General features: G+C 43.9%; 94 protein-coding genes, 1 pseudogene, 1 riboswitch and 1 other annotated feature. Of the genes and pseudogenes, 29 read left to right on the forward strand and 66 right to left on the reverse strand.

The window, feature by feature from the left end; genetic code table 11:
- Nucleotides 1–3 precede the first annotated feature (3 nt).
- Nucleotides 4–1,746 (reverse strand): succinate dehydrogenase flavoprotein subunit, encoded by a 1,743-nt coding sequence (sdhA, locus tag Q9R46_RS24290; protein WP_311282108.1) that lies wholly within the window; start codon nt 1,744–1,746, stop codon nt 4–6.
- A gap of 58 nt (nt 1,747–1,804) precedes the next feature.
- Nucleotides 1,805–2,473 carry a succinate dehydrogenase cytochrome b558 subunit gene (locus Q9R46_RS24295; protein WP_123064670.1) on the reverse strand — a complete coding sequence of 223 codons (669 nt, stop codon included), beginning with the start codon at nt 2,471–2,473 and terminating at the stop codon, nt 1,805–1,807.
- Nucleotides 2,474–2,835: 362 nt separating this feature from the next.
- On the opposite strand from Q9R46_RS24295, the gene Q9R46_RS24300 reads away from it, so the two are divergent.
- Nucleotides 2,836–3,759: a LysR family transcriptional regulator gene (locus Q9R46_RS24300; protein ID WP_145335515.1), complete on the forward strand. Its 924-nt coding sequence runs from the start codon at nt 2,836–2,838 to the stop codon at nt 3,757–3,759.
- A 28-nt stretch (nt 3,760–3,787) separates the two neighbouring features.
- Here the strand turns inward: Q9R46_RS24300 and Q9R46_RS24305 are convergent, their stop codons facing one another.
- Nucleotides 3,788–4,459 (reverse strand): potassium channel family protein, encoded by a 672-nt coding sequence (locus tag Q9R46_RS24305; protein ID WP_145335517.1) that lies wholly within the window; start codon nt 4,457–4,459, stop codon nt 3,788–3,790.
- A gap of 33 nt (nt 4,460–4,492) precedes the next feature.
- On the reverse strand, nt 4,493–5,812 hold the full coding sequence (locus Q9R46_RS24310; protein WP_397351814.1) for a TrkH family potassium uptake protein: 1,320 nt from the start codon (nt 5,810–5,812) through the stop codon (nt 4,493–4,495).
- Nucleotides 5,813–6,309: 497 nt separating this feature from the next.
- Here Q9R46_RS24310 and Q9R46_RS24315 point away from each other — a divergent pair, with 497 nt between their 5' ends.
- Nucleotides 6,310–8,007, forward strand: coding sequence for a CPBP family intramembrane glutamic endopeptidase (locus Q9R46_RS24315; protein ID WP_311282109.1), 1,698 nt, complete (start codon nt 6,310–6,312; stop codon nt 8,005–8,007).
- On the opposite strand, the gene uvrC is transcribed toward Q9R46_RS24315, so the two are convergent.
- Nucleotides 7,976–10,063 carry an excinuclease ABC subunit UvrC gene (gene uvrC, locus Q9R46_RS24320; RefSeq protein WP_311282110.1) on the reverse strand — a complete coding sequence of 696 codons (2,088 nt, stop codon included), beginning with the start codon at nt 10,061–10,063 and terminating at the stop codon, nt 7,976–7,978. The genes Q9R46_RS24315 and uvrC overlap by 32 nt on opposite strands.
- Before the next feature lie 405 nt (nt 10,064–10,468).
- Nucleotides 10,469–10,786, reverse strand: coding sequence for a thioredoxin (trxA, locus tag Q9R46_RS24325; RefSeq protein WP_090919457.1), 318 nt, complete (start codon nt 10,784–10,786; stop codon nt 10,469–10,471).
- 264 nt (nt 10,787–11,050) lie between these two features.
- Between trxA and Q9R46_RS24330 the strand changes: the two genes are divergently transcribed.
- Entirely contained in the window at nt 11,051–11,206 is a 156-nt protein-coding gene (locus Q9R46_RS24330) for a YqzM family protein (RefSeq protein WP_090919461.1), read from the forward strand.
- A gap of 90 nt (nt 11,207–11,296) precedes the next feature.
- On the opposite strand, the gene dnaI is transcribed toward Q9R46_RS24330, so the two are convergent.
- From dnaI to Q9R46_RS24350, 4 genes are all read right to left on the reverse strand, one after another.
- Nucleotides 11,297–12,247, reverse strand: coding sequence for a primosomal protein DnaI (gene dnaI, locus Q9R46_RS24335; RefSeq protein WP_145335525.1), 951 nt, complete (start codon nt 12,245–12,247; stop codon nt 11,297–11,299).
- Between the two features lie 162 nt (nt 12,248–12,409).
- Nucleotides 12,410–13,324, reverse strand: a complete 915-nt coding sequence (locus tag Q9R46_RS24340) for a tetratricopeptide repeat protein (RefSeq protein ID WP_311282111.1) — start codon at nt 13,322–13,324, stop codon at nt 12,410–12,412.
- Nucleotides 13,325–13,433: 109 nt separating this feature from the next.
- Nucleotides 13,434–14,969 (reverse strand): replication initiation and membrane attachment family protein, encoded by a 1,536-nt coding sequence (locus Q9R46_RS24345; RefSeq protein ID WP_311282112.1) that lies wholly within the window; start codon nt 14,967–14,969, stop codon nt 13,434–13,436.
- Nucleotides 14,970–15,355: 386 nt separating this feature from the next.
- Nucleotides 15,356–15,649, reverse strand: a complete 294-nt coding sequence (locus Q9R46_RS24350) for a YuiB family protein (protein WP_090919489.1) — start codon at nt 15,647–15,649, stop codon at nt 15,356–15,358.
- 227 nt (nt 15,650–15,876) lie between these two features.
- Here Q9R46_RS24350 and hemQ point away from each other — a divergent pair, with 227 nt between their 5' ends.
- A complete protein-coding gene (gene hemQ / locus Q9R46_RS24355) occupies nt 15,877–16,623 on the forward strand; it encodes a hydrogen peroxide-dependent heme synthase (RefSeq protein ID WP_311282113.1) in 747 nt (248 codons plus the stop codon).
- A gap of 391 nt (nt 16,624–17,014) precedes the next feature.
- Here the strand turns inward: hemQ and Q9R46_RS24360 are convergent, their stop codons facing one another.
- The gene (locus tag Q9R46_RS24360; RefSeq protein WP_145335533.1) at nt 17,015–17,269 is read right to left on the reverse strand and encodes a hypothetical protein; all 255 of its coding nucleotides are present in this window, start codon (nt 17,267–17,269) and stop codon (nt 17,015–17,017) included.
- Nucleotides 17,266–18,459, reverse strand: coding sequence for an NAD(P)/FAD-dependent oxidoreductase (locus Q9R46_RS24365; protein ID WP_145335535.1), 1,194 nt, complete (start codon nt 18,457–18,459; stop codon nt 17,266–17,268). The genes Q9R46_RS24360 and Q9R46_RS24365 overlap by 4 nt, the downstream gene beginning before the upstream one ends.
- A gap of 511 nt (nt 18,460–18,970) precedes the next feature.
- Between Q9R46_RS24365 and Q9R46_RS24370 the strand changes: the two genes are divergently transcribed.
- Nucleotides 18,971–19,972: an NAD(P)/FAD-dependent oxidoreductase gene (locus tag Q9R46_RS24370; protein ID WP_311282114.1), complete on the forward strand. Its 1,002-nt coding sequence runs from the start codon at nt 18,971–18,973 to the stop codon at nt 19,970–19,972.
- 76 nt (nt 19,973–20,048) lie between these two features.
- Nucleotides 20,049–20,300 (forward strand): hypothetical protein, encoded by a 252-nt coding sequence (locus Q9R46_RS24375; RefSeq protein ID WP_145335539.1) that lies wholly within the window; start codon nt 20,049–20,051, stop codon nt 20,298–20,300.
- A 21-nt stretch (nt 20,301–20,321) separates the two neighbouring features.
- Here the strand turns inward: Q9R46_RS24375 and sda are convergent, their stop codons facing one another.
- A complete protein-coding gene (sda, locus tag Q9R46_RS24380; RefSeq protein ID WP_024632651.1) occupies nt 20,322–20,465 on the reverse strand; it encodes a sporulation histidine kinase inhibitor Sda in 144 nt (47 codons plus the stop codon).
- A gap of 356 nt (nt 20,466–20,821) precedes the next feature.
- Entirely contained in the window at nt 20,822–21,481 is a 660-nt protein-coding gene (locus Q9R46_RS24385) for a YheC/YheD family protein (protein ID WP_311282115.1), read from the reverse strand.
- A gap of 236 nt (nt 21,482–21,717) precedes the next feature.
- Here Q9R46_RS24385 and Q9R46_RS24390 point away from each other — a divergent pair, with 236 nt between their 5' ends.
- Both Q9R46_RS24390 and Q9R46_RS24395 read left to right on the forward strand, forming a co-directional pair.
- Complete coding sequence (locus tag Q9R46_RS24390) at nt 21,718–21,972, forward strand: hypothetical protein (RefSeq protein WP_311282116.1); 255 nt, start codon at nt 21,718–21,720, stop codon at nt 21,970–21,972.
- A 25-nt stretch (nt 21,973–21,997) separates the two neighbouring features.
- Nucleotides 21,998–23,527, forward strand: coding sequence for a Ppx/GppA phosphatase family protein (locus Q9R46_RS24395; RefSeq protein WP_311282117.1), 1,530 nt, complete (start codon nt 21,998–22,000; stop codon nt 23,525–23,527).
- On the opposite strand, the gene ppk1 is transcribed toward Q9R46_RS24395, so the two are convergent.
- Nucleotides 23,487–25,568 carry a polyphosphate kinase 1 gene (ppk1, locus tag Q9R46_RS24400; RefSeq protein ID WP_145335548.1) on the reverse strand — a complete coding sequence of 694 codons (2,082 nt, stop codon included), beginning with the start codon at nt 25,566–25,568 and terminating at the stop codon, nt 23,487–23,489. The genes Q9R46_RS24395 and ppk1 overlap by 41 nt on opposite strands.
- 247 nt (nt 25,569–25,815) lie before the next feature.
- Between ppk1 and Q9R46_RS24405 the strand changes: the two genes are divergently transcribed.
- Together Q9R46_RS24405 and Q9R46_RS24410 are read left to right on the forward strand one after the other, a co-directional pair.
- Entirely contained in the window at nt 25,816–26,043 is a 228-nt protein-coding gene (locus Q9R46_RS24405) for a hypothetical protein (RefSeq protein WP_145335550.1), read from the forward strand.
- Nucleotides 26,044–26,423: 380 nt separating this feature from the next.
- Nucleotides 26,424–27,473, forward strand: coding sequence for a glycoside hydrolase family 53 protein (locus Q9R46_RS24410; RefSeq protein WP_311282118.1), 1,050 nt, complete (start codon nt 26,424–26,426; stop codon nt 27,471–27,473).
- A gap of 224 nt (nt 27,474–27,697) precedes the next feature.
- Here Q9R46_RS24410 and Q9R46_RS24415 read toward each other — a convergent pair whose 3' ends face one another.
- The 4 genes from Q9R46_RS24415 to rarD form a co-directional block, all read right to left on the reverse strand.
- Nucleotides 27,698–28,066, reverse strand: a complete 369-nt coding sequence (locus Q9R46_RS24415) for a hypothetical protein (RefSeq protein WP_311282119.1) — start codon at nt 28,064–28,066, stop codon at nt 27,698–27,700.
- Between the two features lie 7 nt (nt 28,067–28,073).
- Entirely contained in the window at nt 28,074–29,345 is a 1,272-nt protein-coding gene (locus tag Q9R46_RS24420) for an MFS transporter (RefSeq protein WP_311282120.1), read from the reverse strand.
- Between the two features lie 18 nt (nt 29,346–29,363).
- Nucleotides 29,364–29,816 carry an NUDIX hydrolase gene (locus Q9R46_RS24425; RefSeq protein WP_311282121.1) on the reverse strand — a complete coding sequence of 151 codons (453 nt, stop codon included), beginning with the start codon at nt 29,814–29,816 and terminating at the stop codon, nt 29,364–29,366.
- A gap of 170 nt (nt 29,817–29,986) precedes the next feature.
- Nucleotides 29,987–30,868: an EamA family transporter RarD gene (gene rarD / locus Q9R46_RS24430; RefSeq protein ID WP_311282122.1), complete on the reverse strand. Its 882-nt coding sequence runs from the start codon at nt 30,866–30,868 to the stop codon at nt 29,987–29,989.
- A gap of 224 nt (nt 30,869–31,092) precedes the next feature.
- Here rarD and Q9R46_RS24435 point away from each other — a divergent pair, with 224 nt between their 5' ends.
- Nucleotides 31,093–31,497 carry a VOC family protein gene (locus Q9R46_RS24435; RefSeq protein ID WP_311282123.1) on the forward strand — a complete coding sequence of 135 codons (405 nt, stop codon included), beginning with the start codon at nt 31,093–31,095 and terminating at the stop codon, nt 31,495–31,497.
- A gap of 123 nt (nt 31,498–31,620) precedes the next feature.
- Here Q9R46_RS24435 and Q9R46_RS24440 read toward each other — a convergent pair whose 3' ends face one another.
- The gene (locus Q9R46_RS24440; RefSeq protein ID WP_145336327.1) at nt 31,621–32,262 is read right to left on the reverse strand and encodes an NAD(P)-dependent oxidoreductase; all 642 of its coding nucleotides are present in this window, start codon (nt 32,260–32,262) and stop codon (nt 31,621–31,623) included.
- 229 nt (nt 32,263–32,491) lie between these two features.
- The gene (locus Q9R46_RS24445) at nt 32,492–32,848 is read right to left on the reverse strand and encodes a HesB/IscA family protein (RefSeq protein WP_123064700.1); all 357 of its coding nucleotides are present in this window, start codon (nt 32,846–32,848) and stop codon (nt 32,492–32,494) included.
- Between the two features lie 446 nt (nt 32,849–33,294).
- On the opposite strand from Q9R46_RS24445, the gene mqnE reads away from it, so the two are divergent.
- Entirely contained in the window at nt 33,295–34,401 is a 1,107-nt protein-coding gene (gene mqnE, locus Q9R46_RS24450) for an aminofutalosine synthase MqnE (protein WP_311282124.1), read from the forward strand.
- Nucleotides 34,402–34,663: 262 nt separating this feature from the next.
- Nucleotides 34,664–35,725, forward strand: coding sequence for an NAD(P)/FAD-dependent oxidoreductase (locus Q9R46_RS24455; protein ID WP_090919552.1), 1,062 nt, complete (start codon nt 34,664–34,666; stop codon nt 35,723–35,725).
- Here the strand turns inward: Q9R46_RS24455 and Q9R46_RS24460 are convergent.
- Entirely contained in the window at nt 35,722–35,976 is a 255-nt protein-coding gene (locus Q9R46_RS24460; protein WP_090919554.1) for a YuzB family protein, read from the reverse strand. The genes Q9R46_RS24455 and Q9R46_RS24460 overlap by 4 nt on opposite strands.
- Nucleotides 35,977–36,056: 80 nt before the next feature.
- Here Q9R46_RS24460 and Q9R46_RS24465 point away from each other — a divergent pair, with 80 nt between their 5' ends.
- Nucleotides 36,057–36,302, forward strand: a complete 246-nt coding sequence (locus Q9R46_RS24465) for a NifU family protein (protein WP_053783253.1) — start codon at nt 36,057–36,059, stop codon at nt 36,300–36,302.
- Between the two features lie 76 nt (nt 36,303–36,378).
- Here Q9R46_RS24465 and Q9R46_RS24470 read toward each other — a convergent pair whose 3' ends face one another.
- Nucleotides 36,379–37,143: an SDR family oxidoreductase gene (locus tag Q9R46_RS24470; RefSeq protein ID WP_311282125.1), complete on the reverse strand. Its 765-nt coding sequence runs from the start codon at nt 37,141–37,143 to the stop codon at nt 36,379–36,381.
- Between the two features lie 248 nt (nt 37,144–37,391).
- Here Q9R46_RS24470 and Q9R46_RS24475 point away from each other — a divergent pair, with 248 nt between their 5' ends.
- Entirely contained in the window at nt 37,392–38,324 is a 933-nt protein-coding gene (locus Q9R46_RS24475; RefSeq protein ID WP_311282126.1) for a DUF2167 domain-containing protein, read from the forward strand.
- Nucleotides 38,325–38,461: 137 nt separating this feature from the next.
- Here the strand turns inward: Q9R46_RS24475 and Q9R46_RS24480 are convergent, their stop codons facing one another.
- The 6 genes from Q9R46_RS24480 to Q9R46_RS24505 form a co-directional block, all read right to left on the reverse strand.
- Entirely contained in the window at nt 38,462–39,298 is an 837-nt protein-coding gene (locus Q9R46_RS24480; RefSeq protein ID WP_090919563.1) for a MetQ/NlpA family ABC transporter substrate-binding protein, read from the reverse strand.
- Nucleotides 39,299–39,338: 40 nt separating this feature from the next.
- Nucleotides 39,339–39,998 (reverse strand): methionine ABC transporter permease, encoded by a 660-nt coding sequence (locus tag Q9R46_RS24485; RefSeq protein WP_311282127.1) that lies wholly within the window; start codon nt 39,996–39,998, stop codon nt 39,339–39,341.
- Nucleotides 39,998–41,032, reverse strand: a complete 1,035-nt coding sequence (locus tag Q9R46_RS24490; protein WP_311282128.1) for a methionine ABC transporter ATP-binding protein — start codon at nt 41,030–41,032, stop codon at nt 39,998–40,000. The genes Q9R46_RS24485 and Q9R46_RS24490 overlap by 1 nt, the downstream gene beginning before the upstream one ends.
- 121 nt (nt 41,033–41,153) lie before the next feature.
- Nucleotides 41,154–41,293, reverse strand: a riboswitch (SAM riboswitch).
- Nucleotides 41,294–41,464: 171 nt separating this feature from the next.
- Entirely contained in the window at nt 41,465–42,184 is a 720-nt protein-coding gene (locus Q9R46_RS24495) for a Cthe_2314 family HEPN domain-containing protein (protein WP_145336317.1), read from the reverse strand.
- A 254-nt stretch (nt 42,185–42,438) separates the two neighbouring features.
- Complete coding sequence (locus Q9R46_RS24500) at nt 42,439–43,377, reverse strand: COX15/CtaA family protein (RefSeq protein ID WP_145336315.1); 939 nt, start codon at nt 43,375–43,377, stop codon at nt 42,439–42,441.
- Nucleotides 43,378–44,187: 810 nt separating this feature from the next.
- Nucleotides 44,188–44,532, reverse strand: a complete 345-nt coding sequence (locus tag Q9R46_RS24505) for a thioredoxin family protein (RefSeq protein WP_090919572.1) — start codon at nt 44,530–44,532, stop codon at nt 44,188–44,190.
- 141 nt (nt 44,533–44,673) lie between these two features.
- On the opposite strand from Q9R46_RS24505, the gene Q9R46_RS24510 reads away from it, so the two are divergent.
- Complete coding sequence (locus Q9R46_RS24510) at nt 44,674–45,963, forward strand: DUF2515 family protein (protein WP_311282129.1); 1,290 nt, start codon at nt 44,674–44,676, stop codon at nt 45,961–45,963.
- Between the two features lie 261 nt (nt 45,964–46,224).
- Here the strand turns inward: Q9R46_RS24510 and Q9R46_RS24515 are convergent, their stop codons facing one another.
- The 11 genes from Q9R46_RS24515 to Q9R46_RS24565 form a co-directional block, all read right to left on the reverse strand.
- Complete coding sequence (locus Q9R46_RS24515; RefSeq protein WP_311282130.1) at nt 46,225–47,853, reverse strand: putative polysaccharide biosynthesis protein; 1,629 nt, start codon at nt 47,851–47,853, stop codon at nt 46,225–46,227.
- A gap of 63 nt (nt 47,854–47,916) precedes the next feature.
- Entirely contained in the window at nt 47,917–48,357 is a 441-nt protein-coding gene (locus Q9R46_RS24520) for a DUF456 domain-containing protein (protein WP_145336354.1), read from the reverse strand.
- A 54-nt stretch (nt 48,358–48,411) separates the two neighbouring features.
- The gene (locus Q9R46_RS24525) at nt 48,412–49,161 is read right to left on the reverse strand and encodes a Cof-type HAD-IIB family hydrolase (protein ID WP_311282131.1); all 750 of its coding nucleotides are present in this window, start codon (nt 49,159–49,161) and stop codon (nt 48,412–48,414) included.
- Between the two features lie 237 nt (nt 49,162–49,398).
- The gene (locus Q9R46_RS24530) at nt 49,399–50,271 is read right to left on the reverse strand and encodes a metal ABC transporter permease (RefSeq protein ID WP_311282132.1); all 873 of its coding nucleotides are present in this window, start codon (nt 50,269–50,271) and stop codon (nt 49,399–49,401) included.
- A complete protein-coding gene (locus tag Q9R46_RS24535) occupies nt 50,272–51,231 on the reverse strand; it encodes a metal ABC transporter permease (RefSeq protein WP_145336352.1) in 960 nt (319 codons plus the stop codon). It abuts the gene before it with no gap.
- Nucleotides 51,232–51,233: 2 nt separating this feature from the next.
- Nucleotides 51,234–52,061, reverse strand: a complete 828-nt coding sequence (locus Q9R46_RS24540) for a metal ABC transporter ATP-binding protein (RefSeq protein WP_397386417.1) — start codon at nt 52,059–52,061, stop codon at nt 51,234–51,236.
- 28 nt (nt 52,062–52,089) lie between these two features.
- Entirely contained in the window at nt 52,090–53,034 is a 945-nt protein-coding gene (locus Q9R46_RS24545; protein ID WP_311282133.1) for a metal ABC transporter solute-binding protein, Zn/Mn family, read from the reverse strand.
- A gap of 247 nt (nt 53,035–53,281) precedes the next feature.
- Nucleotides 53,282–55,258: a peptidoglycan D,D-transpeptidase FtsI family protein gene (locus Q9R46_RS24550; protein WP_311282134.1), complete on the reverse strand. Its 1,977-nt coding sequence runs from the start codon at nt 55,256–55,258 to the stop codon at nt 53,282–53,284.
- A gap of 348 nt (nt 55,259–55,606) precedes the next feature.
- Entirely contained in the window at nt 55,607–57,637 is a 2,031-nt protein-coding gene (locus Q9R46_RS24555) for a peptidoglycan D,D-transpeptidase FtsI family protein (RefSeq protein ID WP_311282135.1), read from the reverse strand.
- Between the two features lie 109 nt (nt 57,638–57,746).
- A complete protein-coding gene (locus Q9R46_RS24560; protein WP_145336300.1) occupies nt 57,747–58,892 on the reverse strand; it encodes a transglutaminase family protein in 1,146 nt (381 codons plus the stop codon).
- Nucleotides 58,893–58,914: 22 nt separating this feature from the next.
- Nucleotides 58,915–59,370 carry an ATPase gene (locus tag Q9R46_RS24565; RefSeq protein WP_145415156.1) on the reverse strand — a complete coding sequence of 152 codons (456 nt, stop codon included), beginning with the start codon at nt 59,368–59,370 and terminating at the stop codon, nt 58,915–58,917.
- A 214-nt stretch (nt 59,371–59,584) separates the two neighbouring features.
- On the opposite strand from Q9R46_RS24565, the gene Q9R46_RS24570 reads away from it, so the two are divergent.
- Nucleotides 59,585–60,802 carry an MFS transporter gene (locus Q9R46_RS24570; RefSeq protein WP_154891080.1) on the forward strand — a complete coding sequence of 406 codons (1,218 nt, stop codon included), beginning with the start codon at nt 59,585–59,587 and terminating at the stop codon, nt 60,800–60,802.
- A gap of 170 nt (nt 60,803–60,972) precedes the next feature.
- Nucleotides 60,973–61,320: a toprim domain-containing protein gene (locus tag Q9R46_RS24575; protein WP_090919605.1), complete on the forward strand. Its 348-nt coding sequence runs from the start codon at nt 60,973–60,975 to the stop codon at nt 61,318–61,320.
- A gap of 86 nt (nt 61,321–61,406) precedes the next feature.
- Here Q9R46_RS24575 and Q9R46_RS24580 read toward each other — a convergent pair whose 3' ends face one another.
- A complete protein-coding gene (locus Q9R46_RS24580; RefSeq protein ID WP_154891081.1) occupies nt 61,407–62,024 on the reverse strand; it encodes an SCO family protein in 618 nt (205 codons plus the stop codon).
- 466 nt (nt 62,025–62,490) lie between these two features.
- Between Q9R46_RS24580 and Q9R46_RS24585 the strand changes: the two genes are divergently transcribed.
- Complete coding sequence (locus Q9R46_RS24585) at nt 62,491–63,471, forward strand: metal-dependent hydrolase (RefSeq protein WP_311282136.1); 981 nt, start codon at nt 62,491–62,493, stop codon at nt 63,469–63,471.
- A 100-nt stretch (nt 63,472–63,571) separates the two neighbouring features.
- Here the strand turns inward: Q9R46_RS24585 and Q9R46_RS24590 are convergent, their stop codons facing one another.
- The gene (locus tag Q9R46_RS24590) at nt 63,572–63,787 is read right to left on the reverse strand and encodes an alpha/beta-type small acid-soluble spore protein (RefSeq protein ID WP_090919614.1); all 216 of its coding nucleotides are present in this window, start codon (nt 63,785–63,787) and stop codon (nt 63,572–63,574) included.
- A 119-nt stretch (nt 63,788–63,906) separates the two neighbouring features.
- On the opposite strand from Q9R46_RS24590, the gene Q9R46_RS24595 reads away from it, so the two are divergent.
- Nucleotides 63,907–64,104, forward strand: coding sequence for a hypothetical protein (locus Q9R46_RS24595; RefSeq protein ID WP_090919617.1), 198 nt, complete (start codon nt 63,907–63,909; stop codon nt 64,102–64,104).
- Nucleotides 64,105–64,239: 135 nt separating this feature from the next.
- Here Q9R46_RS24595 and trpS read toward each other — a convergent pair whose 3' ends face one another.
- On the reverse strand, nt 64,240–65,232 hold the full coding sequence (gene trpS / locus Q9R46_RS24600) for a tryptophan--tRNA ligase (protein ID WP_311282137.1): 993 nt from the start codon (nt 65,230–65,232) through the stop codon (nt 64,240–64,242).
- 317 nt (nt 65,233–65,549) lie between these two features.
- Nucleotides 65,550–65,818: a binding site (T-box leader), on the reverse strand.
- A gap of 247 nt (nt 65,819–66,065) precedes the next feature.
- Here trpS and Q9R46_RS24605 point away from each other — a divergent pair.
- Both Q9R46_RS24605 and Q9R46_RS24610 read left to right on the forward strand, forming a co-directional pair.
- The gene (locus tag Q9R46_RS24605; RefSeq protein WP_311282138.1) at nt 66,066–67,043 is read left to right on the forward strand and encodes an aldose 1-epimerase; all 978 of its coding nucleotides are present in this window, start codon (nt 66,066–66,068) and stop codon (nt 67,041–67,043) included.
- Nucleotides 67,044–67,247: 204 nt separating this feature from the next.
- Complete coding sequence (locus Q9R46_RS24610) at nt 67,248–67,481, forward strand: alpha/beta-type small acid-soluble spore protein (protein WP_145336288.1); 234 nt, start codon at nt 67,248–67,250, stop codon at nt 67,479–67,481.
- 126 nt (nt 67,482–67,607) lie between these two features.
- Here the strand turns inward: Q9R46_RS24610 and Q9R46_RS24615 are convergent, their stop codons facing one another.
- A complete protein-coding gene (locus Q9R46_RS24615) occupies nt 67,608–68,012 on the reverse strand; it encodes an O-methyltransferase (protein ID WP_311282173.1) in 405 nt (134 codons plus the stop codon).
- A 294-nt stretch (nt 68,013–68,306) separates the two neighbouring features.
- Nucleotides 68,307–70,106 (reverse strand): M3 family oligoendopeptidase, encoded by a 1,800-nt coding sequence (locus Q9R46_RS24620; RefSeq protein WP_311282139.1) that lies wholly within the window; start codon nt 70,104–70,106, stop codon nt 68,307–68,309.
- A 119-nt stretch (nt 70,107–70,225) separates the two neighbouring features.
- Here Q9R46_RS24620 and Q9R46_RS24625 point away from each other — a divergent pair, with 119 nt between their 5' ends.
- Nucleotides 70,226–70,396: a YycC family protein gene (locus Q9R46_RS24625; protein ID WP_311282140.1), complete on the forward strand. Its 171-nt coding sequence runs from the start codon at nt 70,226–70,228 to the stop codon at nt 70,394–70,396.
- Nucleotides 70,393–70,623 (forward strand): hypothetical protein, encoded by a 231-nt coding sequence (locus tag Q9R46_RS24630; RefSeq protein ID WP_090919639.1) that lies wholly within the window; start codon nt 70,393–70,395, stop codon nt 70,621–70,623. Before Q9R46_RS24625 ends, Q9R46_RS24630 begins: the two co-directional genes overlap by 4 nt.
- 17 nt (nt 70,624–70,640) lie before the next feature.
- Here Q9R46_RS24630 and Q9R46_RS24635 read toward each other — a convergent pair whose 3' ends face one another.
- Both Q9R46_RS24635 and Q9R46_RS24640 read right to left on the reverse strand, forming a co-directional pair.
- Entirely contained in the window at nt 70,641–71,372 is a 732-nt protein-coding gene (locus Q9R46_RS24635) for a DUF2225 domain-containing protein (RefSeq protein WP_145336350.1), read from the reverse strand.
- Nucleotides 71,373–71,414: 42 nt separating this feature from the next.
- Nucleotides 71,415–71,792: a globin domain-containing protein gene (locus tag Q9R46_RS24640; RefSeq protein WP_090919642.1), complete on the reverse strand. Its 378-nt coding sequence runs from the start codon at nt 71,790–71,792 to the stop codon at nt 71,415–71,417.
- A 556-nt stretch (nt 71,793–72,348) separates the two neighbouring features.
- Here Q9R46_RS24640 and ylbJ point away from each other — a divergent pair.
- Nucleotides 72,349–73,590 carry a sporulation integral membrane protein YlbJ gene (gene ylbJ, locus Q9R46_RS24645; RefSeq protein WP_311282141.1) on the forward strand — a complete coding sequence of 414 codons (1,242 nt, stop codon included), beginning with the start codon at nt 72,349–72,351 and terminating at the stop codon, nt 73,588–73,590.
- A gap of 102 nt (nt 73,591–73,692) precedes the next feature.
- Nucleotides 73,693–74,496, forward strand: a complete 804-nt coding sequence (locus tag Q9R46_RS24650) for an NAD kinase (RefSeq protein ID WP_145336276.1) — start codon at nt 73,693–73,695, stop codon at nt 74,494–74,496.
- Between the two features lie 59 nt (nt 74,497–74,555).
- On the opposite strand, the gene Q9R46_RS24655 is transcribed toward Q9R46_RS24650, so the two are convergent.
- Complete coding sequence (locus Q9R46_RS24655; RefSeq protein ID WP_311282142.1) at nt 74,556–74,978, reverse strand: YutD family protein; 423 nt, start codon at nt 74,976–74,978, stop codon at nt 74,556–74,558.
- A gap of 14 nt (nt 74,979–74,992) precedes the next feature.
- Complete coding sequence (gene lipA, locus Q9R46_RS24660; protein WP_311282143.1) at nt 74,993–75,892, reverse strand: lipoyl synthase; 900 nt, start codon at nt 75,890–75,892, stop codon at nt 74,993–74,995.
- A 266-nt stretch (nt 75,893–76,158) separates the two neighbouring features.
- Between lipA and Q9R46_RS24665 the strand changes: the two genes are divergently transcribed.
- Complete coding sequence (locus tag Q9R46_RS24665; RefSeq protein ID WP_397386418.1) at nt 76,159–77,166, forward strand: M23 family metallopeptidase; 1,008 nt, start codon at nt 76,159–76,161, stop codon at nt 77,164–77,166.
- A 147-nt stretch (nt 77,167–77,313) separates the two neighbouring features.
- Here Q9R46_RS24665 and yunB read toward each other — a convergent pair whose 3' ends face one another.
- The 3 genes from yunB to zwf all read right to left on the reverse strand — a co-directional run bounded on the left by yunB (nt 77,314) and on the right by zwf (nt 81,278).
- A complete protein-coding gene (gene yunB, locus Q9R46_RS24670) occupies nt 77,314–78,303 on the reverse strand; it encodes a sporulation protein YunB (protein WP_311282145.1) in 990 nt (329 codons plus the stop codon).
- Between the two features lie 255 nt (nt 78,304–78,558).
- Complete coding sequence (gene gnd, locus Q9R46_RS24675; RefSeq protein WP_090919660.1) at nt 78,559–79,452, reverse strand: phosphogluconate dehydrogenase (NAD(+)-dependent, decarboxylating); 894 nt, start codon at nt 79,450–79,452, stop codon at nt 78,559–78,561.
- Between the two features lie 371 nt (nt 79,453–79,823).
- Entirely contained in the window at nt 79,824–81,278 is a 1,455-nt protein-coding gene (gene zwf, locus Q9R46_RS24680; RefSeq protein WP_311282146.1) for a glucose-6-phosphate dehydrogenase, read from the reverse strand.
- Between the two features lie 424 nt (nt 81,279–81,702).
- Between zwf and Q9R46_RS24685 the strand changes: the two genes are divergently transcribed.
- On the forward strand, nt 81,703–82,023 hold the full coding sequence (locus Q9R46_RS24685) for a winged helix-turn-helix transcriptional regulator (protein WP_311282147.1): 321 nt from the start codon (nt 81,703–81,705) through the stop codon (nt 82,021–82,023).
- 380 nt (nt 82,024–82,403) lie between these two features.
- On the opposite strand, the gene Q9R46_RS24690 is transcribed toward Q9R46_RS24685, so the two are convergent.
- The 14 genes and pseudogenes from Q9R46_RS24690 to Q9R46_RS24755 form a co-directional block, all read right to left on the reverse strand.
- The gene (locus Q9R46_RS24690) at nt 82,404–82,985 is read right to left on the reverse strand and encodes a hypothetical protein (RefSeq protein WP_311282148.1); all 582 of its coding nucleotides are present in this window, start codon (nt 82,983–82,985) and stop codon (nt 82,404–82,406) included.
- A gap of 765 nt (nt 82,986–83,750) precedes the next feature.
- Nucleotides 83,751–84,431 (reverse strand): ABC transporter ATP-binding protein, encoded by a 681-nt coding sequence (locus Q9R46_RS24695; RefSeq protein ID WP_311282149.1) that lies wholly within the window; start codon nt 84,429–84,431, stop codon nt 83,751–83,753.
- Nucleotides 84,432–84,453: 22 nt separating this feature from the next.
- Nucleotides 84,454–86,949: an ABC transporter permease gene (locus Q9R46_RS24700; RefSeq protein WP_311282150.1), complete on the reverse strand. Its 2,496-nt coding sequence runs from the start codon at nt 86,947–86,949 to the stop codon at nt 84,454–84,456.
- A 41-nt stretch (nt 86,950–86,990) separates the two neighbouring features.
- Nucleotides 86,991–87,671: a hypothetical protein gene (locus Q9R46_RS24705; protein WP_311282151.1), complete on the reverse strand. Its 681-nt coding sequence runs from the start codon at nt 87,669–87,671 to the stop codon at nt 86,991–86,993.
- A complete protein-coding gene (locus Q9R46_RS24710; protein ID WP_311282152.1) occupies nt 87,664–88,542 on the reverse strand; it encodes an ATP-binding cassette domain-containing protein in 879 nt (292 codons plus the stop codon). Before Q9R46_RS24710 ends, Q9R46_RS24705 begins: the two co-directional genes overlap by 8 nt.
- Before the next feature lie 5 nt (nt 88,543–88,547).
- Nucleotides 88,548–88,916, reverse strand: a complete 369-nt coding sequence (locus tag Q9R46_RS24715) for a GntR family transcriptional regulator (protein WP_311282153.1) — start codon at nt 88,914–88,916, stop codon at nt 88,548–88,550.
- A gap of 291 nt (nt 88,917–89,207) precedes the next feature.
- Nucleotides 89,208–90,479, reverse strand: coding sequence for an MFS transporter (locus Q9R46_RS24720; protein WP_311282154.1), 1,272 nt, complete (start codon nt 90,477–90,479; stop codon nt 89,208–89,210).
- A 39-nt stretch (nt 90,480–90,518) separates the two neighbouring features.
- Nucleotides 90,519–96,308: a non-ribosomal peptide synthetase gene (locus tag Q9R46_RS24725; protein ID WP_311282155.1), complete on the reverse strand. Its 5,790-nt coding sequence runs from the start codon at nt 96,306–96,308 to the stop codon at nt 90,519–90,521.
- 12 nt (nt 96,309–96,320) lie between these two features.
- Nucleotides 96,321–103,841: a non-ribosomal peptide synthetase gene (locus Q9R46_RS24730; RefSeq protein WP_311282157.1), complete on the reverse strand. Its 7,521-nt coding sequence runs from the start codon at nt 103,839–103,841 to the stop codon at nt 96,321–96,323.
- Entirely contained in the window at nt 103,838–111,832 is a 7,995-nt protein-coding gene (locus tag Q9R46_RS24735) for an aminotransferase class III-fold pyridoxal phosphate-dependent enzyme (RefSeq protein ID WP_311282158.1), read from the reverse strand. The genes Q9R46_RS24730 and Q9R46_RS24735 overlap by 4 nt, the downstream gene beginning before the upstream one ends.
- Nucleotides 111,833–111,879: 47 nt before the next feature.
- Entirely contained in the window at nt 111,880–112,341 is a 462-nt protein-coding gene (locus tag Q9R46_RS24740) for a hypothetical protein (protein WP_311282159.1), read from the reverse strand.
- Nucleotides 112,342–112,353: 12 nt separating this feature from the next.
- Nucleotides 112,354–112,966: pseudogene (locus tag Q9R46_RS24745) on the reverse strand (thioesterase II family protein).
- Between the two features lie 360 nt (nt 112,967–113,326).
- Nucleotides 113,327–114,121, reverse strand: a complete 795-nt coding sequence (locus tag Q9R46_RS24750; protein ID WP_311282161.1) for a TrmH family RNA methyltransferase — start codon at nt 114,119–114,121, stop codon at nt 113,327–113,329.
- 42 nt (nt 114,122–114,163) lie between these two features.
- On the reverse strand, nt 114,164–114,826 hold the full coding sequence (locus tag Q9R46_RS24755; protein WP_145336262.1) for a potassium channel family protein: 663 nt from the start codon (nt 114,824–114,826) through the stop codon (nt 114,164–114,166).
- A 168-nt stretch (nt 114,827–114,994) separates the two neighbouring features.
- Between Q9R46_RS24755 and sspI the strand changes: the two genes are divergently transcribed.
- Nucleotides 114,995–115,228, forward strand: a complete 234-nt coding sequence (sspI, locus tag Q9R46_RS24760; protein ID WP_036673259.1) for a small acid-soluble spore protein SspI — start codon at nt 114,995–114,997, stop codon at nt 115,226–115,228.
- Nucleotides 115,229–115,343 lie beyond the last annotated feature (115 nt).

Raw genomic sequence — 115,343 nt, forward strand, 5'->3', positions numbered from 1 at the left:
AGATTAGTCTTTTGAGTAGTCCCGGATACGTGGCGGAATCAGGGATACGTCGACTGGCTCGTACGAGATTTGCGGGCCTTCTTTTGACCAGCTCGCGATAGTCGTTTTCAGGAACTCTTCATCGTTACGCTCCGTGAATTCCGGTTTGTAGTGCGCTCCGCGGCTCTCGTTACGCAGCAGTGCGCCAAGTGTCATCGCCTCAGCAAGCTCAAGCATGTTCCACAACTGGCGAGTAAATGCCGCACCCGGATTGTTCCAGCCGGAATTGTCGTACATGTTGATTTTGCCATAGCGCTCTTTCAGTTCCTTGATTTTGCCAATGGTTGCTTCTAGCTTGTCATTGTAGCGAACCACCGTCATGTTGGCTGTCATCCACTCGCCCAGCTCTTTGTGAATCACATAGGCATTTTCCGTACCTTGCATTTTCATGATGCCTTCGTATTTGTCTGTTTGACTTTTGGTATAACCATCAAATACGGAAGAAGAGATATCCGCAGAAGACTTCTTAAGTCCTTTGATATATTCAGCCGCTTTTGGTCCTGCTACCATACCACCATAAATTGCGGATACGAGTGAGTTTGCACCCAAGCGGTTTGCACCGTGATATTGGTATTCACATTCGCCAGCTGCAAACAGCCCTGGAATGTTCGTCATTTGATTATAATCTACCCACATGCCACCCATGGAATAGTGAACGGCCGGGAAGATTTTCATCGGAATTTTACGAGGATCGTCACCCATGAATTTCTCATAGATTTCAATGATTCCGCCCAGTTTGACATCCAGTTCCTTCGGATCTTTGTGAGAGAGGTCGAGATAAACCATGTTCTCGCCGTTTACACCAAGTCCCATATCTACACAAACGCTGAAAATTTCACGCGTTGCAATATCACGCGGAACAAGGTTACCGTAGGATGGATATTTTTCCTCAAGGAAATACCAAGGTTTTCCGTCTTTGTACGTCCAGATCCGTCCACCTTCACCGCGCGCCGATTCAGACATCAGACGCAGCTTGTCATCTCCTGGAATCGCTGTCGGGTGAATCTGAATGAACTCACCGTTTGCATAATTCACGCCTTGTTGATATACCGCACTTGCCGCAGTACCTGTGTTGATAACGGAGTTTGTTGTTTTACCGAAAATGATACCCGGACCACCGCTCGCAAGAATAACCGCTTCGGCCGGGAACGTTTGTACCTTCATCGTTTTCAGATCCTGAGCCACGATACCGCGGCACACGCCTTCGTCATCAATAACGGCTTGCAGAAACTCCCAGTTCTCATATTTGGTTACGAGACCCGCTGCTTCCCAGCGGCGTACTTGCTCATCGAGTGCGTACAACAGCTGTTGACCAGTTGTCGCCCCGGCAAAAGCCGTACGGTGATGCTTCGTTCCTCCGAAACGGCGGAAATCGAGCAATCCTTCCGGTGTACGGTTAAACATAACGCCCATCCGGTCCATCAGGTGGATGATGCCAGGCGCTGCTTCACACATCGCTTTAACGGGCGGTTGATTGGCGAGAAAGTCTCCGCCATAAACCGTATCGTCAAAGTGTACCCATGGAGAGTCGCCTTCCCCTTTCGTATTTACCGCACCGTTGATACCGCCCTGGGCACATACGGAGTGGGATCTTTTAACAGGAACCAGTGAAAATAAATGAACATGGACTCCGGCTTCAGCCGATTTGATCGCCGCCATCAATCCCGCGAGACCGCCGCCCACAATAATTACATTCGATGATGCCATTGCTAGTTCACTCCCTTAGTAAGTAAGCGTTATTCTTGAAATTTAAAATCAGTACATGTTAGACCAGAACGGATTTTACCGCGTCAATCATTGAAGTAGCTGTCTGGAAATCTACATTCCGGAAAGCAAACAATGAAGCGATAAACATGATGGATACCAGTGCGAACAAGCTCATGCACACATACGAGGACACGCGCTGTGCACGAGGTCCCACTGTAATTCCCCAGCTAACGAGGAACGACCAGAGTCCGTTGGCAAAGTGATATGATGCCGCCACAACGCTGATTAGATATAGAATAAATGTTACCGGATTCATCACGATGTTATGGATAACACCGCCTAACTCTTCGTGAGTTACGTTGCCGAGAGCCACTTGTACGCGAGTCTCCCATACGTGCCAGATCACAAATACAAACGTGATGACACCACTGATCCGTTGCAACGTATAACGCCAGTTGCGCTCATTACCGTAGCGACCCACGTTAGGCTTGGCCTGATAAGCGATGTACAAACCATATACACCGTGATAGAACAGCGGTAGCCAGATCAGAAACGTTTCCAGAACAATAACGAGCGGCAGGCTGTTCAAGAAGGCAACCGCACCATTAAAAGCTTCTTTGCCGCCTTCAACTGCCGAGAAGTTCGTCACCAGATGCTCTAGAAAAAACAAACTGAGCGGAATGACGCCAAGCAAGGAGTGCAGCTTTCTCGAGTAAAACCCTTTCATAAAATGTCGATCCCCTTTCGCTAAATACAACGTTTTCATAAATCCATTCTCATATCATGACACGAATCCTTCTTACATAGGAAGGTTCGACAAATTGTTCCGTTTTGATCAGGTGTGAACAACTTGTGTCACAATTCATGTTACTCCTTTTTTTCTTATAAGGGAATTGCAATATAATTATTAAATGTTATAACCTATAGGTATAAGTAATGAAACAAAGGTTTTGTAAGGGTTATCACATTGCAACGATGCGTTTGTAGCCTAACATATCAATGAAGGTAGCACGTTGAAGTGCCATACAATAAGGCAAACAATTAATCAAGGGCAAGAATCACACTCATAATGAAGAGAGGTTTGTGTTCATGTTCGAGGAATTAAACGCATTTGCAGCGGTCGTGGAGCAGTCCAGTCTAAACCGTGCATCCAAGTTACTGAATCTGTCTCAGCCTGCACTCTCTCGTAAAATCTCCAAGCTGGAGGATGAACTGGGCGTATCCCTCTTTCATCGCCGAGGCAAACGATTGGAATTAACCAGCGTAGGCCAACTCGCCTACACCTTCGCGGTCGAGCAGAAACAACAGCAACAAAAGTTTCTCACCATGTTATCCCAATACAAGGACGAGGAACAGAGCATTATTATGCTGGGAGCGAGCCTGACGACACTTCAGACTACTTTGCCTCCGCTCGTCAACGCTTTTATGGAGAAGCATCCTCATGCAGAATTAAAGCTGTTGACGGGCAAGACACATGAGATCGTTTCTTTTGTTCGTGATAAAAAAGCCGATGTGGGCATTGTAGCCTCGTCCATTAGCGAAGCAGGACTCAACTGTGTGCCACTATTTGACGACCACCTGGAGCTGGTTGTGCCGCTAACGCACCCACTGGCAGGCAAGGAAGCAGGTATGGAGCATCTGCAGGATCTGCCGATGATTACGTTCTCCAAAGGAACATGGTACCGCAAACTGACAGACGATCTGTTCCAGCGCTGCACCGTAATGCCTGACATTCGCATGGAGATTGATTCATTCGAAGCCATTATCCGTCTTCTGCCGACCTGTAAAGCCGCTGCCCTTCTTCCCAAATCTTATCTGCGTCCACAGCTGCTCGCAGATAACGATCTCGTTGCCGTGCATTTACCTCAGTTGAAACAGACCCGAAGAACGACTTGCATGATCTATGGGGAAAAAGAAAACCTCAGCGAAACCGCCAGACAATGGGTCAGGGAGACTGCTGCATTTTTTACAGCAAAGGCGTCATTGCCCTCACGAAGGACAACAACGCCTTGATATAATCCAGAAGAAGCAGCTTACCTGCTCAGCTCTCTTGACTAATAACCTCTTCCTCAAACCGGTCGATATCATCATTATTGCCAATAATGACCATAATATCCCCCATTTGCAGGGAATCCATCGCCGTCGGAGCAATAATGACCCCGGCTTCTTTTTGCAGGGCCACAATGCTGCAGTTAAAGCGTACGCGTGCATTCAGGCTGGAGAGGGTTTTATTGTGCAGACATGCAGGTACCTTCATCTCGACAATACTGTAATCATTGGACAATTCGATGTAATCCAGCAGGTTTGGTGTAACCAATTGGTGAGCGACCCGGATGCCCATATCCCGTTCAGGGTAAACGACACGGTCAATACCCAGCTTATCTAGTGCTCGTCCGTGAAGAACGGATATAGCTTTGGCTACAACCGTTTTGACACCCAGCTCTTTGAGCAGAATGGCAGTAAGGATACTCGTCTGAATATCGTCGCCAATGGCAACGATGCCGCAGTCAAAATTACGAATGCCGAGGGAGCGTAGCACCTCTTCATCCGTAGCGTCCGCCACGACAGCGTGAGTGACCAGGTCACTCATGTCTTCGACAAGCTCTTCATTTTTATCAATGCCAAGCACCTCATAGCCTAGTTCCATTAATTCCTGTGCCAGACTGGAGCCAAACCGCCCAAGTCCAATGACCGCAAACTGCTGTTTTTTCATCGTTCTTCACGAACCCCTCTATCCTAATAATCACTAACCAATTATCATTTTGCCTTCCGGATACCTGTATAAATCCTTACCCTTTTTCTGCCCCAGTGCATACGCCAGCGTAATTGGTCCTAGCCGCCCTGCAAACATGGTAAAACAGATCAATAACTTGCCAAATGTGGTGAGTTTAAGCGTCAAGCCAAGAGAAAGCCCTACGGTACCGAAAGCAGATGTCGTTTCAAATAATATCATTAAAAAATTACTGTCTTCTGTCGTACTCAGTACCATCGTCACCGTAATAATGAACAACAGCGCCAGTAGCGTGATGGTGAGTGCCTTGAAAATACGTTCCTGCACAAGCCGATATCGGAAAAAGACGATATCCTCCCGGCCGCGCATCATGGCAATGACTGCCCCGGCCATAATGAGAAACGTTGTTGTTTTGATTCCGCCTCCGGTTGACCCTGGCGATGCACCGATAAACATCAATATAATCATGAAAAATTGCGTGGCCTGCCGCAGTCCGGCGATATCCACCGTATTTGCCCCGGCCGTTCTTGGTGTCACGGATTGGAAGAAAGACCCGAGCAACTTACCACCCCAGTTCAGGCCGCCCAGCGTTCGCGGGTTGCTGAACTCAAACACGAAAATGACCAGTGCACCAAACACAATTAACAAAGCCGTCATCAGCAAAACGACTTTGGAATGCAACGATAGCTTCTTTGTTTTATGATATTCCACCAAATCGGACAACACCACAAAACCGATCCCGCCCGAAACAATGAGAAACATGGCGGTAAAATTAACAAGCGGATCATAGACGTAGCCCGTCAGACTGCTAAATTGACCAAACATATCAAACCCTGCATTGTTAAACATGGAGATGGCGTGCCAGTAACCGTAATACATGGCCCGGCCAATTGGCATATCGAATGACCAGCGCAGGGCGAACAGCGTACCGCAAATCCCCTCCAGAATAAGCGAATAAATCACGACCTTGCGAATCAGCCTCACAATGCCTTCCATCGTGCTCTGATTCATGGCCTCCTGTAAGATCAATCGCTCCTTAAGCGATATTTTCCGTTTGAACGCAATGGCAACCAACGTAGACATCGTCATAAAACCGAGACCGCCGATCTGAATCAGAATGGCGATAATTACCTGACCCAGCACTGAAAAATAGGTTCCAGTATCCACAACAACGAGCCCTGTCACACATACAGCCGAAGTTGCCGTGAAAAGTGCATCGATAAAGGCCAGGCTGTCCCCACTTCGGCTGGATGCCGGAAGCATCAACAGCAGTGTACCTAGCATAATAATGCCAGCAAAACCTAACACCAGAATACGGGGCGGCGATAATCGCATCCATTGAACATTTGCTTTCACTTCCGTATCATCCACCTCTGCTAAAAAAGAAAATAACTCCACCCTGTGGAGCTCATGTATGATTCATAAAAAACATCATATACTTGGAGTTGATATGCATCCGACTAGAGTTAGTATACATCTTTTACAGAATGTCTACTCTGGATGTCTGCTCTGTTAGCTTCAGGTTAGCTTTGTTAGCTCTTTCCGTTCTATTCGTTCCCTTGTAAGACCGGAGACATGCGGATTTTTGCATATTTGCTTCAAAATTATAAGCGCTGCGGCAAATGCACACAAAACGATTTTTGGGTAAATAAGATCGAATTTGTTCAAAACGGGAAAAACACCTAGACCCGGACAACAAGATCGGATTTTTTCGATCATTTTCATTCGTTTTCATAGATTTACACCCCTTTTCGCCCTGTCATTGGCATTGAGGACATACCCTGTGCTATCTTTACATTACGATTTAATTGAAAAAGGAGGAACACCATTCCATGAATCCCTTAGGGCAGCCTTTACAGCTTAAGGCTAACTTCAAGCGTTTGGGGTTGCTTGCGGTGATCGGCCTGATTTTATTTTTTGTCTTTCAGATCTTTCCTGCGACTTCATCACAAACGACAGAAATTCCGTCAACATCCTTCATTAGCAAGGATCAAGCGATCCAATCTGCACGTTCATTCGCGGCTTCTGTTGATGACTATACGCTCCAAAGCAATGCCAGTAAACCGCTTGTAACGTATCAGACCCATTCGGATATTTACGGTTATATGGCAAAGACGAAACAGCTTGCCACGTACAATAAAAAATGGGAAACAACCTATCCTTACGATGTGTACCGCGTACGTTTGCTTGATCAGAACAACGGGGGTTACCTTAACGTTGACGTACATATGAAAACAGGCAAGGTAGTCGCGTTCAAGCGGATATTGCCTTCCTCCCTGTATACGGCCGTTGAATCAGAGCAAGAACAGGGCATCAGAAGAACTTCAGAGTCGCTTGCAGAAGGCAATATGCCATTGAACGAAAAAGAAAATCTCGCGGCTGGAGTTTTGAAAGAATTCGGATATGATATCCCGACACTCCAACTGGATACACGAGAAGGCGAGCCGGGTCTGAAGTATACGGATGCGAGTAAAACGATTGGCAACTCCAAGCTGGAATTGAATTTCACTTTTGAAAATGGGGCTGTCCGTTCGTTCGATCCGGAGTTCTCCGTACCGAAATCCCACACGGATTATGTTAAAGACCAGACCCAACTAGCCAATTGGTTAACTTACGGTGGTTACGCTTTTCTAACGTTTGTTCTTGGTGTGCTTGCCATCATATACAGCATTCTGGCTCGTGCAAATACATCGTTCAAACGAGGCGTGGTATTGTCACTGGTGTACTTTGCAGCTTCTATGATTGGTACACTGAACATGTTGCCTCTCTTCCAGGCACAGGGGCTTTCAAGCTTCATGTTAGTGTTTCTTATGCTCATTCAGACCGGCATAACCATCGTGATGAGTGCTACGATCTATCTGTCCCTTGTCGCTGGTGACGGCATGTGGCGCAAAATCGGATTTAATCCATGGCCTCGTGCCAAGGAGCCGGGTTACGGCAAATATGTGTTACAGAGTATGTACACCGGTTATCTATGGGCATTTATTCTGCTAGGCGTACAATCCGTTCTGTTCTTTATTCTTGAACGTAGCATCGGCACATGGTCCACCACATCGGCAGATCAATCGACATATAACATGACGTATGCCTGGATCTTCCCGATAATGGCGTGGATGGCTGGAATCGGGGAAGAGGCTGTATATCGGCTGTTCGGTATTCGCATGATGCAAAAAGTTGTGCGTAACACGTTTATCGCCTGTCTGATCCCTACAATTATCTGGGCGCTTGGACACACGCTTTATCCGATCTATCCGGTCATTACACGCCCGATCGAACTGACCGTTATTGGACTGCTGTTCAGCCTAATTATGTTGCGTCACGGCTTCATTGCCGTTGTTTTTGCACATGTCATCTTCGATAGCCTGCTCATGGGGCTCAGCTTGATTTTCATGGGGGACGCACTGAATATCGGTGCCGGAATCTTTTGGATTGTGTTGCCTGCTATTGTTGGATATGTGGTCTACCGTTTCAATCCAAAACAAAAAGAGAAGCCGTATGTCACGACTCCTCATCACGAAGTGCTGCAATAATTTGATTTGCCAGTTTATCACCAATCGATAGAGGCCGGAAGTCTTCGACGCTGGCCTCTTTTATTTTGCGTAAAGAGCCAAAGTGCTTCAATAGCAACTTACGGCGCTTCTCCCCAATGCCTGGAATGGCATCGAGTCTTGAAGTAACCATGGACTTACCGCGCTGCTCACGGTGAAATGAGATGGCGAACCGGTGAACCTCTTCTTGAATCCGCTGTAACAGATAAAACTCCTGACTGTCCCGCGGCAGGGCAATTACCTCTGGCGGATTACCAATCATCAGCTGTGATGTTTTGTGTTTGGCATCCTTCACCAATCCACACACCGGAATGAATAGACCAAGCTCGTTTTCAAGAACGTCTACAGCTGCGGAAATCTGTCCTTTACCTCCATCGACTACGATCAAGTCAGGCTGGGTCAAGTTTTCCTTAAGCACTCGCTCATAACGGCGACGGATAACTTCACGCATCGTTTCATAATCATCCGGCCCTTCGACAGAGCGCACTTTATATTTACGATATTCCTTCTTATCCGGTTTACCGTCGGTGAACACAATCATGGCAGACACCGGATTCGTCCCCTGAATGTTTGAGTTATCGAAAGCTTCAATTCGCCTTAACTGCTCCAGACCGATCCAGCGTCCCAATCCCTCGGAAGCCTTGGATGTCCGCTCTTCGTTACGCTCAATAAGACGGAACTTCTCCTCCAATGCCACCCGTGCATTGTCGAGTGCCATCGTAATCATCTGGCGTTTCAGTCCGCGTTGCGGGATATGCACTTTAATGTCTAACCATTCTTGCAGAGAAGCAGCCATTTGCGACGGATCATCCATCTCGGATGGCAGCTTGGCATTGGATGTTTCCTGCAATCCGGTAGCATTGCTCTTTTCTTCCTCGGTTACCTCCGACCCATAAGCCGCAAGTGTCTCGGCAACAACTGGCATCGAAGCAGCGGTCTGGTTCATCCCGACTTGTAATTCCTCGTGAGTGGATTCAACCGTTCCCTCAGAATGCTTATCCCCGGATGTATTCGCATGATCTACTTTTGCGGAATCGCTTGTTGTCTCGCCAGAGAGCAGTTCTTTCGGCATCTCCGGTAGCAAAATTTCCTGTGGCAAAGCCGGGTTATCACTATAATACTGGGTTACATAGGACATAAAATCATTGTAGGCCTCACCGTAGAACGGGAAAGTAGATACATGACGTTCAATCATTTTTCCCTGACGCATATATAGAATCTGGACACACATCCAGCCTTTATCAATCGCAAATCCAAAGACGTCACGGTCTCTGGCATCCGCCATCGTAATTTTCTGTTTTTCCATGATCGCATCAATTGCAATCACCTGGTCACGCAACTCTTTGGCACGTTCAAAATACAAATCTTCAGCGGCTTCCTGCATTTTGCGTTGCAGGTCCTTTTTAATCTCCTCATGCCCGCCGCTCAGAAATGACCCGATCTCCTGCGAAATCTCGTCATACTGTTCTTTGCCTACTTCCTTCACACAAGGAGCAAGGCATTGGCCCATATGGTAATACAGACAAACTTCCTTCGGCATCACACCACATTTGCGGAGCGGATACATCCGATCCAGCAGTTTTTTCGTTTGGTGTGCCGCATATGAGTTCGGGTAGGGACCGAAGTATTTGGCTTTATCTTTCAGCACTCGGCGGGTCACTTCGAGCCGCGGATGCTTTTCATTCGTTATTTTAAGATAAGGGAATGTTTTATCGTCTTTGAGTAGCACATTATAACGCGGCATATGTTTTTTAATCAGGTTACACTCCAGAATCAGTGCTTCCATATTGCTGCCTGTCACGATGTATTCAAAATCACGGATTTCGGATACGAGACGCTGTGTCTTTCCGTTATGACTGCCAATAAAATAAGAGCGCACGCGATTTTTGAGCACTTTCGCTTTACCAACGTAAATAATGGTGCCTTCACTGTTTTTCATCAAATAACAGCCCGGCAGGTCTGGAAGCAATGCAAGCTTATGACGGATCTGTTCCAGTGCCTTTTCCTGTGCGTCTAACTCCTGCATAAATGGATCCATAATTCGGTGGGTCCTCCCTTCCGAAAAAATTGAAGCCTTCACCTTACATGTTGCACTCCGATGACAGAATGAACCTTCGATCGCTGTTATCCCCAGATTTTTTTGATTCCCTTTTAAAAGGGAAAATCCGGTGATAAAGGCTAAAGCGTATGCTTCCGATGCAGCTTTCTTTCAGAAAGCTTTTAGCTTCGCTTCTCCTGTTCATTTCTGTCCTCTCCGTTAATCATGTAAATTTCCAGTTTCATTTTAATTCAATTATATAATATAAATAATTTTTACATCATTACTTTATTACCTTATTACTTTTATATTGTCCTACATATCACTTATCGACGCAAAACGCCCCCGGCATGTAAACCGGAGGCGATGTGTCAGCCTGCACTTATTTATGTTGTGGCTTGCTGCTTATTGATGTTTTTCGATGATTCCTTTGAGAGCTTCTTTGGAGTTCAAACCAACCACTTTATCAACCGGTTGACCGTCTTTGAAGAAGATCAGTGTTGGAATGCTCATTACGCCAAAGCGGGAAGCAGATTCTGGATTCTCATCCACGTTTACTTTAGCAATTTTTACGGAATCGCCAACTTCTGTGGACAGCTCTTCCAGGATTGGAGCGAGCATTTTGCAAGGACCACACCAAGGCGCCCAGAAATCAACCAGAACCGTTCCTTCTCCTTCGACTTCCGTGTTAAAGGATTGATCGGATACGTTAACAATAGCCATGAAATTGTCCTCCTTATATATACTTACGGTTTTATTTTAACCTGTAACGTCGTGAACGACACTTCCAGTATAACACATGTGCGTTAGACATGTGAAATGAACAGATAATGTTCATCTTCCCAACATGAAATCTTCACAATTACAGGTGTAACAGGTCGGCTGTATAATCTTTACAAACGCTTTCTTTTCCAAGTATACTAAAAATACTCCGGATTGTAGCCCTGCTTGCAGGCCAAGCTGTCAATCCTCAAAGGAGGCAACACAATGGACGCTAATATTCGGATGACCGACCCGCGTGAACATGTGAACGAGGAGCCGCGTAGCGATCTCTTTGATCTGATTATGGGCGTTGTCGGCATGGGCGGCCTGATGACTGTTATCTTTTTTGGAATGGTAATTTTTAAATTCCTGACCGAATAAGATGTTCAAGTCAGTTTCAGGCTCCCGCAGACCAGAAAAGCCCGGTTCTCGCATATTGCGAAGCCAGGCTTTTTTTGGTTCATCAGTATCTTATCTCTTCCCCCGCTGATTCTCGCCCCGCACCTGAATGACATCCACAAAGGGACGAATGCGATCCATCAAACGTTGACCTTTGTTCGATTCCTCGCCATCCCGGTTCGTAAAGCTCAAGTGTTTCTCAAGCCCTTCCAGGTTGTAATTGGACGTATAGAACGTTGGCTTTCGATTCATCCTATAATTCAGAATAGATCCCATCACATGGTCCCGTACCCATGGATTGAGATTCTCTGCACCAATATCATCAAAGATGAGCAGATCACAGCTTTTCAGAACATCCGTCATTTCCTTGAGTTTCTGTCCTTCACTGATCATGGATTTCAAGTCCTCCACGAAGTCAGGCATATAAATAATGACACCTGTATGACCCGCAACCGCGAGTTCATGTAGCAGATAACACATCAGAAACGTTTTGCCGGTTCCAAACGAACCTTCCAGATATAACCCTTGAGTCGAAAGTCCATTGGCCTTGGTCTCGCTAATATAACGAAGAACACGGTTCACCGCTGGCGCACGCATGCGATCTTTGCCCATAATTTCCACATCATTGTATCCAGCGCTTAGAGCACGCTCATCCACATAAAAACTGCGAATCCGCTGTTTGATGATATGTTCGTTTTGCCGGGCGATCTGTTTGGAGCAAGGTGCTTTGATATCTATAATTTCGGGTTTACCGTTGAAGTTTTCTACTTCCAGTTTGCAGAAATGACCCTGAAAATCGTTGGGACAGTTGTCGAGTCCCGGACAATTCGCGCAGTTCTTCGAATCTTTGGCATACTGAAACAGCTTGCTCAGATCGGGCATGAGCTGTGCATCTTTCAGTTCAGGATGACCTGCGCGGAACTCGCGCACATACGGGTCTTCCAATAAATCCGCCATAATTCGCCGCGACTGCTCACGAAAGGAAGGGTTCAGCTGCTGAAGCAGTCCTCCCAAGGATTCCATGGCTTCAAGCCCCCTTTTTGAAATATTAATATTATGAAAACATGGGACAAGTCTATCGCCAAATATTCAATCATTCGTACTGTTCATTCTATAGAAAAGCACACAATAACTCAACTGATACATTTGGAAAAAACATCTCCCCACATCATACAGGTATTTCATTTAACCCTTATATTCCGGATGTTCATGTCTGGAGCACCCGAATAAATAACATTTGGAGCTTAAAGATGTCGTGAATTTAAATGGTGGAACAAAACCCGAGGCAATCTGTTCGAGAATATGTTCATACTCCTTTTTCTCCATTTGTAATCGAAACACATATGCCGCCTGGTCACTTTCTGTCCAGTCCTCGTCGCACTCTTCTGCCAGTGCTTCCTCAATATCATCTTGTTTTAACCGAATACACTCTTGTGCAATTTCATCCGCACGTTCCATCGCATTCGTTTGAACCAAGGCATAAATATATCTACTTACCCAGTCGGGCGACTTGTCGTAGGTGTTCCAGGACTTTTTGAACCAATGTAACGCTTCGGTAAAACACGCAAGCTCCAAGTACAGTTCTGCCACATGTACCTCTCCGACAAAATCTTCATCACTTTCCAAGAAGGCATCCAGTTTGTGTTTTGCTTCAATGGTATGTCCCAGCTGAATTAAACAGTGCACATGACTATACAAGGCGTAATCAGAAGGCCCGGCACTTTTCAAAAATAAAGCTGAAGCCCGTTCCAACTCTCCGAGATGGTACTTCGCAATAGCCAAGTTATTGTATGCCTCCTTGGAAGGCTCCACAGCAATAGAGTCCGATAATACAAGCGCGGCTTCTTCCCATCTCTCCGTCTGAACAAGTAATTCACCAAGCAGGCTATATGGAAAATGTGAGATTGGTCTCAACGCCACTGCTTCCTGAGCCAAATGTATAGCCTTCTCTACCTCATCTTCTTCGTGATAATAAATCCAGGCCAGATTCGTCAAGGACTGAACATCCCTTGAATCATTCAATGCTTTCTGAAATAAAGTCAACGCTGCATCATAATCATTATTTTCAAGGCATTCTATGGCTTTCTGATTCGTAGTCAACGGTTCTGCTCCCTCCTAAATGGCCTGGTGCCCCTGGCTGTCTAAAATCCATCATATCTATTGAAAAAAAGCGAGTCACCTCTTCCAAGGGACCCGCACGTATCTACAACTATAACGTTCCTTTTTGCTTGCTTGCCTGCATCTCCTGAGCAAATCGCATCATCTCTTCGAACTCTTCCTCCGAAACATGTTCCCCATCTTGGCTTATGTCTTGTACAATCGGAATTTCGGGTTTGGCTTTGGTTCCTTTGCCGTATGTACGGGTACGGGTTCCAGCTGCTCCTGCAGCCTGTTTGCCTTTGACCTTCGCCTGATCACGAATATATTGCACAGCCTTCTCATACGTATTAACCTGCTTCAGCAGCATATTGGAGGCAATGGCTTCGACAAAATTACGATTAATCCGTTGCTCGCCGCCCGATACAAGCAATGCCATCAGATAATGAATCAATACATTGATCACTTCACCCGGCAACTTGTAGCTCAGATCAATTTTTTCGAAAATATCAACCAGATTATCCGGTACAGCCCCCGGGAAAAATGTCTGTAACAACCGAGTGTACGGCTCGTTACGAAGCATCATATTATATTGATGGATATCACACTTGGTTGCAAATTGCGGCGGCACCTCGACATAATACTCCATCTGAACAACATGCTCCACTGGTGGTTCACCGGAATCATTATATGGTTGTGGCTCCTCCATATTCTGGCGAAGTGCAACCACCTTGGCAGCTTGTACTGTCTGCTGTTCCTGACGCTTCTTCGTTTGCCTGAATTGCATGCTCGCCTTGTGTTGAAGATCATCCAGCAATAATTGTCCTTGCGGGCTGAATACACCGTCCTCGTCGAGTAGTCGGCATACGTCCTGCACGCTAAGATTAAACTTGTTCACTACAAAATTGACGATCCCCAGCTGTTCATGATCAAAACGAAGTTGTTCCACATAACGTCGGTTCACCGACTCACGCGGGAATCGCAAAATAATGTCCGCATAATTCAGTGTGTTTTCCTCCACAGCATCATTCGTGCCTGTTCGCTGTGCCGATGTGGATACTTCGGATAGTGCCTGCTCCAGCTCGTAATCAATGACATGCGTGTTAAGCTCAAATATATCGTAAAAGGGAACTGAAATATTCTCTTTATTGGCTGCAACGTAAGGTGCTTCCCCATTTTCAACCGCCGAAAAGCCAGATCGCAGGGACAACACAGCAAACTTGCCAATTTTGTCCCGGAGCAGGAGTGTCAGATGCTGTGTGCGGAAAAACTCTCCTGGCGAGAGCGGCGGCTGCAATTCGTACTCATAGATGTAATCATCATTTTCTGGAATATAAACCCGTGACGTCTGGAGAAGACCTACGGCCTCCAGCTTGGATGCCTGTTCAACGAGATATTTACGTCCTTTCTCGCTAGGTTCCAGCCCCAATGTCATGAACAGCCTTCGTTGCTGTTCAAGCGGGGAATAACCGACCTGTTCTCCGGGGAGATGCTGAAATAACAGCCGATACAAGCCAACCGCAAAAGCACCTACCATAGGCTGGTAAGCTCCTGTAAGCATGCGGTCGTCCAGGGCGCTTAATCCAAAGTCCCTGTATACGCAGTAGCGATGATGTTCCGTATAATGATGCAAATTCTTCATGCGCATAGCCTGATCTCCTTCTTCCCCAAAGGTTGTTTTTCTATTCTATCATAAATGTCCGATCCTCAAATGCTCAAAAACAGGTAAAAAACCAACCCGTTCTCTCTCCGTTTCGTCCTAGGTCGACATCATTCACGTTTTCGCAGAATTGGGCGAATTTTCAAATAAGCAAAAGCTAAAGAGTCGCTAGAATACTATAAAAGTTACAGAGCGAGATTACAAGCGAAAATCGTTTAGATCTAATCATCTTATGCTTATGAAAAAAAGCGGACAAACATTCTCCTACCCCGTTCACCACAACAAAAAAGCCTTCCCTTTGCACGCGTAAGCGTTTGCGTCAAAGATAAAGACTTTTTCAAGTTATTGCGGCACATGCCTTCACTTTCCAGTCATTAGAACATCCGATATCCGCCCAGACGCAACTTCTGAATCGTCCAGCCGCTGATAATCGCACCCGCCAGGCCTGCAACCCCGGTCATGTAATCAACCAACTGGAATGATCCAAGATGCGACACGAGCGTAGATGAATGATCCCATAAGGAATATACCACCACAGGCAAAATAACGATGACGAACAGATAGGAAGGAAACCAGGTAGTCTTCATAAGCATATTCAAAATGAAACCGATACCAAACATCATGACAAAAAATAATACCATTAATACAAGCACAGGTATAAACTGCATCGGCTGACGTTCACCTCTTCTTTCACACTTTCGGTTTTCCCTTCTGGATAGTAGTAAGTTTACCGCAAAAAATGTGGCGAAGCAACGAACTTTCTGGACAAATCTACCGATTTTCACGAGAAGATCATTTGCCCTTCTGCTTCATATTGGGATACAATATAACGATAAAGCACTAAACCATCCCTTACCGGGATTTGGAAATATAATCCGCAGGAGGAACAATATCCATGAACGAAGCCGCATCAACCCTGGAGGGCTGGTATGCCCTGCATGATTTTCGCTCGATGAACTGGACCGCCTGGAAAGCAGCCGACGATGAAGAGCGTGCTGTTGCCCTGGACGAGCTTCAAGAGTTTTGGAATGATTGGAAAAACGTTGAGGAGGCTTCCCAAGGCAGCACTGTAGTTTATACAGTCGTAGGCCAGAAGGCTGACTTTGTGATGATGCATCTGCGCGAGACGCTGGAAGATCTGAAGGCAGTAGAGAACGCTTTCAACAAAACGACGTTTGCCAAATACACGACTAAGGCTTATTCATATGTCAGTGTAGTTGAACTGAGTAACTATCTTGGCAAAGAGGGCGAAGATCCGATGCAAAATCCGGAGATTGTTGCCCGTCTTAAACCGGTTTTACCACAGCGCCAATATATTTGTTTCTACCCGATGAACAAAAAGCGTGAGCTGAACGACAACTGGTACATGTTGTCCATGGACGAGCGCCGCTCCATGATGCGCAGTCATGGCATGATCGGCCGCAGTTATGCAGGTAAAGTAAAACAGATCATTACCGGCTCCGTCGGATTTGATGATTGGGAATGGGGCGTTACGCTGTTCGCCGATGATGCTCTTCAATTCAAAAAACTCGTGTACGAGATGCGCTTTGATGAAGTCAGTGCACGTTACGGTGAATTTGGCTCCTTCTACGTAGGAAGCTTGCTGAACGAAAGCACCCTGGAAGAGATGCTGAAACTGTAATTTGTTTTATACATGCAAAAATGGTCCAGCCCTCTATTGAAGCAGGCTGGACCATTTTTTTTATTTCAATACAGCATAAGAAGCACCGCCGGATGTAATACTCCGCGGTGCTTCTTTTCATACCTATTACCTACTTCAAGCTTGATTTAGATTTATTTAAGTTACACTAATTGTTTACACAAAAAACGGAGAGGACAGAAAAAACCTGGAAAAGCGAAGCTAAAAGCTTTCTGAAAGAAAGCTACATCGGAAGCATCTACTATAGCCTTTATCACCGGATTTTCCCTTTGAGAAAAGGGAATCTTAAAAATCTGGGGATAACAGCGATTGAAAGGTTATTCTGTCATCGGAGTGTGCGAGTGTAAACTCTTCTTTTCAACTAACTGAGATCTTAATCCTGCTCTTCCTCATCAACCGCTTTCAAAGATTCGAGAAATTCAGCAGTTGCACGATCACGGTCACGGCTCTTCTCCTTCAGCCGTTCAATTGCCGGCAGGATGAGTATATCTACTTCTTTCTGAACGATGTAAGCCAGGTCATATTGATTTTGATCCTCCAGATACCCACCGACCTGCATCAGGTCATTGTATCGATCCAGTTCCTCACGGGTTAACAGACCTCGAACCTGTACACTGCAATGTCTCATCCGAAAAACCGTCCTTTCCTCAGGACCAGCGGAATACCCCCGATGATAAACAAATAGCGCATATCTACTAATTTTTTTAATTGTGCTGCCTTCCAACCCTTGTATTTCTTATCCCCGACGACAGCAATTGCTTCCCCTTTACCCAAAGAGGCAACGGTACCTTTGCTGGTGAATTCAAAAGGCTGAGGCTGCTTGTTGCGAATGGCTGCGACTATATTTTTTGCACAGTTCACACCTTGCTGCATGGCAATCTGTGCTGTTGGCGGATAGGGTCTGCCCTCCTTGTTAAACACAAGGGAGTTGTCCCCGATCACATACACATGTTCGTGCCCAGGAGCACGCAAATACTCATCTACCTTCACACGACCACGCATCACTTCAAGCCCTGCCTGTTCAAGTAAGGAATTCCCCCGAATGCCTCCTGTCCATACAACTGTGGCTGCGTCAATTTTCTCGCCTTCACCAACAATTACGCCATCAGGAAGACATTGCTTGATGGGAACACCAATTTTAAACGTAACACCTTTTTTCTTCAGTACGTTCATCGCGTGATCTACAAGTTCCGGATCAAATCCCGGCAATGCTGAAGGTGCAGCTTCAACATTATAGATGTGTACATGCTTCGGGTCCACGTCAAATTCTTTGCACAGTTGCGGGATACGGTCAGCAAGTTCTGCGACAAATTCTACGCCGCTAAAACCTGCTCCCCCTACAACGAACCGAATACGGTTTCGTTTATTGTCGTTTTTGTACATTGCGAATTGATATTCGATATGTTCCCGAATCAGCCTAACGGAGTTGATGCTGCGAATGGTCATCGCGTGTTCCAACATACCCGGTATGCCAAAAGTTTCCGGCTCTCCGCCTAGTCCAATAATCAGGTAATCATAGGACAACGTTCCATCCTCCAGAATGACTTTACGATCCTGAAGCCTTATCTCCTTCACGGATGATTTTACCAGATCAATCTTGAATTCATCGATCAGTTTGGAAATAGAAACTCTCGCATGCTCTATTTTATCCGTGCCGGCTGCCGGCATATGTAGATGGGTGGTAATATAGTGATAATCATGCCGATTCACCAATGTGACGTCAGCTTCATTATAGTTGAGTTCCTTCTGCAGCCGCTGCGCTGTCAGAATTCCGCCATATCCCGCTCCGAGAATGACGATTTTGGGAATGCTGCTCATATCTGTACTCCTTCCGGTTTCGCTCGCATCCTTCCTGATATTAAGGTGGAATGCAAAATGCTCTTACTTACAAATATTGCTCAGGTCTTATCCAATATGACGACAAATGTAAAATTTGTGAGTGTATATTAACTTCTGTACGTATAATATCGACGATTATAGTTGTGAAATTAACCACAAGTTTCCACAAAACAAGGTTATTTCTTAACCTGAGGTTATGACTCTAATTTTGACAAAAAAAACACATAGTACAGGTCAAGGATATCTGTATTTCTCGTAAAGATCAAGGTTTTTTTTGTTATTTTTCATAACCTTTCATTTCCAATTTCATCCTATTCTCACCAGAACTTCATCATTTATTCTCAGATTAGTGATCCCGCTAACTTTGCAACCCAGATTACACCGTTTATAATAAGAAAGACAGTTTGGCAACAATGCAGATGATGTGACATAATTTGCGAAAATAATCACTGTTCTCTACCTATTAAAATAAGAAAGGTGTTGTTGATTTTTGACTGCACAGACGTCCGGTCATGAAATGACCGATTTACTTATTATCGGCGGGGGTCCTGCGGGCCTGTTCGCTGCATTTTATGGAGGTATGCGTCAGGCTTCCGTTACACTGGTTGAAAGCATGCCACAACTTGGCGGACAGCTGGCTGCCCTCTACCCGGAAAAATACATTTATGATGTAGCCGGTTTTCCAAAGGTTACTGCTCAAGAACTGGTAAATAACCTGATCGAGCAGATGAGCCACTTTAACCCGAACATTCGCTTGGAAGAGAAAGTGGTATCGGTAGAGAAAAAAGAAGAACAGCATTTCGTCGTAAAGACAGATGAGAATGAATATCATGCCAAAGCGGTTATCATCACGGCTGGTGTTGGTGCATTTGAACCTCGTCGCCTTGAACTTGAAGGTGCAGCGAAGTTTGAGAAAACCAACCTGCATTACTTCATCAGTGATTTAAACGCTTTTGCGGGTAAAAAAGTTTTGATTAGCGGTGGGGGAGATTCTGCTGTTGACTGGGCTCTTATGCTTGAGCCGATTGCTGAACAGGTTACTCTGATACACCGCCGGGACAAATTCCGTGCACATGAGCACAGTGTGGAAAACCTGATGAACTCCAAAGTTAACGTTGTAACACCGACTGAAATTACGGAACTTCACGGAGATGACACCATTACCAAAGTTACTCTTGCTCATGTTAAGACGAAAGAAGCACAGGAAATTGAAGTGGATGATGTCATTGTTAACTTTGGTTTCGTATCCTCCCTCGGTCCAATAGCTGAGTGGGGTATCGAAATTGACAGCAATTCCATCGTTGTCGACTCCCGCATGGAAACATCTATTCCGGGTATTTTTGCTGCTGGCGATATTACGACGTATCCAGGCAAGCTGAAACTGATTGCTGTTGGCTTCGGTGAAGCTCCGACTGCAGTGAACAATGCGAAAGTGTACTTCGATCCGGATGCCAAATTGTCTCCTGGACACAGCAGTAATATGAAACGATAATTCGAAGAAATCACATATTATGGTACAAAAAAGGGTATCTTACTCCTGAGCAATCTCATGATCAGGAGGGATACCCTTGTCTTATATATGCCCGCTGTGTAACGGTCTGGTTGTACCGGAGCAGGCTTGTCCCCACTGCCTTCAGGGACTGTCAGAATGCGGCAAATTAGACGACTACACCGGACCATACAGCCCCTACGAACTTCAAGCTTCCTCTGACATGGCAGACGAAACCGAGAGCGTTTGCAATCACTTGATGTATTGTCACCATTGTCAGACAAGTATGCTACTGCCTGTCTCTTTATGGGACTTGTCCGGAAACCTGTAACATTGCCTGCAATGAGGATCTCTAGTGAAGTATGGCAGATACGTCAGTACCCAGTTTGCGCTTATGGATTTCTGCCAATAGCAGCGCGATGAAATCTCTTTCGAGATCCAATTCGATCGCTTTATGGTAGGAATCCAACAACATCTCATCGGATAACATAGCCATTTCCCGCCACAACCTTTCCTTTATTTTCCTCAAAACTATCATATCAGAGATCGTACAAGAGAACAAGCGTTCTTGTTATCCACAACAATATGTGGAAATCCTGTGTATAGTTTGTTGATAATTGGAAAAAACATAGAATATATATCAGTGGATAATGTGGACATTAATTATACACAGGATGGAAAGCATCTCTATAAAATTCGAGATTAAAAGAAAATTTAGAGCAATTTTCATAGTTTCCATAGACGCTCCGAATGTATTACCCAAAACTTAAAATTTTCAAACGCTTTTCAACCAATTTCTCTTGTATATACTATCGGTTTTTCTTCCGTTTTCTTTAGCGTTTCCAGTAATTTTCATTGAGGTCTGGTATTCACTTCCAAAATCCATATTCTGCCGGATTGATCCAATCCATAATCGAATCCCAGCTGACCTATGCCAGGGAACTGACTTTCCATGATATGTGTGCAAGTTAATGTTAATGAACGCATCTCCTGCCGTTTGTATCGATTTGCGATGTGAGGCAGCGATAAGGCGAGGGCTTTTTTGCCCGACAGCATCGTCCCCCCCTTGCTCAGATTCGTTACACACAGACCTGGACGGGCAAGTCTCCCAACCAAAGAACGAAATACCCAGCCCTGTCCCGTCTTCACTACCTTAACTCTGTAATCCACAGGTCTTCCATGAATGGTGGCGAGATGAATTCCTTGTTGAATGATATATCTTCGCTTGGCCTTTACCCGTACAAGGGAGCGATACATCTTAGTAAAGCTTGCAAAAGATCGAGTAACTTTCATATGTGTATATCTAAAAGCTCCACCGTTGCTGGATACTCGGATTACGCCGTACCCTCCGCCGCCTACAACGGGTTTAATATATACCATTCCGTAACGTTGTAGCATGTACATCAGGTTACCTGAATTAAACACTTTTGTTTGCGGGATATGAGCAGCAGCTACCGGATATTTCATCAGTGCAGCAGTCTTCCGCCATTTGCTTGCTAACTGTCTCGACATAGGTTGAACTCCTCTCTCCAAACCATGATCCTTCTTTATACATACTCACCCCGAGGATGGTTTTCTTGGATGATTGTCCAAGGCAAAGGCCCCTTTTCTGTGGAACATGTCCTGCTATGCTGAGCGAATTCCAGGGCAAACGCCGGTTTACTTTTCAAACGGTTCAATCTGTCGTATGCTACTAAAGAATGACTTGTTTTGGCTAAAAATGAGGATCTAAGGAGCGTTCAAAAGACATGGAAGCATTTTTCAAATCACTTTACGGCGTGGCCTATTTCGCAATGTCCATTGTATTGGTCGCGGTAACGGTACTTCTCTTCGTGATCGGTATTCGTCTGTTTATCAAAAAACGTAATCGCGGCTTTGCCGTAAGTTGTATTTTATTTGCCTGTTTCATCGTCTTTATTATCGTTGTGATGTTCACCACTCCCTTCTCTGCCACGCCTCCAGGCTCACCGGAAGCCCTGGCTGCCCTGTTGCATTACGTGTAACTGATCTTTGTAGAAGGAGATGCTTATGACACGAAATAATAAAACACTTGGAATCGTTGATATTGGCTCAAACTCCATTCGTCTAGTGATCTATGAGGTGAGCGAAGATGGAGCGTACCGCATTATTCATGAAGACAAATACGCTGCCCGGCTAAGCGGGGTTGTGGAATCGGATGGCAGTATCCTAAAACCATCCTTATCCACTGCCATAACCGTCCTGCGTCAATTCAAAGCCACCTGTGAGGCTTATCAGACTGAGTTAATTCGGGCGGCAGCAACTGCGGCAATTCGCAATGCGACCAACGCGGCGCAAGTTATTGCATGGCTGGAAAGTGAGACTGGACTTACAATTGAATGTGTTTCGGGAGATCGTGAGGCCTATTACGGATTCCTTGGTGTGATACAGTCGATTGACCTGACCGACGGTTTTGTCGTTGACATTGGGGGCGGCAGTACGGAGATTACCGTATTCCGCAATCGCGAAAGATTGCACAGTGTCTCGCTGCCAATCGGTGCCGTGAATTCACATGCCCGTTATGGCGGCGAGGATCAATGGACCGAGGCCAATGAACAATCCCTTTGCAATGAAGTTATTGAAGCATTAAAGGGACAGACTTGGACTCAGGAACATCCCGGTTTGCCGCTCATCGGACTGGGCGGTACAATGCGTACGCTTGCAAAAGTAGAACAAAAGCGCACCCAATATTCTTTGCCGGTAACGCATCATTATGAAATTGGAGAGGAAGCGATGGAAAATATCGCCCTTTCTTTGCCCTACCTTACTTCCGCTCAACGAAAAAAGGTACCGGGTCTTGCTAAGGATCGAGCTGACATCATCGTACCAGGCGTATTGATTCTGCGTACCGTCTTCCGCATCATCCAGGGGGATCGTTATGTGGTAAGCGGAGCAGGACTCCGTGACGGGCTTCTGAGAGACTATCTCGCCGCCGGTCAACCATCCGCGCCTGATGCCTTGAAGGATAGCATCCGCAATTTCCTTCATTACGGCCCGCCGATCCCGGAGAAACGTCTGAACCGGATTCATCAGGATACGGTTACCTTATACACTGCCTTGCAAGAGGCTACGCCTGATGCCTCTGATGAGCGAATTTTGTACGCATCCTCTATGCTTCATATGGCTGGCAAACAGATTAACTATTTCCGATTCACGCAACACTCGGCATACTGGATTATGAATGCAAGCATCTACGGTCTGTCCCACAGGGAAACAATTTTAAGTGCCATTGCAGCCGACTATCATCCGAAAAAAAGAACGCCTCAACTGCTGCAGAAGCATGAGGACATTCTGAAAGATTCGGATACTCAGCATGCTCACCGCATCGGCTCGTTACTGCGTGTAGCCGAAGCGATCCATCGTGCAGAAAGTATCCTTGCTATTCATGCAATAAAAGAAAAAGACTCGCTGCAGGTCACGTTAACCTGTACAGACGAGCCTTTACTGGAACTGAACGGCCTCGAAGATGCCGTCAAAGATTTGCAAGAAGCCTGGGGAGTTACGTTAAAACACTCCACCCAGCAGGCTTCCAAGGGATAATGCCCATGGCCTCCGTCTGACTTCTCAGCGGGGGCTTTTGATTTTTTACAAACACATAATTGCCGTTTGGCATAAGCTCTCTCGCCTTCACGTTGTCGTTCAGAGACAGATTGAGGATATCGACCAGCATCTTTTTCAACGAAGGATCAAATACAGGACACATTAGCTCAATCCGCCGATTCAAGTTCCGTGACATCCAGTCCGCGCTGGAAATGAAAACATCGGGATTACCGTCATTTTCGAAATAAAACAACCGGGAATGCTCAAGAAAACGGTCTACAATACTAATAACACGAATGTTCTCGCTCAGCCCTTCTACACCTGGACGTAAGCAACATACGCCGCGGACAATCAGGTCAATCTGCACCCCTGCCTGCGAAGCCACATATAATTGATCTATCATTTCCTGATGTGATAAAGAGTTGATCTTGGCAATGATTCGGGAACGTTTGCCTTTTAATGCATGCTCTGTCTCTCGGCGAATCAATGTGAACAACTCGTCCTTCATGCCATCTGGCGCAACACGGAATGCTTGCAGTGCCTTGGGGCCGGAATAACCGGTAATTTCGTTAAACAGTTCGGATGCATCCTCACCGATGATCGGATTAGAGGTGAACAAACCGACATCCGTATAGACTTTGGCCGTGCTTTCGTTGTAGTTCCCCGTACCAACGTGAACATATCGCCGCAGCCCTTGCTGCTCCCGACGTACAACGAGAATGATTTTTGCATGTGTTTTCAGGCCGACCAAACCATAAACGACATGGCAGCCTGCCTTTTCCAGTTTCCGAGCCCATGCAATATTCCGTTCCTCATCAAACCTGGCTTTCAGTTCCACAACAACAGTAACCTGCTTCCCGCTCTCTGCAGCGAGCGCAAGCGCTGGAATAAGGCGTGAGTCACCATTTACCCGGTAAAGTGTCATTTTGATCGCCAGAACCTGCGGATCTTCTGAAGCTTCCAGTATAAAATCTGTAACCGGTTCAAACGATTCATATGGATGGTGAACCAGCACATCCTGTCTCCGAAGCAGCTCAAAATGACTTTCTCTCGGCAGGAACTCAGGCGGATATACAGGTTGTACAGAACCATACTTGAGATGAGAGAAACCTTCGAGGCTATCTACAAATCCGGCTAAAAAGCTGAGATCCAGCGGCCCATCAATTTCAAATATCGGGTCCTGAATTTCAAACTCCTCTTGCAGCTCCTGTAGCGCGTCACTACGGAAATCCTTGCACACTTCCAGCCTGACAGGGGCTCCGCGACGTCTGCGGCGCAACTCTTTTTCAATGGCCTCCAGCAAGTCTTCCGCTTCTTCTTCATTAATGGAGAGATCTGCGTTTCGAGTTACCCGGAACTCCTGCACAGCCAGCGATACATATCCGCTGAACAAGGTGTGCACATGCTGTTTAATCAAGTCTTCGATCAAAATGAAACTTTTTTTCTTACTATTAGCCCTCAGGGGAACCTTCACAATGCGAGGAAGATTGGAAGGTACCTGCACGATCGCCATAAACGGCTCGCCATCCTGCTCATCTTCTTTTTGCAACATAACGGACAAATAAACGGACTTGTTGTGCACCAGCGGAAAAGGCCGGCTCTGGTCGATAGCCATCGGCGTAAGCACCGGAAAAATAATGTCATGATAATATTGATCCATTGCCCGTTGCTGTGTCACATTAAGATCCACATACTCCTGGATGTGCACACCCTTCTTGGCGAGAAGACGAATGAGCTCACGGTACGTTTTATATTGCTCCGCGACCATGGCCCCGGTTCGTTTAATGAGTCTGCGGTATAGCCCCGAAGGGGTATAACCTGTGAAGTCTTTTTGCGTAAATCCAGCCTTGATTTTCTCCTTGGTCTCTGCGAGCCTGACACTGACAAACTCATCCAGATTGCTGGCAACGATGCCAAGAAACCTCATCCGCTCCAGCATAGGCGTTGTGGCGTCCTGTGCCTCTTGAAGCACACGCCGATTAAATTCAACCCAACTCAAATCACGATTAACATAGTTGCCTGTTTTGAGATCTTTATGCATGTATGGCCTCCGAATGTGATGCATGTTAATTCTTATTCGAACTTCTACTGTAATTGTACTATTCGTAATTGGCTCCTAGCGTCATCGGAATGTTAACGCAGTGTTAAATTTATGTAAATGATAACTCATGACCGCAACTTTTTCCATCCCTTTACAAAGCACATTAGACAAGGTAAAGTGAACTACAGTGTGATTTGATCGGCTGTCGTTATTATCCCAAATTCACGTTATTTTAAAGGAGTATCTCATGAAATCGAACAAACCTAGAACGTTACAAAAAAATATCGAATTTTTCACTGCTGCACTATCCCAATGTATCGTGACGGCATGGCAGGAAGATCCCGCAGGTGTATATTGCGAAGTCGGTCGCGGCATTGTGGAGCAGATCAGTGATGACAGTGTACGGATTCGCAATGATAATGGAACGAAAAGCCATTATGCACGGGAAACCACGATGTTTCAAACCGAAAAATAATTTTTGCGTGAATATGAAAAAAAAGACTAGCTTTCCGAAACAGAGTGTTGTATACTCTTGCCACAAGGAAAGGAGGTGCGTCAACATTTCTAATGTCATGTTGAACGTGTCCCTTACCCGATCCACTACTTCCAAATAAATTGGACGGTAATGGAGGCGCGGGATACGGATCAATGTTTTAAAAAGCGCCACGGGTAGAAAAGCCGTCTTCGGACGGCTTTTTGTTTTGTCTTTTTTAGCATATATAGAAATGTAACGTGTGAAAAAGATGAGAAGTTAAGAAAACAACCAAAATATTGGAAACGGACCCTTTAGGAGCATGATTTCGGAAGGCTATAATGAGGATGCATCTCAACTTATAACCAAGGAGGCATGTTGTTATGTTCAAAAATGTAAGGGGTTTCAAAACGAGTATTTTGCTAGCTTTTGTTTTATTATTCACTTCGATCCTGCTACCTGCAGGCCAGCACGCCAGTGCCGCACCGAGTTTTGCCAAGGGAGCAGACATTAGCTGGGTTCCCGGTATGGAAGCTCAAGGGTACAAGTGGAAAGATAAAAACGGGGTCCAACGAGACATCATTGATATTTTGAAAAAGGATTACCAGATTAACTCTGTTCGCATCCGTGTTTTCGTTAATCCTTCGAATGATTATGGTAACGGTTACATGAATAAAGATCGAGCTGCTGCTCTCGCACAACGTGCTAAAAATGCAGGTATGAGTGTCATGTTGACACTGCATTACAGCGATTCCTGGGCAGACCCAGGGAAACAAACTAAACCGGCCGCATGGAAAAATTACAGTTTCCAGCAGTTAATGGATGTTGTCTGGAGTTATACCCGTGACGTTATGACAACCATGCAGAGCAAAGGTGTCACTCCAGACTGGGTACAGATCGGTAACGAAACCAGCAACGGTATGTTGTGGGATGATGGTAAAGCTTCGGTTAATATGAAAAATTATGCTTGGCTCGTGAACACAGGACATAATGCTGTAAAATCCATAAGCAGCGGTACCAAAACAATAGTGCATCTTGCAAACGGAGACGATAATGCCCTGTTTGTCTGGAATATCGGTGGACTCATCAACAATGGGGCCAATTTTGACATGATTGCCATGTCTCTCTACCCTTCTGCTTCCGGCTGGAATACAGCTGTGACGAACACGGTCAACAATGCAAAAGACATGATTAATCGTTATGGTAAAGAAATTATGATCTCCGAAATTGGCATGGACAATAATCAAGCCGCGGCAGGAAAAAGCTTTGTCGCAGCGATGAAAAATCAGATTCGCAATTTGCCAAGTGGCAAAGGAAAAGGCGTATTCTACTGGGAACCGCAGGCTACACCAGGCTATAACGGAGGATACGGAAAAGGCGCTTGGCAGTCCAATATGATGCCAACGGCTACCATGGAAGGGTTCATTGACTAAGCACGGGAGTTAGAAGCCTTAAGCGCGGGCGGGAGCTGCGAGTGGACGTTCCGGGGGCGGGGCGTTCTTTCGATCGCTGGTTGTCCTCGGATCGTTCTGGAACTTCCCCTTCATAGGGGAACATCCGATGACAAACGCGAACGCTTCGCTTCTATAGAATCGCTCCCGCCCCCTCCACTACGCGCTGCTCCTTAAGAGAGAGCTTCTAAAACGTGCTTTGGCTTTCACGGAAGCCTACTAGACATGAACACCATAACAACTATAAGAGATACAAAAAGACTGAGGATAGCAATCATCGCTTGAATACAGCTAAACGATATATTTTCGATTAGAATCATGTGTTTTCTCCGTACAACATAACAAAATACAAATGAAGGAAGGATAACCGGAAGATATTCGTAAATATCCGGACGATCTGAACTTGGAAATAGTTTATGGAGATATCCCATTGTCGTTTCGTTCATGATCATTCCCGCATACAAAACACCGATGATTACTGAAAAAAGAAACGGAGATATGAAACGAATCCTATTTTCTAGTAGCACGAAACGACCAGACTTGCGCTCTAGCAACTCATCATTAACCATCATCATTCTCCTCCTAATTCATCATTTGGCGATTTTGTTCCTGAAAAGCCCTAAAATTCAGCAAACCCGCAACAATGGCTAAGATGGTCAGTGCAGCCGCAAACAAATAAAGATTCACAATGCCAATGTATTCAGCTAGCCAGGCCATACCTAACAATGAAACGCAAAATATGAGATGCATCATTGAGGCTTGAGCAGATAAAACCTTGGGTAACATCGGATTAGCCACACTACTTTGAATCAACGTACGTCGGTTAATCATAGCAAGCTCAGCAAATGGCCCCATTAACATGACCAGGAACAACGCAACAAAAGGCTGTGAGTTTAAAGCATAGACGGCGGTTAGGATTCCATACCCTGCCATCCCTATCATCATGACTGAAAAATATCGACGTCCAATGATTCTGGCTAGGGCAAGTACCAGCAAACCACCACCAATGGTTCCAGCAAAATAAGCTGCATTGATGAAGCCCCACCATTCTTCTCCCTGTCCAAGCGCCACTTGCACAAACGCAAGCGTGAATGCGCCTACCCAAATAGAGCCGCCAAGCATGTCGATCATATCCATGAACGTAAGCACTCGCAGACGAGGTGTCTTCCATATCATTTTCCAGCCTTCCGTTAACGTATGCCATCTACCTGTGCCCAGATCAGGAGAAATATCTGTTGCTGCATTCACACGCTTCTCTGTTATCCCTCCATGACTTGGTTCCTTAACGCCAAGTGTAAATACAGCCGCCAAGCCATAAATAACGGCTGCAATTAACAACGTTGAACTTGGTCCAATGAATGCAACCACTACGCCGCTTAGGCCCCAACCTGCAAATTGTACAACTTGATCACTGACGCTCATGAGTCCATTGGCTTTGAGCAAACCTTGCTCATGAGTCACCAGTCGCGGAATCAGTGCATTTCGAGCTGGCGTTGTCCACCCATCGAGAAAAGACATCACAAATATAAGCGAAAACACAAGTACTAATGAGGATGCTACGCTATTAAGATGTATGTACACTGCCAGACAGATGAACAACAAAAACTGCCCGGTTTGTGAATAAAAGAGTAGGATGGGCAACTTAAAACGCTGAATGAATAGCGGTGCAACTAAACTACTCACCAACTGAGCCCCGCTGCGAATCAATGGCAAAAGTGCCGCAGACACGAGCGAATTTGTACGATCCAGCACCATAACCGTAAGGGCCATAATATACAATACGTCCGCAGCATTGGCTGCTGTTTGGGTTGTCCACAGATAATAAAAAGAACGAGTTAAATACGAGGACTTCATGAACATCTTTCTCCATTTCTATAGCTTGCTCTGGAAAATCATTAACGGATACTCTTTTTTAGACAGTATATTATCCGTAATCTGCAGTATCACTTCGCGATCGCGCAATTCCAGCACATTTGATTTAGATAGGTCTTCAGGTGTAATCCATCTCGCATCTGCAATTTCTACAGCATCCACTTGCAGAGAACCACCTATAATTTCACCGATAAAATGGAACAAAACCACCTGTTGCTGAAGACTGCTTATAAAATTGTAAATACCTGTTGTAGCAGTCAGTCTAACATCATACCCCGTCTCTTCTCTGGTTTCCCGACGTGCTGCATCCAGTATATCTTCCCCATACTCCACTCGACCTGAGGGGTAATTCCATGTATTTCGCACAGAAGCTTTGTTCTCTTTGATGATAAGCAATTTGCCCTTATGTAAGATCGAAACGCTCACAACGAATACAACTCCCTGTTGCTCCATCCTTTCAACTCCACCACCGTTCAAAAAATCATCTTCTATAATTAGAATGCTTGTTCCTTAATTTGTAAATAGAAGATTTTTTCAAGTTTCCTTCTATATCTTAGATGGTGATAAAAAAACAGCCCTCCCATCCACATGGATGGGAAGGACCAGTATTCCATCATCTTCCGTTATGACATCGACTTCGCCAGTTTTGTAGCACGCATGGATGCAATAGCATAGACGACAAGCGCTATCCAAATGAAGGCGAAACCAACCAATAGCACAGGGGAAACCGTTTCCTTAAACACAAATATGCTCAGAACCAACATAATCGTTGGTCCGATGTATTGCACAAATCCAAGCGTGGACAGCGACATGCGGGCAGCTGCACGTGCAAAGAACAGTAACGGCAATGCGGTTACAACGCCGGACAGCAACAATTCAAAAAACATTGGCGCTGGCAACGTCCAGGCCGTTGTTTTACCCACAATACCCAGATAAATCCAATAACCTAATGCAACAGGCAGGACAACCGCGGTCTCTGACAACAAACCTACTGACGCATCTTGCTTGATCTTTTTCTTCGCCAGACCATATAAACCAAAGGATGCAGCCAGTGAAATGGAGATCCACGGGAAACGTCCGTAGTCGATCGTAATAATCAGCACGGCAATCGCTGCAATAGCAATGGCCAGCCATTGACCCCGGTTCGGTTTCTCATGAAGGAAGACGACGGCAAGCAGCACATTCAGCAAAGGGTTCAAATAATAACCAAGGCTAGTCTCCACCACATGACCGTTGTTCACAGCCCAGATGAAAATCAGCCAGTTGATCGCAATCAACAGTCCACTAGCCGTGAGGGACAGTAAAGTTGAGCGGCTGGTCCAGATTCGTTTTACATCACTCCAGCGGCGCTGGATAGCGACTAAAATCCCCATAAATACAAATGACCACACCACCCGATGTGACAAAATCTCACCAGCCGGCACGTCGTTAAACAGCTTCCAATAAAGTGGGAGGATTCCCCACATGACATAAGCAATAATGGCATTAATTAATCCGCTATTCATGAAACATACCTCTCTTTATGATCTCTGTCTGTAACTCTATTTAATCTCTGATGTCTCAACGGATTATACGCCTCGTTCCTTACATAAGTAAAGAAATACTTATAAAAATACAATTTTGTAACTATATACATCGTGGTCTAAACACACAACTTCATTGAAGTGCATTACTTCGCTTCATAATAGCGTATAATAAGATAAATTCTTTCTCTATGGGGGCCATGACGATGTCACAAGATATCTGGTTTAACTTGCCGGTCAAAGATGTTGAGAGGGCAACTTCTTTTTTTAATGCAATAGGATTTAAATCGTCGAACGTTGGTGGCGAGAGAGCCATGATCTCCATAGGCCAAACTACAATTATGCTTTTTCCACACGAAACTTTTGAGAAATTTACCGGAGCCAGAGTTGCGGACACTTCGCATAGTGCAGAGGTTATCATCTCCATTGGTGCTGAGAGCAGAGAAGCAGTCGACTCCTTTATTCAAAATGTAGAGCGTGCCGGAGGAAACGTCTTTGGCAGACCAGGGGAAACAGACGGTTGGATGTACGGTGCGGGATTTGCGGATCTGGATGGTCACCGCTGGAATCTGCTCTATATGGATGAAAGCAAGATGCCAAAGCGTCAATAAGAGCCCGTTCATAGATAAAACATCTGATAGATCATAAAAATGTATATCAACAAAAACGGACACTCGCTCATATAAGCTTAGTGTCCGTTTGTTTTTTAGTTTTTTCAACAAGCATATAAATTATTACTTCGCTTCGCCAACAACAGTAAAGCGTTCATTTTTATGCTGCGGATTCTCAATCTCATCCACAAGCGCAATCGCATAATCGGCATAGCTGATATAACTGTTGCCTTCACTGTTTACCATAATCACATCATTGCCTGACTGATACTTGCCAGTACGCACGCCTTCCGGATTGAAGAATCCAGCCGGGCTAAGGAATGTCCATTGAATCCCGGAAGAAGCTTTCAAGTCTTCAAGGTTCTTGCCTTGGTTAGTTGCTGTTGCTTTGTACGCATCAGGGAATCCAGGGGAATCGACAACACGTAGCGTTTTGGACTCGTCTGTGAACAAGCTTCCTGCACCACCCACAACGATCAAACGTGTATTTGGAGCATCTTTCAAAATGTTGATCAGGGCTTGTCCTACTTCTACATGCAGGTTTTCTTTGCCCGCCGGAGCTCCAAACGCATTCACAACCACATCAAAGGCTTGAACATCTGAAGCCGTCAGATCAAATACGTCTTTCTCCAATACATTCAGGCTTTTGTCTTCTAATTTGGATGCATTACGCACAATTGCTGTTACCTCGTGCCCGCGGTCTGCCGCTTCTTTCAAAATAATACTTCCCGCTTTACCTGTTGCACCAATAATTGCAATTTTCATCGTCAATCTCTCCCTTAAAATTATGTTTGTTCAAAACTCAATCCCATAATGTAACTATAATTGTTACAACTAATTCTGTCAACCTGCTCCTCTTTTAATCTTTTAACCACAAAACCCTATCACCTAATTATCCCTACAACTAAAAGAATTCATTCAATTTTAAAACCAAAAAAAGACGCACTTCCTAGCGAAACCTCTTCGCTGGAAATGCGCCCTAACCCGCACCCGATTAACAATCTTTATCCGGTACCCCTGCTTCTTCACGTGTACGGAAGGATGAACCGCAGCCGCAAGTGGCTACTGCGTTCGGGTTGTGAATGGTGAAACCGCCGGACATGCCGGATTCTTCGAAATCAATTTCGAGACCATTCAAATATTTCACGTTTTCTTTCTCCACAACAACTTTCATGTCATGAATGTCCATATATATATCCTCATCGGACTCTTTATCGTCAAAGCCCATGGCGTACGAAAATCCGGTACAACCGCCCGGTGCTACGCCAAGACGCAGGAACATTCCAGGGGTCTCTTGCTGTGCAAGCATCTCTTTCAATCGGTCTGCAGCCGTTTCGCTGATATTAATCATGCCAGGTCACTCTCCTTTTCATCACTCTTCCTTAAATTATACTCCACCCCGTCAAGGGGCTCAAGTCATGTTTGTCCGCTTCCGCGTTCCCCCTGAACTCCTTTTTCTTCCCAGTGTATTGAACCCCTGCGGCACGAGGTTTATAATGGATAGGTGGTCACTCTGAAAATGTCAATATTTTGTCATGAGATATTCGGATGTTGGTCATATATGGAGTTGTAATTTTTTTCACATTTCGAGACTGGTTTTCAGTCCCCAATGCATATAGAGTCACTTTGACTCCTTTTGAAAAAATAAACTTTTCGATTGCAGCACACGCTGCACCGGGTAATAAGAGTTAGTCTTTCACAGGAAGGCGGCAGTTGACCGCATCTTTGCTATGTAGTTCTGTTTAATGGTTCAACATACCACAACTCGAATTCCGGTAAAGAACAGGAGGAAACAGCATGTCTACATTGGTAACACCGTTCACCGACAAAAGAATGGCTGAAATCGTTGAGAAAGTGCAGAACGGCGTAAGGCTGAGCGTAGAAGACGGCGTATATCTGTATCAAACAGATGATCTGCTGACTTTGGGCCAGCTGGCCAATGAGGCCAATCTGCGGAAGAACGGCAAGAAAGTCTATTTTATTGAGAACATGAGCCTTTATTTCACCAACGTATGCGAAGCTCGCTGCGCATTTTGTAATTTCCGCAAAGACCAGGGTGAGGAAGGCTCTTATACGTTATCCGGTCCGGAAATGATCGACTATGTGGAACAGCATATTCATCCAGGCGTGCGTGAGTTCCACATTGTAGGTGGACATAACAACCATGTTCCTTTTCAATATTATGTCGATTCTCTGCGTGCTTTAAACGAAAAATATCCGGATGTCACGTTGAAAGCTTACACGGCGGCAGAGATTGACTTCTTCACTCGCATTAGCGGCCTGAGCATCAAGGAAGTTCTGCAGGAGCTGCAAAAAGCCGGCTTGAAAACACTGACTGGTGGCGGCGCTGAGATTCTCTCGGATGAATACCGCAAAAAAATGCGTGTAGACAAAGCCAACGTGGATCGTTATCTTGAGGTGCACCGCACAGCTCATGAGCTCGGCATGCGTACACATACTACAATGTTATATGGTTCCATTGAGTCCTATGAGGACCGCGTGAACCATATGGCACAGATTCGTGAGCTTCAAGACGAAACCAACGGATTTATGGTGTTCATTCCACTGTCCATGCAACCAAAGAGCAAATCTGCAAGCATTATGCGCCGCAACTCCGCTTATGAGGACCTCAAAACGATTGCGATCAGCCGCTTGATGCTGGATAACATTCAGCACGTAAAAGCTTACTTTATTAACATCGGCCCACAACTGACGCAGGTTGCGCTCAGCTTTGGGGCATCCGACGTGCATGGTACGATTGTACGTGAAAAAATCAGCCACGCTGCCGGCGCGCTTACACCGGAAGGATTAACACGCAAAGAGCTGATCTGGCTTGTCAAAGGTGCAGGCCGCATCCCTGTAGAACGTGATACGTTCTACAATGAAATTCAAGTTTACGAATAGCTCTGATTAGTCTCATCGATCTAGGCAAGGGTTACAGCAGCAGAAGCATCACTCATCAAAGAACGATACTTCTTTCAATTAGAGGGACGTTTTATCAGAGTGATGCTTAACTGTGGTCTCATATTTCAAATTTTTATTTTCTAATTATTAATTATTCAAATTATTCAAACCAAAACAACACACGGAGTAGCTATGTAAAGACATAGCTGCTCCGCAGGTTACAGCCCCAGCAGTGGGACTGATGCAGAAAGGAAGCCGAGTCATGAAAAATTTCGTCATTCTTGGAGGCGGCTATGGCGGCCTCACCATCATCAAGGAACTTTTGGAAGGTAAAATCCCGTCAGATACGCAGATTGTATTGGTGGATCGAAGCCCCTTTCAAGGGTTGAAGACCGAATATTACGCACTCGCAGCAGGAACAGTATCGGATTACGACCTGCGTATCCATTTTCCGGTAAATGAGAAAGTAACACACCGTTTCGGTGAAGTTACAGCCATTAACCTGGAGCAGCGTCAGATTGAATTCGAAGGTCAGGAACCGCTTGAATATGACAAGCTTGTGATTGGACTAGGTTGTACAGATCGTTTTCACAACACGCCCGGTGCCGAGGAATACAGCTGCACAATACAAAGCTTCAGCAAAACACGTGAGACGTATCTCCGTCTTAATGAAGTCAAAGCTTATGGGCATGTCCACATTGTGGGCGGCGGCTTAAGCGGTGTTGAGATGGCTGCCGAATTACGTGAAAGCAGACCCGACCTGAATATCAGTATTCTGGATCGCGGTGAACGTGTATTATCCGCATTCCCTCAACGTCTCTCCTCTTATGTTCACGAATGGTTCGGCGAACATCAGGTTGAAGCACGAGGACATATTGCTATCTCACGAGTCGAGCCTAACGCGATCTACAACCGCGATGAACAGATTCAAACGGATGCTGTCGTATGGACGGCAGGCATTCAACCGGTGAAAGTCGTTCAAGACCTAGATGTAACGAAAGACCCGCAAGGTCGTGTCGTATTAAATGAGTATTATCAGATTCCGGAGTATACCGACGTTTACGTGGTAGGTGACTGTGCCAGTGTACCTTATGCACCAAGTGGTCAGGCTGCGGAGGTTCAGGGTGAACAGATCGCTCATATTCAGCATGCCCTCTGGAAAGGCGAAAAGCCCAATCCGCAGCCTCTTAAGCTTCGCGGCACACTTGGCGCGCTTGGCAAGAAAGCTGGATTTGGGCTGATGGGCAAAACGTCCATGATGGGACGAGTGCCTCGTATTTTAAAAAGCGGCGTGCTCTGGATGTCGAAACGCCATCTCGGTTAATCGAGATCCAGCGCGTCCCAGGCATCCGCTTCGGCAATTTTGGCCAGAATGGCGTTATATAGATCTTCTACTTTATCTGTGGTTACGACTTCACCATTGACCAAGGCAAAAGGAGTCATATAACATTGACCGCAATTGGTCAAACAGCCGTATTCAATCACGTCATAGTCCGGATTTTCATCCAATTGATCCATGACTTCATCCGTGCCAAAATGCATATTGTTAGCACAAAATTCAATAATTGGTCTCATTTCAGTTCACCTGCTTTGTTTGACCATTTTAATTTATGGTCATTTGTAATATAATATAGGAAGGAAAGGAGTTGAACAATATGAGCGAAAACGCACAAAGCACCATGTATGATGAGGTATCTGATGTGCTTGATAAACTTCGTCCGTTCCTGCAACGCGATGGCGGTGACGTGGAACTGGTCGACGTGGAGGACGGCATCATTAAGCTGAAACTGGTCGGTGCCTGCGGCAGTTGCCCAAGCTCCACCATTACCTTAAAAGCCGGGATTGAACGCGCCCTTCTTGAAGAAGTTGAGGGTGTACAAGAAGTCGTACAAGTATTCTAATCAATCCTTCACGAAATAAACCTCAGAGAGCCTTTCGCTTCGCAAGAAGCGAGAGGCTCTTTTTTTTGTAATTCCATCAGATTGTAGGCCGGATCGGATCAAGTCCTCCAGATACATCCATGATGTTGCCTGTTATAAAATCCGAATGATCCAGACACAGGTACGTGATCACTCGCGCAATATCTTCCCCACTACCAGGCCGACCTCTTGGTGTTTCTTTATCGGTTATGCCCGCAATCTCATCAATTGTTTTCTCTTTGTTCGCACCACGAATATCTCCGGGGCAAACCATATTGACCGTAATCCCATAAGGGGCCTCTTCAACCGCAAGAGTCTTGGTAAACGAAACCAGACCTACCTTGGCAGCAGCATATACGGCACGATGAGGCCAGGATCTTGCTTCACCCGCGTGACTGAAGCCAAAATGAATAATACGTCCCCACTGCTTGCGGCGCATTTCCGGCAAAACCAGCTGATCCAGAATCATTGGCCCGAGCAGGTTGCCCTGCACTAACATTTGCACTTCAGCTTCAGAATAATCTGCAAACACCCGACGCTCTCGTACAAACGGGCCGGCATTATTCACCAGAATGTCTACATGACCCAGCTGTGTCTCTACCTCTGTAACGAGTGTGTGTATCTCTTCTACTTTAGATATATCCGCCTGAACCGCAATGCAGCGCACCCCTTTGGCGACAATCTGAGCTTGCAACGATTCGGCTTCTGTTCTGCTATGCACATAATTAAGGGCAATGTGGCATCCCTGATCCGCCAGTCTGAGGGCTGTCATTTTACCAAGGCCTTTGGCACTTCCCGTTATGAGGGCAATCTTTCCCTTCACGTTCATCCCCCTCTTCAAAGAGCAGTCACTCATTCAGTATAAAAGATTTAGGCTTGCCTCACAACTTGCATGTGCTCACAATCTGTTCCAGTTGATTTCTTGGATTTTAATCTCTCCTTTATCACCAGAAATATCTTGTCCAAAAGCCAAATATTGTGATACTCTCGTTAAGTCATTATGATCATATAGTGATAAAACATAATAAATAACAACGTGTAAATCTTACATCGTTTGAAGGGATTGCTGAAATGAAAAAGAAATGCTTTACCATTGGCTTCACTTTATTTCTCCTTGCCACACTTCTAATTTCAACATTGAAAGCTGATGCAGAAAGTTACAGTTCAGCTGACAGATTTGAATGGCAAAAAGGCCCCGCAACAATATCGTTAAACGGTATAGCTTCAATCAACATCCCAAAAAGTTTTTCTTTTTTCGACGAAGAAAATACTAAGCGGTTTATGGCGGAGAATCCACCTGCTCCGAACGGTAGCGAAATTGGCTCTATTTATAGCATGAATATGGATTCGCCTTGGAATGTCATATTTGAGATTCATAACATCGGATATATCGATGATCGTGACAAAAATGACCTTGATGCCGATGAACTCTTAGAAAGTCACAAACGAAGTCCTGAAGGACAGCAGGAGAAAGCGAGCACAGAAAATGACTCTTACGTGTTGCGTTGGGATGTTGAGCCTACGTATGAGGATAGCAAACATCAATTACGCTATTCCTTAGGATGGCGAGATCCTCTATTGCAGAACGGAATAGTAAATTACAAAGTAAACTTTTTAACACGGGAAGGTTATATTAGCGTCATACTTGTAACCCCGAGTCATTATTTTGAAGAAAGCCGACAGCAATTCGAAGAAATGGTGCTCCAACATGTTAAAATTAATAAAGGTCATACATACGAAGAATTCGATGCTTCCGTAGATAAAAAATCTAAGCTTAGCCTCATCAACTTAATTCCAGGTGGAGATGGAGCTGCTACTACCAAAAAAACAGAACGGCTAACCTTACTCTTAAAAGGCTTGATCTTCATCGTTGCTGCCAGCGCCGTTGTTTTTGCATTTTTCACGATACGCCGCAGACAGAAACATCAGACTTTCATTGCTTCATCATTGAAAACAGAATCGACAGAAAGCAATATACTTACACACAAAAATGAGACTGACTAACAACGCTAAATGTTATTATTTTACCAATAAAGCATAAATATAAGAGATCTTAATGCATTCGATTTTAAAAGGAAAACCCCGTACATCTCGTTATGAGATGTACGGGGTTTTGACATTAAGGTAGCTGCATGTTGATCTTAAAATGCAGGTTCAACTGCACCTTGGTAACGTTCTTTGATGAATTTTTTCACCGTTTCGGAGTGAAGAGCTTCTGCCAGTTTTTTGATAGCATCCGCATCTTTGTTATCTTCACGGGACACGAGAATGTTCGCATATGGATTGCCTTGCAAATCTTCGATCAGCAACGCATCTTTAGATGGATTGAGGTTTGCTTCCAGCGCATAGTTGGCATTGATAAATACCAGATCGGCTTCATCCAGCTGACGCGGCATCATGGCTGCATCCAGTTCGATGATTTCCAGGTTTTTCGGATTCGCTGTAATGTCTTGTTTAGTGGATGCGATGTTTGTATCGTCTTTGAGGGTAATCAGACCTTTTTTCGCAAGCAACAAGAGTGCACGTCCACCATTCGAAGGGTCGTTTGGAATAGCCACTTTAGCGCCATCTTTCAGTTCATCCAGGGATTTAATCTTTTTGGAGTAACCACCGAAAGGTTCAACGTGAACTGGAGTCACAGCAACGAGGTTAAAACCACGCTCTTTGTTCTCTGTATCAAGGTAAGGCTGATGCTGGAAGAAGTTTGCGTCCAGTTTCTTATCTGCCAGCTGTTGGTTAGGTTGCACATAGTCGTTAAACGTCACCACTTGCAAACGAATGCCTTGTGCTTCCAGCTCGGGTTTGATGCTTTCCAGAATTTCAGCATGTGGTGTAGGCGAAGCGCCGACTTTCAATTCAACGGTACGCGGAGCACCTGCTGCGTTATCCGCACCACTGTCCGATTTCTTGTTGTTGCCGCAAGCTGCGAGCACGGCAATCATCATCAAGCTGAGTAAAATAATAGACCATTTTTTCATCTGTAAAACCCCTTCGCATTTTTATTTTTCAATCTATCTGTTATTTCCGGGTGAAATAAATGACCAGACGATCACCAATCATCTGCAGGAGCTGAACCAGAATAATCATGGATACTACGGAAATGATCATGATCTCATTCTGATATCGGTAGTATCCATAGTTAATGGCTAGTGTGCCCAGACCTCCACCGCCAACCATACCCGCCATGGCCGTATAGGACACCAGCGTAACGATGGTGATTGTAATTCCGGCAAGCAAACCCGGTAAAGCCTCGGGTAACAACACCCGTCTGACGATCTGAGCCGTAGATGCCCCCATTGCCTGAGCTGCTTCAATGACACCGCGGTCTACTTCACGTAAAGTATTCTCCACCAGACGCGCAAAATACGGAGCAGCCGAGATGACCAGCGGTGGGATGACACCAAGCACACCTGTAGCGGTGCCCACCAGCGTACGCGTAAACGGAATAAGAGCAACAATTAATATGATGAAAGGTACCGAACGTAAAATATTAACAATAACAGATAATATGATGTAGGTCAGTTTTGAACTAGGTGCAGCCGAGCGGCCTGTCATAAACAGAATGACACCAAGCGGCAAACCCAAGAGAACAGTAAACAAACCGGATACAGCTAGAATTTGCAATGTTTCAATGGAGGCCGTACCGACCTCTTCCCAGCGCACTTTGGAAAAATCCATTATCGAAGCACCTCCACATCAAGTCCTTCTGCGGTTAGTTCAGACAAGGTTTGCTGGATCGCAGCGGAGTCACCTTCAAAACGCACCGTCAGTTGACCATAAGGAATCTGCTTGATTGTAGAGATTGTACCTTGCAGAATTGCGAAATCCACACCTGTTTTGCGAACCGTTCTCGACAGAATCGCCTCATAGGTTTTATCTCCAAGAAATGAAACCTTCACCAACTTGGAAGAAGTACCTGCCGGCAACTCCGTTCCAGCATTTTCCATAACCGTTTCCTCCAGTGCCAGTCCACCTTCGCTGTCCCGTGAGACAAAATCCCGTGTGATCGCATGTTGCGGTTTCAGGAACACTTCCGTCACCGGACCTTGCTCCACGATACCACCTTGATGAATAACAGCCACTCGATCACATATGTTCTGAATAACGTGCATTTCGTGAGTAATTAGCACAATCGTCAGATTATACTTTTCATTGATATCCAGCAATAGCTTCAGGATCGAATTGGTGGTTTGCGGATCAAGTGCCGAGGTAGCCTCATCACAGAGAAGAACATTCGGATCACTCGCAAGTGCCCGTGCTATACCTACCCGTTGCTTCTGTCCACCGGACAACTGTGCCGGATATTTACTGCTATGTTGCTCCAGACCAACCAGAGCGAGCATTTCCTTCACCTTACGATCAATCGCTTCCTTAGGTGTGTTGACCAGTTTTAAAGGGAAAGCCACATTGTCGTATACCGTTGCAGAAGACAGCAGATTAAAATGCTGAAAGATCATACCGATCTTGCGTCTTTGCTGCTGTAATTCACTTTTGCTAAGCTCGGTCAGGTTAATGCCATCAACCCAAACCTCACCTTCCGTCGGGCGCTCGAGTAAATTAATACATCGAATCAAGGTACTTTTCCCCGCACCCGAGTGACCAATAACTCCAAAAATCTCACCCTTCTGAATTTTCAGATCAAGGTGTGATAACGCCGTCGTTGTTTTAGCACGTCTGCCGTATGTTTTGGTTAATCCAACCAATTCAATCACTAATACTGCTCCTTCCCCATCACCTACATATATCTTTACCCGAAGGAAGGGAAAACTCCCCGTTCTACGCAAAAAAAGAGCCCTTTGCAGATACAAAGATGGCTCTTCACGTGAAATGACCTTCTCATCTGCCAAAATCATGTGCAACATGATTCTGTAGGAATTAGCACCTAACATCAACAATGAGAACCATTCATGCCATCATCGTTGATCGGTTGCCGGGCTTCATCGGGCCTGTCCCTCCGCCACTCTCGATAAGAGAAATATAAAGTTGTAGGATTATATAGATTCATGTAGTTCATCATGTATAATGACCGAACTGCATCAAATGCTGTATTAAAGACACGATTCCATGTAAGATTTGATCTGGAACTCAGTATAATCAAAGTATTCCGATTTGTCAAATGGTATTATTTAAAACCATTGCTACATCTAGTGTTTCAAAATCTGTTTACGCCAGATTCGATTAATGTATCGATAGGCCATATTCAGTGTTTCACAGACCATATCTACCCCTTGCTGCATCTCAAGAAGATGCTGATCCAGATCCTCCAGCTTCACTTTGCCACGCAACGTCTGATGTAACTGCCACAAATCATCCTGCATTTCCGAATTCATGTAATGAATCTCCATGTTACGCCGCTTTCGCAATTTGCTCATCGGTTCTCGGTATGCTTCCTTGATTTTAATTAATTGCTGTGCCAATTCATGATGATCCCGATAATATTCGAATTGCCTCAGAACGGTATAATAGGAGAAATGTACTTTTGTTTTCGATGTATTCAGTTGGAAAACTTCATTCAAAACCGTACCTAATTTGTCCAGAATCGCGAAACATCGAATAAACGCATCTTTATAGAAATAAACGTACCGGGCGTATTCTGCTTTCTCAGCAGAACTCATATCGCCCGTCGAGCCTGCAACCACTTTTTTACGAAAATGTGCGGATGCAAAATAACTCTGCTCCAGTTCATCCAAAGAGGAGATTAGTCCCTGTGTCCACACATACAACTTCCGATAATCATGGTTTGGATCATGATCCACATACATTTGTTTTTCAAAAGACTCCAGTGTAAACGCCATGGTATCCATGGCTTCTTTCAGTTTCCCTTGATTCACTCGTGGCTTTTCTCCCAGTAACGTACGTAGCATAGAAGACCTCCTCTTTCCACTGATGATGCAAAATATATATGTTTTCACAGCTGTTGAACAGCTGAAGATGAATCAGACCCTATGTGAGTTCGGTTAATCAAGACAACTTGATTTAGGTTGCCCTGCTACCTCCGACATCAAACAAAAGTCCACCTCTCCAATGATCTACATCACCGGATGGTGGACTTTCCAACATGGCCCAGCGCAGCTACAGGACAATGCAATAAACTTACTTTTTACACAAAATTATTTATTTAGAAACGGTTCACCGGGCGGTACAGCTTGTATACGAGGAAGCTCATATAGGTCAAGACACCAAAAAGTATAGCGATATCCAACATATGTGCCAGCGCCACAAACATGTAAACTTCCGGGCGATTGATCGTCCACATCATAAACATTCCAATAACCACTTGCAAAAGAATCAGAACGACGGATAACACACCGAGAGTACGCAATTCACGGTTATCCGGGTGTTTACGATAAGCAAAGTGTCCCAAGACCGCAATCACGATCACAAGTGACACAGCTGCCAGACGATGGGCAAAAGCCACAGCTACCCCGCCAGAAAGTTCAGGCACAATCTGCCCGTTACAGAGCGGGAATCCGGAACAACCACCTGCAGAGTCGGTATGGCTTACAAATGCCCCTGTATACACGACCAGGTACGTATAGATCGTTGAAAACCAGACCAGATTGCGGAACCCCTTACTAACGCGCGGATACTGGTTCAGACGCTCCAAACCGCCATATCTGGCCTCCTGCCTGATCCCAAGAGCCATCATCAATGAGCTGGCAAAGGCAATAAGCGCAAACCCAAAGTGTAGCGCCATGACCGCTGACGATTGTGAAAAGACTACGGCAAAAGCGCCCATAATTCCCTGAATAATCACAAATAAAAGGGTTAGAAACGAGAACAATTGCAAATCACGACGCTGTTTGCCAAAGCGCAAGAAAGCAACAAAAGATGCGATAGACAATAGTCCTGCCAGTGCACTGACAGCACGGTGGGAGTATTCAATCAGAGAGGCAACCGTGTGAGCCGGTACAAGCTTTCCGTTACATAAAGGCCATTCTGTTCCACAGCCAAGGCCTGATTCCGTTTTAGTCACGATTCCGCCTCCGAAGGTAGCCAGGAACATGACGAGACAGGTTAATACGGTTAACCATTTAAACAATGTTAAGTGCTTCAATTTTTTCTCACCCGCTGTTGTTTTAAGATGGCGAAGAAGTTCTTCGCTTGATGATCATGCTGATTCATTATTGATGCTGGTATTCTATTGTTGCTTTGAACGTTGTTATTGCCTTACCTACTGCTTTGACTCCATAAGAAGGCTCATTACAGCATTGTTTTGTACTTTGACACTAATTTCACAACTAAATTCATTATACCGGATAAAAGCATCATTGACGCCGCGCTTTGTGACAAAATGTTAACGTCTGTTAAAAATTTGACCAGCAGGTCATTATATTTCGAAATTATGTATGTAAATCACGGCGGACTCGCGCCTAAAGCCCCTCATTTATCTTCCAGCTCCAGTTATGAGCTATGAGTTTTCAAATCATCAACTATCCCAACTTTGAATTCTAACGATCACCACGAAGCTTATTTTGCCAAAAAAGTTCCTCTTCAGAATGTAACGAACACCATGGAGCTTATTTCTAAGAAATAGTCTAATAAATAGTACAAATGCGCCTTTTAGCTCAAAATAACGTCACTGGTGATCGTTAGAATTTCTGAAAAGTTATTTTCGAGTGAATAACGTTCCTGGTGATCGTTAGAGCAGGAGTTACGATGCCGTGTCTGCAAAAAAATAAAAACAAGGCCGTCTTAAGCCCAGTGCAGCTCAACCGACAGCCTTGTGTTTGCATACTTAGTCCACATTCTTCCCTGTGTTGGGGTAATTCATTCCTGCTGCGCGACGTGAAATTAAAGTTATAAAATTACTCAGACATTACATCATTTCGCATATCCATCTCTTCGCAACATAGCCACCTAGGCCTTACTTGTGAATGGTATTGTAGACCTCAACCGCACGATCCAAAAACTGCTCAATCTCTTCTCTCGACTTACGCAGCTTGTTCACATAGCGCACCAGTTCACGTCCATCTGTGTAGGCTACAAAACTTGGAATACCCAAAATATTCTGCTCCTGACTTACTGTGCCCACCTGATCAACATCCACTTCAATCAGGGTCAAGTCACGTGAATACTTCGTTTCCACCTCAGGCATAAACGGATCGATGTATTTGCAATCCCCGCACCAGTCTGCCTTAAATACGGCCACTGTCAAACGTGGAGATTGAATCGCCACATCAAATTCCGGCTTGGATGTAATCTGTTCCATGGTCACATCTCCCTTTCTGTACCTTGTCTCCTTCTAAGTGAAGCAAATTGGTGATTGGAAGTCAAATGTTCAGCGCATACTTAGAATAACCACAAGTCCTGGCATATCAAACACAGATATTCATGAAAGGATGTTCCATTCATGACTTCCACCAGAAATGACTCTTCGGAAAACCAGCATTCAGGTTCCATTGTACAGATCATCCGCTCCATTCCCGGAGCAGCCCTGGAAGTATGGCGCGGTAAACAGGCCGCATGGCATGCATCTGCACAGCTTAGACATCCTCTGCGTGACCTGAATTGGAACGCAGATACGGCTGCTGCTCTGCAAGCTGAGGTGGAGAAGCTAATCCCTGCAACAGGCAAGCCATCTCCTGCTCGCAACAATCAGGCACAACGTGCACTGGTGTGTGAGGAGGACTGCATTATTCTCGAAGAAATCAAAACCTTAACACAGCAGCAGAATCGCAGTAATGTGAGTCGCACCGCCGCTTATCTGGAATGCTACGAGCAGTATCCCGAGCTGCATTGGGCGCTACTGGCGCATATGGTATCCCGCAACGGCGGATATCATATGACCGACCTGCACAGTGACCTGATGCATAATCTGCAAAATCAGAAGGATCGTGAGCATATGTATCGCTTGCTGGAGCGGTGCAATGCCCTTATTTTTCAGGATGCCTATCCTCAGTTGCAGCTGTATATCCACAGTCGCCGGCTTGGACGAAGCTGCTTCCATCTGTTGTCTCATTTTCACGTATCGTCGTTTATGACCCCGTTCTGGGAGCGATTTTGGCTCGAACGTTGCAGTTCCATACTCAGTGTGGCCTTAATTATTAATGAGCAGAACTATATTGAGAGTCGTGTGGTGCAACATCCTTATTTTCAAAAAGAAGTGCTCTCCAAACCTGCTTTTCATCTGCACAATCTGGCCGGGCTGAACCACATTGTTTTCCCTCTTGCACAAGGAGGCGGGCTCGTCGGGCGGGTCATTGAGCATTTTGGCAAATTAAATGAACGTATCCAGTTCGGCAAAGGGCTGTATGCCCTGTTATTCGGCGTAGAGCAAGTGCTTCAGCAAGTACTGGACTTCGCACGAACCGTGCCTCATGGTGGCTCACGAGCCGAATATTGGCCAGATCTGTTTACCAGGCAACATGAAGGACCAGGAGACCACGCCCTGTACACGGATGCTCTACTCAATGAGGAATGGCTACCGGAAGGTCAGCGTCTATATTCTCCTGAGTTGCTCACCGTCTGGGGGGACACACCGTATGAGCCAATTACAAGACATGACTGGCTGGAAACGCGAGATTGCCTCGGATACCTGACTGCGCCACGCCGGCCTTGGCTGTTTGAGATGAGTCATGAGCATCGGTATGGCATGTTAAAAACAGCACTCGCTCATGATGTACAGGCGATAACTCACTAATCTGGAAGTAACATTGCGAAGCAAACAATGCACCCTTAAAAATAATTTCCGCCATAACGGAAAACTGCCCTTGGCAATAAAAAATAAAGCGCCGTCCGCTACAAGAGCAGACTGCGCTTTATTCAGGAGGGATAGATCCCCCATACCAACCAGACTGAAATGCATTCATTCGGAACGTTACGCGTTACGCTGGCAAGACGGGAGAATGTCCATTAACCTGGCAACACACGTAGAATATTCACGTTGTGAATGGCTTTTATGTTATCCCTGTTGTCCGGCGCCGCGTTGCAGACGCATAAGCGGACGGAGAATTTTTTGCAAGATCCGCGGGTAACTGCTTAGCTCGTCATTACGCAAGACACGAAGAACAACCATCAGCACCAGATATACCACAACGACCAGCACACCCACGACCATACAGGTTAACAGGAAGGATACCCGTGCAGGCAAGAACGCACCAAAGATCTGGTTTCCGCTCCAATTGGCCGCAAAACCCACAGCTGCCGCGAGAAGCACCGTGATGATAAATCCAATCCAGCGATCCCCCATAATCGAGAAATCCACAATTTTACGCAATACACGCAGATTCAGGTACGTAATGACCAAGAAACATAACGCAGTTGCGATAATAATCCCGTAAATACCGAAGATCGGCGCCAGGATAAGACTCGCAATCAGCTTCACGATAATTCCTGCCGCTACGCTAATCATCGTGATTCGTGGTTTCCCAACCCCGAGCAGCATGGAGTTCGTCGTCATCATCGTAATCTGGAAGATGGTGCCGAACGTCAGCAACGCAATAATCGGTGTACCGTCCGGCGTTGTGAACAGCAATCCGTTTACCGAATAAGCCGCCGCACACAGGGTAATCACAATCGGCATTCCCGTCAGAATGGAAATACGTAGCGCCAGCGTCACCTGATTTTTCAGATGCAGCTCATCTTTGCGGGCAAAAGCCGCGGAAATGACAGGCACAAGGGACTGACTGAGCGCTATGGCCAGAATTGGCGGGATACCGGCTATACTTTGGGCTTTGGCGCCAAGAATCGCAAGTACGCCTGTGGCTTCTTCCAGGCCGATCCGCCCACTAAGCAGGGGAACGACGAGGGAAGAGTCGATAAAGTTGATTGCCGGAACAGCAAGTGAAGATAAAACAATCGGAATCGACAGTTTGAAAATATCAGTGTAGATTCCGCGCATCGGCAATTGCTCTGCACGCTCATAATGTAGTTGTGCCGCACGATCACTTTTGCGCAGCTTTAATGTGAAGTACAGCATCACCGCAAATGCACCGATACTACCGAACACACCACCGAAGGATGCCCCGGCTGCAATCGTCTGATCATCGTAATTCCATTGTAACATCACATAGGCCACAATAATCGCTACACCTACGCGCGCAAACTGCTCCACGATCTGCGAGATACCACCTGCGGTCATATTGCCGCGTCCCTGGAAATAACCGCGCATCATCGCGATCGCCGGGAAGAGTAGCAGGGCCGGAGCAAGCGCCCGGATGGCACTCACGGATTCAGGTACTTTGGAAATATGGGTGGCATAAAATGGTGCCGCGAACCATAACAGAACAGACATGACCACACCGGCCACGGCCGCAAAGATCAAGGCTGCACGGTATATCTGCTGCGCTTCACCCGCGCGTCCGAGCGCGTAGCGTTCCGAGACCATTTTACTCAGCGTACTCGGTATGCCCGCCGTTGCGACAGTTAACAGCATTAAATACACCGTATTGGAGATCGTAAACGATGCGTTACCAATATCCCCCAGGATATGCTCCAGCGGCACACGCTGCACCAGACCGAGTACCCTTGCAATCAATGCGGCAGCCGCCAATATGAGCGTACCTTTAATAAATGTTTCCTTCTTAGACAAAACGAATTCCCCTTCTTTCCCCCACACCGGACCTCTCCGGCCCTAAGCTAGCTACCTGATATTCTAGGCGAATCGAACCACCCAAATAATGAATAGAACAATCATCACGAGTTGCAAAATAATTTTCATCACCGTGCTGGTAAACAGCCCGACGACGGAGCCAAACCCAACTTTCGATGCTTTGGAAGGCGAGGAACCGCCGATCAGCTCTCCGATAAACGCACCGATGAATGGCCCCAGGACAAGTCCAAAGGCCGGAATCACGAACGGGCCAATAATTACTCCAATGGTACTCAGCGTTGTAGACAGCTTGGAGCCGCCGAACTTTTTCACTCCCCAAGCACTCACCACATAATCCGCCACAAACAGTACTACCACGATCAGAATCTGAATAATCCAGAACCAGACCCCAAACGGATCAAAGCTGAAGAACCAGCCGTAGACCAGAAATGCGAAGAAAATCGCGATTGCACCCGGCAGAATCGGGTACACCGTACCTGCCATACCTACTGCAAACAGCAGTACAATTAAAATCCAGCCAACGGTTGCGAGCAAAGGTTACTCCCCCTTCAGAATATGTTCACGAATCAGATGTGCGATGCCATCCTCATTGTTGCTTCCGATAATTAAATCTGCCGCTTGTTTCACTTGCTCCTGTGCATTGCCCATCGCAACACCCAGACCGACCGCTTCAATGACAGCCAGATCGTTCAGACTGTCGCCAACAGCGACCACCTCGGACATGTCGATGCCCAGCAATTGGCATACTTCAGCTACACCGGTAGCTTTCGATACGTTCTCCGGGTTTACCTCAATGTTTACAGGAGAGGAGTTGGTCATTTGCAGACCGCCCATGTCCTGCAGTTCCATCATAATCTGATGACGAATCTCATCATCCTCGGTGGTAAATCCAAATTTCAGCCATTCTAATCCTTCGATGTTATCCGTCCAGCGATCACGGTTATACAGCTCTTCCACGGAGTATGCCCAGTACCAACTGTTATATTTCTCCCCGATCTCGTGCATCTTGCGAATTAACGCCGGGTCCATCAGATGGCGCAGGTGAAGCTCATGTGGAGCTTTCCAGACCTCGCTACCGTTGACCGTAACCATTGGTGTTTCCAGCCCAAGCTGCACCGCATATGGCATGGCGTGGTATACGGCTCTTCCTGTGGACAAGCACACATGCACCCCGCGACGAATGGCAATCTGAATCCATTTGGCCGTCTCCTGTGTAATTTCATGATTATCATTCAGCAACGTGCCGTCCATATCCAGGGCCAGCAGTTTATATTTCAGTTCGCTCATGTTGTGAATCCTCCTCCAGTATGTCTCTCTCCTCTAAAACAACAAGATCGCCCGGTATCCGCGAAATGGCGGACGCCCCGGACGTCACAGCTAACGACATTTTACCACAGATCACGCGTATGCAACAAAGTAACCTGTATTTGAATCTTTGAAGCTGCATAGCCCATTTTCCGAAAAAACTGGAATATCAAAAACCGCCTGCTATGCAGACGGTCATCGTCATTTATGAAATCATGTTCAACGTGCGGCATATTTACGGCGAACATAACGAAGTACAATGCCATGCTTCGGTGACAGAAGTAACGCAAGTACAAACAGAATGCCAGCCACAGCCACCATGCATCCTGCAATGGAAGCATCCATCGCGTACGCCATCAGGTAACCGCCAACAGAGGAAGCTGCACCGATCAGTACCGCATACAGAATCATTTTACCAAGCTGATCCGTGAGCAGATAAGCCGCAGCCGCAGGTACAATCAGCATACCTACCACAAGAATGGAGCCTACACTTTCAAAAGAGGCAACGGACGTCATGGATACGAGTCCCATGAGCGCATAATGAAATAAAACCACCGGAATGCCGCAAGCCGCTGCCAAAGCCGGGTCAAAAGCGCATAATTTGAACTGCTTGTAGAACAGTCCTACAACAACGAGAATAACAAGTAACGTAATACCCAGCATCCAGACGGCTCTAGGTCCTACATCCATTCCCCACAGCGTTAACGTATCCCATTGCACATAGGCAATTTCGCCGAACAATACACAATCCAGATCCAGATCGATATGCTGGGCATTCAGACTGATCAGGATCACCCCCGCAGCAAAGAGTGCCGTAAATACAATACCGATGGATGCATCCGAAGACAGTCCTCCCGCTTGGAGAGTCTGAATGAAAAATACCGTCAACAACCCGAACACGGTTGCACCCAGCAACATCCACAGGGAGTCTCTGGAGCCGCTCCACAGAAACGCAATCGCAATCCCCGGAAGCACGGCGTGACTGATTGCATCTCCGACCAGAGCCATACGTCGCAGAATCAGGAAGCAACCGAGAATGGCGCAAGCGGAGGAGACGAGTATTGCGGTTAGAATAATCCAAAATGTAGCCATCTACATCTCCCCCTGCTTCTGTGTTTGAGGCTGTGCAACATGTACCTGCAGCGCGGCCTGCTCTTCACGCATATAAGTCGATTTCGCCTGGATGCTCCGTAACTTGCGGGCAAGCAACCCTCGCCTTGGTGCGAACAGCGCAGATCCAACAAACAGCACCGTAGCCGCAAGCACAGTTACCGGTCCGGTAGGCAGATTAGGGACAAGCGTGCTGAAGAGTGTTCCTACGGCACCGCTTAATGCGCCGAACAATCCAGCCAGCAACACCATCAGTGCAAGCGAATTGGTCCAGCACCTCGCCGCTGCTGCTGGAGTCACCAGCAGTGCCGCTACAAGCACTACACCTACCGCCTGGATTCCGGCGACAACAGCTATAACCGTCAGTAGCAGAATGAATTGCTCCAGTACTCCGACCGGCAATCCCATACCTCTTGCAAAACCCGGATCAAAGCTCACGAGCTTGAATTCCTTAAACCAGACAAGGCAAGCGATGAGTAATACAAGACTTACCCCACCCATCACATAGACATCCGTAAGCACCATCGATGCCGCTTGCCCGAACAGGTACTTGTCAAGCCCGCTTTGGCTTCCACTTGCACTGTGCTGAATACGTGTCAGCATCACGACACCAATACCGAAAAATACCGTCAGTACGATGCCCATTGCCGCATCCTGCTTAATCCGTGAAAACCGGGTTATCCATGAAATACCGAAAGTGGCTACTATTCCTGCAATGAGTGCGCCAAACAGAAACAATCCAATCGACTTCGTTTCCGTCAACATAAACGCAATACAGATTCCAGGCAATGCAGCGTGTGCCAATGTATCGCCCATCAGACTTTGACGACGAAGAAAGGTAAATGAGCCGATAATGCCACTGCTGAATCCGAGGAGCAGACAACCGAGCAAAATCCAGCGTGTGTTCGGGTCTGACAATATAGAAACAACCCAATTCCACATCACTACACCTGGCCTTTCTCCGCTCGGCTGCCGATCATCGCAATGCGACCTCCGTAGGTTTCCTGTAATAAATCCGGTACAAATACTTCTCTTGTTGGCCCGGCGGCAACCAAACGTCCGTTGAGCAACAATACATGATCGAAGTACTCTTCTACCGTTGCCAGGTCATGGTGAACAACTAGAACGGTCTTGCCCTGCTTTTTTAATTGCTCTAGCAGGGAGATGATCGCTTTCTCTGTCGTTGCGTCCACTCCTGCAAAAGGTTCATCCATGAAATACAAGTCTGCATCCTGTACCAGTGCTCTGGCCAGAAATACGCGCTGTTGCTGTCCGCCGGACAACTGGCTGATCTGCCGATACATGTAATCCCCCATACCGACTTGCTCCAGACAATGAGCCGCAAGATCTTTTTCCTTTTTTCCCGGGCGGCGGAACCAGCCCAGATGTCCGTATCGTCCCATCATGACCACATCCAGCGCATGTGTCGGAAAGTCCCAATCTACGGACTCTCGCTGTGGCACATAACCGATACGCCGCCTTGTTTCACGATAAGATCGTCCAAAGATCTCAATGTCACCGTGCATTTTCGGAACAAGCCCCAGAACCGCTTTGATTAACGTTGACTTGCCTGCACCGTTCGGTCCAAGAATGCCGATGAGCTGCCCTTCAGGTACATCGAAAGAAACATTGCTGAGCACCGGCTTCTTGTGATAAGCCACGGCCAGGTTTCTTACACGAAGAGGCGAAGAGACCGTTGCCTTTTCCTGTCCGAGTTGATCGTTCTCTATAGTTTCTAACGCTTGTTTTGTTGTATTGGTATTTTTCATCATCGTAGCTCTCCTCTCTTCAGATGATCTATTATTTTAAAGCCGCCGCGATCGTTTCGACATTGTGCCGCACCATTCCAATGTAGGTGCCTTCAGCCGTTCCTTCGGCTCCCATCGCATCAGAGAAAAGTTCACCGCCAATACTCACCGTATGTCCCTTCTCAGCCGCTCCGGCTATGATGGCCTCCATCGCTTTCGCAGGTACACTCGATTCGATAAATACGGCTTTGATTTGATTTTCCACAAGGAAATCTCTTAGTTCACTTACATCTTTGGCGCCATATTCTGCGGCCGTGCTGATACCTTGGAGACCCATCACTTTAATGCCATAGGCTTGGCCAAAGTAACCAAATGCATCATGTGCTGTGACCAGCACTCGGCTTTCCTCAGGGATCTGCCCGATTTTCTCCCGGACTTCCGCATCCAGCGCTTCCAGCTTCTCCAGATATGCTGTTGCCTGCGTCTTATACTGTTCCGCATGATCCGGATCTGCTTCCACCAGCGTGTCACGAACGGCTTCGGTTGCACGCATCCAGTGCTTGACGTTAAACCATACATGCGGATCATACTCCGTTCCACCTGTTGCTTGACCGGAATGCAGTTCCTCTACCGGGATTTTTTCGGCAACTGCGGTAACAAGTTTGCTTTTGGACATTTTCTCCAGAATACTGGTCATTTTTCCTTCCAGATGCAAGCCGTTATAGAAGATAACCTTGGCTTGCTCCAGTTTGCGAATATCGCCTTGGGATGCCTTATACAGATGTGGGTCTACTCCCGGTCCCATTAATCCGGTAACCTCAACATATGCCCCGCCCACCTCTCGTGCTACGTCCGCAATCATGCCTGTGGTTGCCGTAACCTGCACTTTGCCGTTAGCGTCTGTTCCCGGAGTACCAGAGCAAGCGGTAAGCACAATAATAAGTACAACACAAGCCATCGTCATGACTCCACGTCGAATACTCCTCATCTTCACCATTAACAAACCAACCTTCCCCTTTCCCTGTCCTAAAATATTTGTCCATAACTAATTAAGTTGTACAAGGTACCAACTTTTAAACTCGTCTAATAATGTTTCCCTTGTGCAAATTTTATCCGATGGAAAAACAAAAGGCAAGGGATATTTTCCCTTGCCTGTCCTATTTCTTATGAAGTTCAATATAAAGCCGTTTATCCAACATTTTTACGAGCATGCCGTTATTCTCTGAATTTTATGCCCTTAATCATCAATCTTGTTCTTTATTCTGGTCCTTCTTCCCCTTGGGGATGCCATCCAGGCCATACACTTCATCGTATGCATCAAAAATTTTGCGTGCGATCGGGGAAGCACTGACCGATCCAAAACCGCCTTCCGGCACGATAACCGCTACAGCCAGCTTCGGTTTGTCTCTTGGCGCAAAGGCAATAAATACACCGTTCTCCTTTTTATTCGGTCCGGTTCCTTGCTCGGATGTTCCTGTCTTTCTGGCAAAATCATAAGGGAACCCGTCGAAGGAGCTTACTTTGGTGACCATTCCTTTATGCACTTCGTTCCAGTGTGCATCCGCAAACTGCACCTCATTAAGAACCTTTGGCTCAAACTTCTTCACCACATTGCCATCCGCATCACGGATTTCCTTCACCAGGTGTGGCTCCATTCGTTTGCCCTTATTCGCAAGCATAGTGGTGTATTGTGCCAGCTGCATCGTCGTATATTTGGCTTGCTGACCGAATGACGCAAACGCAAGACGTGTCAGTGCAGACTCATCATTGTCTGCTTTATACTCCAACTGACCAAGAAATTCTTTGGGCAAATCAATCCCTGTCGAGACACCCAAACCAAAATCCTTCATGTATTCGTCCCACTTATCAATGGCCTTGTCTCCACCATATTTACTCAGCAAACGTTTGCCCACCATATCAATCATGAATGCATTGGACGACTTTTCAATCGCTCTCCGTGCGGTTATATTACCGTTGTAGGCCGAATGTGAGTTCTTCACTTGTCTTCCATCCTTGCCTAATACAGCGTAACCTTTATCATGATAAGTACTCCCCGCAGTGAACAGCCCTTCTTTCAGGCCGATGAGCACACTCAGCGGTTTAATGACCGACCCAAGCAGAACAACGGACTCTGCCCGTTTTCTAGAATCATCAGGAGGAAAAGATTCTGTCGTCCCGTTTCGGAAAACATACTTGATTTTGTCATAATCCCAGTCATTCGGATCATAGTCCGGCATACTCGCCATGGCTACCACATTACCTGTGTCCACTTCCATAGCTACGGCGTAGCCCGTAATAGCCTTCGGCAGCTTTCGTAATTCATCCGTAATAGCCTTTTGCGCCGCAAGCTGAACCTCCTTGTTGATCGTAGAGATCAAACTGTATCCTTTCTCCGGAGGAGTCAATTCCATCGTGCCTGTAGGCAAATTCCTAGAGTCAATATCAATGGATTGATATCCGCTTCGTCCGCGAAGTTCCTGCTGATATTGCAGCTCCAACCCATCGAATCCAACCCTCTCATCCTGAGAGTAGACCAGTCCAGGATCACGCTGAGACCCAGATTGCTCTATGATCGATTTGTACTGCTTGAGTGTTGTAGGGACTCGCTTGAATTCCCGTGTATAACCAATAACCTGGACAGCAACACGATCAGGGTCATATCTCCGTACATTCTCTTCCAGCACCATAACGCCGGGATACTCCGTTTTTTTCTCCAGAAAAAAAGCAATTTCCTGAGTCGTCAGATCGGACTTGACCAGTCTCGGCACATAACCGAATGTCTTCTGATGATCCAGATCCAGCCGTTTAATAATCTCCTCTGCATCTGGTTGCTTCTCGTCTCCTGGGTTAAATCGTTTGAATATATCCGCAAGTTCACGAGCCAATCCTTCGGCTTCCTGCCTGCGATCATCATTACGATAATCTTCATACAACAGCACATACAGTGACTGTACTGGCTCCGAATAAGCAAGCGCCACTTTCCCGGTAGCATCATAGATCGGGCCGCGCACCGGGGCTAAAGGAATATCTTTTGTATTACGCGTAGATTCCATATACGTCAGTTCAGGCCCTTCGACAAACTGCACAAATGCCAGTCGGAAGATCAGAATGCTGAATATGACAAATGCCACGAAAAAAAACACATTCAGCCTCGCGCTGGAAGGTTTATTTACCGCTCTCTCATCTTCATTCGGCGGTTTATTTTTAAGTCGATTAAACATATGCTCCCCTCTCCGTTCTATGTACAAGTGTAAAAATTACGCTATCTATTCATACCAAAACTTCATAACAGACCCAAACAGACAACAGAGCCAAATGGAATGGCAAACACTCACCTCTTAAGTGTAGCAAATGCCGACTGTAACGTCTTTCTATTTTTGGTTACATTTCCGTAATACGAATCATTCATAAAATAATATAACAGTGCGTCCTACTCTAGATTTTGGCTAACGCCCTGCCCTATGTATATAACGTAAGAAGACTGTCTGGGTTCCATAAAAATAGAAACAAAAAAAGGCCCCGTTCTGGGGGCCTTTTAACCTATGGAGAATACGACCTCCATCACCGCATCACTGCGTACTCGTTTCTGTTTCTTTATCTTTATTTTTTTTCGGAACACCATCCAGGCCGAATTCCTGGTCGTAAGCATCGAAAATCGCACGTGCAACCGGAGCCGCACTGTTGGAACCGAAGCCCCCTTCAGGAATCATGACAGCAACAGCCAGTTTTGGATTGTTACGGGGTGCATAAGCGATAAATACCCCGTTATCCACCAGCTTCCCTCCGATATTTTGTGTCGACGTACCTGTTTTTCTGGCAAAATCATAAGGGAAGCCGCCAAAGGCAGAAACCTCGGTGGCCATACCACGCTGTACCTCATTCCAATATGCATCACTGAAGTCTGCTGTGCTGAGTACCTTCGGTTTCACCTTCTCCACCACATTGCCTTCGGAATCCCGGAACTCTTTAACAAGCTGTGGTTCCATGCGTTTTCCTTTGTTGGCAAGCATCACAGTATACTGCGCGAGCTGCATGGTTGTGTATTTTCCTTGTTGTCCAAAAGATGCATATGCTAGTTTGGTCAAGGAACTTTCCGTTTCATTTTCATATTCTTTACGCCCAGCCCATTCATTCGGCAAGTCCACTCCTGTTTTTACACCAAGACCAAACTGCTCCATGTACTTGTCCCAGACGCCAACGCCCTTAGCACCATATCGTGAGTACAGCTTCTTACCAATCTCGTCAATCATAAATACGTTAGAGGAATGACGAATGGCGTCACGAGGGTACATGGCACCGTAAACGTGGCCTGATGAGTTCTGTACGCGGCGGTTATCTCCACCAAATGTGGTCGAACCTCGGTCGATATACACCGAGTTCGTGGTAAAGAAACCTTCCTTCAAACCGATCAACACACTCAGTGGTTTAATCGTTGAGCCGAGCAACACGACAGATTCAGCCCTTTTTCTGGACTCACCAGGCAGGAATCCCCTAATTGTACCGTTCTGGTAAATATATTTGATTTTATCGTACTCTTCTGTGCTAATGCTGCCTGTTCTCCACACATTCGTATCATAATCAGGCATACTGGCAACCGCTACAACCTTCCCTGTATCCACTTCCATTGCTACAGCAAAGCCTGTTTTGGCATTGGGATGCAGTCTGCCGGATACCGGATTACGGTGCAGCCAGCTTAGCTGATCCATGATCGCTTGCTCAGTTTTCACCTGCACATTTTTGTTAATGCTGGAGATCAGATCATACCCTTTTTGTGGCGGGGTTGTACCCGCTACCCCTTCAGGCAAGTTACGCAGGTCAATGTCTACCGATGTATATCCACTTTTCCCCCGCAGCTTATCCTGATACTGTAACTCCAGTCCATCGAATCCGACAAACTCATTCTCCGTGTAGACCAGACCTGGATCGGTCTGCGTTTTGTTCGCTTCATCTACCTCTTGATACTTCTTCAATGATTTCGAGCTTTTGAATTTTTTCAAATAACCAATGGATTGAACGGCCACCGTATCCGGATCGTAGTAACGTACACTTTCCTCTACGATCTGAATGCCTTTGAATTCATCCTTATGCTGGAGGAAATAAGCAACCTCTCCTTCGGACAAATCACTCTTGATCAGACGTGGCATAAACCCGTTGGCCTTGCGAGAATTCAGATCCATTTCCTCCATGATCTGATCCACGGTCAAGGATTCGGAATTCGGGGTTTTATATTTCTCAAAGACATCATGCAGACGCGTAGCCATCTCTTGCACTTCACCAATTTTCGGATTCGGCTGTCCATCCACATCCCCGTAGTTTTTGTACAATGTAAGATACAGTGACTGAATCGGCTTGGAATACGCCAGTTTTACCGTACCCGTGGAGTCGTAGATGGTTCCTCTCACCGGCGCAAGCGGCACATCTTTCGTAATGTTACTTGCTTCTTCCTGACTGAGCTCAGGTCCTTCGACAAACTGTAAAAAGGCCAAACGTACAATAATTACACTAAAAATAACAAAGGAAGCGAAGAAAAATACGTTCATCCGGTAGCTGAAACGCCGTTTGTCCGCAAGTTCATCCTTCTCATTGGAATGCTTTTTCATTCATCCTACCTCTTTCATGACTTGATGCATACCGCAGAACCCTAACTTCCCGGCATGATAACCTGGCAACGTCGTCATATTCCGAACCTTATCCGTGTCCGGTGTACTATCAGGCTGACTGATCTTTCAGATGCGTGTCGGCAAAGTTAGGCGGGTTAAACCAATCTCCGCTGATGGCCCACGTTGGATCAAGCGGAACCCAGCGATGAGAATCACTCAAATAGACTTCATTCCATGCATGAGGGCCGTAGCCTCCCTGACCGTTATATCCCAGACCTGTAACAACCTTCACATCAAGCCCTTGGGAACGAGCCATCACCGCATATAAGCGGGCATAATCGATACATACCCCTTTGCGTGTATCAAAGGTATTCTGAGGGGTCTGTTCATGCCATATTCCCCTCTGCTCATAATCGTCCACTTTCCCGTAGTCGTATTGAACCCGGGTGCCAACCCAGTCATACAGAGCCCTGGCTTTTGCCTCATCCGTAGATTTTCCTTTGACAATCTCCTGCGCAGCTTGCTCAATATCGGCCGGAATATTGTGGTCAATCACTTCATACTTTCGTTGTAAAATGCCCCCGAGTTCCTTCTGCACAGCCTGCGTGAATACCGGAAGCTTGTCCTTGATAAACGTACCCGACAAAGGCTCAATCACCGATTTAGCACCCTGCATATAGATCGGGGATGCCTCCACATAACGGCTGAACATACTACCCGGATAGAGACTTACAATCATGAACAATACGGCAATCACCATGATCCCTCGGACCGAACCGATGACTGTTCCAATCACTGCGCCTGTCAGTCGGCTAATAATCCCTTTTGGTGCAGCTTGCTCATCTCCTGCATGTCTTCTGCGAAATATGAAGGAAGTTAAAAATCCAAGAATCATGCGAATCAAGCCGTAGCTTAGGACAAATAATACGGCAAATCTCATTAGCGGGAAATCTGCGATCGCTGTAACCAACGTATAATACAACTGCTCCCACCGGTTCAACTCACGATTAGGCATATCCGCGGCATGTACAGACAACCATTGCTGTACATAAGGCGCAAGCCATAACGTCAGACCGATGGATAACAAAATACCAATGACCGCCATAATACCGTCCATCAGGAAACCAAAGAGTCTCCCCGCAGAACGTGAAGCCCCTCTGGACCATCCCTGTAATAAGGATGCTGCTACGATTAGTACCAGCAAAATGGTAATCCCATTAAACTCCTTCAGGCTGTCCAGCCAAGTTTGCAACACGTCTTCATTCCTCCTTTAATAACTATGAAGCAGGTGCTGTTTTGTTGTTTTGTGCCTGTTCGACAAATGTACGGATCGTTTCGTTGCCCATCTTCCATTCTCCAAGCGAAATGCCGCGGAACGTCACATCGACTGTATCCGACTTCGTGCTACCCTTAATTTCAACATTAGGACTGGTAATCGTAAATTCACCATTTTGCCCCGCCGTATAAGTTGCCTTGGAAGCTTCCTTCAGCATGATGCTTGTTGCTTCTTTCTTGAGTGTGTCCATCGTGCTGGATTGCACGTCTGTGACGGTTTGTTTGATCTGTTCAATGGAGATGCCGCTGTATATCAGCAGAGCCGCAATAATGATGATGGCAATCGCCCATTTCAACATCGTTTTGACCACATTCAGAACAAAGAACAAAATGATCAGTGCAACGACGATCACCAGCCAGTTCTGCATCACAAACTCTTTGATTACTTCTATGTTCATGATTACACCTTCCGAATTAGAATTGATTCATGACTTCCCGAATATTATACATGATTTCCGAACCTGCTGTCAGCTAAGCCCTCTCCGGCAAAAATAAACGGTCTAAGTTCGTCCTGCGGGGCGTACAAGTAGTACCATGAGGATTCGTCCGACGAACGTGGACACGTTCAAGACCTGTGTACAAACAGGCATCGCCTAACAAGGAGGGGCTCTAGTGAAAACGGCCATCTGGCTATACCTGTTTTTGTTTCTAGCTGTGTTTGATCTGCATGCCCAGTATCCCATTCTGACGCCATTTGCGATATCGCTCGGTGCGGCTCCAACCTTTATCGGCTGGATGATGGGTATCTATTCCTTAACCCACCTGCCTGGCAATCTGATTGCTGGAACACAGATTGATAAACACGGGAGCCGTCGATATATTGTGTTCAGTCTGGTCGGTGCGGGGTTCATCCTACTTCTGCAGGCTCACATTCATACCCCTTGGCAACTGCTCGCGCTACGTTCTATCAGCGGCTTTGTATTAGCCTTTCTATCTCCGGCATGTCTGGCCCTGCTCGCTCAACTCTCCAATGACCCGGTGAAACAAGGAAAATACATGTCGGGTCACGGTGTCGTTCACACGCTGGCTTCGGTGGTGTCACCAGCCGCAGGTGCCGTGATCGTCGGTGCTATGGGGTTCTCTGCCACCTTCTCGAGTCTCGGCTATCTACTCATTCTGACAGGTGTCATTGCACTGCTCACCATGCCGCGTGGCCTCGTTCGCCAGCCGCAGCCATTGACCGAACCCGCAAAACCTGGCCTTGCGCCTTCCGGCTCGGCTAAAGCTAACTCTGATCATTCGCCAGCAGAAGCGCCAAAAGCATTCCTGCCCGTTTCCTGGCGTTATTTCATGCTACCCTTGGTTATTGCCTGCGCTCAAGGTATTCTCTTCTTTGAATTACCGCTGCGGGGAGGCGGGCATTCCTCCATGATGTCGACAGGTTTACTGTTTTCAATCATTAGCATCGGTGCGCTCTTTACACTCAGCATGCTGTTTCTTAACCGTTATTCGCCCAAACTGCGTTTAGTTGCTGGTGTGCTGCTGATGTCCTTGAGTTTTTTCGTGATGGCAGCCGTTCCGCAAATTTCGTTATCCATCGTGTTATTTGTGCTCGGGATGTCCAAAGGTATCATTTTCCCCGCGATGGCTACACTTTTTATTCACTTAAGCGGTGGTAGCAAGCTTGGGCGTATTTTCTCTCTGCAATCGATTGCCACCTCTATTGGTTCGTTTATTGGTCCGATTACGGCTGGACAGCTGAGGCTGGGGGTATCTCCTTATTTCATTGCTTTTATTTTGCTGATGATCGGCATCTTGCTACTCCCCTATTATACGTCAAGACATACTGCCCCGCTCTCATCTTCCGATGCGAAAAGCATCCTGGGGTGAAGTATCTAAGCTTGTCCTGACCAACTTATACGTTAGAGCCTTCTGCAGAACAATTTAAACTTTGCATCATTCCCCCATTTCCAGATACACTATAAGTACATTCAGTCGATTTTCGCTGTAACATTTCCCGGGGAATGTCGACATCAGCTCTCGAATCAGGGGTGAATAAGATGCCTATTCATGTCATTGTGGAAGGTAAGAATGATCGCAGTAAACTCAAACGTTTAGTGGGTCCAGAGATCAATATTTTGTGCACATTCGGAACGCTGAACTCCCTTAAACTGGAGACGCTACGCAAGCAAGTCGGATATGATGAAGTTTATTTATTCATGGACAATGACAGCTCAGGTAAAAAGATACGTGGTGTACTGCGCGATGCTTTTCCCGATGCGGTACAAATGTATACAAGACGTGGGTACGCAGGGGTTGAAGGCACACCTGATGAATACATCATCTCGCAATTAGAGAAGGCAGGACTGGAGGAATACATCCAGTATCCTGACGAACCTTCGTATTAAAAGGAATAACGACAAAAAGGCTGTTTCTGGTTATAGCAACCAGAGACAGCCTTTTCTAAAGACTTCGTGCTTAACATTTTACGGTGTTATTCTTTAATCAGCCTGCGAATGTCCTCTGCGATAGCTTCCGGCTGCACATCTTCTGTATTAAAAGCGTTATAAACCTTGCGAAGCTGGTTATTCTCATCCACCAGCCCAATCATGTTCATATGGGCAAAATCATCCTTATTCTCGCCTTCGATCAGAATCTGGAACGATTCTTTGGCGAACTGCTTGGTTTTATCCATATCCCCACGCAGGAAATACCAGCCAGAATAATCCGCGTGGAAACGGTCGGCAAAGGTTTTGATCTTCTCCCTCGTATCTACTTTTGGGTCGAAGGAAATCGATACAAAGGATGCCTTATCTCCGAATGTTCCATCTTCTTTCAACAAGTCCTGCACCTGAGACAGTGTAAATGTCGTAATCGGGCAAACATCAGGGCAACTGGTGAAATAAAAGTAGAACAATCGCACTTTGCCTTGCGTATCCGCCAGCGATACGTTACGACCATCCACATTTTCCATGGAAAACGATTGGATCTCCCGAATCTCGGGTAATTTCTCCTGGCTGGCAAATGCCGTATTCCACATTAAATACACCGCCATAATCAATGCAATACCGAGCAAAATCCATGTCCATTTGTATTTCTTAATAACCTGCATCCTCTTCTCTTCCCCCTATCAATGACTAGTGAATGCGCATACATATTTGTTCCATAAAAACCCTCTGTTAAGCTGCCCTGGCTTACTGATACAAAATGATTTCGGTTAACGTGATAAATTAAATCTACGTTATCATTTCAGCCAAGGGATACATATGTATAATACAGTGCCTTCATTACGGGACATATCTTGGCTTATGACAAGGTCGTTGTTCACAAAATATGTCTCATCGCGACATGTTTATTAAATCCACGCGACTTCCGATATAAATTTTATCACAAGAAACCACGGAATAGTTTGACAATGTTCGTACATTTGTTGGGAAAAGGACAGATTCTTCCCAGGGCTTAGCATGTTTTGCATCCATGCGGGTGGATAATATACACTAGAATTGGGTATCACCTAGATAGAGAAGGTTAATTTTGATGACGATACACTGACGTTACACCTTATAAAGGAGAGATTTATGGATACCTCTACACATTTTGTTATGGGCATTGGTTTGGCGGGTCTAGCCTATGTTGATCCTGTCGTTGCAACCGACCCCATGCTGGCAGCCGCCGTCATGGTAGGCACGATCGCCGGCTCCCAAGCCCCTGACATTGATACTGCACTGCGTTTTAAAAGTAATTCGCTCTATATTCGAAATCATCGGGGACTGTCCCACTCGTTGCCGTTTCTGTTGTTATGGGTACTGCTAATTACGGGTGTGATCGGATTGATTTTTTCAGGAGTTTCACTTGGTCATGTTGCCCTCTGGACTGCTGTAGCTGTAGGCGTACATGTCTTTACCGACTTGTTCAATACGTATGGAACACAGGCTGCCCGTCCTTTTACAGAACGCTGGATTGCCTGGAACATCATTCATATCTTTGACCCGTTCCTATTTACTACACATGTGATTGCGATTCTATTATGGGCTTTCGACCTTATTGCACCTGCCCCACTCTTTACTACGTTGTATATCCTGATTGGAATATATTATGTATGGCGTACCATCGCGCGGGCAATGGTAGTTCGAAAAGTGAGACGTATGGATAACAGTCCGGAACCAGCCAAATACATTGTGATTCCAACGATTTCCTGGAGCCGCTGGCATGTTGTCAAAACAAATAAGGATGGAAGTTATGAGCTTGGTAAGATCGATGGTTCTGAGCTGAGCTGGAGCCTGCATGCCACCTCTTCCACTCATGCAGCCGTTGTAGCCTCACGCAAGGCACCGGAGGTTAGTGCATTCCTCTATTTCACTTCTTATGCTGTAGCCGAGGTGGAGGAACTTCCTGCCGGATATAAAGTTCGCTGGGCTGATGTTAGGTATCGACACCGGAAACAGTATCCCTTTGTCGCCGTAGTGGTCATGGATCGTAACTTCAAAACAATTGATACTTACGTAGGCTGGCTAAGTGATGAAAAAATGGATAAAAAACTTTTATCTGCTCGCCCTTGACGCAGACCTTGGTTGCAGGGCACAATCGTTATAGGAACGATTGCGCGGGAAAAGCCCGGAGCGTTATCCGCTCCGGGCTTTTACTGCTTTGGTATATAAATTATTTGCCAGACAGAGACTGCTCAGCGATTTGTACCAGACGTTTGGTGATATATCCACCCAAAGATCCAGTCTCACGGGAAGTGTAGTTACCATAGTATCCGTCTTGCGGGATAGTTACACCCAGTTCTTGCGCAGCCTCCATTTTCAATTGTTGCAGAGCTGCTGTCGCTTGAGGCACCACCAAGTTGTTAGAAGAGCGAGATCCTTGAGCCATATTTAAAATCTCCTTTCAATCTGTGTCTGTAATGTATTGCAAGCTTGCAAGATTATTATGGCTCGCACGCTTCAGGTTATACGAAAATTCAATAAATTTGTACATGGAGGTTTTTCCCAATGAGCAAAGGCTTATCCTTATGGTTTGCATTTTCTTCGATAGTTTTGTTAACGGTTACAGCAATCACGATTTCTTACAACGGCTGGCTTGCAGCCCTGCTGTTTGTTCTATCCATGGCTAATATCGTTTGGGGATTTATCATCCGGGCGAAAAAAGAACGTCAGGAAGCCCGCTCGGCTTCCGAATCAGCTTCATAAGCTATCGCTATCATATGAAGTTAATAAGTCAAAAAAAAGGAGGCGGATGGATTCATCCGTCTCCTCTTCTATGTTCACATGATTAACCGTTCATGTCTTTATGCTAAATTGACTTTGCTGAACCTGTATTCCCAATTACAGCTTACGTCTAGGAACGAAACCCATCCGCTCTTTCACCGCATCCAGCGTCTTCGCAGCATCTTCTTCAGCACGACGTGCCGAAGTCTCTAATACATCTGCAAGCTCACCAGACTCACGAATTTCGTTGTATCTTGCTTGTAACGGTTCGATAACAGACACAACGACTTCGGCGAGTTCCTTTTTGAATGGGCCGTACATTTTGCCTTCGTAGCGCTCCGCCACCTCATTCAGTGTCATACCCGCACATTCCGCATAGATGCTCATCAAATTGCTCACCTCTGGCTTATTCGCCGGATCATAGACAACTTCACGACCGGAATCCGTCGTAGCACGGCTAATTTTTTTGCGAATGACGTCCGGGGGATCTAACAGGGCGATATAACTTCCTGCATTGGGATTACTTTTGCTCATTTTTGAGGAAGCATCATCCAGTGACATGACACGCGCACCGACCTGTGGAATATAAGGTTCAGGAATGGTGAAATATTCTCCGTAACGATGGTTAAAGCGCCCTGCCAGATCACGAGTCAGCTCCAGATGCTGCTTCTGATCTTCTCCAACAGGCACGAGATCTGCGTTATATAGCAAAATATCTGCAGCCATCAGGGATGGATAAACGAACAGTCCTGCGCCGACAGAATCTTTGCCGGAAGATTTGTCTTTAAACTGGGTCATACGCTCCAGCTCACCCATTGAGGTGAGCGTTGTCATCAACCATCCGAGCTCTGCGTGCTGTGGTACGTGAGATTGCAGGAATACGTTTGATTTACTCGGATCAATTCCTGCCGCGATGAACAATGCGGCCACAGCCTCGGACTGTTCACGCAGTGCCGCTGGCTCCTGTGCCACTGTAATAGCATGCAGATCTACAACCATAAAATTACATTTGTAGTCATGTTGTAATTTCACAAAATTTTTAATCGCGCCAATGTAATTACCCAGTGTAAGCTTACCGCTCGGCTGAATGCCTGATAATACGGTTTTCATATCCCAATACGCCTCCCTGATTCACGTAGATTCTAAATAAGTTGAACTAAAGATTTTACACAACCCACTTCGATGACAGAATAACCTTCCAATCGCTGTTATCCCCAGATTTTTTTGATTCCTTATTCCAAAATGAAAAATCCGGTGATAAAGGCGAACGCTTCGCTTTTTCAGGTTTTTTCTATCCTCTCCGTTATCGTGTAAATGAATCGTCCAACTTAACTAGAAATTAGAATTCAAAACTTTGAACTTCTTGACTTTCAACGCTTGGACACGAGCATGTTCGCTCGCTGCGAACGCAAAAAAGCCCCACATCCGCAAGGGACGTGAGACCGTGGTGCCACCCTTATTCGCTCTCTACTCCTGTACCCCTCAATATGCAAGGATATAGCAGGAAGAAAAAGCCTTCATTGTTCCGTAACGTGGAATAACCGGCATAACCTACTGAGATCTCTCTGCATGAGCTCGATCTGTTCAGCCATACACTCAAGGGTCCATTCAAAAAAGAGTTCACACCAGTTCACATCAACCACTGGCTTTCTGAAGAGAATACTCCTTGCCTACTTGTCCCCGTCATCGCTTTGATATCATTCAGTTCATAAAAACCTGTTAGAACTCCATCTTAATGCGCATAAGCCTGAATGTCAAAATGAAATGAGTTTTTTTTCGCGAAGCTTAAAAATCTGTTATGATGGTATTGCTTATCCTGTGAAGGCTATGAAGCTGATTGCAGGATGTCTCAAAAGTTGGAATGATCACAATGACACGCCTGCAGCAGTTCAGCAAGCACGACTGCACGCAGACAGATTTTAAGTGGGAAAAGGAGCATCGATATGAAACAAGTGACCAAAGGTCAATGGAATGGTTACGACACGTATATCCTACATAGCCGTGAATTGGAAATCACCCTGCTGCCTCGTCTGGGAAATAACATCATCTCGATTCGCGATTTGGTGCAGAATCGGGATATCGTTCGTCGCCCGGACGAAAACGATCTGGCTTTCTATTTACAGAAGCCCTATCATTTTGGAGTCCCGTTGCTCATACCACCAGGACGTATTCACCAGGGACAATTCGAGTATGAAGGTGTACGTTATCAGTTCGATCAGAATACGGCAAATGGCAACCATATTCACGGTCTCCATCGTAGCCAGTCCTGGTGTGTCAGTGATATTGAAGAAGATGAAGACGGCTGTGCAATCACAACCGAATTATTAACCGAAAACGAAAAGCATTGGATGGAACAGTTCCCCATTCCACTGAAACTTGAAATGACATTCAGCTTGAAAAATGCCGTACTGACCCAGAGACTGCGTGTCACCAATTTGAGTTCAACGCCTGCTCCCTTTGGGATGGGATATCATACATGGTTTTTGTTAGACGGTAAGCCTGCTGACTGGACATTGCAGCTACCTGTTTCCGGATTGTATGCTCAAAATGAAGAACAGCTGCCTACAGGCGAAATAGAAACGTTGCAAGAAGAATGGTCCTCTATCGGGGAAGGAATCAGCATGCAGGGACGAGACTGGGATACGTTGCTGCGTGCGGCGGAAGGTCAACCTGCGGTGGCTCATTTGCGGAGAAAAGATGGATATACACTGAAATATTCAGTGGATGAAGCTTATTTTAAACACTGGGTTTTGTATACCAAAGGGGAATCCGATCAATTCTTGTGTATTGAACCTTACACCTGGTTGCCGGATGCGCCGAATCTGCCACTGACTGAGGATGTAACCGGACTGATTCGGCTCGAACCAGAGCAACCTGTGGAGTTGCTTAGCCATATTGAGGTTGTTTCACCGATTGACTAAGCAATACTTCTTTTTACAATAGATGAACTACCTCGACTTTTGCTATTCTCGCAATGATTCAAAACAAGCCGATCCGCACTGGATCGGCTTTTTGAGTTAACATGCCTTCGTTTGATTATCCATATATTCCCTTACGCCATATCATGTATATTTCCTCATTCTTGATCCATACTAACATCACTAACCCACAAGGAGGTGAGACATATGTACGGAAGTCAAAACCAAGGTGGCGGAAGCCGCTCTAACAATCTGGTTGTGCCTCAAGCGAACGCAGCATTGCAACAATTGAAAATCGAAGCTGCGCAAGAGCTGGGTGTAACAATTCCTCAAGATGGTTACTACGGTAACTATACTTCCCGTGAGACTGGATCTCTGGGAGGATATATCACAAAACGTCTGGTACAAATCGCTGAGCAGCAATTATCGGGTCGTTCGTAAGCTCGTAATTATTGCTTGAGTGTTGCTGAAAATGAATGGCGGCCTTCTTCGGAAGTGCCGCTTTATTTCTATTTGTACTAAACATGTGTAACAAACTTAACGATATCATTCTCTCGGTTTGCAACATTATGAGCCAGATCCCGTACCCGAATCCAGATATGTATTCGTTCTAGGGTAGCGAATCATCAAGTTCGCCATGTTGTAATTGGATTCCATCGTCGCATCGATCATAATCATGCCTTGTCTGACGGTAAAATCATAGCTAATTTCACCATGTGTCCAATTCCGCTTGAATTTCAGTGTCTCCAATGCCATAGCGCGAAAGGCAGTACGTTGCCCTTGATTAAGTCCCTCACCCTCCATCTCCATCCGTCCATCTTTACCCGTTATCGGATTATGTCGAATTCCAAATTTCCCAATAACGTTATTTCGTATTTGCACAAAAACCACCCCTGAATCTAATCCTGACAGCTCCTGATCAAGCTCTTTAAACACCAGATCTAACTGTCTTGCTAATGAAAGTTGCTCCATTTTCACGTTAACACTCCTCCTATTGTGCTTTTAGTCCTATATTACAAGGACTTACGACTCATTATATGACATCATATACGCTTCCTCAACAAATATAAACAAATTTGGGTAATTATCCCTATAATTTGCGCAATTAATTGCCATTCCCACTCCTTAAAACGAGTTTTTTCATTTATTTACGACAAAAAATACATTCAACTCAAAAAAGAAATTACAAATAAAAGAAGCCATGATAGATGTCTGTCAGACAATCCATTATGGCTCTCTTTTTATTGAAATGAGTTTGCTTCTCTATTATTTTATATTTGACGTCATCTCTAAAAATTGCTCAATATCGGCAATAACTAAATTCGCAGCATTTTGCCAGAAGTCCGGTTGTGTCAGATCTGTACCCAGATGTTTCAGAGCCAGTTCCTCCACAGTCATTCGTCCGGTATCACGCAGCAAATCATCATATTTCCCCGCAAAAGCCGTACCTTCCTGTTGTGCCCTAGCATAGATTCCCGCACTGAACATATACCCGAAGGTATATGGGAAATTATAGAAAGGTACGCCTGTCAGATAGAAATGTAGCTTCGAAGCCCAGAAATGAGGATGATTTGATGCAAGAACGCCGCAGTAAGCCTCTTCTTGAGCCTCTACCATTAATCTGCTCAACTCGTCGGCACTTACCAGGCCCTTCTTACGTTGCTCATAAAAACGATTCTCAAACAGGAAACGGGCATGAATGTTCATAAAGAACGCAACACTACGCTGAATTTTATCTTCAAGCAACGCCAGCTTCTCCTGTTCATCACTTGCAGTTTGCACCAATGCATCGGCAACGATCATCTCTGCGAATGTAGAAGCCGTCTCAGCTACGTTCATCGCGTAACGCTGATTCAATGCCGGCAGCTCTTCCATGATATGCTGGTGGTATCCATGACCAAGTTCATGCGCGAGTGTGGATACATTCGACGCCGTTCCAGAGAAGGTCATAAATATCCGGGTTGCTTTACTCAGCGGCAATGAGGTGCAGAATCCCCCTGGACGTTTACCTGGACGATCTTCGGCTTCAATCCATCGTTTCTCAAAAGCCATCTCTGCAAAGCTCGACAGTTTGGGACTGAACTTGGCAAATTGCTCCACGATTGTCTGAGCTGCCCCGTCATACGTCACTTTACCAACAGACTTGCCTACCGGTGCTTCTACATCGCTCCAGCTCAGCTTATCGACACCCAGCAATTGGGCTTTTCGCTCCAGATACTGTACAAGTACCGGTTTGGCTCCGTTGATGACTTCCCACATCGTATCCAGCGTTTGGCGTGACATCCGGTTGATGGAGAGAGGTTCTTTCAAGATATCATGCCAGCCACGCTTCTCGTACAATTTCAGACGGAAACCCGCGAGATGATTCAACGTGTCTGCGCAGAAATCCTCCACATCTGTCCAGGCCTGCTCCCATGATGCATGTACCTGCTCACGCACTGCACGATCACTGTCACTGAGCTTGTTAGCGGCCTGTCCAGCGGACAGCATAACTGTCTCCCCATCCTGTTCAAACGGGATATTCACTTTACTTACAATTGTATTGTAGAATTTGCCCCAACCATGATAACCATCCACAGCCAGATCCAGAGCAAGCCCCTCCAGCTCCGGTGACAATTTTTCTTTCGCTTGTGTACGACTCTCGTTTAACACAAAGGACAATGGTTGAATTTCAGGACGTTCAAGCCATTCCGCCCATACATCTTCTGGCATCTGGCTAAGCGTATTGTCGAATTTGGATTTACTGCTGTTCAGCATCGCTGCAATGGAACTGACGGTCCCTTGAAGCTGAGCCGCTTTTTTATCTTGCTGATTTTGAGCAGACAGACAGGATACAAAGGCAGATCCTTCAGAGATTCGAACATAACAACTTTGCAACAGTTCAAGAATAGGGTTAAGAACCTCTGTGTTTTTCAATGTTGCTGGAGCCGCCGTTTGATTCAATGTTTCTTGCAACTTTCGCACATCCGCTTCCAGTTCATTCAGATATGCGGCGAATGCTTCGGAAGAAGAACCTCCACTAAAGATGGACTCCAGATCCCATACAGGATGTAATGGCATTTTCATCTAATAAGGCACCTCTTTCTATAGATTCGGGTGAATAGAATTGAATTAAAAACTGGTTTTATACGCAACGTATCTCTATACTAGAGAAATAATGAGCAACTTTTTCAGGAGGTAAGTGTATGAAACCTTTACAAGTATCGGCTGAAACAGCCGTCAAATTAGCAGCATCTCTGGGCGTGCCTCTGGAACATTTAATGCATATGCCTCAACATATTCTCATGCAGAAGATTGCAGAACTGGCCAAGGAAGAGGCCGCTAAACCTTCAGATCAGGAAAATAAATCCGAATGATTCCTTTTGAGAACAGTTGGCCCTACGATGTCATTATGGGGGATATCTATGTACAGCAATGCCCTTTTTGCGGTGCAAACAATGTGTTACTTCCCCTCAAACCCAAGGAACTCATCCGTATCCGTGAAGGAAAAAAGAAATTGCTTGTCTTTCCATGCTGCAATAGCAGCATGACCGTCATTGATACCGATAACGATTACCTGTTGTCCAGTCGTCCTGTTCGGTAAATACGCCTGCAATCAACTTAGAGGGGGCTGCGCTTCGCGGCCTCTTTGTCTGCTTCCAGCATCTCTTGGGGCAGCTCCATTTTTCCTGATATCATCTGTTCACGCAACAACGCCCATTGTTCTCTGGACGCACGAATCATCGCTGCATCCGTAATGCGCTTGTCATGAATGACTCTGCCGAACCATTGAACCGCTTCATGGAACCTTCCTACTCTGCGATTCAGTTCCCCAAGCAGATACAGCAACTTGGCCTCATTACCGCCTGTTCCTTCCCGTTCAAACACCTTGATATAAGCTTCCAGGCTGAATTCGAGAAAACGATGCTCCTGTGCATGATCTTCCATATACCGATATAACCAGGCAATATGATGTAGCAGGCCAGCAACGACACGATCCTTTTCCTGAATAACCTGAGCACATAGCAGACCCAATTTGTACGTAGCAAGTGCCTGCTCCAGATTTCTTGCTCCACTATAATCTCGCTTAACCCAGCGGTTTCCGATCTGCTCAATGAACGCCTTGCGCTGCATCTCGTTCAGATTACCTGAAGAATTTTCGGTAGAGGCGAATCCACACGAAGGACAGATTCGGACAACATAAAAATCTGGATTTTCCTGCTTGTAATAAGCACAAAAATCAGAATCTGTCCGGTAAGGCCGTTTCAAGCTAGGTCTAACTCGTGACGTTTCAAATTCATTCTCGCAATAATGACATGTCACCTTCACCTTATACAGCGGCTCTAATTCCACTTGTTCCATCCCTCTCCCGTAAGGCTTGTCGTAAATCCGGAATTACGGCGTATTCACAAAATGGTGGGCTGGCCCGGATAAACGTTGCAAAATAAACGAATGCAAGGGTTCTTCCACGCCAATTTGTGTTAACGCTTGATTCATACATGCAAGCCATGCCTCTGCTCGCTCTACGGTCACCTCAAAGTGCATATGACGAGCACGCATCATCGGATGCCCGTAAGCCTCAGAGAACAATGCAGGACCACCAAAAAATTGAGACAGGAACATGTATTGCTTGTCCATTACCGGAGTAATATCTTCCGGGAAGAGCGGTGCTAGTTGTTCATTCTGCAATACGATTGGATAAAAAGCCTCCACCAGCGCCCGAACACCTTGTTCACCGCCAAGATTGTCATAAATACTTAAACTGGAATTCATACTTCTGCCCCCCTTCGATATGTCGAATTTTGTAATATAACACATGCTACATGAACATGATAAACAACAGATCAACAAGCTGGCCCTAAAGGCCAACATCTTTATTCTATCAAAAAAAACCAAAAAGTCCTATATCACATGAAAGATCAGATTTGACCAGAGCCTTACGTACCAAGGAGTTCCGGGCCAAAATGACAAAAAAAGCGCCAACCTTCAAGGCTGGCGCATCACATATTCCATTAATAACTTCGCCAATCTTCCTCTTCAGTACGAACCAGCGAGGCACGTATCACATACACAAATGCACAGACCAGGACTCCGGCGACAAGACTCATGATCATCACTCCATCCTTATTGATTCCACCTTTATGACAATTAGGTGACGTTCAGGCGTTTTTACCATTTTAGCATACATTTTTCAAAAACACAGCCACTTATGCAAGCGCTTTCTCATTATTATTTTGTACTGTTTGTCCGATCTTTTTCATATATTTATGGCAAAAGCTCCGTCATGGACTGCGATTCCTGCATCTTAACCCTAAAAGGAGAGAATTTCATGAACGTTCCAAAGCGCATCATGCAAATCCTGATTATCCTTGCTCTCCTTTTCTTTTGTGTTCTGATGGCTTTGTATCCATCCGAAACCTGGCATGCCGGTGTGAGGGGACTATCGATCTGGTGGGATGTTCTATTTCCTTCCCTGTTTCCATTTCTGGTATTATCCGAGTTGCTACTCGGTTTTGGTATTGTGCATTTCCTGGGCACATTGCTTAATCCACTTATGCGGCCGATATTCCGCGTTCCTGGAAGCGGCGGGTTTGTCTTTGCTGTAAGCTGTGCTTCCGGTTACCCTACAGGAGCTAAACTGACCGCACAATTATGGGAACAGAAACTGGTTACAAGAGAGGAAGGTGAGCGTCTGGTTGCTTTCACCACCTCATCTGATCCAATCTTTATGATTGGGGCTGTGTCTGTCGGTTTTTTCCACAATACGTCCATCGCTCCAATTCTTGTAGCCTCCCATTACTCTGCGGCTATTCTTGTAGGCATGCTCATGCGTTTTCATGGTCGTCCCAATGCAATTCTACCGTCCGAATCTCCTTCCGCTCACGAAGAGCATCGCAACCGTTTCCTGAGTGCGATCTATGCGATGCACGAAGCGAGACAAGCCGATGGGCGGACCTTCGGGGAATTGCTTCGGCATGCTATTTCCTCTTCCCTCCGGCTTATTATTATCGTAGGCGGGCTCGTTGTATTCTTCTCCGTCATTATGGAATTATTGGTTCAGACCGGCTGGCTAGGCATACTATATGCTCTAACGGAACAAGGACTTCAACTTGTCGGTTTACCACCATCCCTGTCCCACAGCCTAGTCGGCGGATTATTTGAGGTGACCCTTGGAGCCAAAGAAGCTGGAACTGCATCCACCTCCATTCCTCTTGTCTTTAAAGTTGCCGCCGCTGCATTTGTACTGTCCTGGGGCGGATTATCCGTGCATGCGCAAATTATGAGCGTGTTAAGCAATACGCCAATGCGATACGGGCCTTTTTTACTGGCTCGAGCAATTCATGCGGCAATTGCCCCTCTACTCGTCATTTTGTTATGGCCGCTATTCATGAACACATCGGCCTCACCTGCATTTTTGGAGAACACGCTGAACCCTTCTGCCCTCGAATACACGACCGGATGGAATGTCATTGGAATAACCGGAATAAAGATGTTCGTCGGTATGCTGGCTCTCCTTTTATGTCTTGCCTGGATTCGTTCGTTCCTGTTGCCCAAACATAGCGGAAAATAATGCTTTGTCCAAATAGTTTGCCCAGAAGTTGAATCGGACGTTGTGTTCTGGCGCGGAATTGATTATCATCGGTATTATAATGACCACAAAGGAGCTTTCATCTTGAGATACTATGTTCAAGACCGCGGAGACCAGTTATCGATTGATCTCAGTCAGCAGTTTCATGCGCTGGCGAAGGAAGAAGGATTCAAGCTCGATGCAGAATCGCCGGAGATAGTCATCTCCATCGGAGGCGATGGAACGATGCTTCAAGCTTTTCACAATTTCATCGACCGCATTCCGGATATCGCTTTTGTTGGGGTTCATACGGGCCATCTCGGCTTCTATGCCGATTGGAAGAAGGAAGAATTAAGGGAATTGGTTCGGCTTATGAGCGGTAAGGGTGATTCTGATCTCCTGAAACCTCGTATTGTGAAATATCCACTGCTCGAACTGGAAATTCGTAAAAAGTCCGGCAATGCCTCGTACATCGCCCTGAATGAATTCACGTTAAAAGGGGTAGATGGTACCGTTGTCGCGCAAGTGGACATCAATGACGTTACATTTGAGATGTTCCGGGGGGACGGGATCTGCGTATCCACTCCTTCAGGCAGTACGGCGTATAACAAAGCACTCGGCGGAGCCATGGTGCATCCAACCATTGATGCAATTCAAATTGCCGAAATTGCTTCCATTAACAACCGTGTCTACCGGACGCTCGGTTCACCTGTCATTTTGCCCAAGCATCACCATTGTGACATTTTCTCACGCAAAGATCAGCGTCTGTTGCTAACCATTGATCATGTCAATGTAATGGTGGAGGATTTGATCTCCGTTCGTTGCCAGGTCTCGGAGCAAAAGGTCAGTTTTGCGCGTTTTCGCCCATATCCGTTCTGGAACCGGGTTCGCACTGCCTTTCTTGATTAGGCAACCAACATGTCTGACTAGAAAAACCTTATGTACACGCACCAAAAAAGCGGTCCTTCTCAGGAACCGCTTTTTGCTTTGGCTTGTGGTTGCTCTTTGCACTTCTGAAGTACGAAGTATGCACAACCAAAGTTACAGTACTCGTTAATATAATCCACAAGATAAGAGATGGTTGAATCCTTCGTTGCTTTGGGGTGATTGTCTCGATAAAAGCCTTTGAGTCTAAGCTGGCTATAACCCCAGTCACCAATAATATAGTCGTAACGCTCCAGCACTTCGCTGTACCGGTCACGGAACACTTCAGGGTTCCAACCCTGCTTGTGGTTCTGTACAATTTCATAATTTTTGCCGCCGACTTGCACAATGACGGGTGCCTTAGGCTTTTCCTGTTCCTGTACAGACTCCTGTTCCGTTTCCTGCAACTGTTGCTCGTTATGTTGCTCATTCTCCAGCTGCTTTTCCGTGTTTTTATTCTGTTCCAATCCGGATTCCTCCATCACGCGTGTGTTGCCGCCTGCTCCGTATGCTGATTCGCTGATTTTACCTGTTCGTGGGCATGATAAGAACTGCGTACCATCGGACCGGATTCGACGTGACTGAATCCACGCTTCAATCCTTCTTGTTTCAATGCCGCAAATTCTTCAGGCGGATAATACTTCTCAACAAACAGATGTTTCTCGGATGGCTGTAAATACTGACCAATCGTCATAATGTCACAGTTCACCGCACGAAGATCATCCATCGTTGCTAAAATTTCGTTATATTCTTCACCTACACCGAGCATAATACTCGATTTCGTCGGAATGTTAGGTTGCATTTCTTTGGCACGAGCGAGCAATTCCAGTGAACGTTTATACTTGGCTTTGGCACGCACCTTGTCTGACAACCGTTCAACGGTTTCGATGTTATGGTTCAAAATGTCCGGTTTGGCGTCCATAACGATCTGCAGTGATTCCCGATCACCCATAAAATCCGGAATAAGCACTTCCACACTGCATAATGGCAAGCGCTTGCGTACAGCTTTTACCGTTTCGGCAAAAATGGTTGCTCCCCCATCCTTCAGATCATCCCGGGCCACACTTGTAATGACACAATGTTGCAGATTCATTTGTTCAGCTGCTTCGGCTACACGTTCCGGTTCCTGTAAATCGAGTTCCGTAGGCAAACCGGTATTGACCGCGCAAAATCGGCATGCTCTTGTGCAAATATCGCCCAAAATCATAAACGTCGCTGTTCGATTCGCCCAGCATTCATAAATATTCGGACACCTTGCTTCCTCACATACGGTATGCAATGTTTTGGAACGCATCATGTTTTTAATTTCCTGATAGTTATCTCCGGTTGTCAATTTGATCCGAATCCAGTCCGGTTTCGGTTCTTTAACACGTTTAGCCAATGCATAAACCTTCTTTCTACTGAAGTTAGGCTGTTGCTCGGAACATATTATACCATGAAAGGCTTGGAAAAACCCCCATTTGTCACATCTTGTGCTTACACAACGAAATGGATAAAAACAGAACGTTTGAAGAACGCTAAGATATAGCTTGATTTATCGGGCATAAGTGCATCATCTCAACGGAAAGGGGCTGCTTCCCTGTGCAGCATCAGTGGATACTCCGAAATACGTACAGCTTTTGCCTCAAAACGTTACTCGCAGGCGCGATGCTTCTCCCATTCCTGCCTGCTGATGTTTACGGTGAGTCTGTCCATACAACAATGACCCAAACCCAAGCTGCAGAGCCCAAAGCAACCGACATTTTTGCCGCACGTCGACATCTGTATGAAAGTATTGGCCAGATGACCCAAATTCCATGGTACAGGCTGGCCGCCATTGATCAGTATGAACGAACGATTACGCGAGCACATCCCAAAGATCGCAAACACCCTGATCGTTTGACTGGTATTTTCTTGACCTCTCCTGCTTGGAGAGGCTGGCTGAACCCGGATGAGACAGACCAGCATCCCCAATCGATTCTTTTTTTCAACGGAAAAGGCAGAGACGGTTCAGGAGACGGGATTGCGGACCCGAACAATGATCTCGATGTACTCTACAGCATGGCGTCAATCATGCAACAATACGGAAACAAACAGGAGGACTTTGGCATAGGCCTGTGGGAGTACTATCACAATTCAAGAGCCGTGCAACGAATTCAGCAATTTGCGAAATTATATGAGCATTTTGACAATCTGGATCTATTCAGGCATGCTTTTCCCGTTCCTTTGGGTACCAATTATTCCTATCGTAGCACATGGGGAACCAAACGAAGCTGGGGTGGATACCGTATTCATGAAGGTACTGATATTTTTGCTCCACATGGTCTGCCTGTTCGCAGTACATGTTACGGCATTGTGGAGATTAAAGGTTGGAATCCATTCGGTGGATGGCGGATTGGTATCCGGGATTTGAACAATCATTATCATTATTACGCTCACTTGTCCGGCTTTGATAAAGGGGTTCGGATCGGTGATGTGGTCACTCCAGGTCAGGTTGTAGGCTGGGTTGGCAGCTCTGGCTACGGCAAGCCGGGAACTCAAGGCAAGTTTCCTCCGCATCTTCATTACGGGATTTACCGGGACAGCGGTCTTCATGAATGGTCTTTCGATCCCTATCCGTTACTCAGACACTGGGAACAGGAAGAACGAAGCCTGAGAAACAAGAAGAACAAATAAAAGGTAAACTGCACACGCAACCAAATGGTTAAAAACAGCTGGATTATGTGTCATTAAACATGATTCTGAAAAAAGGGGGAACCTCTGCAATTGACGAGAGGTTCCCCTTTCTCTTTCTACGGTTGAGCTTGATAGCACATGAAAACTTTAATGCCCATTTTGCCCGGACTGGAAACTGCCGTTCAGATCAGGCGGGTCCAGTTCAAGTTCAAGCCCGTTTGACTGTGTATTGCTTCCCGGCGTTTGCTGCGGACTTGGAATCTGTGGCTGATTACCTGGTGTCTCTCCACTATTGTGCGTGCCGTTTCCATTCCCATTAACGTTACCACTGTTCGTACCACTCCCACTTCCACTTCCACTTCCATTTCCATTTCCACTTCCCGTGTGACCGTTGCCGCCGCTAGATACACCTGCTTGCCCTGAAGGCAATGCAATTGCGGGAGCATTACTACCGTTGCTTCCGACAGGCCTACCCTGATTATCGTAATAATACATCGGTACATCACCCACAACGAGTAAATAGGAGATCGGGATCTCGGTATCTACGGTCTCGGGTTCCATGTCAAAAGGCACTACAACGGCAACCTCGGCAATGATGTGGATGTATACCTCGACCAGAATCATGTTAATGCCTGCATTCTGCTGACGGGTGTTCAGGTCAACCTTCACCGCCCCCTGAGGTTCAATACGAACGGGGATGCTTGGGCCAAACGAAGCCATAACCGGGCTACCCAGCGCCTGACCCAACGGTATTTTTTCCTTCAACATATGCACGTTCTGAAGGGTAGACTGCACGACATTCATCGTACTTGCCGTGATGCGCATATGTTCGTTATAGTTCAGCATGAAACCTGAAACCTTGCCCGCCGTATCGGTTTTCCAATCAATCAAACCTTCCGTTGTCTTGCCTTCAGCAACCTGGGCGGTAATTGCTTTATTAATCGCTTCAGTTGCAATCTGCTTCACCCTGATCTTGGCCAAGTGCATAATGGGCGGTTTCATTTTTTTGTCCACGTATGCAAAGCCCTGCATCAAACAAAATATCGCTACGAGCAAAATAATCAGCCACATTTTGCGCTTGCCACTAGGCGGTTTCGGCGGCCGCCGTCTTCGGCTTCGCCATCTCTTTCGCATCATTGGAGCGTCCCTCCCCTGCGGGATGAGCCATAGGCTTATATGTTATCCATATGCGATGTTGTCCCGAAAAAGAAGGACAGCGCCCTGTAATGTAATCCGCGTTGGAGTGGCCTGGTCAGCAAATCCGCAGGATGTGCACATCAGGATACTCCAGGCGCAAAAAAACCTTCCGCCCGTAGCAGATATGCCATCTGCACAGGCGAAAGGTTTACTTTTTACAAATAAGGAATCTTTGGGTTTGTTCCAATGAACAGATTAGTTTTTCTCCACCGCATGTCCGCCGAATTCGTTACGCAATGCTGCAACGACTTTACCCGTGAACGTATCGGTTTCCAGGGAACGGTAACGCATCAGCAAGGACAGGGCGATAACCGGTGTAGCCGTTTGAAGGTCAAATGCCGTTTCAACGGTCCAGCGGCCTTCGCCGGAAGAGTGCATAACCCCTTTGATTTCATCCAGGTTCGCATCTTTGGAGAACGCACGCTCTGTCAATTCCATCAGCCAAGAACGGATCACGGAACCGTTGTTCCATACACGCGCAACTTGTTCGAAGTCGAAGTCAAATCCGCTTTTCTCCAATACGTCGAAGCCTTCACCGATGGAAGCCATCATACCGTACTCGATTCCGTTGTGCACCATTTTGAGGAAGTGACCGCTACCTGCTTTACCCGCATACAGATAACCGTTTTCTACGGAAGTGTCTTTGAAAGCAGGCTCAACGATCGCCCAAGCTTCCGGATCTCCACCGATCATGTAACATGCACCGTTACGCGCACCTTCCATACCGCCTGAAGTTCCTGCATCCATGTAGTGAATGCCTTGTGGTTTCAGCTGTTCGTAACGACGGATGGACTCTTTGTAGTGGGAGTTCCCTGCTTCGATGATGATATCACCTTTGGACAGCAACGGGCTCACTTCAGCCAGTACAGCGTCTACAACGTTGTGAGGAACCATAATCCACAGCACGCGCGGAGATTCCAGGGATTCAACCATTTCTTTGTATGAGGACACGCCTTGAGCGCCGTATTCTTTCATTTCATTAACCGCTTCTGCATTCAGGTCAAAGGCAACCACTTCGTGTTTGTGATCAATCAGGTTTCTGCCCAGGTTCAAGCCCATTTTTCCGAGTCCGATAAGTCCAAGTTTCATGATAAATTCCTCCTGTTTTGCGATTGTTTAGTGTTGAGTCAGGATACAGAACACAGCTCGCTTTCCCCAACAACCGTTCCGGTTACGGATCGTTCTTTCGATCGCTATTGTATTCCAATTTTTATAATTTCCTAGCTGTACGGGTAAAATTGGACTACAAAGGCGAACACTTCGTTTCTACAGAATCGATTCCGTCCCCTCCACTACGTGGTCAATGGTCATGTGTGCTCAAGCCGTGATGCATCTGCCATCTATATATAAAATGTTTGCGGCCTTCTGGCTGAATGAGTCAGAAGGTCTTATGCAAAATTGGAACGGTATAATTTAAAGCAATGAAATATTTAGAAAATAGTTGAGGAATGTTTCCTCTCTTACCACCAACGGAATCCATTCTCCGCAGTCAGGCGATCGGCTGATTCAGGTCCATTCGAACCTGCACTGTACGTATCCAGTGGAATAGTACCTGCCGCAAAGGCTTCCTGAATCGGTTGTACCCACTGCCATGCCAGTTCAACTTCGTTCCAGTGCGCAAAGAAAGTCGAGTCTCCACGCATCGCGTCAAAGATCAAGTTCTCGTACGCTTCAGGAACGTTACGTTCTCCTGAGTTAAAGGTCATATGCATCGGTCCTACCTCTCCGTGTTTCAGTGGGTTCTTCGCATTTAATTGAAGAGAGATACTTTCGCCAGGACCAATTTCAAGCGTCAACAGGTTTGGAGCCATCGTGTTTTCAGACTCATGTCCTGTTTTGAGCGGGGCCTTGAATTCCACGACGATTCGGGTTGATTTCTCAGCCATGCGTTTACCTGTACGGATATAAAATGGAACCTCGTCCCAGAACGGATCATCCAGCCACAGTCTTGCGGCTACGTATGTTTCATTCTGTGAGTTTGCAGGGATACCAGGCTCGTCCAGATAACCCACAACTGCGGAACCTTGAAGCTCGCCTGCACCATATTGGGCACGAACCACTTCAGAAGTCACATTTTCTTTGGTCAAAGGACGCAAAGACTCAGCGATTTTTTTCTTTTTATACTGTATCTCTTGCGGTGTGCAACGTTTTGGCAGATGCAGTGCAATCATCATCAGCAGTTGAAGCATATGGTTCTGGAACATGTCGCGGAGCGCACCACTTTGGTCATAATACGCAGCACGTTCCTCGACGCCTACGGTTTCACTGGCTGTGATCTGTACGTTCGCAATGTAACGGTTAGACCAAAGTGCTTGGATCACCGGGTTGGCATACGTCAGTGTTTCGATGTTCTGCACCATTGGTTTTCCTAGGAAGTGGTCGATCCGATAAATTTCTTCTTCCGCAAAGGTATTGCTCAGCTTCTCATTCAGCTCACGAGCAGATTGCAAATCATGTCCAAATGGTTTTTCGATAATCAGTTTCTTCCAGCCTTTCGTGTTACCCAGACCGCTTTCTTGGATATTCAGTGCGATTGGCTCGAAAAATTCAGGTGCAACCGACATATAGAACATGCGGTTTTCCGGAATATTCAATTCTTGTTCACGCTTTTGCACCAGTTGAAGCAACCGGGTGTAATCTTCAAGCTTATTATTGTTCAGCGAGCAGTAACGGAAAGCTCCGATGAAATCACTTACCTGTGATGCCTCCTCCGGCTTTTGACGGGAGAATTCCTGCAGTGACTTTTCTACATTCGCCTGAAAGTCTGCATCCGACAGTTCACGACGGCCCAAACCGATGACGGAGAATGCCTTCGGCATTTTCTGATCTACGTACAGATTGTATAATGCAGGGTAAATTTTACGTTTGGCTAAATCGCCTGTTGCCCCGAACAGGACAAATGTCATTGCATCCATTGGAGTGCCTCCTATGATCTGTGCAGTATAGTATATGATGTTGCAAAATGGTCAAATCCAAGCATGACAAAAGACGGAATAAGTGGGCACCTCGCCCGCCTTGCCTCCGTTTATTACCATTGCCTCAATCCAACCATGGGAACATTCCTTCTCTCCACAACCTTAATCAAATTGATCAGGTTATAAATTGTAACCTTTAGAATTAACGTTACCCATATTACACCTGTCGTCACAATTCGTCAACATTCGTGTCCAACCTGTGAACTCCAGTGTTTACAGGGGTTTTGTTGAATGTTAACGCTTTATGTGGTAAGTTTAATAGCAATTGGATTGTGACATTTTATACATATACCTTGTGGACAAGAAGGTTACAATAAGTATACTAAGTATATTACAAGGGATACTAAACCAAAGGAGTACAGTTATGAACGATGATGAGAATGCCAAACAAATGTGCTCAAAAGTGGAACAATCTTATCAGATCATTGGCCGAAAATGGGTAGCTCTAATTATCCATGCATTGATGGAAGAACCCAAACGCTTCAGTGAAATTCATGCTTATATTCCCGATTTGAGCAAACGTGTATTGAATGAGCGTATGAAAGAATTGGAAGAAGAGGGACTGGTCGTGCGGCATGTCGTTACTGAACGTCCCGTTCGGACTGAATATATGTTGTCCCGCAAAGGAAGCGAATTGGGGCGCGCGTTAAGCGCTGTCGAGAAATGGGCGGAAAAGTGGTTATGAGCTTTGAGTAATGATTATTAAAGTAGGATATCCAAAAAAGATACCTTAGCTCGTGATCCAAGCTAGGGTATCTTACTTAACTTACTTTTTTAACTTATCCTTTATAGGATACAAAGTGTTCATGATTTCATTCCTTTAGCGACGGATTTGCTTAAGCAATTGAGACCGTTTTTCCACTGCATCTTTTTCAATAGCTCTATTAGTTCACTTGAGGTTCTTTTGGGAATTTCAATTTTTTCCTCATTTTGCCCCCCCCCCCCTAACCGACCCGCCAATTAATTTACCCGTTGATTTAGCAGCGAATGTCCCCAGTTCGTTTAAAATCACATATCAAACGACTCCCTCTGTTAATTATGTAAACGTCAGATCTCACAATTTTCTTACTTCGTCTTTTTTTTAGTTGTTGCATCAACATCTAAAACACCCAACTCTTTCTTCAATGTCACCATTCCTGTCACTGCATCAAGGAGATTATCTTGAGCAAGTGCAGTATCCGTATTCATTTCTTCGATGTCTTCCAGTTCACCCTTGGAGTAAAAGTTACTGAGTCTCCACATCGCATTAGATTTGAAGGTATAAGAATGCTCAAAATCTTCTTGAATGCCCTTTAAGTCACTTTCTCGTTCTGTGGTTAGCCCTCTTGGAATATCAATATCTTTAATCTGATTTGCCGCCACTCTATACTGTCTTTCAGCTTCCTCGATCAGCTCCAAATTAGGAATGGCTTCTATCGAAAAATTTTTCAATTCTTCGGCTACTTCCTTTCCCAATTCCGATAGACCCTTATCAATTTCATTAACTTGCTTTTCAAATTTAAGGACAATTTGACCTTGTTCTTCAACAGAGCCTTCGCTAAAATGTTGAACAACACTATTGCAACCTCTAACAATGAGAATGACCAAGAAAATCAACACGACAATAAAAATAGTTCCCCATGTACTACTCGACTTTTGTTTACTCATCTGAATTTCCCCCATATTGAATGAATGATAGTGTAATTATTACACGTGAGATTCTACATATTTCCATTGGTCATAATTCCAGTATTTTTCTCATCTTGCTATCACTCCTCATGTTGTTAATACTTTCAATTGATACCGCTATCTATTATGTCGGCAGTTTAGTAGGTCAAATTTACTATATAGATAATAATTAGTGACGGTATTTCAAAATAAACCTCAGTCTTCTGCCTGAACTGATGGACACACCTAATGAGGTGATTCCTGATTTTAGTACAAAACCTGTCACTGATGAGGATTTTAATTTGGTCATTAAGGGAGGCAATAATTCAGAACTCAGATTTGGAGACTCGAAAAAATCCATTGATTCACAATTTGGATTTGTATTGGGTGAAAGCACCATATCCGATGTTATAAGCCGATATGGATCAGCAGGAGTAAGAGGAAATGGGATCATCGATTATTACTATAAAAAGCTGAACGAGCTACTTATCAGGAAATTTCCATCTATGGTCGGATATCAAATATGGAAGATGTATGTATGATCGCGTTTCTGGTTGACGATAAAACACAGGTGGTCTTTGATATTATCGTAAAATCATCACTAAAAGATGCATTTTAGCTTATTTCCAGAACATAAATGATTAAATTCTCGTTACTAAGGTACTTAGAATTTTGTGGAGAGAAAAAAGACTGGGAATTGGGCACGATAATAACTGCGCAATGTCCAGTCTTTTATGAACTGAAGAATAGTAACTTTAGATCTGCTTATGCTTCTTTCTGCAGAACTCCATCTTTCAAGCGAATGATGCGACTTCCATATGCGGTTGCTTCTTGAGAATGTGTCACTTGTATAATTGTTTTGCCATGTTCCTTATTGATTTTTCTGAACAGCTCCATAATTTCCATACCCGTTGTGCTATCCAGATTACCTATTGGCTCGTCTGCTAGAATGAGTTCAGGTTCATTGATTAATGCTCGTGCAATGGCCACTCTTTGCTGCTGTCCACCGGACAACTCCCTTGGTGTATGTTTTCTTCTTTCCGACAAGCCGACAATATCGATAATATCATGCAATTTATCACGATAGCTGCTTTTAGGCTTTCCATCCAAAAGCATAGGCAGCATAATATTTTCCTCCACACTCAAATTCGGAATTAAATTATAAAATTGGAATACAAACCCTATATCACGCCTTCTCATAATACTTTCGTCCTTGTCTTTCATCACGGAAATTTCTTTACCGAGTATCTGGATCTTACCTGCACTCGGTTTGTCTAAACCGCCTATTAAATATAATAATGTGCTTTTTCCAGAACCCGATGAGCCCATAATACTAATAAATTCGCCCTTATTAATTTGGAGGTTCACGTTTTTCAAAATTTCTGCCGAAAAATTGCCCATTTGATAGCTTTTAGACAAATTTGTAGTTTCAACAATAATACTCATTGCACTCTCTCCTTTTGATATTCTATTCGTATTTAATTACATGAATAATATTTAACTTAGATGATTTAATCATTGGACTAATGGAAGCCACAATCGCGATGCAAATGGAAGCCAGGAAATATAACCATACTTGGTTAAGCGGATAGAAAATATATACCGGTGGAATGTATACCGCTTTATAAATATAAGGAAGCAGCCAAATAAGTAAATACCCACCCAAACATCCAAACACACCACCAATGAAGCCAAGCGTTATTGATTCAATACATATCATTTTAACCGTCTGAACTTTGCTCATTCCGATGGAACGAAGCATAGCTAGACTTCGTCTTCTCTGGATCAGATTGATTACGAGATTATTAAATACACCAACAATGCCTATCAACATGGAGAGTAATGCAAAACCTTTTAATATACTAAATATCTGCTCGTTGCTTTTGACGTTTTCCTGTTGCCAATCTTTCACCGTTATAATCTGAGGTCTGTCAGAGAAAAACTGCCGTTCCAATTTTTTTGCAACCGTACTTGGGTTTTGATTTGTTTTAATATACATATTAGAAAACATGCTCTTGCCCAAATCCTGTTTCATATACTTCTCAGAAATTAATGCATAATTGCCTGTATACATCAGAGTGTTAAAGCTACCTTGAACTTTGTATTCTTTATTCCCCTTAGGAAACGCCAGCGTAATTGTATCTCCATCTTTAACACCAAGTCTTTCTTTTACCTGCACAGCAAGCAGAATATTACGCTCGTTATCTAGGCTTCTCAATTGCTCCTTAGCATCACCAGCCACATCTACTTTCCAAAAATCAAGATGCCTCTTCGTATCCACACTGTCTATGGCAAGAATATCTCCTTTTTTATCAATCACTTTTACATTTTTTGCTTCATAGTTCGCATATACGTCCTTTACTCCTTCGACTTTCTGAATATTATCTACAAGCTGTTGATCCGCTCCCGAAGCGGTCATTTTAATATCAAAGGTAGAACTTTCTGAATATAAATTTGTAGTTGCTGTCAATACGCTGTTACTTGCTGTATTGACAAACATAATCGAAGTGATACCAATCGCAATTAACGATATAGTATTCATCATATTGCTATTTCCTCGGATGTTCCTCAACGCAAGCGATCCTATATTACCGAAGATAAGTGTATATAGTTTCTCAAGAATTGCGGCAACAAGTTCAGTCAAGAAAGGAATCACTAGTGTTAATGAAACACCTGCTAAAATAACGCTAATACCTATAACTACTACTGCTAATTGACCAGTAACCATTGGCGCAAATATCACAATTAATGCAATAAAGAAAAGACCTATAATAAATTTCTTTGTTTTCCCTAAATCCCTTATCTCTGTAAGGTTCAAAATCACTTCTTTAAGTGGAACTTTTGAAGTTTTGAAAATAGGCATGATTGAGCTTCCCAGGCACAATAGAATGGCAAATAGTAAGGAAGCAATTATATGTAAAGGTGAGAACAGAGACATTATTGGGGACTGCTCAATATAACTCGGAACCGTCATGGAAGTGATGTATTTAAGGATGACAACACCTAGGGTGGTACCCAATACCGCACCAATCAAACCATAAAATAAACTCTCTGCAATAAGTAATAAATGAATGACCTTCTTTGTAGCTCCTATACTTCTAAAAGTTCCTACAATCGGGAGCCGCTCAATCGTCAGCACCTTAAAGCATGTATAAATGATGAATATGCTCATAAAAGTAACTACAACAACCATAACCATAAGAGCGGTACTTAGAACGCTCGTTTGGCTTTTAATATCTTCTGGAGATACTGGATCTTTCACTATCTGGTCTTTATATATATCTGACAGCGCCGTAATGGCTGCAGGCTTATCAGTAACGTCCGCAAGTTTGATATTCACTTGATTAACTAAACCTTTGGTCTGGTATATTTGACTAAGCAATCCTTTGGGTACGATTGCAGAATAGAACTGAGACTCATCCATAAAATAACCCATTGGATTCGAAATTCCATATATATTTAAGGATTGCTTCTTGCCGTTAATCTCCAATGCAATAGCATCACCCATGGTAAGATTAAATTGATCAGCTACTCTCTGACTTACAATGATCTGATTTCCTTCGAAGAGCTTGGCATTTTGTTTTTCTACGAATGTGATTGGATTCAATTTTTCAAGTTCGCCCTCCTCCAATCCGTGTAGGTTAAACCAATTTATGCTACTACTCTCAGTTATATATAATGCCGGGCTCTGTATTTCACTAATTATATAGGCCGTGCTTTTGCTCAAATTCTTAGCCTGATCTGCTGAGAAAAACGGTTCAGTATTTTCTCCGCTTTTAATTATAATATCTGCATTCCCCTGTGCATTTTCCAGCTTCTGTGTATACACATGGGTTAACGCATTCGAAATTGTAATAGAGGAAAAAAATAGCGCAGTAGCAATCAAAATTGAAAATATAATTAGGCAGGTGCGAAATTTTCTTTCAGCAATGCTTTTGATAATACTTCTAGCAATAATATTCATAATTCACTCTCCACAGCCAGTTTACTTTCGAAAAACCATAACTATATTTCTTTTTTTGAGATAAAGTACCATCCAATTGCAAAAAAGAAGACGGATGCAACTAAAGTTAGCATGGTTCCCACAACGATGTTCGGATTCATAATAATATCCATAAGTCCGTCTACAAAAACGACCCGTAGTGCTTTTATCGATAAAACAGCCGAAAGCCCCCCTGCTATAATCAAGCTGAGAACAATTCCAAGCTTGCTCTTAAGACTAATTACAACAAAGTTGAACAATGAAATAGCGAGTAAATAAGCTCCAAACTGGTATATGAACATCCCCCAGATCCCATGTTGATCCCAGTTGAGAATCTCAATAATGTTGAAGTAGGTTTTGTAATTAACAAACACATTAATCTCAAGTAAATACCACACTATATTGAATAAGGAGAAAATCACTGTGAACAGAAGATATGTAGCGATACTCCCAATATAATACTCACCACGAGATGCACCCAAGTTCAAAATACGCTTGAATAACAATATGGGTAAAATGATAGCCATCAAAAGGAGAAAGGACGTAGCGATATTCCCTGCCGACACTTCAGGATTCTGATTCAATCCGCTGATGCCTAAGATAGAGTTGATCAGAAAATGTAGTCCTTCCAGCCCAACAACGATAAATAAGTACAGCTTCAAAAGAGAGTGTGCACCGATCATAACGCCTCTTATTCTAGTCATTATTTCTCGCTCCCCCCACCAAATCAGTAAACAACCTTTGAAGTGGCAATCCTGTAATAGATATGTCGAGCTTCTGTGAAGCTCTCTTCTCCACATCACTTATGTCATCAAATACAGTGGCAACTTCCATGTTTCCGTAATCCTCTACTTTTAATATGTTCTTATTGGATAAAAAAACTTTAAGTGCACTAGGTTTTCCTGATACAATATAAGATTTACTCCTGATCTCTTCCATAGATTCATTCAGAAGTATACTCCCTTTATTGATTATATAAATCTCTTCTACAATTTTAGATATCTCATCTAATAAATGGGTGGATATTATAATTGTCCGCGGATGATTCACATAATCATCTAACAACACATTATAAAATTTCTCTCTCATTATGACATCCAAACCTAGCACGGGTTCATCAAACAGGGTTATTGGAGCCCTGCTCGCAAGCCCTATTATATTTCCAACGAGAGACTGTGTGCCTCTCGACAATTGACTTACCTTTTTATTAGGATTCATATCGAATAATTGCAATAATTGTTTGGTAAACTCCCAATCCCAATTCTCATAAAAGGAAGCTGCTACCTTCATCACTTCAGCTACTTTTAAACGTGAGAAATGGATATTTTTCTCCCTTACATAACACATACCTTTAGGGGTATTCCCCTGTTTTAAAACCTCGTCTTGCACCTTAATCGTACCGCCACTTGGAAATATTCCGCCGCTAAGCATATCCATCAGCGTAGTTTTACCTGCTCCATTTGGCCCCAGCAAACCATAAATTGTATTGTCTTTGAACAATAGATCAACATTTCGAATAGCGTGTAGATCCCCATAAGTTTTTACTAGCTTTTTGGATTCCAATACTATAGCCATTGAAGTTACTCCTTTAGCCCATTATTAATCATGTCAATAATATCTTTAGTCTCCAGACAAATTTTATCCGCCTCTACTAATAGCTTCATCACATAATCATGATAAAATGTTTTTCTTCTCTGGCTTAAAATTTTTGCCTGGGCACCCGGTGTAACAAAAATCCCTAACCCCCTTTTCTTGTAGAGAATCTCATTATCAACAAGCAGGTTTATTCCTTTGACAGCAGTCGCCGGATTTATATGATACATATTGGAGAACTGCGTTGTTGACATAATCTGACCATCCTCTATATATGTTCCGTTAAGAATACCATCTTCAATCATTTCAGCAATCTGCTGAAAAATCGGCTGCCCTTCATCAAAGCTAGCCTTCAATTAAATCACCCTTCACTTATCTAGTTAGTTACTCATGTAGCTAACTATATAACACAATCAGTTAGTTGTCAATTTTTCTCAAATATTTTAAAAAATAAAAACAAACTCCTGATCAAACAAAGCAGCTTATTACCTAAAACATAGAGCAGCTTCTCTCTTATAATGAAAGAATCGCTGCTCTGTTGTTTTTCTAGCCCCAAAGTGTCGCTTTCTTTCTACATTATAGGTAGTCCCTTATCTCATGCTCTTGTGCAAGAATAAAACTGAAATGAAGTAACAAGACCCATTTTATTATTTGTTTTGAAAGAAGTTTCTTAACGGCTTGTTTCGATGTGCTAACAGCGCAACAATTAATAGCAGAACTCCTGAAATACTGACCACAAACGTCCAGTTAACTTTCTCCAAAGCAAGCCCATAACCCCAAATACCTAAAGGTACAGCGATTTGGATAGCCGTGTTTACTACACCAAATACACTTGCCCTTAGCTTCTCCGGAATGTGGAGTTGCAGATACGTTAACATGGGAATATTAGTCATCGCATTAAAAAATCCGCCAATTCCTAAAATAATACAGTATATCGCAACAATTAATGAGTGATTACTGGCATCAATATTTGATAACTTAGGGAAAGCCCACATGACAATTATGATTGATTGTAACTGTACCAAAATAAACAGTTTATTAATCACTTTTTTACCCACTGCCTGAATAGATACAACGACGGCTCCTCCAATAAAACCAACCGACCACATCGCCTGAACCCAGGAAAGATGCGTTGCTGTCAGCTCAATTCCTTTGTAAATGATAAATGGAAGTACGACTGACATTAATGGAATAAGCATAAAATTGATAATAACTACGATGGTTAGCAGATAAATAATAGTTTCCTGAGACTTTAAATACCTCCATACATCCTTAAAGCCCTCCATATAACTTTTATGTTCCTGTTGTTCATCATCAACTCTGAAAATAAGGAACATTTCAACAATACCCGCGAGTATAAAACAAATGCCTTCAATCAATAAAATATCACCAAAGCCAAATTTCCTGTATAACAATGCCCCTAGAATAGGCCCTAAAATATTGATAATTGAACCTAAACCTTGATAGATGGAATTTAGTTTGGTTACGTGCTCTTTTGCTGCTAAGTTAGGAATTGAAGCATTAAGGGCAAGAGCAAAGAAAGCATTAATAATACTTAGTACGATGGAAAAGCAAGTAAAGAGAATTAGGCTAGTAGAATAATTCTGGAACAGAAAAAATAGTGAAAATAAGGCGATAGCGCTGATCAGTTCACTCCAGACAATGATCTTCTTTTTATTACTTTTATCTACCAGTACTCCTCCAAAAATATTCACAAATACCCCTGGAAATATAGAAAGCGCTAATATCATAGAAAAAGCTGCTGCTGACCCTGTTATGTCAAGAATATATAAACTTAAGGCGAACTTAAAAATAGAAGACCCCAGTTCAGCTATCAGACGGGCTAACGTAAAAATGTAAAAGTTCCTCTGTGAACCTCTCATAGGCTTCGTTAACATTAGGTTTTTTTGAGTTTCCATGCTCCACTTCTCCATTATTCCATTAGTTATTTTAAGATTTTAAATACGACCTATAGGATTATATAATTTAGCTTGTACACATTCTTCAAATAATGCCTCATCCACCTGATAAGGGAAAATTGCCTTGAACACCGTAGTATGCTCTCGACGAATGGCCTCAAACAAAATGCGATTATGAGATGCAAACTCCAACTTCTGTTCAATCACCTGTTCTACATGATGATGTGGATCACTCGAATAACCGATAAAATTAAATATAATTTGAATATTATTCGGCACGTGCTGTAACAACTGACCCGCATTCGGGAACCTTTCTTTCAATTTTTCATTAAATATTAGTCCAGCAAAATTGATATTTTTCTGTTGTGCATTTTGTAACCTTTCCTTCACATCAGTAGTCACTTTGTCAGGATTATCATTGCTATCAAGAACAAATGGCATAGTATCGATAAATTCACCGATGGTGTCGTAATATGTTGTTCCCATGTATGCTCTTCCATAGTTCACAACATAGAACGGGATTCTCTCTAAACCGGATAAACGACTCATAATCAAGCCAGCCAAAGAGAGCAGGAAGCCTGTTATATCTTCAGGCAAGGCTGTGCTGGAATGGTCAATTTCATACTCCACTTTTGTTATATGACCAAAATTCTGTACTTTTCCATACCGAGCAATCTTTTCAGCTTGTTCCTTAAAAATACGTAGGTGGTAGAGATCCACCAGCTCAGAATCCGTTATTTCACAAGGACCATCCAAGATTTGATCGACATAATTCCAATAACTCTTTTTCTGCACAGATAGTACTTCTTTATTTGCATCAATAGCGTTGATAAATGTTACTAAATCTTTTTTTATTATTTCACTACTCATAAAATCGAATTTAGCATGTGCAAAAGGGAGCAAAAGGGAATATTCTTTCATGTTCTCTTTAATCAAAAGCACACGATATTGCAATGAATTAAATAGACTATAAGGTTTAAAATACAACTCCTCGATCAGCGTATCCATGCATTTTTTCTTAGAAGCCTCGGTATATGACGACAAATCTAAATAAGGTAATGTTATGCTATCCGGCATTCCGTGCATGTTCCATTTTCCTTCGTGCACCCCTTCACTCAAAGTGCATCTTAAAATATCATGCTTTTTTAACAGTTCATAAAATGCTTTATTAATGGTTTCTATGGAAATCATGTCGTTAATCTTAAGAGACGTTCCTGAGAAATCCATTGTTGACAGATGATATTGCTGGATTGGCGCTACGTTTTGCTGATTTACTACCTCATGGTGCGTAAGCTGTGTTTCGAACAATTCTTGTGCCTTCCATATATGGCTTAACGTACCGTTAATTTCGGATTCATCTAGACATCTTAGATTCAATGCTTGATCAAATTGCTCCTCCGTTTCATATTCAGTTGCACATTCAATCCCCATCGGGAGAATATAGTGAGGGTAAATCGACGGAGACAATTTTTTTTTGATAAGTGCTTTAAGTTTGCCTGTTGATGCAGGATCCGTATACTCTGAATGAACACAATAGTAGGAGTTGCCGCCTACACTAGACTTCGTAAATTTCACTTTAAAGCTTAGGGCATTCTCCAACATAAGTTCTGCGGCCTGCTCATCTTCAACTTGAACTGGATCAGTTAACTCTGTTTTTTCAAACTGAGTAGCAATGCTTCTAATGGTCTGGAGCTCAAATAAACTATTAATTCGCAATGTAATGCCCAAACCTTTTAATTTTGATACAATCTGTATGGCATTTAAAGAATGTCCTCCAATGTCTGAAAAGACTTCGTTCATACCAACGCTCTCTCTGTTAAGTACTTCTTTCCAAACGCCGCATAGGATTTCTTCCGTTTCGTTCCGAGGCTGATCGCCCTCAGCATTGGAGTCAATACGGTCACTAAATTTCTGAAGCGCCGCGCGATCAACTTTGCCGTTCCTAGTGAGCGGCATACTTGTCACCTGTATGAAATGTGAAGGAATCATATAGTCTGGCAAAAAGTTTGCCAGATGCTCTTTGAATACAGTAGGCATGCAATCCCCATTCGTTACAAGAAATGCATATAGCTGTTTATCTCCACTGCTTATAATGTCGATAATCTCGACTTCTTTTACCATTTCATGATTCAATAAATGATGCTTAATCTCGTCTGTCTCAATTCTAAAACCTCTAATTTTTACTTGATGATCAATTCTTCCTAAAAACTCAATCTCACCATCCGGCATCCAGCGCCCCATATCTCCTGTCCGATAAATTTTCTCACCCAAACTAAATGGACTATCAATGAATCTTTGCTCTGTTAATTCAGGCTGGTTTAAGTAACCCTTAGCAAGTCCAACCCCGCCAATACAGATTTCCCCGGCCATCCCGACTGGAAGCAGATTGAAATTTCTGTCTAGTACGTAAACCTGTATATTAGACATTGGCTTCCCAATGGTAATTCGGTTCTCTGGATCGATACAGTCTGAAATAGTTGCACAAACCGTTGATTCTGTTGGTCCATAGGCGTTAATAAACCTTCTCCCCGTGGCCCACTTTGTCAACAAATCCTTACTGTAGCTTTCACCAGCAGAGATAACACTTGTTAAGTCAGGCAGATTTTCACTAGATATTATCTTCAGCACTGAAGGAGGAAGAGTCACTACGTTAATTTCTTTGTCTCTTAGTATTGTATTTAGGTTGTAGACAAACGCCTTATCTCTTTTCGGAAGATATAAGGTTGCTCCACTAGTCAATGCCGTAAAAATTTCAGAAACAGAAGCATCAAAGCTAAACGAAGCAAATTGTAACAATCTGCTTCTATTGGTGATACCAAATGATTGATGTTGAGATATAGCGAGATTAACTAAACCTTTATGTTTTAGCATCACCCCTTTAGGGACACCTGTTGTACCGGATGTATAAATTACGTAAGCAATGTCCTCCGGACTGTTCATATTCGTTGGATTCTCTTCTAGGAAAACAAGAGCCTCATTTGCAACCTTTTTAAACAATCGTACATGGCTACCTTTTGATTCAACGTCATGAATAAACTTTTTGGAGAGCTTATTCGTAATTGTAGATTCATCTGTTATCAACAGCTTTATAGCACTATCTTCGATAATATTGGTGATTCTCTCTTCAGGATAGTATGTAGCATCGATGGGAAGATAAGCAGCACCTGCTTTTAGTACGGCAAGTATTGAAATAATCATTTCTTGAGGCTGCTCCATTAATAGTCCTACAAGATCGCCTGGTTTAATTCCCTGTTGTCTGAGCAAGTGGGCAATCTGATTCGACTTTCTATTAAGTTCGGAATAAGTTATACCATTCAATATCTTAGGCTGTTTGCACATTTCAATATTGGGTTGTTTGCGGAATATTTTCTGATATAACGGTGTATTTTTGAATTTTCGACCGAACTGTAAAATATCATAATTGAAAGGAACTTGTTCTCCACTCGTTCTTTCAAGATATCCTGTTAAATTAAAGTCGGGATTTAATCCATTCTCACACAGCGTACGAGTACATGTTGCAATGATGCGATCCCCTTTAGATACTTGAACACCAGGATAGAAAACGGGAACAAATACCGGTAACCAGCAGTATTCGTGGTCAAGGATATCAATAACTTCATCCTCTGAAACATATAAATTCAACCATACAAGAAATCCTTGGATCTTCGTATCTTTATTAATCAACAGTTCGATTTGCTCCGAGGTTTCTAACTCTACCATGCCGGTATGATCTAAATCCTCAAAAATACCCGAATTTGAAATCAGATGTTGCTTATCGAAGTTTTTGATGCAGATACGTAAGTCGAATTCTCTTCCCACCTGTTCAAATACCTTATTTGTATACTCCGCAGCCAAGTGTGAAAAACCCACATTTTCAATGAACTCATCCGGTAAACTAATGGCTGCGATCATTGTTTTACTTCTAAGCGGAATCATTATGCCATCTTCCTTGAGTAGTCTCCATGCACTATTAATAATGACTGCTGAACCTTCCGCACCACCAATTGCTCCCACAATTTCCGAAACGCAGACATCTGCTTTCTCTGGTAATTTGATTTTCGTAGCATCGCCATGAATGAGTATTATTTTATCTTGCAAATGAAGTCTCTCAATGACTGCCTTCGCCTTTAAATAACTGCTTTCCAATATTTCGATTGCATATACTCGCTTAGCCCCAGCTTCTACACTAAATCTGGAGAGAATCGCATCACCTCCAGTGCCTATGTCCACAACGATCTTATCCTTCACATACTTGTTAATAACCGCTTTATAACTTGCATTTCGGTGCTCATCAAACGTCATTGCACTGTACAATAAGTCATCATAAATAAAATATTCTGCTACCGATGGCCAAAGTTCCATTTGTTTATCGGATTCAAATTCCAGCGCGATAACATCGGGTGTAAGTTCCACCTGTTGCTCAAATAACTGTTGAATGGATCTCCGATCAATCTCATGTACCGGATTATTGAATTTTGAGACAATCATAGCTTTCTCTTCTGCTGTAACCAGCTCAATCTGTTCAACTGCTATGGATTCGTTCATAATCACAATTTGAATGATCTGCATTATATATTGTTCTATTCGTTTGACCATCTCAGGCTCATACAAGGATGTATTAAAGCCCATTCTAAAGATGTAATCCTTCCCAGGTATGATCATCACGCTGAAATCATAGTTTGTCCGTTCGTAAACTTGCAAATCACTAAATTGAAAACCAAATAAATGGTTATTTTCTTCAGCTTGCTCGATATCTTGCTCCAGTGGCTGATTCTCAAACACAAAGACGTGATTAATCAGTCCCTGCTTTAACTCTGTGTTTGCCTGAATTTCAGACAAGCTCATATATCCATACTTTTCTGCCCATAACGCATCCCTTTGCACAACCTGTAACAACTCTGCAAAGCTCGTATTACTTCTGATTCGAACAGGAACTGTATTAATGAATAAACCAACGATGCTTTCTATTCCAATAATCTCTGGGGGTCGCCCTGAAATAACTGTCCCGAATACAATGTCATTGCAATTGTTGCTTTTTTGTAAAAACACTCCCCATATCGTTTGAAATACTGTATTAATGGTAACTTGATGTCTCTGTGCTAACTTCGACAAAGCCTCGATTATTTCTGGTTTTATTTTAAAACGATACTCCTGGTACTCATATGATTTATTCGAAGGATGCATAAATGGTACAAAGGATGGCTGCATAAAATCAGTCAGATACTCATTCCAATACAGTCGGGCTTCATCCCTGTCCTGCTTCTCCAACCATTTAATATAATTTACGTAAGGTTGAACCATCCCAACATTCGGAGTTTGCTGCATTATCAAAGCATTATATATTTCAAATAATTCCTTAGTTATGATCCCCATGCACCATCCATCCATAATAATATGATGGAAACTCCAGATGATGAGATGGACATGCTCGCTTTTTTTAATAATACTCATTCGAATCAGAATATCTTTTGACAGTTTAAATCCTCTCTGAATATCCTCTTCCTTAAAATCTTTGACGAATTCCTGCTGTTTATCGCTTGTCCAATTGCTAATGTCCTCCACCACAACTTTGGCTGGACGCTTTTTTAAAACAACCTGCTGGGGAGTTTTGGTTTTCTCATGTACGAATAAAGTCCTGAATACATCATGCCTTTGTATAAGAATATTAAAGCTCTCTTCAAATAAAGGAATATTAAGCGAACCACCCAATTCAAACGAAGTTTGTTCAAAATACGCATTTGAAACATCTTCCATGAGGGAATGAAATAACATGCCTTCCTGCATGGGGGATAGCGCATAAATTTTTTCAACTTCCAGCTTAGTGTTCATATAGTTCTCCTTTTAATTAAGGTCATTAACCATGTCAAGGATATGATTAACTTCTTCAAATGTGAGCTTCTCGTTCCCAAAATCGGTGGGAGTAAATTCGGTATTGCCTTTCTCACAGCAATGTCTAATTATCTCTTGTAAACTACTTACAAAATGATGAGAGAACGCTTGAACCGATTCCTGACGATACTGCTTTTGACTGTAGCCGATTGTTACCACTAGCTGATTAGATTTTACAATACCGACTAGGTCAATTTTATGCAGACGTTGCGTTCTTGGATCTATCGATTGACCGACTCCAGACTCCGATATCGTGAAAAAACCACTTTTTGCATTTTCATCAAACTGTCCTAAGTAGTTAAAGCTAACATCGGGTATAACTGTCCCCCAATTCTCCTCTCCTAAATACTTGAAAGAACCATAGGCAGCACCATTATTCGGTATTTGCCGAATCATTTCTTTTACGGACTTGATTACATAAGCTAATTCCATTTCATCTGTGACCTCTAACTGGATTGGATAAATAGAAGTAAACCACCCTACTGTTCTAGATATATCTATACCTGGGCTTAGTTCCTCACGTCCATGTCCTTCCATCTGAACGAGGATTTTGTCCATCCTCTTCCATCTGAATAAGGCTAACCCTAAAGAAGCAACCAGCAAATCATTAATTTCTGTATTGTATGCTTGTCTCGCTTGCTTTAACAAACGCTCTGTCCATTCTTCTGTCAAACATACTTCTATCGTTTCGGTGTCCTTTTGGACCCCATTTCCGTTTGGAAAATCGGTTACTAACTGCGGTCCATCATAAGTGTTCATCTTTTTCCAATAGGCCGATTCCCCACTATTCCTTTTATCCAGCACATATTTCGAATGAATTTCCGCCCATTCCAAGTATGGGAATGTTTTTAGGGGGAGGATGATTTCCTCACCTTTTCGCACTTTCCCGTATCCTTCATCGAAATCCTCTAATAAAATACGCCATGATATTCCATCAACTATGAGGTGATGGATGACAAACAACAAATAATCTCCATGGTCGGTATGGAACAAAGCAAACTTATACAGCGGCCCTTCTTCTATATTGATGCTGCTTTGAATCAAATTTGCTGTCTCCTCTATACTGGATGAACATTCTCCTTTGCCCAAAAGATCGTAAACTAACAATTGTGGCTCATGTTCCATGTTCATATTTACTTGTATCCTTTGTTCATCTCTAATCGGGAAATACATTCGCAACGCATCATGATGACGAACTAGAGTATGAATAACCTTTTGAACATCTGATTTTACGAATTTATTATTTGCAAACAGCAGCACAGACTGATTCCAGTGGTTTTCATTGTAAAAGTCATTTTCAAAAAACCATCTCTGAATTGGCGTCAGTATAGCTTCCCCAGTAACAGACTCCTGGCTAGCGGCATTGGTCCGAATATAAGATACATAAGGACCTAATTCTGCGATCGTGGAATGCTTGAATAAATCCTTCAGGTCAAATCTCAAATGATATTTGTTTAAATATGCGGCAATCTGTATAGCTCGAATGGAGTCGCCACCGAGTATGAAAAAGTTATCATGAATTCCTATTTTGTCGATTTTAAAGACTTCCTGCCAAGCTTCAATCAACTGTTCCTCAATCTCACTCCGAGCAGGTATAAAGTTCCGTTTATCTGGTCCGGCTTGTAGCTCAGGTAGTCGTGCTCGGTCAATTTTCCCAGTTGAAGTCAAAGGTATCTGATCCAGTTGCTTGATTAATTTAGGTACCATATATTCAGGCAAATGATCATACAAGTATTCTGTCACAACATGAGTATCCACCCTCTCAGATGCAACAAAATAAGCGCGCAAGCTGGAGTTCCCTTCGGTATCCTGTCTGGCAACTACGACAGCCGCAGTAATCTCCGGTCGTTCCAGAAGTTTGTGCTCAATCTCTCCAACCTCAATGCGATAGCCTCTGATTTTAACTTGATGATCGACTCTTCCTAGGTATTCGATTTCACCATCGCTGTTCCAGCGTGCAACATCACCTGTTTTATATATTTTTTGCCCTGCCACAAAACGATTGAACACAAACTTATCCATAGTTAATTGATCTTGATTGAGATAGCCTCTTGCAAGTCCAATCCCGGCAATACAGAGCTCGCCCGGTACGCCTACTGGCAATAAATTCCCGTCCGAATCCAATATATAAATCTTCGTATTGGCAATAGGTTTGCCTATTGTAATTACTTCATTCGGCTGTATATTGCGCTTTGACGTGGATACAATAGTTCCTTCCGTTGGACCGTATTCATTTATGAGTTCAAGATTAGGGTGTTTCAGTTTACTCTGTTCTACAATATGTTTTGTCATCTTCTCTCCTGCCAAAACAACCTTCCTTAAAGATTGAATCTCTTGCTTTGACATGTTGTCCAAAATGACTTGAAAAAGGCTAGGTATGCTGATCAGATAGCTAACTTTCTCACGTAAAATAAAGTGCCTGATAGCATGTGGGTCTTTTCTTTCCTGTTCTTCCATAAGTACAATCTTGGAACCAGACAATAACGGAGTAAAAAAACTCGTATTAAAGCCATCAAAAATGAAAGGAAATAATTGTAAAGCACAATCACTGGAAGTTAAATTAAGTTCATCACGCTGCCATTGAATTCTACTTGCAAATGCTCGATGTTCAATCATGACACCTTTAGGTATCCCTGTCGTACCGGATGTATATATGATATAAGCTAAATCATTCGGTTTATGAGTAGGTTCAAGCGTGTCTGAGGACCATTCGCATAGTGTCTCTTCATCCAAATTAATAATGATTCCTTCATATCCATTAGGAACTTGTACAAAAGAAGACTTTAACAAAATTGATACTTTGCAATCTTTCAACATATACAAATTTCTTTCCATAGGGGAAGATGGCGACAACGGAAGGTATGCTGCACCCGATTTCAACACTCCTAACAGACCAACAATAGACTCCATCGAAGCATCTGCCAAAATACCAACAATTGTTTCCGCCTTTGCTCCATGGCTTCTAAGTAATCTGGCTAACTGATTTGTCTTGGTATCAAGCTCCTGGAAAGTCATTTTACTATTTTTTGTAACAATGGCTATTCCATCTGGAGTCCTTTGAACTTGCTTTTCAAATAACTGATGAATATATGTTTCATCCTGTATCCTATCTGTATCGTTAAATTTCCAAAGTAGTTGCTCTTCCTCCTGCTGAGATAACATATTCAACTGATGTAGAGGACAATCTAAGCTAGCTTTTACTCTTTTAAGAATTGTAATAAGATGCTCAGCCATCCGATGGATTGTTTCCTCTTTAAATAGTTCTACCGAATATTCGAGTATAAGCCCTAACCCATGTTGATCTTCGGTTGCAATTAAAGTTAAATCAAATTTAGAAACATGTTCGTTAATGCTGTATGGGATAAATGTCAATTCATCTAATTGAAATTCGTGTCCATCTGTATTTTGCATTACAAACATCACATCAAATAATGGATTTCTTTCGGTTGAACCTTCTAGGCCCATTTTCTTTACAAGCTTCTCAAAAGGATATGATTGGTGATTGAACGCAGATATGCAGTTCTCTCTGACCTCTTTCAAGAATTCTCTAAAGGTAGTGCTACCTCTAGGTTGATTCCGCATGACTAATGTATTTACAAACATTCCGATCGTATGTTGGATACTGTTATGTATTCTTCCAGCCGCAGGCGAACCCACGATAATGTCCTGTTGCCCTGAATATTTAGCAAGTAGTACATTAAAGGCGGATAGAAGCGTCATATAAAGGGTTGAATCATTCTGGTTGGAAATCTCTTTCAATTCATCCAACACTACTTTATCAAGATGGAAGATTTTACGGTCTCCTGAAAAACTATTTTCATTCGGTCGCGGATAGTCCGTTTGTAAGTTGAGGACTGGCAACTCCCCAGCTAATTTATTCAGCCAATAGTCTTCCAGCTCGCTTTCCATACCTGAATTAAGCTGATCGTTTATCCACACTGCATAATCTTTGTAATGTAAATCGACTGGATTTAGAGATTCTCCGTTATAATGTCTACTTAATTCTTGAACGAAAATAGATGAGGATACACCATCCCAAATAATATGATGGGCATCGAAGATAAAAAGATGCTTCTGCTCTTCTAATTTAACCATGCCTACACGTATCAAAGGAGAGTTATGAATATTAAACGGTCTTATGAACTCCCCTATGATTTGCTGTAAATCCGTATCGTCATATTTCAATGTTTGGATGTTGATAAATGCTCCATCATGAACGATTTGTACAGGAAGTCCTTCCATCACATCAAACGATGTTCTCAAAATCTCGTGACGTTTAACCATGTAATTAAGTGACTGTTCAAACTTGCTTACATTCAGTTTGCCCTCGATCATAACAGCATAAGGCATATTATAAACAGTGCTATGCTCATACAGCCTATTCATTATAAACATGCGCATCTGAGCCGGCGAGAGCGGATACCATTCCCGTTTTTCGGTACGTGTGATCATTGAACGTTGCTGCATTTCATAATGATTAATTTCTTGAGCAAGCTCTCTAATTGTCGGAAATCTAAATATATCCTGAATATTCATGTTCAAGGAAAATTGCTCATTAATTTTGACAATTAATAATGCAGCTTTTAGTGAATGTCCGCCGACCTCAAAAAAGTTATGATCAATCCCCACATTAGAAAGCTGAATGATCTCTTTCCACAACTCAACAAGTTTTACTTCTATTGAATTCGTTGGATCAACCATGTTCTGTGAATGGATCATATCGTAAGGATTCGGCAATTCCCTTAAATTTATTTTCCCATTGCTACTTATTGGGAAGTAATCAACCTCAATAAAATGGGTAGGAATCATATAGGCAGGAAGACATTTCAGCAGAAAGCGTCTAAGCTCATGTGGAGTTAGCCCACTCTCAGCTACATAATACGCACATAAGGTAATATCTCCCTCACCTTCCTCCAAGGACATCACCGTAGCTTCGACTATAGCCGGATGAGTAAGCAAATGACTTTCGATTTCTCCCAACTCAATACGATAGCCTCTAATTTTCACTTGCTGATCGCTTCTTCCTTCATAATGCATGTTACCGTCAGGCAGAAATCTGGCGATATCGCCAGTTTTGTACATTTTGCTTTGTGGAATATACGGATTGTCGATAAATTTTTCTCGGCTAAGCCTTTCATTATTTAGGTATCCTAGTGCAACACCCACTCCCGAAATATAAATCTCCCCATATGTTCCAATGGGAACCGGACGAAGCTTGGAATCGAGCAAATAAATTCGGGTGTTATCGGCCGGTATTCCAATGGGAACGGAAATTCCTAAGTCCTTCTCTGGGTCATACCTATGAATCATACAGCCTACAACTGTTTCCGTTGGTCCGTACTCATTATAAATACTCACTACACCATTAAATGCACGAGATATGCTCAAAGCCAGTGCAGTTTTTAAATCTTCCCCGCCGACAATAAAAGCGCGTATCATGGATTGGCTGAAATCCATGTTTGCAATCAATTTCATATGGGTAGGAGTTAATTTGATGATACCAACACGGTTATCTTTAACTATTTCCTGTATTAAGGCTGCCTTATCCTCTCCCTCATACACAATAATTTTATTGCCAGAAATTAAAGGAGTAAAAAGAGAAGTCACCGTTAGATCGAATGAAATTGAAGAATATAGCGGAAAATCAGTAGGTTGGTCTGCAATATACACTTTCTTTGCCCACCATATATAGTTGACCAAACCGCTGTGCTTAATCATAGCGCCTTTTGGATTCCCGGTTGTTCCCGAAGTATAGATGACATATGCTCTACCTTCAACAGGAAGGTCCAACTCCAAATTCCCATCTTCTATTCCAGAGAATGTATGCCATTGACTTAAGTCGATGGTTTGTCCCACGAATTGAACTTGAGCCTTGACCGAATTCGTAATAATTAACTTTGTACCGCTGTTGTTCAGAATATATTCAATCCGTTCCACGGGGTAATCAGGGTCAATTGGCACGTATGCTGCGCCTGCTTTCAATATCGCAAGAATGCTAATAACAACCTCAACTGAATTGCCCATCATAACACCCACTAGGCTTTCAGAAGTGATATTATGTTTTATCAATACCCGTGCAAGTTGGTTAGATCGACTGTTGAGCTCTCTGTAACTTATCTGAATATCATTATGCTCAACAGCAATCTTATCGGGAGTTATCCGAACCTGTTCTTCAAATAATTCATGAATTCTTTTATTTTTAGGATACGGTTGTTCAGTTTTATTATATCCATGTAAGAGCCAGGCTCTTTCTTGTTCCGATAAAATCAGCATCTCCGACAATTGAGAAGTAGGATTTTCAACTATTGATTTAACTAAATTCCGATAATGATTCCCCATTCTTTCAATAGTCTTTGCTGTAAATAATTTCGTGCTGTATTCAATATTTCCATTCAAGCCATCCTGTGTTTGGACTATTTCCATCGTCAAGTCGAATTTAGCTGTTTTCGTCTTGATTTCAAAAGGCTTGAAACGGATGTTATCAAATGAAACCTCATTAATTTCTAAATTTTGATACATAAACATCGTGTCAAACAGGGGGTTCCGGCTACCGTCCCGTTTAATGTCAATTGCCTCAACAAGCTTCTCAAACGGATACTGCTCATGCTCATATGCGGAGAGAAGATTCCTCTTCATATCCGCAAGAAATTCAACAAAAGTTTTCTCTCCTCGAGGGTAGCTGCGAATGGCTAGCGTATTAACAAACATACCTATCGTATAGTTCAACCTTTCATCCGCTCTGCCTAGAGTCGGTGTTCCTACAATTATATCCTCTTGAGCACTATAGATAGACAGAAGCACATTATAAGCTGCAAACATAATCATATGCAGCGTTGCTCCATGCTCCCTTGCAAGGGTCTCTAGCTTCAAAGTTAATTTTTTGTCAATGTTAAAATAAATGTGATCTCCTTCAAAGCTTTGGCTGATTGAACGTGGATAATCCGTTGGTAGATCCGATATAACTATTTCATCAGCAAATACACTCATCCAATACCCTTCATGGATTTTGATGTCTTCTGAATCAAGATATTTATTATGCCATGCAGCAAACTCCTTATATTGAATCCTCACCTCAGGTAAGTTTTCTCCCCGATAAACGCTAATCAATTCCTGTACAAAGAGCTTCATGGAAAAACCGTCAGTTATTATATGATGCATATCAAGGAGCAACACATGATTTCGTTCTGATATACCTAACAGCCGAGCCCTTATTAAGGGGGCTTTATTTAAAACAAAAGGTTTCGGAAACAACTGAATCTCTCTATGTAAAGCTTTTTCCGAAATTAAAGCATATTCCATATTAACAGAAACGTTGCTTCTTACCCGCTGCATAACTTCCGTTCCATCCAATTCAAACTCCGTTCTTAGAGATTCATGTCTCTGAATCAATGTATTCAAGGCGTATCTAAGCCTCTGAACATCCAAATCTCCTTCAATACTAAGACCACCAGATAAATTGTAAACCACACTCACGACATCATCATTCCTTCAAATTGATTTAATAGAAAAATCCGTTTTTGGGCTGCTGAAGCTGCATACTTCTCCTGTTGTGGTAGTGTAGCAATGTCAATTGGTTTTTCTTGGCTTCCGTTACGGATGTATGCCGCGAAATCAAGTATGGACTCCAGATTAAATACCTCTTTTAGCGGCACTCTAATACCAAATTCCTTATGCACCGAGGCGAGCATCACTGTCGCCTTCAGTGAGTCTCCTCCTAGCTCCAGAAAATGATCCTCTACAGATATTTCTTCTCTATTTAGCACTTGTCTCCAGATGTTGCGCAGGCGATATTCAATTTCACCCAAAGGCTCTTTATTTTCACGGTTTCTATCTGCAACCGCTCCATTCAATTGCAAGCCTAGACTGGATAATTTCTCTCTATCCACCTCTCCATTCAGCAGTAACGGCAGACTGGTTAGACACACAAAATGTTTAGGAATGGCATGTCCAAGCAAAACATCCTTTACACGCTTCATTAATTCTTTTTCCTCCAACATCATTGGTGACGCCAGATAGGCAATCAATTGATTTTCTCCAGTTTCAGGATCACGACTCAACAAAACGGTACAAGCTTGTACCTCAAGATAATGTTGCAGAAACTGCTCTAATCGCTCTAAGTTTACTTGGTGCCCATGCAAATTATGTTGCAACTCTACTGCTCCAAAATGTTCAATTGTATAGTTAGATGTATAGCGTGCAATCTGTCCTAACTGAACATGATTCGCATCGAACAGTTGTCCCCATACCCCTACCGGAGCGGGTTGCATGTAGTGATCCAGCACATAACCTATTGCCCGATTATCATTGATATACTCCATATTCCCAGGTGCCAATAATGATAGTTCCTTTATCTTGCTTTCCGAATTTGTCGCTATGGCTTGTAATACATTGCTATAGTAGCCAACCCATATCTTCATCATGCTAGGCTCAATCAGTTCTGTGCTAAAATCAAAATCTAGTTTAAGTTCACCTTGGATCTCTGTAATATTCAAAAAAACATCGTATTTTGCGTTTGGACTGATGTTCTCTATCATTTCCACTTCCAAATGTGCAAAATCAAATCCATTTATTGGTCGGTCCATGTTAAATACAGCACGAATTGGTGGGATAAATGCCTGCTCTAACCGCTCTGCTAACATGCTAAGAGAGAATTGTTGTAACTTTTCGACTGCACTCATACCGACTTTCACCTCTTGAAGATGCCGACTAAACGCTTCTTCTTGTTGGATGACCGTATATAACGGAAGCATATTTACACAGTTACCCATTAGACAGTTTGATCCCATTTGTGATTGACCCGAAGTCGGAATACCAACCACCATATGTTTATTCCCGGTTAATTGATGAAGCCATACGTTAAAGGAGCTTAATAGCGTAGAATATAAGCTACAACTTTGCTGAATACTTAGCTTTCTCAATTGCTGTGTGAACCCTTTACTTAGAATGACCGTCTCTCTTTGTCCGCTAAATTTCCGTTTCTTGAACATGTGATTGTTTGAAGGAATCTCAAGCATATCCATTGGCTTAGAAAATTGATCTGCCCAATAACAGGCAGCATCATTACTCTCCTGACTATGCATGATTTGTTCCTGCCACAATATATATTCCTGAAACGAGCCGGGTTTCTGCAAGACGGGTTGTTCTCCCCGAAAGGCAGCCGTATAAATCAATTCTAATTCTTTAAAAAATAGCGCTAATGACCAACCATCTGTAATGAGATGATGGAACGTACATAACAGATAATACTCGCTTTCCGACGATTTGATCATCGCGGATCGAAACAACGGCTCTTTGTTATCCAAATAGAATTGCTGAGTTCTATCGGCTTCAATTACCTCATTAATTTGTTGCTCCTTGATTGCTGGGCTGAGCATTGAAAAGTCATGCAGTGGAATATTGCACTTATACTCGGCAAGGATACTCTGCTCCTCCCCATCATGACTCATGACAGTTCGCAATGCTTCATGCCGATCAACAATGGTTTGTACAGCACTCCTCATAATTCTTTCATTAAAAGTCCCTCTCATCTTTAACACAATGCTTTCATTTAGTGAAACTGATTTCCCCTCTTCGATTTGTGAAGCAAACCAGATTTGTTTTTGTTCACTCGTTAGGGCATAGGTCGGGTTAGCTAGCTTCACATTTGAGACCATAAAGCCTCCACGTGTTAAATCAGCTACTGTTTCCTTCACCGCCTGAATAATGAATTCAATATCTTCATCGGAATGTGCCGTAGATAAGAAGCAATTTCGGCCTTCCCAGATATACAATTTCTTATGAATAAGATGATAAAAAAACAATTCTAAGTCACGATAGGAAACAAAACGAAACAATGAGCCGAAATGAACCATTTGTATGGATACATTGTTTTCCTTAAAGAAGGTATTGAGCCGATTTACCATAGTGGCTGTCTTCTCGTTTAAGCTCGTATATAGTGGCTGACCTTGCTCGTTTAAATACCGAAGAGTCGCATAGGCTACATCCATCGTAAGAGGATGCGTGCAGAATGTTCCCCCGACAAAGGTCTTTTTTTCAGCGAATGGGGGGTCAGATTGATCATTGAAACTCCAATACCCTCCATCTATAACGTCTAGGTACTTTGCTTTTCCTGCAACGATCCCTATCGGAAGACCACCACCTGCAATTTTCCCATAGGTGACAATATCTGCTTGGATATCCAACCATGCTTGGGCACCACCAGGATGTATACGAAAACCTGTTATAACTTCATCAAAAATCAAAGCAACTCCAGCCTCTTCTGTCAGTGTTCTAAGTTGCTTTAAAAATGCAATAGGCTGTAAATCGGGCCTACGGCTTTGAATCGGTTCCACAAGTACAGCTGCAAGTTCGTGAGTATGTTCTTTAATAATTTCAAGAGACACAGGACTATTGTAATTAAGTATAATTACATCCTCCATCATACTCTCGATTATGCCTGGAGCCATCGGTAATGCTCTGCCATATGAATCCTCCGGATCTGCCACTGCGAGAATGCCATCAAATGTACCATGATAAGATCCTGAGAAGATGACCACTTTTGAACGCCCGGTCGCCGCACGTGCTATACGTAGAGCTACCATTATTGCCTCTGTTCCAGAGTTGTAGAAGGCTACTCTTTCTGTAAATGTCATCTCGGATATAAGCGCTGCAACTTCTCCCGCTTTATTAGACATTGGTCCAACGGGAGGCGGACTTAAATTAGCGCTCGATAGCATGGTATTTACAATGAAATCAGGATTATGACCCAATAAATTCACGCCAAATCCCATCGTAAGGTCTATATATTCATTCCCATCAACATCACGTATTTTAGAACCATTGGATTGCACCGCCATAATTGGATACACCAATTCTTTCCAATACGATCGGTAACCCGAGACGTTCCGATTGTTGGCATGTACTAGTCGATTCTGTTGCGTTTGAGACTTAGATTGCCTTGTCTGAGCCGTATACTGTGCAATAAATTGGTTCAGGTATTTTTGTTGAGATAGGGTAAAATTACCTTTTTCGAAAATTAAAGGCTGATAGGGTGTAAATGGCTTAGAAGCACCCTCTTGATCAGTATTCACCTGATGATGTTTTGTTTCTCGCACTGTTGCATTTTTTTCTTTAACTTGAACATTATTTTCAGTTAGATTGGCATTTGAATTGCCATTTAGCATACTTAATTTCATAATTTCAAGTTGTTGATTAAATAAAACATTGCTATACTCTTGTTGCTTTGCGATAAGTTCCAGCTGCTTCTCCATAACAGACTTAAATGTTCTGTTATGATCGCTATCTAGACTCTTGCTTACCTGTGGTGAATGTTCTGATACATGGTCATCCCTCGTCCCGATTTCCGAAGGTTGAGTTGTAGATGTTGCTGCTACAAGGTTGTTTGAAGATAGGGCAGATTCTACATAGTCAATCAGCTTATCTAAGCTCGTTACCGATTCAAAAAACAGATTCATAGGGAGGTCTAGGTCAAATACCTCCTTTAATTCCTTTCTAAGTGAAACAAGCATAATGGAATCTAGACCCATCTCTAAAAAATGGGTCTTATATTCGATTGCTGCCACCTCAATACCCGAGGCCCGATGAATCATACCTTTTAATATCACAGCTATCTCATTTGCCATAGTCTTCTCCTGACTTATCCTATCTTCTGTACTACTTTCTGTTTTTCCGGCATAATCAATCCAGCAACTGGTATTTTCGAACGGATATAAGGGCAATTGCATTTTCGTTCCTCTTTTGTTTAACATGCTCCAGTTCACATCCGCACCTTTGACATATAGATCGCACAATTGCTCCACATGCTCGAGGCTATTTGATCTTCTCTTCAGTAGGTCGTCTAGGAGCACCTGGGCAGAATCAGTTAAAGCGTTCTGACTAGCGGCCGATCGCTTACTCAATTGCGATTGTTCTTTATGCTCTCTGAATAAGGGGGAAACTTCACCTTGCTCCTTCTTTTGAATAACTGATAAGAGCCGGTCTTTGAGTTGACTTTGATTTATTACTGGAAGTGCGATTCTGTATTGATAATGTGATTTTTTTGTATTAGTTGAATAACATAAGTCTTCTATGGAGATGTCTTCAACACTTAATATATGAAGATATTTATCCGCCAAACGCCATAAAGAGGTTTCACTTTTAGCCGAAATTGTAAAGATATTCACTTTTGCGGGTTGCAGTTCAGTCATAGCCGGAGGAGCTATGTATTCCTCCAATGCAATGTGGCAGTTTGTTCCGCTGAATCCAAATGAGCTTACTCCGCAACGACGCGGGTGTATTGTTTCCTCCCAATCAGACAGTATGTTATTTACATAGACTGGGGATTTTTCAAATGAAATATTTCGGTTAGGCATCCTAAAATGTACCATTGGCACAAGTTGTTTGTGTTTTAAACATAAAAGCGCTTTTACTAAGCTTGCTATGCCAGCAGCTTCGTATAGGTGTCCTATATTAGATTTTAGAGAACCTATTGCGCAAAATTGCATACGATCTGTATATTTACCAAACGCTTTACGAATACCCTCAATTTCAATCGGATCGCCTAATTTTGTTCCCGTTCCATGGGTTTCAATATACGTAACAGTTCTCGGATCAATATTACCTTTCTCCCAAGCTTTCTCAATTACATCTGCCTGAGAAAGAGGATTCGGTGCTGTTATTCCTACGGTATTCCCATCTTGATTAATAGCACTGGCTTTGATGATGCCATAAATATGATCCTTATCTTCAACTGCTTTATGCAGTGGCTTAAGTAAAACCGATGCAACCCCTTCTCCCCACCCAGTTCCACTTGAGCTGTCATCAAAAGCTCTGGCTCGATGATCTGATGACTCCATCCCAATACCCAACTTGAAGGGCATCAATATGGTTTTCACACCGCCAGCAATCGCCATCTCACAGTCTCCATTATGAATTGCTTGACACGCTAAATGCACAGCAACCAAAGACGATGAACAGGCGGTATCAACAGTCACAGCTGGCCCCTTCAAATCAAGTAAATAGGAGGCTCTGCTTGCAAGCACAGATGCCATATTTCCTATCAAATGGTTAGGAATCGTACCTGGCTCAACTTCTGAAATCAATCGTTCATAATCAAAGCTTGTTTTCGAGAAACCCGCATAAATCCCTATATTTTGCCCAGAAAGGCTTTCAGGAGTGAAGCCTGCATCCTCAAGAACATGCCATATATTTTGCAAGAATAACCTTTGATTTGGATCCATCATAACAGCCTCTTTAGGCGTCATTTTGAAAAATTTATAGTCAAACTGATCTATATGCTCAAGGTAACCGCCCTCAACAAATTCAACTTTGTTCTTGTCAAAATTAAGATAAGATATGTACCTATCTGCCTCGTCCTGTCGATTCCCGTTTAATTTACTTACGCAATCTTTCCCTGCCGCAAGATTCATCCAAAATTCGTCCAGATCATCCGCCATTGGAAATCTCCCTGCCATACCAATAACAGCGATATCTTTACTCTCATTTTCCGTACCTTTGGCAGAAGACAATGTCTCCTCTCCACCCTTGATTGCTAGAAAGGCTGACATTTTAGCAATAGTAGGGTGAGAGAAGAGATCTGTTACATCGATTTTAATGTGAAGAGATTGTTCAATCTCCTCAGCAATTTGAGCCATATGTATTGAGGTTGCTCCCATCTCAAAATAGGTATCTCTCACGTCAATTTTGGGTTTGTTTAATATGTTCATACAGATTTCAGTCAATTTTTTTTCTAACTGATCCTTGGTCGGAGAATCCCCGTCACTTATTTGAGCACTTTGATGTGCCAATTCCTTCAGTTGCTGCGAAATCTCAGCATATTTCTGTGCTTGGTAATCATCACTTAATTTGTAACGCTGTATTTTGCCGCTTGTCGTCTTTGGAATTTTCCGAACAGGTATAACATCCCAGATATCCCACCCTCCCTTTTGGATTAGATGGCTTCTAAGCCTTTTCGTCAGAGGTATGAAGCTTGCTAGACTCTCTTTGAACAATACAAACAGGACAATTTTCTCTACGTCATCTTCTTTAACTCCACACGCAACAATTTTATTTAGTTCTATGCCCTCTATTTCTTCTGCGACTCTTTCTATATCATGCGGATAATAGTTTTGGCCATTTACAATGATAACGTCTTTAGATCTTCCGATTACAACTAAATTTCCATCTTTAATAAAACCGATATCACCAGTACGCAACCATCCTTCCTTTATTTTCACCTTTGATGTCGCTTCTGGATTGTTATAATACCCTTCTGTCACGTTTTTCCCTTTAATGTGGATGTGACCAACAATGTCTTCACCTACGACTTGATCCACATCGTCGCACACTCTCACATAACAATCAGCTATGGCTGAACCCACAGATACTAAACGCGTCCCCTCAGGATGGTTGGCATCTACCTCCATCACGGTACTTCCTACATTTAAATGTTTCCGATGAAAATAATATGAAACCATTGGCTGGTTAGGACGAGGGAAAGACACACCTACCGATGCTTCAGCCATCCCATAGACAGTAAACATAGCCGTTCTTTTTAATCCGAATTTATCCATCTTATCTAGGAAAAGATTGCATATTTCCACTGAAATCGGTTCAGCACCGTTATATATCAAACGTATATGGGAGAGATCCCAGTTCGTCGCATGCTCTGGTTTGAAGTAGTTTAGAAAATATTTGTAGCCAAAGTTCGGCGAAGATAAAACCGTTGCTTTATGATCATTAGCTTTTTTCAACCATAAGATTGGGCGACGTATAAATAATGAAGTAGGGATATTATATTGATCTGCGTTAACCACAAGAGGCATCAGATGAAAACCGATCATTCCCATATCATGAGTGAAGGGCATCCAGTTTAGAAAAATATCATTTGAGGTATTGGCAGAACCCTCTATTATGCTATAGATATTAAACATTAGGTTTTCATGAGTTAAAATAACCCCCTTTGGCTCACCAGTCGAACCAGATGAAAATTGAATAAATGCAATATCTGTAGAATCAGGATAATACACTGTTCCCTTTCCTGAGGAGTCAGCAAATTGATCTACGTATAATGCAAAGCTACTTATCGTTAAATCCCCTAATAAGCCATGATCCTTCGCATATTTATCTAAAGACTGCAACGTTTTGGCAGTTGTAATCAAACGAGGTTTACCCATTACTTTCCATACCTTAAAGACCTTAAGCTTACTTTCGTCAGTATCGCCAATGGTAACGGGCACTGGAATAATGCCACCTAATAAGCAGGCCCAAAACATTTCAATAAATGATTCATTTTCTCCAATTTGAAATAAGAGCTTGTCTCCTTTTTGCAGTCCCAATTGTTGAAAATCAAATAGAATCTGTACCGCCCTAGAATATAACTGTTTATACAGAACACGTCTTTCTACTTTATCACCATTAATATATGTAATTCCTTTATCAAACTTAGATTGTGTTTCAATTGCTTCAACTAAATTAGCACATCTCATATGTCAGCGCTCCTAATCAACTAAAAATAGTAAACTTATTCCACTTCTTAATTGGAATGGGAATCGAACTTTGCAATTATTATATGGATCATCTGATCTGATAACCCTTTTACCGCCAGTATGCTTTTCAAACGATCTATTATCTCATTCTTTTCGCCCTTACTAAGCATGCCCCGTTCTCCGTGAAGTTCATCATACCTTTGTTTCATGCCTATAATGGGCTCTATTACACCAGTAGAAAATTCATCTTTGTCCCAATTCTGGTTACGAGAACTAACTGCCATAGTAATGCAGGCTGATAGAAAATCCTTATCTGATTGCAACTTATTGCCCAAGTCCCTCTGTTCCCATTTCGGTAATGTGTCTGTCATTCGAATTAATTCACTCAAGTCACGTTCGAATGAATAGGGATTGATTTCCTTCATATGGTTAACAAGAAGGTTGTACAATACTTTTTTAGGCCCAATTTCGATACCGGTATCTACTTTCTGGCTTTTTAGAAACATCATGCTTTCCTGCCATCAATGATTTTGCCACCCTCCTATTGGCGACTTCAGCATATAATCATATATCCCATCTATAATAGTAAAATCACAATCCAACTTACTCTCACGACGTATGTAGCGGTAATTTTCCGTTATTCTGAGATCTGATTTTATAATTGGAAGGAAATATTCCTTTAGCATGGGGTCTTGAAATATTTCAGAGGGCGTCCCTCCCATTGCCATAAGCTCATTTACTAACGCTGGTATCGGTAATGTATGCAAAATTTTATTGTTGCTTGTGTAATCTGGGGGTTGCTTGGCGGCAAAGAAAATATGATGAGGATTTAGTCCCAGTAAATCTTTAATTTTGTGTGCAAGTTCATATGCGATTAAGCTGCCCATACTATAACAATAAAGCAAAAGGTGTTTCCTTAATATTGAATCTTTCATGCATACGTGCGTATATATCATCAACAGCCTCATGCAAATTTCGATATAAGGCTTCATGACTCCTAGTTCCTCTCCCTGCAAGCTCAATCAGACATAATTCCACCTCAGGATTAAGTGATTTCCTCCATTTTTCATATAAAGTCACTGAACCTCCGGCATATGGAATACAGATTAGTTCCATTTTCCTCATAAAACACATTCCTTTGAAATATATAGTAAAATAGTACTATTCATATGATAACATATAGTTATTTTTTTTCAACTTTTATCCAAGGTAATTATTTGAATATATAGATATCAGTATAATAAAATGTAATTTGAAAATTTTATTCCTCTTATATAATCAAATTGAATATATTCCCAAAAGCACTATCATAAAATACCTTACCACTTTTTTTCAGTCCTTCCGATTACACATAAACGAAAAATTACTAAAGAAAAATAATGTGAACTAAATAAAAAAAGTTCTGAAGATCGAGAGATTCTTGATCTTCAGAACTAAAACGTCTTATGCATAAGATGACAGATGTTTTACACAACCTGTAGTTTTTGCGTTTTATTACATACTAAACATCCGTTGCCGCATCGCCTCGAACAACAATATCGTTGCTGCCATAGCCGCGTTAAGCGACTCTGCCTGTCCTTGCATAGGAATCGTAATTGCGTCATCAACGAGCTGTGCCGTGGTGTCCGAGATGCCCTTGCCTTCATTGCCAATGACTAGCCACGCCGGCTGGGTAAAATCATAACTGTAGCACGAATGCTCTGCCTGCAAAGAGGTGCTAACCAGCCTCACACCCGCCGCTTTTGCTTCAGGAAGCAACGACTGTAGTTCTCCCTCCACAATGGGCAAATGGAACAAAGAGCCCATCGTTGATCGAATCGTCTTGGGATTATACACATCCGCACAACCAGCGCCAAGAACGACACCTGCCGCTCCGGCAGCATCCGCACTGCGAATGATCGTGCCCACATTTCCGGGATCTTGCACATTGTCCAGCACAACCACCAACCCTTGCGGCTCTGCAATCAGACTTTGCAGTGGCTCTTTGCTTTTTCGTACAATGGCAAATACCGGCTGAGGGGTCATCGTATCCGTACATTTGGCGATCACGGCAGGAGACACACTGACCCACTCGACTCGCTTCAATGGATTCTCCAGTCCAGTCAGCTCTGCAGGCACTCCCTGCTCACCGTCGTACACGATACACTCCAGATCAGCTCCGGCGCGTAATGCTTCCTGTACGAGATGAATGCCCTCAATTATATATTTATGTTGACGGGTTCGATGCTTTTTCTCCAGCAACTGAGCCCACTCTTTTACACGTGTATTTTGCGGTGATACAATATCCATCGTTCCATCCTTCCCATTTTCGGGCTCACTATTATTCCTTAATCACTTCGGATAGGCCAGCTCCAGCTTGGTCAGATGATCCTTGTGCCCGACAATAACCAGCACATCTCCATCTGCGATCCGATCCTCGGCATAAGGAGAAATGTTCATCGAACCCCCGCTTTTAATCGCCATGACGTTACAGCCAAATCGTGCCCGAATGTTCAGCTCCAGCAGGTTTTTGCCAATCATCTGCTCAGACGCCTTCATCTCCAAAATGCTGTAATCCTCGGATAATTCAATATAGTCCAGAATGTTAGGGGACGTTAAGTGATGCGCTACACGCAGACCCATATCCCGCTCCGGGTAAATCACTTTGTCCGCACCAATCTTCTGCAGCACCTTGCCATGTAATTCATTCTGAGCTTTTACAATCAGTACGGGCACACCCATATCCTTCAATATCAAAGTAGTCAAAATACTCGCCTGTATATCTTCGCCAATCGCTACAACGACAACATCAAAATTACGTATGCCCAGCGCTCGTAGCGCTTCTTCATCCGTTGAGTCTGCCGATACCGCATGGGTTACCACATTGGACATTTCCTGCGTCCGCTGCTCGTTCGCATCAATCGCCAGCACGTCAAATCCCATGCCGCTCAGTGCATTCGCTATACTTGATCCGAATCGCCCCATACCGATTACAGCATATTGTTTCTTCGCCATCAGGGTATTTAACCTCCCGCTGCATTACGGCAAGACGTACCCGTTCTGGTACGATGCCAACGTAAATAATCCTTCGTAGTATACCACAAAGACGGAAAAACTTGAATGCGCTCACCCTTCACAGGGAACAGTAATACAGCAGCCGAATAAACCGAGGAGGGAATTGCGATGCCCATTACTTTAAGCCTGCGTGAAGCGATTGTTCATAAGGTTCATGACAAAAGTGATGACCAGCTCCGGGAGATGATCGAAGGTTCAGTAGACGGACCCGAAGCAGCGTTGCCTGGACTTGGGGCCATTTTCGAAATGATCTGGAAGAACACAGAGCCTGCCAAGCAGGAGGAACTGATTCAGATCGCGCAGGAGCATCTGCACACCATTCCCGTTCAACCGCTTCGATAATCGAAGCACTGGCGGGTGAAGGGAACCATCAAACCGTTTGTTCTGTCTGCAAAAAAAACTCTCCTAACCCGGCAGGATAAATGCTGCCTATAGGTAAGGGTAAAACAAGAAATCC

It is taken from the genome of Paenibacillus sp. RRE4 (assembly GCF_031844205.1).
In the GTDB taxonomy this organism is placed as follows: Bacteria; Bacillota; Bacilli; order Paenibacillales; family Paenibacillaceae; genus Paenibacillus; species Paenibacillus xylanexedens_B.

What these genes read in the sequence shown, in the direction of transcription:
- sdhA (WP_311282108.1), bottom strand. Translation starts at nt 1,746, where the DNA reads ATGGCATCATCGAATGTAATTATTGTGGGCGGCGGTCTCGCGGGATTG.
- Q9R46_RS24295 (WP_123064670.1), bottom strand. Translation starts at nt 2,473, where the DNA reads ATGAAAGGGTTTTACTCGAGAAAGCTGCACTCCTTGCTTGGCGTCATT.
- Q9R46_RS24300 (WP_145335515.1), top strand. Translation starts at nt 2,836, where the DNA reads ATGTTCGAGGAATTAAACGCATTTGCAGCGGTCGTGGAGCAGTCCAGT.
- Q9R46_RS24305 (WP_145335517.1), bottom strand. Translation starts at nt 4,459, where the DNA reads ATGAAAAAACAGCAGTTTGCGGTCATTGGACTTGGGCGGTTTGGCTCC.
- Q9R46_RS24310 (WP_397351814.1), bottom strand. Translation starts at nt 5,812, where the DNA reads ATGCGATTATCGCCGCCCCGTATTCTGGTGTTAGGTTTTGCTGGCATT.
- Q9R46_RS24315 (WP_311282109.1), top strand. Translation starts at nt 6,310, where the DNA reads ATGAATCCCTTAGGGCAGCCTTTACAGCTTAAGGCTAACTTCAAGCGT.
- uvrC (WP_311282110.1), bottom strand. Translation starts at nt 10,063, where the DNA reads ATGGATCCATTTATGCAGGAGTTAGACGCACAGGAAAAGGCACTGGAA.
- trxA (WP_090919457.1), bottom strand. Translation starts at nt 10,786, where the DNA reads ATGGCTATTGTTAACGTATCCGATCAATCCTTTAACACGGAAGTCGAA.
- Q9R46_RS24330 (WP_090919461.1), top strand. Translation starts at nt 11,051, where the DNA reads ATGGACGCTAATATTCGGATGACCGACCCGCGTGAACATGTGAACGAG.
- dnaI (WP_145335525.1), bottom strand. Translation starts at nt 12,247, where the DNA reads ATGGAATCCTTGGGAGGACTGCTTCAGCAGCTGAACCCTTCCTTTCGT.
- Q9R46_RS24345 (WP_311282112.1), bottom strand. Translation starts at nt 14,969, where the DNA reads ATGCGCATGAAGAATTTGCATCATTATACGGAACATCATCGCTACTGC.
- Q9R46_RS24350 (WP_090919489.1), bottom strand. Translation starts at nt 15,649, where the DNA reads ATGCAGTTTATACCTGTGCTTGTATTAATGGTATTATTTTTTGTCATG.
- hemQ (WP_311282113.1), top strand. Translation starts at nt 15,877, where the DNA reads ATGAACGAAGCCGCATCAACCCTGGAGGGCTGGTATGCCCTGCATGAT.
- Q9R46_RS24360 (WP_145335533.1), bottom strand. Translation starts at nt 17,269, where the DNA reads ATGAGACATTGCAGTGTACAGGTTCGAGGTCTGTTAACCCGTGAGGAA.
- Q9R46_RS24365 (WP_145335535.1), bottom strand. Translation starts at nt 18,459, where the DNA reads ATGAGCAGCATTCCCAAAATCGTCATTCTCGGAGCGGGATATGGCGGA.
- sda (WP_024632651.1), bottom strand. Translation starts at nt 20,465, where the DNA reads ATGGCTATGTTATCCGATGAGATGTTGTTGGATTCCTACCATAAAGCG.
- Q9R46_RS24385 (WP_311282115.1), bottom strand. Translation starts at nt 21,481, where the DNA reads ATGTCGAGACAGTTAGCAAGCAAATGGCGGAAGACTGCTGCACTGATG.
- Q9R46_RS24390 (WP_311282116.1), top strand. Translation starts at nt 21,718, where the DNA reads ATGGAAGCATTTTTCAAATCACTTTACGGCGTGGCCTATTTCGCAATG.
- Q9R46_RS24395 (WP_311282117.1), top strand. Translation starts at nt 21,998, where the DNA reads ATGACACGAAATAATAAAACACTTGGAATCGTTGATATTGGCTCAAAC.
- ppk1 (WP_145335548.1), bottom strand. Translation starts at nt 25,568, where the DNA reads ATGCATAAAGATCTCAAAACAGGCAACTATGTTAATCGTGATTTGAGT.
- Q9R46_RS24405 (WP_145335550.1), top strand. Translation starts at nt 25,816, where the DNA reads ATGAAATCGAACAAACCTAGAACGTTACAAAAAAATATCGAATTTTTC.
- Q9R46_RS24410 (WP_311282118.1), top strand. Translation starts at nt 26,424, where the DNA reads ATGTTCAAAAATGTAAGGGGTTTCAAAACGAGTATTTTGCTAGCTTTT.
- Q9R46_RS24415 (WP_311282119.1), bottom strand. Translation starts at nt 28,066, where the DNA reads ATGATGATGGTTAATGATGAGTTGCTAGAGCGCAAGTCTGGTCGTTTC.
- Q9R46_RS24420 (WP_311282120.1), bottom strand. Translation starts at nt 29,345, where the DNA reads ATGAAGTCCTCGTATTTAACTCGTTCTTTTTATTATCTGTGGACAACC.
- Q9R46_RS24425 (WP_311282121.1), bottom strand. Translation starts at nt 29,816, where the DNA reads ATGGAGCAACAGGGAGTTGTATTCGTTGTGAGCGTTTCGATCTTACAT.
- rarD (WP_311282122.1), bottom strand. Translation starts at nt 30,868, where the DNA reads ATGAATAGCGGATTAATTAATGCCATTATTGCTTATGTCATGTGGGGA.
- Q9R46_RS24435 (WP_311282123.1), top strand. Translation starts at nt 31,093, where the DNA reads ATGTCACAAGATATCTGGTTTAACTTGCCGGTCAAAGATGTTGAGAGG.
- Q9R46_RS24440 (WP_145336327.1), bottom strand. Translation starts at nt 32,262, where the DNA reads ATGAAAATTGCAATTATTGGTGCAACAGGTAAAGCGGGAAGTATTATT.
- Q9R46_RS24445 (WP_123064700.1), bottom strand. Translation starts at nt 32,848, where the DNA reads ATGATTAATATCAGCGAAACGGCTGCAGACCGATTGAAAGAGATGCTT.
- mqnE (WP_311282124.1), top strand. Translation starts at nt 33,295, where the DNA reads ATGTCTACATTGGTAACACCGTTCACCGACAAAAGAATGGCTGAAATC.
- Q9R46_RS24455 (WP_090919552.1), top strand. Translation starts at nt 34,664, where the DNA reads ATGAAAAATTTCGTCATTCTTGGAGGCGGCTATGGCGGCCTCACCATC.
- Q9R46_RS24460 (WP_090919554.1), bottom strand. Translation starts at nt 35,976, where the DNA reads ATGAGACCAATTATTGAATTTTGTGCTAACAATATGCATTTTGGCACG.
- Q9R46_RS24465 (WP_053783253.1), top strand. Translation starts at nt 36,057, where the DNA reads ATGAGCGAAAACGCACAAAGCACCATGTATGATGAGGTATCTGATGTG.
- Q9R46_RS24475 (WP_311282126.1), top strand. Translation starts at nt 37,392, where the DNA reads ATGAAAAAGAAATGCTTTACCATTGGCTTCACTTTATTTCTCCTTGCC.
- Q9R46_RS24480 (WP_090919563.1), bottom strand. Translation starts at nt 39,298, where the DNA reads ATGAAAAAATGGTCTATTATTTTACTCAGCTTGATGATGATTGCCGTG.
- Q9R46_RS24485 (WP_311282127.1), bottom strand. Translation starts at nt 39,998, where the DNA reads ATGGATTTTTCCAAAGTGCGCTGGGAAGAGGTCGGTACGGCCTCCATT.
- Q9R46_RS24495 (WP_145336317.1), bottom strand. Translation starts at nt 42,184, where the DNA reads ATGCTACGTACGTTACTGGGAGAAAAGCCACGAGTGAATCAAGGGAAA.
- Q9R46_RS24505 (WP_090919572.1), bottom strand. Translation starts at nt 44,532, where the DNA reads ATGGAACAGATTACATCCAAGCCGGAATTTGATGTGGCGATTCAATCT.
- Q9R46_RS24510 (WP_311282129.1), top strand. Translation starts at nt 44,674, where the DNA reads ATGACTTCCACCAGAAATGACTCTTCGGAAAACCAGCATTCAGGTTCC.
- Q9R46_RS24520 (WP_145336354.1), bottom strand. Translation starts at nt 48,357, where the DNA reads ATGGCAGGTACGGTGTACCCGATTCTGCCGGGTGCAATCGCGATTTTC.
- Q9R46_RS24525 (WP_311282131.1), bottom strand. Translation starts at nt 49,161, where the DNA reads ATGAGCGAACTGAAATATAAACTGCTGGCCCTGGATATGGACGGCACG.
- Q9R46_RS24530 (WP_311282132.1), bottom strand. Translation starts at nt 50,271, where the DNA reads ATGGCTACATTTTGGATTATTCTAACCGCAATACTCGTCTCCTCCGCT.
- Q9R46_RS24535 (WP_145336352.1), bottom strand. Translation starts at nt 51,231, where the DNA reads ATGTGGAATTGGGTTGTTTCTATATTGTCAGACCCGAACACACGCTGG.
- Q9R46_RS24540 (WP_397386417.1), bottom strand. Translation starts at nt 52,061, where the DNA reads ATGATGAAAAATACCAATACAACAAAACAAGCGTTAGAAACTATAGAG.
- Q9R46_RS24545 (WP_311282133.1), bottom strand. Translation starts at nt 53,034, where the DNA reads ATGGTGAAGATGAGGAGTATTCGACGTGGAGTCATGACGATGGCTTGT.
- Q9R46_RS24550 (WP_311282134.1), bottom strand. Translation starts at nt 55,258, where the DNA reads ATGTTTAATCGACTTAAAAATAAACCGCCGAATGAAGATGAGAGAGCG.
- Q9R46_RS24555 (WP_311282135.1), bottom strand. Translation starts at nt 57,637, where the DNA reads ATGAAAAAGCATTCCAATGAGAAGGATGAACTTGCGGACAAACGGCGT.
- Q9R46_RS24565 (WP_145415156.1), bottom strand. Translation starts at nt 59,370, where the DNA reads ATGAACATAGAAGTAATCAAAGAGTTTGTGATGCAGAACTGGCTGGTG.
- Q9R46_RS24575 (WP_090919605.1), top strand. Translation starts at nt 60,973, where the DNA reads ATGCCTATTCATGTCATTGTGGAAGGTAAGAATGATCGCAGTAAACTC.
- Q9R46_RS24580 (WP_154891081.1), bottom strand. Translation starts at nt 62,024, where the DNA reads ATGCAGGTTATTAAGAAATACAAATGGACATGGATTTTGCTCGGTATT.
- Q9R46_RS24585 (WP_311282136.1), top strand. Translation starts at nt 62,491, where the DNA reads ATGGATACCTCTACACATTTTGTTATGGGCATTGGTTTGGCGGGTCTA.
- Q9R46_RS24590 (WP_090919614.1), bottom strand. Translation starts at nt 63,787, where the DNA reads ATGGCTCAAGGATCTCGCTCTTCTAACAACTTGGTGGTGCCTCAAGCG.
- Q9R46_RS24595 (WP_090919617.1), top strand. Translation starts at nt 63,907, where the DNA reads ATGAGCAAAGGCTTATCCTTATGGTTTGCATTTTCTTCGATAGTTTTG.
- trpS (WP_311282137.1), bottom strand. Translation starts at nt 65,232, where the DNA reads ATGAAAACCGTATTATCAGGCATTCAGCCGAGCGGTAAGCTTACACTG.
- Q9R46_RS24605 (WP_311282138.1), top strand. Translation starts at nt 66,066, where the DNA reads ATGAAACAAGTGACCAAAGGTCAATGGAATGGTTACGACACGTATATC.
- Q9R46_RS24610 (WP_145336288.1), top strand. Translation starts at nt 67,248, where the DNA reads ATGTACGGAAGTCAAAACCAAGGTGGCGGAAGCCGCTCTAACAATCTG.
- Q9R46_RS24615 (WP_311282173.1), bottom strand. Translation starts at nt 68,012, where the DNA reads ATGGAGCAACTTTCATTAGCAAGACAGTTAGATCTGGTGTTTAAAGAG.
- Q9R46_RS24620 (WP_311282139.1), bottom strand. Translation starts at nt 70,106, where the DNA reads ATGAAAATGCCATTACATCCTGTATGGGATCTGGAGTCCATCTTTAGT.
- Q9R46_RS24625 (WP_311282140.1), top strand. Translation starts at nt 70,226, where the DNA reads ATGAAACCTTTACAAGTATCGGCTGAAACAGCCGTCAAATTAGCAGCA.
- Q9R46_RS24630 (WP_090919639.1), top strand. Translation starts at nt 70,393, where the DNA reads ATGATTCCTTTTGAGAACAGTTGGCCCTACGATGTCATTATGGGGGAT.
- Q9R46_RS24640 (WP_090919642.1), bottom strand. Translation starts at nt 71,792, where the DNA reads ATGAATTCCAGTTTAAGTATTTATGACAATCTTGGCGGTGAACAAGGT.
- ylbJ (WP_311282141.1), top strand. Translation starts at nt 72,349, where the DNA reads ATGAACGTTCCAAAGCGCATCATGCAAATCCTGATTATCCTTGCTCTC.
- Q9R46_RS24665 (WP_397386418.1), top strand. Translation starts at nt 76,159, where the DNA reads ATGCTTCTCCCATTCCTGCCTGCTGATGTTTACGGTGAGTCTGTCCAT.
- yunB (WP_311282145.1), bottom strand. Translation starts at nt 78,303, where the DNA reads ATGATGCGAAAGAGATGGCGAAGCCGAAGACGGCGGCCGCCGAAACCG.
- gnd (WP_090919660.1), bottom strand. Translation starts at nt 79,452, where the DNA reads ATGAAACTTGGACTTATCGGACTCGGAAAAATGGGCTTGAACCTGGGC.
- zwf (WP_311282146.1), bottom strand. Translation starts at nt 81,278, where the DNA reads ATGGATGCAATGACATTTGTCCTGTTCGGGGCAACAGGCGATTTAGCC.
- Q9R46_RS24685 (WP_311282147.1), top strand. Translation starts at nt 81,703, where the DNA reads ATGAACGATGATGAGAATGCCAAACAAATGTGCTCAAAAGTGGAACAA.
- Q9R46_RS24690 (WP_311282148.1), bottom strand. Translation starts at nt 82,985, where the DNA reads ATGAGTAAACAAAAGTCGAGTAGTACATGGGGAACTATTTTTATTGTC.
- Q9R46_RS24695 (WP_311282149.1), bottom strand. Translation starts at nt 84,431, where the DNA reads ATGAGTATTATTGTTGAAACTACAAATTTGTCTAAAAGCTATCAAATG.
- Q9R46_RS24700 (WP_311282150.1), bottom strand. Translation starts at nt 86,949, where the DNA reads ATGAATATTATTGCTAGAAGTATTATCAAAAGCATTGCTGAAAGAAAA.
- Q9R46_RS24705 (WP_311282151.1), bottom strand. Translation starts at nt 87,671, where the DNA reads ATGACTAGAATAAGAGGCGTTATGATCGGTGCACACTCTCTTTTGAAG.
- Q9R46_RS24710 (WP_311282152.1), bottom strand. Translation starts at nt 88,542, where the DNA reads ATGGCTATAGTATTGGAATCCAAAAAGCTAGTAAAAACTTATGGGGAT.
- Q9R46_RS24720 (WP_311282154.1), bottom strand. Translation starts at nt 90,479, where the DNA reads ATGGAAACTCAAAAAAACCTAATGTTAACGAAGCCTATGAGAGGTTCA.
- Q9R46_RS24725 (WP_311282155.1), bottom strand. Translation starts at nt 96,308, where the DNA reads ATGAACACTAAGCTGGAAGTTGAAAAAATTTATGCGCTATCCCCCATG.
- Q9R46_RS24735 (WP_311282158.1), bottom strand. Translation starts at nt 111,832, where the DNA reads ATGAGATGTGCTAATTTAGTTGAAGCAATTGAAACACAATCTAAGTTT.
- Q9R46_RS24740 (WP_311282159.1), bottom strand. Translation starts at nt 112,341, where the DNA reads ATGATGTTTCTAAAAAGCCAGAAAGTAGATACCGGTATCGAAATTGGG.
- Q9R46_RS24750 (WP_311282161.1), bottom strand. Translation starts at nt 114,121, where the DNA reads ATGGATATTGTATCACCGCAAAATACACGTGTAAAAGAGTGGGCTCAG.
- Q9R46_RS24755 (WP_145336262.1), bottom strand. Translation starts at nt 114,826, where the DNA reads ATGGCGAAGAAACAATATGCTGTAATCGGTATGGGGCGATTCGGATCA.
- sspI (WP_036673259.1), top strand. Translation starts at nt 114,995, where the DNA reads ATGCCCATTACTTTAAGCCTGCGTGAAGCGATTGTTCATAAGGTTCAT.